The organism is Phycisphaerales bacterium, from assembly GCA_035627955.1.
GTDB lineage: Bacteria > Planctomycetota > Phycisphaerae > Phycisphaerales > UBA1924 > JAEYTB01.
The window spans coordinates 1-114,649 of record DASPKU010000008.1; the positions used below are offsets into that span (position 1 = coordinate 1).

The 114,649-nt window shown below is 67.9% G+C and carries 101 protein-coding genes and 2 tRNA genes (1 of these 103 cut by a window edge); 46 read left to right on the forward strand and 57 right to left on the reverse strand.

What is annotated here, in order from left to right:
• Together VD997_07695 and VD997_07700 are read right to left on the reverse strand one after the other, a co-directional pair.
• Positions 1–794, reverse strand: a 794-nt coding sequence (locus tag VD997_07695; protein HYE61866.1) for a saccharopine dehydrogenase NADP-binding domain-containing protein, incomplete at its 3' end; no start/stop codon positions are given.
• Between the two features lie 208 nt (positions 795–1,002).
• Complete coding sequence (locus tag VD997_07700) at positions 1,003–1,875, reverse strand: DUF1579 domain-containing protein (protein HYE61867.1); 873 nt, start codon at positions 1,873–1,875, stop codon at positions 1,003–1,005.
• A 223-nt stretch (positions 1,876–2,098) separates the two neighbouring features.
• On the opposite strand from VD997_07700, the gene VD997_07705 reads away from it, so the two are divergent.
• Complete coding sequence (locus VD997_07705; GenBank protein HYE61868.1) at positions 2,099–2,443, forward strand: hypothetical protein; 345 nt, start codon at positions 2,099–2,101, stop codon at positions 2,441–2,443.
• 63 nt (positions 2,444–2,506) lie between these two features.
• Positions 2,507–3,979 (forward strand): isocitrate dehydrogenase (NADP(+)), encoded by a 1,473-nt coding sequence (gene icd / locus VD997_07710; GenBank protein HYE61869.1) that lies wholly within the window; start codon positions 2,507–2,509, stop codon positions 3,977–3,979.
• 53 nt (positions 3,980–4,032) lie between these two features.
• Here icd and VD997_07715 read toward each other — a convergent pair whose 3' ends face one another.
• Positions 4,033–4,287 (reverse strand): hypothetical protein, encoded by a 255-nt coding sequence (locus tag VD997_07715; GenBank protein ID HYE61870.1) that lies wholly within the window; start codon positions 4,285–4,287, stop codon positions 4,033–4,035.
• Positions 4,288–4,385: 98 nt separating this feature from the next.
• Positions 4,386–4,601: a DUF433 domain-containing protein gene (locus tag VD997_07720; protein ID HYE61871.1), complete on the reverse strand. Its 216-nt coding sequence runs from the start codon at positions 4,599–4,601 to the stop codon at positions 4,386–4,388.
• Positions 4,602–4,674: 73 nt separating this feature from the next.
• Here VD997_07720 and VD997_07725 point away from each other — a divergent pair, with 73 nt between their 5' ends.
• Complete coding sequence (locus VD997_07725; protein HYE61872.1) at positions 4,675–5,382, forward strand: class I SAM-dependent methyltransferase; 708 nt, start codon at positions 4,675–4,677, stop codon at positions 5,380–5,382.
• Between the two features lie 14 nt (positions 5,383–5,396).
• Here VD997_07725 and tilS read toward each other — a convergent pair whose 3' ends face one another.
• Positions 5,397–6,419, reverse strand: coding sequence for a tRNA lysidine(34) synthetase TilS (gene tilS / locus VD997_07730; GenBank protein ID HYE61873.1), 1,023 nt, complete (start codon positions 6,417–6,419; stop codon positions 5,397–5,399).
• A 51-nt stretch (positions 6,420–6,470) separates the two neighbouring features.
• On the opposite strand from tilS, the gene VD997_07735 reads away from it, so the two are divergent.
• The 4 genes from VD997_07735 to VD997_07750 all read left to right on the forward strand — a co-directional run bounded on the left by VD997_07735 (position 6,471) and on the right by VD997_07750 (position 9,994).
• Positions 6,471–7,229 carry a hypothetical protein gene (locus VD997_07735; protein ID HYE61874.1) on the forward strand — a complete coding sequence of 253 codons (759 nt, stop codon included), beginning with the start codon at positions 6,471–6,473 and terminating at the stop codon, positions 7,227–7,229.
• A gap of 10 nt (positions 7,230–7,239) precedes the next feature.
• Positions 7,240–8,019: a class I SAM-dependent methyltransferase gene (locus tag VD997_07740; protein HYE61875.1), complete on the forward strand. Its 780-nt coding sequence runs from the start codon at positions 7,240–7,242 to the stop codon at positions 8,017–8,019.
• A gap of 118 nt (positions 8,020–8,137) precedes the next feature.
• Entirely contained in the window at positions 8,138–9,397 is a 1,260-nt protein-coding gene (locus VD997_07745; GenBank protein ID HYE61876.1) for a radical SAM protein, read from the forward strand.
• 63 nt (positions 9,398–9,460) lie between these two features.
• On the forward strand, positions 9,461–9,994 hold the full coding sequence (locus VD997_07750; protein HYE61877.1) for a transposase: 534 nt from the start codon (positions 9,461–9,463) through the stop codon (positions 9,992–9,994).
• Between the two features lie 54 nt (positions 9,995–10,048).
• On the opposite strand, the gene rpmE is transcribed toward VD997_07750, so the two are convergent.
• The 5 genes from rpmE to VD997_07775 form a co-directional block, all read right to left on the reverse strand.
• Complete coding sequence (rpmE, locus tag VD997_07755) at positions 10,049–10,282, reverse strand: 50S ribosomal protein L31 (protein ID HYE61878.1); 234 nt, start codon at positions 10,280–10,282, stop codon at positions 10,049–10,051.
• An 81-nt stretch (positions 10,283–10,363) separates the two neighbouring features.
• A tRNA-Asn gene (locus tag VD997_07760) sits at positions 10,364–10,435 on the reverse strand.
• Between the two features lie 126 nt (positions 10,436–10,561).
• Positions 10,562–12,274 carry a DUF1338 family protein gene (locus VD997_07765; protein ID HYE61879.1) on the reverse strand — a complete coding sequence of 571 codons (1,713 nt, stop codon included), beginning with the start codon at positions 12,272–12,274 and terminating at the stop codon, positions 10,562–10,564.
• A 95-nt stretch (positions 12,275–12,369) separates the two neighbouring features.
• Positions 12,370–12,675 (reverse strand): hypothetical protein, encoded by a 306-nt coding sequence (locus VD997_07770; protein ID HYE61880.1) that lies wholly within the window; start codon positions 12,673–12,675, stop codon positions 12,370–12,372.
• Positions 12,676–12,926: 251 nt separating this feature from the next.
• A tRNA-Phe gene (locus VD997_07775) sits at positions 12,927–12,999 on the reverse strand.
• A 103-nt stretch (positions 13,000–13,102) separates the two neighbouring features.
• Between VD997_07775 and VD997_07780 the strand changes: the two genes are divergently transcribed.
• Positions 13,103–13,921, forward strand: coding sequence for an ATP-binding cassette domain-containing protein (locus VD997_07780; GenBank protein ID HYE61881.1), 819 nt, complete (start codon positions 13,103–13,105; stop codon positions 13,919–13,921).
• A gap of 12 nt (positions 13,922–13,933) precedes the next feature.
• Here the strand turns inward: VD997_07780 and VD997_07785 are convergent, their stop codons facing one another.
• The 4 genes from VD997_07785 to VD997_07800 form a co-directional block, all read right to left on the reverse strand.
• Positions 13,934–15,142 carry a hypothetical protein gene (locus VD997_07785; GenBank protein HYE61882.1) on the reverse strand — a complete coding sequence of 403 codons (1,209 nt, stop codon included), beginning with the start codon at positions 15,140–15,142 and terminating at the stop codon, positions 13,934–13,936.
• A gap of 255 nt (positions 15,143–15,397) precedes the next feature.
• On the reverse strand, positions 15,398–15,877 hold the full coding sequence (locus tag VD997_07790; protein HYE61883.1) for a ferritin-like domain-containing protein: 480 nt from the start codon (positions 15,875–15,877) through the stop codon (positions 15,398–15,400).
• Positions 15,874–17,100, reverse strand: a complete 1,227-nt coding sequence (locus VD997_07795; GenBank protein ID HYE61884.1) for a zinc-dependent alcohol dehydrogenase — start codon at positions 17,098–17,100, stop codon at positions 15,874–15,876. Before VD997_07795 ends, VD997_07790 begins: the two co-directional genes overlap by 4 nt.
• Positions 17,097–18,119, reverse strand: a complete 1,023-nt coding sequence (locus tag VD997_07800) for an SRPBCC family protein (GenBank protein ID HYE61885.1) — start codon at positions 18,117–18,119, stop codon at positions 17,097–17,099. The genes VD997_07795 and VD997_07800 overlap by 4 nt, the downstream gene beginning before the upstream one ends.
• Positions 18,120–18,282: 163 nt before the next feature.
• Between VD997_07800 and VD997_07805 the strand changes: the two genes are divergently transcribed.
• Both VD997_07805 and VD997_07810 read left to right on the forward strand, forming a co-directional pair.
• Positions 18,283–19,809 (forward strand): endonuclease/exonuclease/phosphatase family protein, encoded by a 1,527-nt coding sequence (locus VD997_07805; protein HYE61886.1) that lies wholly within the window; start codon positions 18,283–18,285, stop codon positions 19,807–19,809.
• Positions 19,806–20,033: a hypothetical protein gene (locus VD997_07810; GenBank protein HYE61887.1), complete on the forward strand. Its 228-nt coding sequence runs from the start codon at positions 19,806–19,808 to the stop codon at positions 20,031–20,033. Before VD997_07805 ends, VD997_07810 begins: the two co-directional genes overlap by 4 nt.
• Positions 20,034–20,037: 4 nt before the next feature.
• Here VD997_07810 and VD997_07815 read toward each other — a convergent pair whose 3' ends face one another.
• Positions 20,038–20,733 carry a hypothetical protein gene (locus tag VD997_07815; protein ID HYE61888.1) on the reverse strand — a complete coding sequence of 232 codons (696 nt, stop codon included), beginning with the start codon at positions 20,731–20,733 and terminating at the stop codon, positions 20,038–20,040.
• A 366-nt stretch (positions 20,734–21,099) separates the two neighbouring features.
• The gene (locus VD997_07820; GenBank protein ID HYE61889.1) at positions 21,100–21,354 is read right to left on the reverse strand and encodes a hypothetical protein; all 255 of its coding nucleotides are present in this window, start codon (positions 21,352–21,354) and stop codon (positions 21,100–21,102) included.
• 240 nt (positions 21,355–21,594) lie between these two features.
• Here VD997_07820 and VD997_07825 point away from each other — a divergent pair, with 240 nt between their 5' ends.
• Positions 21,595–23,523 (forward strand): ShlB/FhaC/HecB family hemolysin secretion/activation protein, encoded by a 1,929-nt coding sequence (locus VD997_07825; GenBank protein HYE61890.1) that lies wholly within the window; start codon positions 21,595–21,597, stop codon positions 23,521–23,523.
• 79 nt (positions 23,524–23,602) lie between these two features.
• Positions 23,603–27,595, forward strand: a complete 3,993-nt coding sequence (locus VD997_07830) for a filamentous hemagglutinin N-terminal domain-containing protein (GenBank protein HYE61891.1) — start codon at positions 23,603–23,605, stop codon at positions 27,593–27,595.
• Positions 27,596–27,665: 70 nt separating this feature from the next.
• Here the strand turns inward: VD997_07830 and VD997_07835 are convergent, their stop codons facing one another.
• From VD997_07835 to VD997_07865, 7 genes are all read right to left on the reverse strand, one after another.
• Positions 27,666–28,793 carry a 3-dehydroquinate synthase family protein gene (locus VD997_07835; GenBank protein HYE61892.1) on the reverse strand — a complete coding sequence of 376 codons (1,128 nt, stop codon included), beginning with the start codon at positions 28,791–28,793 and terminating at the stop codon, positions 27,666–27,668.
• 11 nt (positions 28,794–28,804) lie between these two features.
• Complete coding sequence (locus VD997_07840; GenBank protein HYE61893.1) at positions 28,805–29,449, reverse strand: hypothetical protein; 645 nt, start codon at positions 29,447–29,449, stop codon at positions 28,805–28,807.
• Between the two features lie 65 nt (positions 29,450–29,514).
• Positions 29,515–30,354: an SIMPL domain-containing protein gene (locus tag VD997_07845; GenBank protein ID HYE61894.1), complete on the reverse strand. Its 840-nt coding sequence runs from the start codon at positions 30,352–30,354 to the stop codon at positions 29,515–29,517.
• A 165-nt stretch (positions 30,355–30,519) separates the two neighbouring features.
• Positions 30,520–34,605, reverse strand: coding sequence for a chromosome segregation protein SMC (smc, locus tag VD997_07850; GenBank protein ID HYE61895.1), 4,086 nt, complete (start codon positions 34,603–34,605; stop codon positions 30,520–30,522).
• A gap of 470 nt (positions 34,606–35,075) precedes the next feature.
• Positions 35,076–35,708 (reverse strand): hypothetical protein, encoded by a 633-nt coding sequence (locus tag VD997_07855; GenBank protein ID HYE61896.1) that lies wholly within the window; start codon positions 35,706–35,708, stop codon positions 35,076–35,078.
• Between the two features lie 33 nt (positions 35,709–35,741).
• On the reverse strand, positions 35,742–36,386 hold the full coding sequence (gene fsa / locus VD997_07860) for a fructose-6-phosphate aldolase (GenBank protein ID HYE61897.1): 645 nt from the start codon (positions 36,384–36,386) through the stop codon (positions 35,742–35,744).
• 238 nt (positions 36,387–36,624) lie between these two features.
• Positions 36,625–37,107 carry a rhodanese-like domain-containing protein gene (locus VD997_07865; protein HYE61898.1) on the reverse strand — a complete coding sequence of 161 codons (483 nt, stop codon included), beginning with the start codon at positions 37,105–37,107 and terminating at the stop codon, positions 36,625–36,627.
• A 151-nt stretch (positions 37,108–37,258) separates the two neighbouring features.
• On the opposite strand from VD997_07865, the gene VD997_07870 reads away from it, so the two are divergent.
• The 5 genes from VD997_07870 to deoC all read left to right on the forward strand — a co-directional run bounded on the left by VD997_07870 (position 37,259) and on the right by deoC (position 43,155).
• The gene (locus VD997_07870; protein HYE61899.1) at positions 37,259–38,050 is read left to right on the forward strand and encodes a protein-disulfide reductase DsbD domain-containing protein; all 792 of its coding nucleotides are present in this window, start codon (positions 37,259–37,261) and stop codon (positions 38,048–38,050) included.
• Between the two features lie 81 nt (positions 38,051–38,131).
• On the forward strand, positions 38,132–38,899 hold the full coding sequence (locus tag VD997_07875; protein ID HYE61900.1) for a redoxin domain-containing protein: 768 nt from the start codon (positions 38,132–38,134) through the stop codon (positions 38,897–38,899).
• A gap of 162 nt (positions 38,900–39,061) precedes the next feature.
• A complete protein-coding gene (locus tag VD997_07880; protein HYE61901.1) occupies positions 39,062–41,170 on the forward strand; it encodes a site-2 protease family protein in 2,109 nt (702 codons plus the stop codon).
• Positions 41,171–41,240: 70 nt separating this feature from the next.
• Positions 41,241–42,215, forward strand: coding sequence for an alpha/beta fold hydrolase (locus VD997_07885; protein ID HYE61902.1), 975 nt, complete (start codon positions 41,241–41,243; stop codon positions 42,213–42,215).
• Positions 42,193–43,155 (forward strand): deoxyribose-phosphate aldolase, encoded by a 963-nt coding sequence (deoC, locus tag VD997_07890; protein HYE61903.1) that lies wholly within the window; start codon positions 42,193–42,195, stop codon positions 43,153–43,155. The genes VD997_07885 and deoC overlap by 23 nt, the downstream gene beginning before the upstream one ends.
• 7 nt (positions 43,156–43,162) lie before the next feature.
• On the opposite strand, the gene VD997_07895 is transcribed toward deoC, so the two are convergent.
• Complete coding sequence (locus VD997_07895; protein HYE61904.1) at positions 43,163–43,540, reverse strand: VOC family protein; 378 nt, start codon at positions 43,538–43,540, stop codon at positions 43,163–43,165.
• Between the two features lie 121 nt (positions 43,541–43,661).
• Here VD997_07895 and VD997_07900 point away from each other — a divergent pair, with 121 nt between their 5' ends.
• From VD997_07900 to VD997_07915, 4 genes are all read left to right on the forward strand, one after another.
• Positions 43,662–44,789, forward strand: a complete 1,128-nt coding sequence (locus VD997_07900) for an NAD(P) transhydrogenase subunit alpha (protein ID HYE61905.1) — start codon at positions 43,662–43,664, stop codon at positions 44,787–44,789.
• Positions 44,786–45,130, forward strand: a complete 345-nt coding sequence (locus tag VD997_07905) for an NAD(P) transhydrogenase subunit alpha (protein ID HYE61906.1) — start codon at positions 44,786–44,788, stop codon at positions 45,128–45,130. Before VD997_07900 ends, VD997_07905 begins: the two co-directional genes overlap by 4 nt.
• Positions 45,131–45,133: 3 nt before the next feature.
• Positions 45,134–46,603, forward strand: a complete 1,470-nt coding sequence (locus VD997_07910) for an NAD(P)(+) transhydrogenase (Re/Si-specific) subunit beta (protein HYE61907.1) — start codon at positions 45,134–45,136, stop codon at positions 46,601–46,603.
• 213 nt (positions 46,604–46,816) lie between these two features.
• Entirely contained in the window at positions 46,817–48,370 is a 1,554-nt protein-coding gene (locus tag VD997_07915) for a hypothetical protein (GenBank protein HYE61908.1), read from the forward strand.
• A gap of 48 nt (positions 48,371–48,418) precedes the next feature.
• Here the strand turns inward: VD997_07915 and VD997_07920 are convergent, their stop codons facing one another.
• The 3 genes from VD997_07920 to VD997_07930 form a co-directional block, all read right to left on the reverse strand.
• Complete coding sequence (locus VD997_07920) at positions 48,419–48,598, reverse strand: hypothetical protein (GenBank protein ID HYE61909.1); 180 nt, start codon at positions 48,596–48,598, stop codon at positions 48,419–48,421.
• Between the two features lie 41 nt (positions 48,599–48,639).
• On the reverse strand, positions 48,640–48,816 hold the full coding sequence (locus tag VD997_07925) for a hypothetical protein (protein ID HYE61910.1): 177 nt from the start codon (positions 48,814–48,816) through the stop codon (positions 48,640–48,642).
• 134 nt (positions 48,817–48,950) lie between these two features.
• Positions 48,951–49,736 carry a TSUP family transporter gene (locus VD997_07930; protein HYE61911.1) on the reverse strand — a complete coding sequence of 262 codons (786 nt, stop codon included), beginning with the start codon at positions 49,734–49,736 and terminating at the stop codon, positions 48,951–48,953.
• A gap of 150 nt (positions 49,737–49,886) precedes the next feature.
• On the opposite strand from VD997_07930, the gene VD997_07935 reads away from it, so the two are divergent.
• The 3 genes from VD997_07935 (at position 49,887) to VD997_07945 (ending at position 55,118) form a co-directional block, all read left to right on the forward strand.
• On the forward strand, positions 49,887–52,184 hold the full coding sequence (locus tag VD997_07935) for a VWA domain-containing protein (GenBank protein HYE61912.1): 2,298 nt from the start codon (positions 49,887–49,889) through the stop codon (positions 52,182–52,184).
• A 91-nt stretch (positions 52,185–52,275) separates the two neighbouring features.
• Positions 52,276–53,013 carry a response regulator transcription factor gene (locus VD997_07940; protein HYE61913.1) on the forward strand — a complete coding sequence of 246 codons (738 nt, stop codon included), beginning with the start codon at positions 52,276–52,278 and terminating at the stop codon, positions 53,011–53,013.
• Between the two features lie 2 nt (positions 53,014–53,015).
• Positions 53,016–55,118 (forward strand): ATP-binding protein, encoded by a 2,103-nt coding sequence (locus VD997_07945; protein HYE61914.1) that lies wholly within the window; start codon positions 53,016–53,018, stop codon positions 55,116–55,118.
• Between the two features lie 3 nt (positions 55,119–55,121).
• Here VD997_07945 and VD997_07950 read toward each other — a convergent pair whose 3' ends face one another.
• Both VD997_07950 and VD997_07955 read right to left on the reverse strand, forming a co-directional pair.
• Positions 55,122–55,820: a type II secretion system protein gene (locus VD997_07950; protein ID HYE61915.1), complete on the reverse strand. Its 699-nt coding sequence runs from the start codon at positions 55,818–55,820 to the stop codon at positions 55,122–55,124.
• A 39-nt stretch (positions 55,821–55,859) separates the two neighbouring features.
• On the reverse strand, positions 55,860–56,735 hold the full coding sequence (locus VD997_07955; GenBank protein ID HYE61916.1) for an NAD(+)/NADH kinase: 876 nt from the start codon (positions 56,733–56,735) through the stop codon (positions 55,860–55,862).
• A 174-nt stretch (positions 56,736–56,909) separates the two neighbouring features.
• On the opposite strand from VD997_07955, the gene VD997_07960 reads away from it, so the two are divergent.
• Positions 56,910–57,950 (forward strand): polyprenyl synthetase family protein, encoded by a 1,041-nt coding sequence (locus tag VD997_07960; protein ID HYE61917.1) that lies wholly within the window; start codon positions 56,910–56,912, stop codon positions 57,948–57,950.
• A gap of 40 nt (positions 57,951–57,990) precedes the next feature.
• On the opposite strand, the gene VD997_07965 is transcribed toward VD997_07960, so the two are convergent.
• The gene (locus VD997_07965; GenBank protein ID HYE61918.1) at positions 57,991–59,046 is read right to left on the reverse strand and encodes a hypothetical protein; all 1,056 of its coding nucleotides are present in this window, start codon (positions 59,044–59,046) and stop codon (positions 57,991–57,993) included.
• A gap of 138 nt (positions 59,047–59,184) precedes the next feature.
• Between VD997_07965 and VD997_07970 the strand changes: the two genes are divergently transcribed.
• Positions 59,185–60,102, forward strand: a complete 918-nt coding sequence (locus VD997_07970; GenBank protein ID HYE61919.1) for a prepilin-type N-terminal cleavage/methylation domain-containing protein — start codon at positions 59,185–59,187, stop codon at positions 60,100–60,102.
• Between the two features lie 226 nt (positions 60,103–60,328).
• A complete protein-coding gene (locus VD997_07975; protein HYE61920.1) occupies positions 60,329–61,396 on the forward strand; it encodes a prepilin-type N-terminal cleavage/methylation domain-containing protein in 1,068 nt (355 codons plus the stop codon).
• A gap of 35 nt (positions 61,397–61,431) precedes the next feature.
• On the opposite strand, the gene VD997_07980 is transcribed toward VD997_07975, so the two are convergent.
• On the reverse strand, positions 61,432–61,923 hold the full coding sequence (locus VD997_07980; protein HYE61921.1) for a MauE/DoxX family redox-associated membrane protein: 492 nt from the start codon (positions 61,921–61,923) through the stop codon (positions 61,432–61,434).
• Between the two features lie 43 nt (positions 61,924–61,966).
• On the opposite strand from VD997_07980, the gene tyrS reads away from it, so the two are divergent.
• Both tyrS and VD997_07990 read left to right on the forward strand, forming a co-directional pair.
• Positions 61,967–63,280, forward strand: a complete 1,314-nt coding sequence (gene tyrS, locus VD997_07985; protein ID HYE61922.1) for a tyrosine--tRNA ligase — start codon at positions 61,967–61,969, stop codon at positions 63,278–63,280.
• A gap of 50 nt (positions 63,281–63,330) precedes the next feature.
• Positions 63,331–64,317: a TlpA disulfide reductase family protein gene (locus VD997_07990; GenBank protein HYE61923.1), complete on the forward strand. Its 987-nt coding sequence runs from the start codon at positions 63,331–63,333 to the stop codon at positions 64,315–64,317.
• Positions 64,318–64,321: 4 nt separating this feature from the next.
• Here the strand turns inward: VD997_07990 and VD997_07995 are convergent, their stop codons facing one another.
• The 7 genes from VD997_07995 to VD997_08025 all read right to left on the reverse strand — a co-directional run bounded on the left by VD997_07995 (position 64,322) and on the right by VD997_08025 (position 72,544).
• Positions 64,322–64,987 carry a class I SAM-dependent methyltransferase gene (locus VD997_07995; GenBank protein ID HYE61924.1) on the reverse strand — a complete coding sequence of 222 codons (666 nt, stop codon included), beginning with the start codon at positions 64,985–64,987 and terminating at the stop codon, positions 64,322–64,324.
• A complete protein-coding gene (gene cls, locus VD997_08000; GenBank protein ID HYE61925.1) occupies positions 64,984–66,429 on the reverse strand; it encodes a cardiolipin synthase in 1,446 nt (481 codons plus the stop codon). Before cls ends, VD997_07995 begins: the two co-directional genes overlap by 4 nt.
• Before the next feature lie 48 nt (positions 66,430–66,477).
• Positions 66,478–67,104, reverse strand: coding sequence for a VOC family protein (locus tag VD997_08005; protein HYE61926.1), 627 nt, complete (start codon positions 67,102–67,104; stop codon positions 66,478–66,480).
• A 91-nt stretch (positions 67,105–67,195) separates the two neighbouring features.
• The gene (locus VD997_08010; protein HYE61927.1) at positions 67,196–68,716 is read right to left on the reverse strand and encodes a HAMP domain-containing sensor histidine kinase; all 1,521 of its coding nucleotides are present in this window, start codon (positions 68,714–68,716) and stop codon (positions 67,196–67,198) included.
• A gap of 39 nt (positions 68,717–68,755) precedes the next feature.
• Entirely contained in the window at positions 68,756–69,607 is an 852-nt protein-coding gene (locus VD997_08015) for a response regulator transcription factor (GenBank protein ID HYE61928.1), read from the reverse strand.
• A gap of 122 nt (positions 69,608–69,729) precedes the next feature.
• Positions 69,730–71,280, reverse strand: coding sequence for a BON domain-containing protein (locus VD997_08020; GenBank protein ID HYE61929.1), 1,551 nt, complete (start codon positions 71,278–71,280; stop codon positions 69,730–69,732).
• Positions 71,281–72,040: 760 nt separating this feature from the next.
• The gene (locus VD997_08025; protein HYE61930.1) at positions 72,041–72,544 is read right to left on the reverse strand and encodes a response regulator; all 504 of its coding nucleotides are present in this window, start codon (positions 72,542–72,544) and stop codon (positions 72,041–72,043) included.
• Between the two features lie 337 nt (positions 72,545–72,881).
• On the opposite strand from VD997_08025, the gene VD997_08030 reads away from it, so the two are divergent.
• Positions 72,882–73,223 (forward strand): hypothetical protein, encoded by a 342-nt coding sequence (locus tag VD997_08030; GenBank protein ID HYE61931.1) that lies wholly within the window; start codon positions 72,882–72,884, stop codon positions 73,221–73,223.
• 431 nt (positions 73,224–73,654) lie between these two features.
• Here VD997_08030 and VD997_08035 read toward each other — a convergent pair whose 3' ends face one another.
• Entirely contained in the window at positions 73,655–74,524 is an 870-nt protein-coding gene (locus VD997_08035) for an SDR family oxidoreductase (protein HYE61932.1), read from the reverse strand.
• A 196-nt stretch (positions 74,525–74,720) separates the two neighbouring features.
• On the opposite strand from VD997_08035, the gene VD997_08040 reads away from it, so the two are divergent.
• From VD997_08040 to VD997_08080, 9 genes are all read left to right on the forward strand, one after another.
• Positions 74,721–74,900 carry a DUF1328 domain-containing protein gene (locus VD997_08040; GenBank protein HYE61933.1) on the forward strand — a complete coding sequence of 60 codons (180 nt, stop codon included), beginning with the start codon at positions 74,721–74,723 and terminating at the stop codon, positions 74,898–74,900.
• Between the two features lie 53 nt (positions 74,901–74,953).
• On the forward strand, positions 74,954–75,445 hold the full coding sequence (locus VD997_08045) for a ferritin-like domain-containing protein (GenBank protein HYE61934.1): 492 nt from the start codon (positions 74,954–74,956) through the stop codon (positions 75,443–75,445).
• A gap of 62 nt (positions 75,446–75,507) precedes the next feature.
• The gene (locus tag VD997_08050) at positions 75,508–75,870 is read left to right on the forward strand and encodes a hypothetical protein (GenBank protein HYE61935.1); all 363 of its coding nucleotides are present in this window, start codon (positions 75,508–75,510) and stop codon (positions 75,868–75,870) included.
• Positions 75,871–75,901: 31 nt separating this feature from the next.
• A complete protein-coding gene (locus VD997_08055) occupies positions 75,902–77,686 on the forward strand; it encodes a PRC-barrel domain-containing protein (GenBank protein ID HYE61936.1) in 1,785 nt (594 codons plus the stop codon).
• 103 nt (positions 77,687–77,789) lie between these two features.
• Positions 77,790–78,737: a Ku protein gene (locus VD997_08060; GenBank protein HYE61937.1), complete on the forward strand. Its 948-nt coding sequence runs from the start codon at positions 77,790–77,792 to the stop codon at positions 78,735–78,737.
• Positions 78,738–78,750: 13 nt separating this feature from the next.
• Complete coding sequence (gene ligD / locus VD997_08065; GenBank protein HYE61938.1) at positions 78,751–81,774, forward strand: non-homologous end-joining DNA ligase; 3,024 nt, start codon at positions 78,751–78,753, stop codon at positions 81,772–81,774.
• A 163-nt stretch (positions 81,775–81,937) separates the two neighbouring features.
• On the forward strand, positions 81,938–82,222 hold the full coding sequence (locus VD997_08070; protein HYE61939.1) for a hypothetical protein: 285 nt from the start codon (positions 81,938–81,940) through the stop codon (positions 82,220–82,222).
• A 17-nt stretch (positions 82,223–82,239) separates the two neighbouring features.
• Positions 82,240–82,551 carry a phage holin family protein gene (locus VD997_08075; GenBank protein HYE61940.1) on the forward strand — a complete coding sequence of 104 codons (312 nt, stop codon included), beginning with the start codon at positions 82,240–82,242 and terminating at the stop codon, positions 82,549–82,551.
• Entirely contained in the window at positions 82,521–83,051 is a 531-nt protein-coding gene (locus VD997_08080; protein HYE61941.1) for a hypothetical protein, read from the forward strand. Before VD997_08075 ends, VD997_08080 begins: the two co-directional genes overlap by 31 nt.
• A gap of 124 nt (positions 83,052–83,175) precedes the next feature.
• On the opposite strand, the gene VD997_08085 is transcribed toward VD997_08080, so the two are convergent.
• The gene (locus tag VD997_08085; protein HYE61942.1) at positions 83,176–84,456 is read right to left on the reverse strand and encodes a tetratricopeptide repeat protein; all 1,281 of its coding nucleotides are present in this window, start codon (positions 84,454–84,456) and stop codon (positions 83,176–83,178) included.
• An 83-nt stretch (positions 84,457–84,539) separates the two neighbouring features.
• Positions 84,540–87,344 carry a hypothetical protein gene (locus tag VD997_08090; protein ID HYE61943.1) on the reverse strand — a complete coding sequence of 935 codons (2,805 nt, stop codon included), beginning with the start codon at positions 87,342–87,344 and terminating at the stop codon, positions 84,540–84,542.
• Between the two features lie 345 nt (positions 87,345–87,689).
• Here VD997_08090 and VD997_08095 point away from each other — a divergent pair, with 345 nt between their 5' ends.
• Complete coding sequence (locus tag VD997_08095) at positions 87,690–88,226, forward strand: hypothetical protein (protein ID HYE61944.1); 537 nt, start codon at positions 87,690–87,692, stop codon at positions 88,224–88,226.
• Positions 88,227–88,376: 150 nt separating this feature from the next.
• Here the strand turns inward: VD997_08095 and VD997_08100 are convergent, their stop codons facing one another.
• Entirely contained in the window at positions 88,377–89,033 is a 657-nt protein-coding gene (locus VD997_08100) for an MBL fold metallo-hydrolase (protein ID HYE61945.1), read from the reverse strand.
• Positions 89,034–89,174: 141 nt separating this feature from the next.
• Here VD997_08100 and VD997_08105 point away from each other — a divergent pair, with 141 nt between their 5' ends.
• Positions 89,175–90,152 carry a hypothetical protein gene (locus VD997_08105; GenBank protein ID HYE61946.1) on the forward strand — a complete coding sequence of 326 codons (978 nt, stop codon included), beginning with the start codon at positions 89,175–89,177 and terminating at the stop codon, positions 90,150–90,152.
• A gap of 172 nt (positions 90,153–90,324) precedes the next feature.
• On the opposite strand, the gene VD997_08110 is transcribed toward VD997_08105, so the two are convergent.
• From VD997_08110 to VD997_08120, 3 genes are all read right to left on the reverse strand, one after another.
• The gene (locus VD997_08110; protein HYE61947.1) at positions 90,325–90,984 is read right to left on the reverse strand and encodes a signal peptidase II; all 660 of its coding nucleotides are present in this window, start codon (positions 90,982–90,984) and stop codon (positions 90,325–90,327) included.
• A gap of 2 nt (positions 90,985–90,986) precedes the next feature.
• On the reverse strand, positions 90,987–91,856 hold the full coding sequence (locus VD997_08115; GenBank protein ID HYE61948.1) for a TraR/DksA C4-type zinc finger protein: 870 nt from the start codon (positions 91,854–91,856) through the stop codon (positions 90,987–90,989).
• A gap of 165 nt (positions 91,857–92,021) precedes the next feature.
• Complete coding sequence (locus VD997_08120) at positions 92,022–93,059, reverse strand: acetyl-CoA carboxylase carboxyltransferase subunit alpha (protein HYE61949.1); 1,038 nt, start codon at positions 93,057–93,059, stop codon at positions 92,022–92,024.
• Positions 93,060–93,201: 142 nt separating this feature from the next.
• Between VD997_08120 and proC the strand changes: the two genes are divergently transcribed.
• The gene (proC, locus tag VD997_08125; GenBank protein ID HYE61950.1) at positions 93,202–94,050 is read left to right on the forward strand and encodes a pyrroline-5-carboxylate reductase; all 849 of its coding nucleotides are present in this window, start codon (positions 93,202–93,204) and stop codon (positions 94,048–94,050) included.
• Between the two features lie 77 nt (positions 94,051–94,127).
• Here proC and VD997_08130 read toward each other — a convergent pair whose 3' ends face one another.
• The 3 genes from VD997_08130 to VD997_08140 all read right to left on the reverse strand — a co-directional run bounded on the left by VD997_08130 (position 94,128) and on the right by VD997_08140 (position 97,228).
• On the reverse strand, positions 94,128–95,336 hold the full coding sequence (locus VD997_08130; protein HYE61951.1) for a hypothetical protein: 1,209 nt from the start codon (positions 95,334–95,336) through the stop codon (positions 94,128–94,130).
• On the reverse strand, positions 95,333–96,439 hold the full coding sequence (locus tag VD997_08135) for an ABC transporter ATP-binding protein (protein ID HYE61952.1): 1,107 nt from the start codon (positions 96,437–96,439) through the stop codon (positions 95,333–95,335). The genes VD997_08130 and VD997_08135 overlap by 4 nt, the downstream gene beginning before the upstream one ends.
• A 78-nt stretch (positions 96,440–96,517) precedes the next feature.
• A complete protein-coding gene (locus VD997_08140) occupies positions 96,518–97,228 on the reverse strand; it encodes a class I SAM-dependent methyltransferase (protein HYE61953.1) in 711 nt (236 codons plus the stop codon).
• A 13-nt stretch (positions 97,229–97,241) separates the two neighbouring features.
• Here VD997_08140 and VD997_08145 point away from each other — a divergent pair, with 13 nt between their 5' ends.
• Complete coding sequence (locus tag VD997_08145; GenBank protein HYE61954.1) at positions 97,242–99,431, forward strand: UbiD family decarboxylase domain-containing protein; 2,190 nt, start codon at positions 97,242–97,244, stop codon at positions 99,429–99,431.
• Between the two features lie 97 nt (positions 99,432–99,528).
• Here VD997_08145 and VD997_08150 read toward each other — a convergent pair whose 3' ends face one another.
• The 4 genes from VD997_08150 to VD997_08165 form a co-directional block, all read right to left on the reverse strand.
• Positions 99,529–99,951, reverse strand: a complete 423-nt coding sequence (locus tag VD997_08150; protein ID HYE61955.1) for a hypothetical protein — start codon at positions 99,949–99,951, stop codon at positions 99,529–99,531.
• A 691-nt stretch (positions 99,952–100,642) separates the two neighbouring features.
• The gene (locus tag VD997_08155; protein ID HYE61956.1) at positions 100,643–101,449 is read right to left on the reverse strand and encodes a TIGR00266 family protein; all 807 of its coding nucleotides are present in this window, start codon (positions 101,447–101,449) and stop codon (positions 100,643–100,645) included.
• Positions 101,450–101,503: 54 nt separating this feature from the next.
• Positions 101,504–103,597 carry a M3 family metallopeptidase gene (locus VD997_08160; protein ID HYE61957.1) on the reverse strand — a complete coding sequence of 698 codons (2,094 nt, stop codon included), beginning with the start codon at positions 103,595–103,597 and terminating at the stop codon, positions 101,504–101,506.
• Between the two features lie 160 nt (positions 103,598–103,757).
• Positions 103,758–104,621: a DUF4394 domain-containing protein gene (locus tag VD997_08165; protein ID HYE61958.1), complete on the reverse strand. Its 864-nt coding sequence runs from the start codon at positions 104,619–104,621 to the stop codon at positions 103,758–103,760.
• A 276-nt stretch (positions 104,622–104,897) separates the two neighbouring features.
• Here VD997_08165 and VD997_08170 point away from each other — a divergent pair, with 276 nt between their 5' ends.
• Positions 104,898–106,838, forward strand: coding sequence for an AI-2E family transporter (locus VD997_08170; GenBank protein HYE61959.1), 1,941 nt, complete (start codon positions 104,898–104,900; stop codon positions 106,836–106,838).
• Here the strand turns inward: VD997_08170 and VD997_08175 are convergent.
• The 4 genes from VD997_08175 to VD997_08190 form a co-directional block, all read right to left on the reverse strand.
• Positions 106,768–108,480 (reverse strand): ATP-dependent DNA ligase, encoded by a 1,713-nt coding sequence (locus tag VD997_08175; GenBank protein HYE61960.1) that lies wholly within the window; start codon positions 108,478–108,480, stop codon positions 106,768–106,770. The two genes, VD997_08170 and VD997_08175, sit on opposite strands and share 71 nt — an antisense overlap.
• Positions 108,477–109,529, reverse strand: a complete 1,053-nt coding sequence (locus VD997_08180; GenBank protein ID HYE61961.1) for a ligase-associated DNA damage response exonuclease — start codon at positions 109,527–109,529, stop codon at positions 108,477–108,479. The genes VD997_08175 and VD997_08180 overlap by 4 nt, the downstream gene beginning before the upstream one ends.
• 113 nt (positions 109,530–109,642) lie before the next feature.
• Positions 109,643–109,828 carry a hypothetical protein gene (locus tag VD997_08185; GenBank protein ID HYE61962.1) on the reverse strand — a complete coding sequence of 62 codons (186 nt, stop codon included), beginning with the start codon at positions 109,826–109,828 and terminating at the stop codon, positions 109,643–109,645.
• Positions 109,829–109,902: 74 nt separating this feature from the next.
• Positions 109,903–110,784, reverse strand: a complete 882-nt coding sequence (locus VD997_08190) for a PA2169 family four-helix-bundle protein (protein HYE61963.1) — start codon at positions 110,782–110,784, stop codon at positions 109,903–109,905.
• Positions 110,785–110,890: 106 nt separating this feature from the next.
• Here VD997_08190 and VD997_08195 point away from each other — a divergent pair, with 106 nt between their 5' ends.
• Positions 110,891–111,892, forward strand: a complete 1,002-nt coding sequence (locus tag VD997_08195; GenBank protein HYE61964.1) for a hypothetical protein — start codon at positions 110,891–110,893, stop codon at positions 111,890–111,892.
• Positions 111,893–111,925: 33 nt separating this feature from the next.
• Here the strand turns inward: VD997_08195 and VD997_08200 are convergent, their stop codons facing one another.
• A complete protein-coding gene (locus VD997_08200) occupies positions 111,926–113,017 on the reverse strand; it encodes a hypothetical protein (GenBank protein HYE61965.1) in 1,092 nt (363 codons plus the stop codon).
• 126 nt (positions 113,018–113,143) lie between these two features.
• On the opposite strand from VD997_08200, the gene VD997_08205 reads away from it, so the two are divergent.
• Positions 113,144–114,649: the 5' portion of a CoA-acylating methylmalonate-semialdehyde dehydrogenase gene (locus tag VD997_08205; protein HYE61966.1), read on the forward strand. The gene runs 54 nt beyond the window's last position; only the first 1,506 of its 1,560 coding nucleotides appear in the window; it begins with the start codon at positions 113,144–113,146; its stop codon lies beyond the right edge, outside the window.

Below are 114,649 nucleotides of genomic sequence, written 5' to 3' on the forward strand. Positions count from 1 at the left end.
AGGACGCGCTCCCCTTTTTGGGTTCTCAGGTGGATTTCGGACAGCAGATCGTCGACCTGCGCGGAGGCCGGGCGCACGATCACCTGAGGGTCGATGAGGCTGCCCACGCCGCCGCTGGTGTAGAAGGCCTCGTAATCCACACCCTCGAACGAGAAGTTCTCCAGGCCCTCCATCGCGGGGACGCTGGTCGGCTTGCCGCCGAGCATGACGCGGCAGGGCTCGCAGTACTCGTTCACCACGCCGGCGGTGGACCAGGTGATGTTGTACTTGAGCATGTTGGTGGGGAACTGCGGCAGGGCGCCCACGCGCAGCACAAGGTCGTGCACCTCGGTGTAGTCCCGCGCGATGTCGTTGGCGGCGATGGCGATGTAGCCGGGGGCGAGGCCGCACTGGGGCACGAGGGCGACCTTGGCGCGCCCCTCATCGGCGATGGCGCGGACGCGGTCGGTGGTCTCGACGTCCTCGGTCACGTCGAAGTAGTGCACGCCCAGCTCGTTCGCGGCCTCCGCGATGCCGGCGACGAAGTTGAAGGGCAGCATGCAGATCACGTAGTCGTGGCCGGCGAGGGCGGCCCGGACGGCGGCGTTGTCGGAGACATCGACGCGCTTGAGTGCATATTCAACCGGGTGCTGCACCAGGGTCTTGAGGCGCTTGAGGTTCTCCTCGGCGGCGCGGAGGTTGGCCTCGTCGCGGTCGGCGAAGGTGACGCTGTAGTGGCCGCCGCCGGCCCCGAGCAGGAGCTCGCCGACGGACTTGCCGACCTTGCCTGCGCCGAGTACGAGAACCTTCTTCATCAAAAACCTCCGGAGAGAAAGCGCACCCTGAACGAGTGAGCTCGCTCCGGCGCGGGCGTGATGGTAGAAGTCAGTTCGTCAAAGTCGGCCCGCGGGTTGATGGCGGCGGCGCAACGCGTTCTGAATATGCGGCCTGAAACGCGGAGGGGGCCCCGCTAAGGGCCCCCTCGCGACTGGAATCATTCAGTGAAACCGGCGAGGGCGGGCATCACTTCTTGTTGGGGTTGGGGTTCTGCGCCGGGGCGGGCGAGGAGTGGGTGTGGGGCACGGCGGGGTGGTGCGCGCCGGGCTTGCCGCCGTGGGAGTCCTCGTGGAGCTTGGGCTGCTCCTTGCTGACGCGCTTGGAGACGATCTCCATCATCTTGAACTCCTTGCCGTCGGTGTGGGGCCCGTACATCTCGAGCTTCATCTCGTCGGGGGAGATCATGGTGTCGACCTCGCGGAAGGTGACCTCGCCGCGGGTGGGGTGGTTCCACTTCATGGTCCAGGTGAGGGTCTTCTTGTCGGGGGAGGCCTCACCGGTGCCGATCATCATGCCGGTGCCCATGTTGTCGACCCAGACGACCTGGTACTTCTTGGAGACGTTGTCGTAGCCGTAGAGGGCGGCGCCCTCGAACATGCCCATGCCGGGCATGGGACCCTTGAAGTCGCCGTGGATGTAGCGGCCGCCGAGGGTGCTGGCGAAGCGGGCGGTGCTGGTGGTCTCCATCGGGGGGGCGTCGGGGGTCATCCACATCTTGTTCTTGCCCTCCCACGTGCCGACCATGGACTGGAGGTGCTGGTGCTCGGGGCCGGGCTGGGCCGCGATCATGCAGGCTTCCATTTCCTTCATCAGCTCGGGGGTCATGCCGGGGGGCATGGCGCCCTCGGGCATGCCCTCGGGCTGCTTCATGTCGGCGGGCTTCTTGTCGGTGGGCTTGCGGTCGGCGGGCTGCCGGTCGTTGGGCTGAGAGGGGCGGGCGGGCGACGCGGGGGTCGCGGCGGGGGCGCTCGGGCGGCCGGTGTCTTTCTTCTCGGGCTGGGCGTTCACGACCACAGCGCAGGCACCGACAACGGCAAGGACGGCGAGGACCTTCGTCATGACATCTCCTTTGTTCTGGGTATCCCACACACCTCGGTGGGGGAACCACAGTATACAACGAAGCCCGAACATTCCGGGGTTTCGCGGCCTGCGAGGCGTAACTCGGGGGGGCGTCGATGGTTGCGTGGGATGAATTCGGGCACGGGGGCGGATGTCGGTGTCGGGCGTGGACGGACGTTGTCGGTTGAGGCGCAGTTGAAGGCCCGGTCAGTACGCTCCGACCATGAACGCCCCGAAGCAGCTGGTTGTCGTCGCGTGCCTGATCATCCTCATCGGCGGCGGGTGGCTGCTGAGTGGCCTGGGCCTGATGCCGGACGTGAACTGGATCTGGGTGGGCGGGCTGATGCTGGCAGGGCTGCTGACCATCGCGCTGGGCGGGTTCGACAAGCTGACGCTGACGATCGGGCCGTGGCTGATTGTGGCGGGGATCGGGGCGTTTCTGCGCGAGGGCGGGTACGTGAGCAGCAAGGTAGAGATCCCGGCGCTGGTGCTGGCGTTCGGTGTGCTGATGCTGCTGAATCTGGTGCTGCCGGTGCCGGGGCCGCGATGGGCCAAAAACGGGAAGTAAGCGGCTACCCTCAGCCACCTCCCGCGCAGCGCGGGATGGAGACGCACTTACACGAGGTACACCATGCCCAGCGCGATCACGATGAGGTCCGGCCAGCTCCAGGTTCCCAATGACCCTGTCATCCCGTTCATCGAGGGTGACGGCACGGGGCCGGACATCTGGCGGGCGTCGGTGAAGGTGTTCGACGCGGCCGTGGCGAAGGCGTACGGCGGGCAGAAGAAGATCACATGGCAGGAAGTGCTGGCGGGGGAGAAGAGCTTCAACAAGACAGGGAACTGGCTGCCCGATGAGACGCTGACGGCGTTCCGGCAGTACCTCGTCGGAATCAAGGGGCCGCTGACGACGCCGGTGGGCGGGGGCATCCGCTCGCTGAACGTGGCCCTGCGGCAGATGCTGGACCTGTACGTGTGCCTGCGGCCGGTGCGGTGGTTCAAGGGTGTGCCCAGCCCGGTGAAGAAGCCCGAGGACTGCGACATGGTGATCTTCCGTGAGAACACGGAGGACATCTACGCGGGCATCGAGTACGCGGCGGGGACGCCCGAGGCCGCGAAGATGCTGGCGTTCATGCAGCAGAACTTCCCCAAGGACTTCGCCAAGGTGCGGTTCGGCACGCAGCAGCAGAGCGGGGAGTGGCAGAAGCAGCTGGAGGCGATCGGGAGCCCGACGCGGGCGGCCAACGAGCCGCCGCTGGCGACGGTGGATTCGCCCTTCGGGTTCGTGGGCATCGGCATCAAGCCGGTGTCGTACCTGGGGACCGAGCGGCTGGTGCACTCGGCGATCGCGTACGCCCTGAAGAACAAGCGTCGCAACGTGACGCTGGTGCACAAGGGCAACATCATGAAGTTCACCGAGGGCGCGTTCAAGGACTGGGGGTACAAGATCGCGACCTCGTTCTTCCGGGGCCAGGTGGTGACCGAGCGCGAGAGCTGGATCCTGGGGAACAAGGAGGCCAACGCGGGCCTGAGCTCCGAGGCCAACGCGAAGATGATCGACCCGGGCTTCGACATGATGACGCCCGAGCAGCAGAAGAAGGTCGTGGCGGAGGTGGACGGGGCACTGAAGCTGTGGCCCACGCACGGCGAGGGCAAGTGGAAGAAGATGCTGATGATCAAGGACAGCATCGCCGACATCACGCTGCAGCAGGTGCTGACGCGGGCGAAGGACTTCGACGTGATCGCCACGCTGAACCTCAACGGCGACTACCTGAGCGACGCGCTGGCGGCGCAGGTGGGCGGCATCGGCATCGCGCCGGGCGCCAACATCAACTACATCACCGGGCACGCGATCTTCGAGGCGACGCACGGCACGGCCCCGAAGTACGCCAACCTGGACCAGGTCAACCCGGGCTCGGTGATTTTGTCCGGCGAGATGATGCTGCGGTATATGGGCTGGACCGAGGCCGCGGACCTGATCATCAAGGGGATGGACGGGGCGATCAGCGCGAAGACGGTGACGTACGACTTCCACCGGATGATGGAGGGGGCGACGAAGCTGAAGTGCAGCGAGTTCGGGGATGCGGTGATCAAGCACATGTGAACGTGTGCGACGTGATTGGAGTACAGGGGGCGGGCCGCGGGGCCCGCCCTCTTTCAATTACGAGGCCGCAGGTGCGGGATGTGCAGTTCGAGGTACTCGCCGGGCTTCATTCGATCGACTGTTTGCGCGACGAGCGACGTATGGGCCTTGATACGGGGCCACCGAGTGGTCATCAGGACAAGGATTGCGATGCGGCGTGTCTGAATGTTCTGCTGGTACCGCAAGCTCTGGTCGGTCGTGATGAGGAGGTCAAATTCATCCTCAGCGCCCGCGAGGAGTGATCCATTCGTGCGGTTCGACCAACCCATCTCGTCAGCCGTGGCGACTAGGTGACCGACAAGCGCGTGTCGAAGCGGCGCGGGCGTTCCTTGATCGAACAAGATTCGCATGTCGCGTCCCCGCCTGTCTACGCGGCGAGGCTCTTGCTGGCGAAAATAAGGACCGCCTCTACCTGATCTCGCCTGATGCCCGGGAACCACTCGATGAACTCGTCGATCGTGGCGCCTTCCTCCAGGTTCTCGAACAGTGCGCGAACCGGCACGCGGCTGCCCTTGAAGACCCATGCGCCGCTCACCTTTTCGGGAGACCGTTCGACGGCTGGGCATTGACTCCAATCGATCATGCTGGATTCTAGTCACGGCCGCTCACTTGGCGTGCCGGTGGCGAGTGATGAGCCTCGACCGCTACCCTCCCGCATGGAGCCGCACTCGGTCACACCGGCAACGACGCCCGCCACCGCGTCGGCGTACTTCGGGCAGATGGTGGACGCGTACGACTCGCTGATCCGGCGGGCGGTGCCGCGGTATGAGGAGATGATCGAGCGGCTGCTTGAGATCCTGCCTCCGGTGGCGGTGAACGTGCTGGAGCTGGGGTGCGGGACGGGGAGCCTGACCCTGAAGCTGCTGTCGCGGTACAGGTCGGCGAACGTGACCACGGTGGACGCGGCCCCGGAGATGACGCGGGTGACCAGCGAGCGGGCAGGGTACGACCCGCGCCTGGTGGCGGTGACGGCCCGCTTCGAACAGCTGGAGTTTCCGGCTCAGAGCTTCGACCTGATCGCCTCCTCGATGAGCCTGCACCATGTGGTGGATAAGGCGGCGCTGTACCGCTCGTTCGCGGCGTGGCTCAAGCCGGGCGGAGAGCTGTGCTTCGCGGATCAGCTGGCGGGGGCGACTGAACGGGCCAACGAGGCGCACTGGGACCTCTGGTACCGCTTCTGCCGCGAACCGGGGCACTGCACGGAGGAAGAGATCGCAAGCCTGGTGGACCACTCGCACAAGCACGACCACTACGTGCCGCTGCGCGAGCACACCCGCATGCTGGAAGACGCAGGGTTCACCGGCGTGGACCTGCACTGGCGGACGGGGATGTACTCGGTGATGTCGGCGCGGCGTGGGGTGTGAGACGCGGGCGACGCTCAGGTGCGCTCGATGCGGACCTCGTTCGCGAGCACATGCACGCGCAGGTGCGACCACTCGAACGTACGCGGGTCGGTGCTGTGGTCTTTGATGGCACGCAGGGCGCCCTGGAGCACGCGGTGGCTGAGGCGGTCCATGTGCCAGCCGTCGGCGAGATCGCGGGCGGCGGTCCGGAGGAGCTCGCCCAGAATGATGCGGGGCGTGCGGCGCAGGCGGGTGCGGGGCCAGGCGAGGCTGTTCTCCAACCTTGTGGCCTGTTGCAAGAGGCGGCGGGCGTGGGCGCGGATGATGGCCGCGGCTTCGCCCACCAGTTCGGAGGTTACCGCCGCCTTCTGGGACACGAGGGGGGAGAGGCGGCGGAGGTGGGGGAGCACCGTCGCGCGGAGGTCGTTGCGGAGGCGTGAGGTATCGCTGTTGGTCGCGTCGGTGGCCCAATGGTGGCCGGCGAGCGTGCAGAGACGCTCCGCGTCGGCACGCGTGATGGCGAGCATGGGCCGGACAATGGTGACGCCCGTGAGGCGGCGGCGCGCGCGGATAGGGGCAAGGCCCGCGGGGCCGGTGCCGCGGATGAGGCGCATGAGCATGGTTTCGAGGAGGTCGTCCGCGTGGTGAGCGGTGACGAGGTAGGGGCAGGCTTGCTCGGCGGCCAGGCGGGCGAGTTCGTGGTAACGGAGGCGGCGCGACGCGGCCTCGAGGTTGCCGCCCACGCGACGGGCCTGGATGTGGCCTTCGACGAAAGGAATGCCGAGGCGCTGGGCAAGTCCTGCGGCGGTGTCCCGGTCGGCGAGGGCCTCTGCGGGGGAGCGGAAGTCGTGGACGATGTGGGCGGCGACCAGATTGTCGGTCGCCGCGGCGAGGGCGAGGAGCAGGGCGGATGAGTCGCAGCCGCCGGAGACAGCCACCAGCGTGCGGCGGTGGGGGTCGCGAACCTCCCGCCCACCCGTCAAGCGGCGCCAGGAGGCGACAATCGCGGCCCCCGCGGGGTCCTTTCGCAGGGCGGTTTTCACGCTCGCGTCCAGCACGCGCGGATGATACCTTGCACAGGTCCGCACCCAAGCCCATGGAGGGGCCCTATGAGCGTCGGCCACGATGGCACGGTCGAGAACGGCAGCCGCGGGAGCAACGCCGCGGTGAGCCCGAATGTTCCCAGCACCGCCAGCGGCGAGCCGTCCAAGGCTGCGCCGGATGTGCCGGTGAAGAGTGCCGCGGAGGCGGGTGAGTCGGCAGCGGTGGAGGACGTCGGTCCTGTGGCGATCAAAACGGAGCCGGAGCCACAGCAGGTTCAACCGCAGATGACCGAGCCGCAAAAGTCACAACGGCAGAAGGCCGTGCCAACGAACGAGAGCCAGTCGCTTGGGACGATCGCGAGCCGGTCACCGCTGACGACAACTGAGGCGGTCGCGGGCACGGCGATGCTGCTGGGTGTGCTGCTCATCGCGTACTTCCTCAAGTACCGCATGAATCGGAAGCCTGCCCAACGTGCTGCGGCCCAGGGCGGCGCCGGCGCGGAGGACAGGGAGCTACTGGGCGACATCCGCGAGCTCACCGACCGGCTTGCGTCGGAGCTTGATGCAAAGGCTGAGCGTCTAGAGCGTTTGCTGCGGGCCGCCGACGAGCGGATTCGGACCCTGGAGGCCGCGCACAAAGAGACGCGGCTGATCGAGCCCAAGGGCGAAGTGCGGCGGCCCGCCGCGTACGACCAGAGCCACCGCGACGTGTACGACCTGGCCGACCAGGGGCTGAGCGTGATCGAGATCGCGCAGAGGCTCGACCGGCCGACGGGGCAGGTGGAGCTCATCCTGAACCTGCGCAAGGGCACGGTGGCCCTGTGATGAGGGGCCTGTGAACACGCTGGGGCGGGGAGTTGCGGCGTCCGTCGCCGCGTCGGTGGATGCTCCCGAGGAGCTGTATCCGTACCTTGCCGAGCTGTTCAAGGGGATGCCGTCGCTTGGGAGCTCGCCTCGAGTGGTGGCGGGGCTGCTGAAAACACATGGGGTGACCGCTCGGTCGCGGGTGCTGGACCTCGCATGCGGGAAGGGCGCGGCTTCACTGGCCGTCGCGGGGGCGATTGGCTGCCGCGTGCTTGGGGTGGACGGGTACCTGCCCTTTATCGAGGCTGCACGGAGCAGCGCCCGGCGGCGTGGGCTGTACTCGCTCACGACATACGAGCACGCGGCCCTGGAGCGGTGGGAGCCGGCGCGGCGGTACGACGTTGCCATGATGCTGGGGCTGTGGCCGCTGAGCACGGCCGCGAGGTCGCTGCGGATGTGCGTACGAGCGGGCGGGCTGTACGTGATCGATGACGTGTTCTTCGATCCAGAGGGTGGGCCGTCGCCGAAGGGGCACAGGCGACCGCCCACTCTGAAGCGGGCGAACGCGGTGATCACGCGCCTCGGCGACCGGGTTGAGGAGGTGCGGGTGTTTACGGCGCGCGAAGTCGCGGCTGTCAATGGGCGGCTGTTCGCACGCCTAAAGGTCAACGCGGCGGCGCTCGCCCGCTTGCACCCGCGGCTCCGGGCCGTTCTCCGCGAGTACATCGAGCGGCAGATGCACGCAAACGCGCTCCTGAGCACGAGTTTTAGGCCGGCCATCTGGGTCGTCCGGCGATCGCGATGCGGGTGACATCGAGGCTGAAAGTGATGGTGGGGCGGTCTATAGTTTTCAAAGTTTTCTGAAAACACCCATGACGACAACCCTGCCTAAGCCGGTCCGCCCAAGCAAGCCCAACCACGATGGCCGCTTGGACCCCCTACGGGCCAAGCTGGAGGCGGGGGAGCGGCTGACCCTTGAGGACGGCGAGCTGCTGTACGCAACGCCGGACATCTGGTCGGTGCTGGAAATGGCCGACGGCGTGCGGCGGCGGCTGCACGGTGTTAACGCGTACTACAACATCAACCGCCACCTGAACTACTCGAACGTGTGCGCCCTGTCGTGCAAGTTCTGCGAGTTCTACGCCAAGCAGGGGGACGAGAAGGCGTACACGCGCGACCTTGAGTACGTCCGCGAGCAGGCCCGCAAGGCGGTGGAGAGCGGGGCGACGGAGATCCACTCGGTCGGCGGACTGCACCCGTACCTGCCGTTCAGCTATTACACGGACATGGTCGCGGCCATCCGCGAGGAAGCGCGGAAGCTCGGGAGCGATCTGCACGTCAAGGCGTTCACGGCCGTGGAGATCGTGCACCTGGCGAAGATCGCGAAGGTGTACAAGCAGAGCGACCGGCGCGCGGGCATCCGCTGGGTGCTGGAGAAGCTGAAGGAGGCGGGGCTGGGCTCGCTGCCTGGCGGCGGGGCCGAGGTCTTCGACGATCGGGTGCACGACGAGGCGTTCAAGGGCAAGATCCGGAGCGACGTGTGGCTGGATGTGCACACGATCGCTCACGAGCTGGGACTCAACACCAACGCCACGATGCTGTACGGCCACATCGAGGACCGGCGAGAGCGGCTGGTGCACATGGACATGCTGCGGAAGGCGCAGGATGTGGCGCTGGCGCGGCTCGAGTACGCCAGCGATGCCACTGGCGCGATCACGCTGACCCGCCCCGGCACGCCGCTCCCGGAGCACGTGGCATTCGGGGGCCGGACCCTCGCTGGCGCGTCGGGCTCGTCAGGACAGACGTTCGGTTACTTCCAGACCATCATCCCGCTGCCGTTCTTCCCTGATGGCTGCGAGCTCGAGCACCTGCCCGGGCCGAGCGGGCTGGAGAACTACCGGACGCTGGCGGTGGCCCGCCTGATGCTGGACAACTTTCCGCACGTGAAGGCGTTCTGGATCATGCAGACGCTGCCGATGGCGCAGGTGATGCTCCAGAGCGGGGCCGACGACATCGACGGCACGGTGGTGTGGTACGACATCACCAAGGTCGGCGGCGCGAGCACGCACCAGGAGGTGGACGTATGGGCCCTGCAGAAGGCCATCCGCGAGGCGGGGTTCACGCCGGTTGAGCGGGACACGCTGTACCGGCGCGTGGTGCGCGACGGGAAGGCGTGGCGGGTGGCGTGAGCACGGAGTAACGAGCGGACGAGCCCCGAGCGTCAGCGAGCGGGTTCAGGTTACGCTGTGCTCATGCCGGTGCTCGCGTACTTCATTACGTTCCACACCTATGGCAGTTGGCTGCACGGGCGGGACAGAGGTTCCGTCGACCGTGACCACAACAGGCCAGGCACGCCCATGCTGCCGCCTGATGCTCTACGAGAGGCGGCAGAGTTTGCGGAACTGAAGCACCCTCCGATCGAGCTGTGCGCCGAGCGCAGATACGTGGTTCATCACACAATCGAAGAGGTCTGTGCGTATCGGAAGTGGATCCTGAAGGTTCACCATGTCCGGTCCACGCACGTTCATGTCGTCGTGTCCGCTGGAACCACTCCGGAGCGTGTGATGAACGACCTGAAGGGCTACTCGACCAGACGGATGCGTGAAGTGGGCGTGTACGCCATGGACATCTCGCCATGGTCATACCACGGCAGTACACGGTACATTGATTCGGAAGAATCTCTCGTGCGGGCAATCAAGTACGTGCGGGACGAGCAAGGGAGCCCGCTTGAGATGGCGCGGCCACTGGGTTGGGATGCCGCCAAAAGCAGAAGAACCCCGGGCTGAGTGCTCGGGGTTCACGACCGCAACACCCCTCGCTTACGCTCGGGGCTCGTTCGCTTACTTCTTCGCCGCGCCCTTCTTCTCGAAGTAGTTGCCGGCGTACTTGCGCTGGAACTTCTCGACGCGGCCCGCGGCGTCAACGAAGGTCTGCTTGCCGGTGAAGAACGGGTGCGAGCCCGACCACACTTCGACGTGCATCTCGGGCACGGTGGCGCCGACGGTCATGACGACCTGGCCGTTGTGGTAGACCTTGCAGTTGGGGTAGTACTTGGGGTGGATGTCGGTCTTCATGGCAAGCCTTTCCGGATCGGGCGGGAAGCATAGGCCCCGACCGACGAAAAAGCCCGCCGTGCGGCGGGCCTTTGAGGTGAACTCCCCGACTAGGACTCGAACCTAGAACCTAGCGGTTAACAGCCGCTCGCTCTACCATTGAGCTATCGGGGAATCCAGGGGCTGACCCGTTCCCGGGGCGGCCTGAACCCGCTCTTGCGGGGGCAGAACACTATCAGACTCCGGTCATCGGTCAAGTTGGGCGGGGACTTGATTGCGGGGTCCCTCTGGCGGGGGGTATCACGCCCCGAATGAGGCTGCGGCGGAGCGCAGGGCCGCCTGGTCGGCCGCGGGGACCTTCGCGAGGACGCCGAGAGCGGTAAGGGTGTCGAGGATCGAGCGGGCCTCGACCGCCGCGTATACCGCGTTGGCGTCCACGATCTTCTTGCCCATGATCGCTTCGAGCTGCGCCTGCGTGTAGGTGGGCTTGGCCGCGGCGGTGGACTTGGTGCCGTACTGGTTCAGGTTGCTGGCGAAGATGCCCGCGGCGGAGACGGGGAGGAAGTCCTCGTAGCGGAGGGCGTGGGCGCGGGCGTGGCCTTCGCGAACGAGCTGCTGGAGGTCGGTGGTCGCGAGCGTGCCCTTGGCGGCGAGGCCTTTAGGGGTCGGCTCGTAGCGGGCGTGGATGAGGCCTTGCGCGAGGAGGGCGTCGACGGTCTTTGGGAACGCGGCGAAGTGACTGGCGTACGCGGCCTCGTAGGCGGCGAAGTCCTTCTTCGCGGCGGCCACGGAGCAGGCGGGGTCGGCCTCGGCGGCGGCGAGGCACTGGTCGTAAAGGGCACGGCCTTTCGTCGTGGTGGCGTAGCCGCGCTGCTCAATCTCGCCGAAACGAGCGGTGTGCGTGGTCTCGGTGGTGGTCCCGTCGGGGTTCATGAAGGTCACGGCTTCGGTGAGTGCCTTGTACGCGTCCTGGCGGAGGAGGACGGGGGTGTCCTGGCTGGGGCCCTCTGTCGAGTCTTTGAAACCGGCGTGTTTGAGCTTGGTGAGGTCGAGGTCGGGACGGCGGAGCTGTTTGACGGTGGTGTCGACGATGCTGGTGATGGCCGCGTGGGGCAGCGGGGCGGGCTTGAGCGCGTCAAGCTCCTGCTGCGACAGGTGCTTGAACGTGAGGTGCATGTACTCGCGGTCGGCCTGGTGGGAGAGGCGGGTGAGGGCGGTGGTCGCACGGGAGCGGAAGGTCGCCTCGTCCATCTCGCCCATGCACAGTTTCATGGCGCTGGTGTACAGGTCCATGCAGAAGGTGTTGGGGGTGAGGTGGTTGAGGTGGTGGCGTTCGAAGCAGCAGATATCCGCGGCGATCTTGAAGCCGGCGTCACAAAGGTCCTTGTAGAGCTGGTGGTCGCGGGCGCGGGCCGTCCACTTGAAGATCCGCTGCGTGCCCTCGGCGACCAAGGCGTCGCCGTCGGTCGACGAGAGCCCGCCCTGCTGCTCGGACTTCTGGATCAACTCCTTGGCACGGTCGGAGAAGACTTGGCGAGTGGCCAGCAGGGCTTCGATCCGGGCGCGGGTGGCAGGGTCGAAGTAATCGGTCATGAGCAGCGACGTGAACACGCGGTGCTCGGGGTTGAGAACGGAGCGGAACGCGGTGGCGATAATGGGCTGGCTCTTGCCGCCCACGTTGGTCATGTCGTAGAAGTTGTGCGGCTCCATCGCGAAGCAGGCGAAGAAGCGCGCGATCCAGCGGTACTCGTCGGGGCGGCCGATGCGGATGGCCCCGTGGCGCTCGCCACTGGTCTTCTCGAGCTGCTGCGGCGTGATGGAGAACGAGTGGTAGATCTGCGAAAGCAGCGAGCACACGGCCGTGTTGGTCACCGTGTTCACCGCGAGCGACTTGTCGTACAGCGGGACCTCGCGTCCGAACATCGCGGAGAGCTCCGCGAACAGCCGGTTCTGCATCTCGACCTTGTCGGCGAGGTTCGTAAGAGCCGTGGCCGGTGTTGCGAGCGTGGTCATGCGGGATCGTAGGGGTGGAGGTCCAGGGGGCCCAAAAAGCAAACGCCCGCGGGGCATGCCCACGGGCGTTGTACGGTGTGGCCGACGACGCGTCGTTAGTGGCGGTGGCCCCAGTGGCCGTGCCCGCCGTGATGACGGTGCCCGCGGTGATGGTGATGCCCGCGGTGGTGGTGATGCCCGTAGTGTCGGTGGTGATGACGGGGCGACACGTACACGCGCTCGCGGTACACGCGCCGAGGGGCGCAGTGGCCTCGCGAGTAGTAGCCATCGTGGTAGCCCCCGGCGCGGACCTCGATGGACACGCCGCCGCGGGGGCCCGCCATCGCCGGGGCGGCGGTGAAGACGCCGGCCGAGAGCAGGGCGGCCGCGGCCAGGAACTTGGTGCTGAGGAGACCGAACATATGAACCTCCTTGTTCGCGCTGTGCCCGGACAGCGGGCCGGCGCTCGAGAGGCTGAACGACGGTGTGGCCGCGGTGATTGCGGGTCGAGGTGGCGGGTGATTTGCCTAGTGCGGCGGGCCGGGGGTGCCCTTGGGCAACTGCTTGAGCCAATGCGCTCGCGGGCGAAGAACCACCGAGATGAGGACATCTCGGTGGGACGTCGACCCCAAAAACGACAACGCCCGGGGCTGGCCCGGGCGTGTCATCTGAATGGGCAGTCCCGGACTTGAACCGGGGACACCCGCATTTTCAATGCGGTGCTCTACCAACTGAGCTAACTGCCCGCAGCCGGCTTTGTGGGCCGGGGAGCAAGCGTAGGGCGGCAGGGGGATGGGTCAAGTCGCCGGGTGTGGGGGGTGGGAGGGGACCGTGCCGATAGGATGCGGCATGGGCATGATGCCGGACTCGAGCGAGCCGCTGCTGCGGGTGACGGACCTGTGCGTGCACTTCCCGGTGCGCTCGGGCGTGCTGGCGCGCCGGACGGGGGTGGTGAAGGCGGTGGACGGGGTTTCGTTCGAGATTGGCCCGGGCGAGACGCTGGGATTAGTGGGGGAGTCGGGGTCGGGGAAGACGACGGTTGGGCGGGCCGTGCTGCGGCTGATGGAGCCCACGTCGGGCTTGATCGTGTTCGACGGTGTGGACGTTACCCGGGCGAGTGCGGGGGAACTGCGGCGGCTGCGGCGGCACATGCAGATCGTGTTTCAGGACCCGGCGAGCAGCCTCAACCCGCGGATGAGCGTGGGCGAGATCGTGGGCGAGCCGCTGGTCGTGCACGGCCTGGCAGGTGATTCGCGCACGCTGGCGGCGCGCGTCGGCGAGTTGCTGGAGCGGTGCGGGCTCCCGGCCGCGGCGGCGACGCGGTACCCGCACGAGTTCAGCGGCGGTCAGCGTCAGCGGGTGGGCATCGCGCGGGCGCTGGCGCTGCGGCCCAAGTTCATCGTGTGCGACGAGCCGACCAGTGCGCTCGACGTGTCGGTGCAGGCGCAGATCATCAACCTGCTGATGGACCTGCAGAAGGAGATGGGGCTCAGCTACCTGTTCATCAGCCACGACATGAACGTGGTGCAGCACGTGTGCTCGCGGATCGCGGTGATGCACAAGGGGCGGATCGTGGAGGTGGGGACGCGTGAGCGGGTGCTGGAGGCACCCGAGCACGAGTACACGCGGGGGCTGCTGCGGGCGGTGCCGCGGGCGGAGGTGGAGTGAAGCGCACAACCTCTAGCAGCTGCCGCCGCCCAGGACGCGGAAGAACGCCTCAATGTCCTGGTCGGTGCCGTAGTCTCCGTCGGCGTTGAAGTCTGAGCCGCGCGGGTGACAAAGAGGGCAGCAGGTGCCGCCGAGGCATGCGAAAAAGGCCTCGATGTCCTGGTCCGTCCCGGCATCTCCATCACCGTTGAAGTCAGCAGTCGGGGTGAGGACGTACCGTGCTTCCACATAATGAGTGACTGGCCATTCCCCCGTCCAATCGGAGTACTGACCTCGAACGAGTGCACCTCCATCGGACGTTTCGAACACGCCCTGGACGTACTCGACTCCAGTCCCCGGCACCGCAGCCCAACCCGCAGGAGACCAGAGGGCCAAGTTGTTGGCTGGAACTCCGCCGGCCGAATGGAACCATCCAGAGACGACCACGGTCTGATCGCGGAGGAGCGCCGCGGAGGATGCAATGGAGTCCAGGCCCGCACCCAAGGGCACCCAAGATGTACCGTTGAAGCGCGCCACGTTGTTGACGACCACTCCGCCCGCGTTCTGGAAGTGGCCAACCGCAACCAGGTCGCCGGAGGCGAGTTCTACAAGATCGAAGACAGCCGGATCACTGCCGTGCATCCCAAGCAGTGCTGCGCCGGTGGCGCCCTGGTCCAGGCGTGTCCAGGCGTTCCCTGACAGGCGTTCAACCTGGCAGGTGAACCGATTCTCCACCCACCTGAAGTTGGCGGCGACAACGTCGCCGTTCGCGAGCGTCTTCAGCAGCGAGGGTGCGTTTGTGAGTGCCGGCGAGGCGGAGACGGACTGCCATGTCTCACCGTCCCACGTCGCAATAAAGGGACCTGATGCGGGGCCGACGTTGTTGAAGCGTCCACCGGCATACAGAAGGCCGGAGGACACCGTGAGCGTCGTGACCGCGTTATTCATTCCAGGCCCGATCGCTTCCCAGTTCTCGCCGTCCCACGCTGCAATGTAGGGAATCGACTGCGTACTTGACGCCGTGAACTCGCCGCCGACGATGAGCCTGCCGTCCGGGCCCACCACCATGCATCGGATCGTCTGGTTGAGCGGCGGCGTCAGCAGAGTCCAGGTGCCGCCCGAAGAGACCGCGATGCCATACGCGGCCATGTTGAACTCATCGACCCCAAACCGCCCTGCCGCGTAGAGAGCGGCTGGCCGCAGGCCGCTGCCGTCTGGGTCCCACGTGACCGCGGCGACCACCTGCTCCTCACCGGTTGATGAAACCAGCCAGCCTGATTGGCATTGCGCGTGGAGGACGCTGGCGCATCCTGCGAGTGCCGCTGCGGTGCTCAAGACAACTCGTTGCATGGTTACCACTCCAGCAGGGTGGCGCGAGTCTAGCAGTTCCGAGGCTTTGCGTGCAGGATTCTCAGGGTGGGGGCGGAAAAGAAGCGACCCCGGCAGGGGTTGCCGGGGCCGCTGGTGCGTGCCAGGTTGTCGTGAGTGGCCTGCCGATCAGTGCGCCATCGCAAGCTGCTCGCTCGTCAGCATCGCGATGTTCGACTCCAGCCATTCGGCCATGCGCTCCTCCTCGTGCAGGATCTCCTCGCAGACGCGGGCGGTCTGCTCGTCCCCGATAGCGCGGGCGGCCGTGATCAGCGACTTGTAGCAGGCGATCTCGAAGTGCTCCGCGGCCACATCCTGCAGGCAGTCCTTGAGCAGCTCGTCCTTCGTGGCGCCGTGGAGGTTGCCCATAAGGCCGGCAAGCTTGCCCATGATGTTCTTGCCGGCGCTGGGCGACTCGCCGTGGCGCTCGATGCACTCGCGGATGAGCTCGGCGTGCCGGCGGGTCTCCTGCGCGTGCTGGCGCAGGCGGGCCTCGACGTCGGGGTGGCGCTTGGCGTCCTTGCAATGGTTGTCGAGGTTGTTCGCGAGGGTGGTCTCCATCGCGTACGCGTCCTTGAGCCATGCAACAACAAGGTCTTCGCTGGTCATGACGGAACCTCCTGTTCTTGAGGTGTCTCCCGCTCCTGCGGAGATGGCGCACGCCCTGGGTTGAGCACGACCTTCATGCAGCCGTCGTGCTTGTGCAGGAACATGTCGTAGGCCTTTGGCCCCTCCTCCAGCGACATGTGGTGGGTGATCACGAAGCTCGGGTCGATCTTGCCGTCGATGATGAGCTGCAGCAGGTCGGGCAGGTAGCGCTGCACGTGCGTCTGCCCGCCCTTGAGCGTCAGCCCCTTGCCGAACGCGGCCCCATACGGGAACTTGTCGATCAGCCCCGAGTAGACGCCCGGCACCGACAGCGTGCCACCCTTGCGGCAGCAGTGGATCATCTGCCGCAGCACGTGCGGGCGGTCGCTCTCGAGCATCAGCGACTGCTTGACCTTGTCGTACACGCCCATGGCGCCGAAGCCGTGGGCCTCCATGCCCACGGCGTCGATGCAAGCATCGGGACCGCGCCCGCCGGTCATGTCGCGGAGGGCTTCGTACACGTCGACGTCATCGAGGTGCAATGGCTCGGCCCCGCTGTTGGCAGCGGCCAGCATGAGACGGTCGTGCACGCGGTCGATGGCGATCACGCGCTCGGCCCCCTGCAGGAAGGCGGAGCGGATGGCGAACTGGCCGACGGGGCCGCAGCCCCAGACCGCGACCGTGTCGCCGCGCTGGATGTGGCAGTTCTCCGCGGCCATCCACCCTGTCGGGAAGATGTCGGTCAGGAACAGCACTTGCTCGTCGGAGAGGCCGCTGGGAATCTTCAGCGGCCCGATGTCGGCCATCGGGACGCGCACGTACTCGGCCTGCCCGCCGGCGTACCCGCCGAACATGTGCGAGTAGCCGAAAAGCCCCGCGGTGCTGAAGCCGTAGAGCTTTTCGACCCAATCGGCGTGCGGGTTGGTGTTGTCGCAGAGCGAGAACATCGCCCGCTTGCAGTAGTAGCACGCGCCGCAGGAAATGCAGAAGGGGACGACGACGCGGTCGCCCTCCTTGAGCGTCTGCACGCCGGGGCCGACCTCGACGACTTCGCCCATGAACTCGTGGCCGAGGATGTCGCCGGCCATCATCGTGGGGATGAAGCCGTCGTAGAGGTGCAGGTCGCTGCCGCAGATGGTGGTGGAGGTGACGCGGATGATGGCGTCGCGCGGGTTGAGGATCTTGGGGTCGGGGACTTCCTCAACCCGCATGTCCTTGGGGCCGTTCCAACAAAGGGCCTTCACTCGCCGCCCCCTTCCTCAGAGCTGTCCCCCGCGTGCCCGACGGGCTCCTGGTTCTGCTTGCGGGTGCGGGCGGGCCCGGACTGGCTGTCGCCCTTGTTCTGCTCCTGGTCCTCGCTGCGGGCGAAGCGGGCGCCCTGGTTGGGCTTGTGCTGGTCGGTGTTGCCCATCATGCGGGTAGCGTTCTCGACCATGGAGGTCTGCACGCGCCCGCGCTTGCCCTCGCCGCGTGGCTGCCCCTCGGTGGTGGGCACTTCGCCTGTCTCGATGATCTGGCGGAGGCGGCGGAGGTCATCGCGGACCTGCGCGCCGGGTGTCTTGCCGAAGGCTTTGGCGATCGCCAGGCCGAGCTTGCCGGCGGGCGGGAGGTACTCGAGCACAACGCGGACCTCGGTGCCGCGCCCGGCGGGGGCCTCGCGGAACTGAACGGTCCCAGTGTTGTCAACCTCCGCGCCTGGCAGGGACTTCCACGAGATAAGGCGGCCCTCTTCCTCGTTGATGATCTCGGCGTCCCACTCCACGTCCTTGCCCGCGGGCCCCTCGACGACCCAGTGCGAACGCTTCTCGTCGAGCACCTCGACCGACTTCACGTGCTTCATGAACTGGGCGAGGTTGGTGAAGTCGCGCCAGAAGGCGTACACCTGCGCGGCCGGGGCCTGCACGGTAACCGCCTCCTCAACGTGGATGCCGTGATTGAAGTAGTCGGCGGGCTTGGCCTCGCGCCCCTGGCCGAAGCCCGACTGGCCGAAGCCCAACTGGCCGAAGCCAAGCTTGGGCAGACGACCCTCCTGCACCATCTGCTTGACCTGGCAGTGTCCGGTGACGCCGCGCTTCACGAGTGCAGCCCCTGCGAGCGCGATGAGCACCCCCGAGACGCCGCCCCGGCGCAGGCCCTTGAGGGCGAGCCAGCCCCCGCCGATGGCGGAGAGGGCACGCTCGGCGTGGCCGACGTTCTGCTGGGCGTGGTCGGACTGTTGATCGGAATCTTCAGACGGATTGAAGTTGAGCTCCGCGGCTCTCATGCTCATCCCCTTGGGCGCGTTGTTTCCCCCACGCCACAGTGCATAGGTACGGGAGGGGTGGGGGCGGACGGCTGAAACGGGGGTAAAAGGGTGCGCCAGGCGGCGCGTGGGCGGCGCAGACGGGCTTGCCCTATGGCCCCAGCTTGGGGATAGTGTCGCCCCTATGAAGAACCAGCTGAAGCGGATGTTGGCGGGTGTGGCGGCTCTGAGTGTCGGTGCGTCGGCGCTGCTGCTGACAGCGTGCGCGGGCTCGAACCGGCCGGCGGTGCGCCCGGTGACGCGCATCACCACGCCGGGCGACGCGGGCATCCTGCTGGACGGGGATACCGCAGACTGGCCTTCGGACGTAGTGATCACGGCCGACCCGAACTATCTGTACCTGCGGTTCTCGCCCGGGCAGGCGTACACCCTCCAGGCGGCGAACGTCACGACGTCGATCCTCCTGGACGTCGATGCCGACAAGGGCACGGGCGAGGGCAGCTCTCTTGCCCCCTTCGACCAGATGGGTGTGGACCTCGAACTTGAGTTCTCGCCGCGCCAGGGCGCGGCCATCAAGAACGGCGTGTACGCGCACACGGTGGATTCGCAGGGCCGCCGCACGCCCATCCAAATCCAGGACCTCGACCTGACCTGCACGCCCACCTACGCGGCAACGTGGTACGAGCTGCGGATCTCCCGCACGCCGGAGAACGCCGGGCTGCTGCCGCGCGGCGGGCTGCTGTCGAGTGGGCGGGTGACAGGCGTGTTCGCGACGCGTGACGGCAACGGCAAGGTCACCGGTTACTCCGACCCGTTCAGCGCTGATGTGGGACCGGCGAGCGCAGGGACGGTGCTGGGGCGGGCCGACCTGCCCGGCAAGCCCGCGGGCGCGGTGCGGGTTATGGCGTACAACGTCGAGAAGAGCGGCCCGCTGAGCCAGCCGGAGGTGTTCCGGCGGGTCTTCGCGGCTGTGCGGCCCGATGTCGTCCTCATCAGCGAGTGGGAGCAGGGCGACGCCGAGAGCGTGCAGGGCTGGTTCGCCGCGATGGTGGGGGAGGGCTCCTGGAACGTGGTGAAGGCCCCCGGTGACAACGCTTCGGGCGGGGGTGTGGCGGTGGTGTCCCGCTGGCCGCTCACGCCCTTGCTGAAGAACTCCGTGACCCGCCCGGGCAGTGACGGCAACGGCACACGCCCGGTCCGCTTCATCGGCGCGACGATCGTGACGCCGATGGGCGATGTGGTCGCGGCGGCCACGCACCTCAAGTGCTGCGGCACCATGGACAGTTCAGAGGACCGCACGCGCCTGGCCGAAGCGAAGGCCATCAACGCGGCGGTCGGCGCGGCGCTGGCTGAGCTCCCGGCGACGACGCTGCGGGTGATCGGCGGGGACTTCAACCTGGTGGGCTCGCGTCCGCCGCTGGACCTGCTGCGTGCAGGGCTGGATTCGGATGGGAGCGACCTGTCGGTAGCGATGCCGGTCGTGCTGGGCGACCGCACGGTCACAACGTGGCGCGACCCCAAGAGCGGCTTCGGTCCCGGGCGGCTGGACTACCTGCTCTTCAGCGACGCCAACGCTGAGGTTGCGAACGCGTTCGTGCTCGACACCTGGAGGCTCAGTGATGAGTCGTTGGCGCGGATCGGGCTGGACCGCACCGACACCGAGGTGAGCGATCACCTGCCGGTCATCGTCGATCTCATGCCGCGTCGATGAAGACGTTCCTGCTGATATTCGCGGCCCTGTTCACGTGCGCTGGCCTGGCTGCTCTTCTGGGCGGTGTGTTCAACTGGTACTGCGTGATCTACAGCCGCAGGAATATCGGCCTGCTGCCCGACCTCGGCGAGCAGGGTGTCCGCGTCCTAAATATCGTGGGCGGCGCACTCGTGGTGGCACTGGTCGCGTGGCTCACAATCAGGTATCTGCTGCCGATGCCCTGAAAGATCAGGAGCGACGCCGGCGGCGGCTGGCGATCAACGCCGCCCCGACCGCGGCCAGCGAGACCGTGCCCGGCGCCGGGATCGGGCTGAAGCGGAAGTCATCGAGGATCGCGTGGACCTTCGTCACGGTCACGCTCGCGATGGGCGTGCTCGTGGTGATGCCCATGAAGCCGTAGTCGGCCGTGGTGTTGGGGATCGAGATCGTGTTGTCGATGAACATCGATCCCCAGGTGGCGGTCTCGAGCACATTGCCCTGCGCATCGCGGGCAACGAACACGGGTCCCGTCGGGTCGGCGATTCGGTTGTTGACCACGAAGAACCCGAGGGCCTGCACGGGCACGCTGAAGGTGACCGTAAAGGAGTTGGTCAGCGACGAGGGGATGGAGACATTGGGCGAACCGCCGAGCGTCTGCGCGGCATCGAAGGCCGCGTTGCCGTCGTTCACCCAGTACACGGGCTCGGAGCCCTTGCCGGCAAACGTCACACCCAGGGGGGAGTAGGCATTCGCGGGCATGGTGAGCCGCTGACCCTGAAGCAGCGTGATCGGGTTGCCCAGCACGTCCGTCTCGAAGTTGATGAGGGTGGTCGGGTAGGGAGTGAAGAAACTCGCGTCGGTGATGAGGGCCGCGTTGGCGGTGGCCGCGCTGAGCAGGCCTGCGGCGGCAACGAGCATCGTGCGGGCGTTGAACGAAGAACGCATCTCGATCCCTCCTGATCTTGAACTAAGCCGTCCATGGCGGCGGGGCTGAGACCCGGCCTGCACTCAACTCTGACCCAGATCAGTGGGGATGCCAGTAATCGCCGTCGGAAGTGGGGGTGCAACCACCGGCGCAGGCGGTACAACCGTCGCCCGTGTAAGGGGATAGCCAATGGGGGGTTGGGGCGTGAGCAGGGGAGGGAGCAGCGTCGCCATCGCGCCGATGGGAAACCCGTGCGGCGGGCGAGGAGGGCTCGGTGGGTGCTTTGCCCAGTGCCAAAGCCGCGGGCGCACCCAATGAAAAACGCGAACCTCAGCAAGAGATTCGCGTCAGGAATCGCCCGGTTCCGCGCTACTGGGGAGCGGAGCTCACTCCCGCGGCGTGCTCAGCGTGCTCGTTGTGTCGACGTTGGTGAAGGTGCTGCTTGTATCAACCTTGGCGGCTGCGAGGATGACGTCGTTGACGTACACAGCTCGCCCCAGCGAGTCGCCGGCGGCCAGGCTCAGGACGCGGTCGTTAGGGCCGACCATGCCCATGCTGGCCCGGTTGTTACGCCCGGAGGAGCAGCCACCCAGAACGACGGTCAGGACAGCGGCGGTGCAAAGGATCGTGCGACGGTTCATTCACAGCTCCGTTTCGCCGCCCGAGGGGGCGGCCAGGGTGGGCATCGACCAAAGTCCACGACGACTGAAGTCATGCGAAACAAAACCCTGGAGGGCGCAGGAACTGCGGCCGCGCAAAACGGAGAGGGGTGTTATCCACCGCAGTGTTCCCCCAACTTTTCATCATCGCCAACGGCGGTACCATGGATTGCCGATAACTCTCGGCGTTGGTGGTGGTTCCAGAAACTGAGGAAAGACAGGATGGCTCAGTCATTGGCGAGCAGGACGCCGGTTTGTGCACAGCGGCGGGCGGTGAGGATGGCTTGGGCGCTGGTCGCGGGCGCTGGGCTGGCAGTCAGCGTGTGCCCCGTGGCGATGGCGCAGGAGGAGGCTCCGCCCGCTCCGGCCGCTGCACCCTCAACCGTGCAGAGTCACCGCGTCACCGGGATCGTCATCCAGTACGTGACGCAGAACCCGCAGAACCCGCCTGCGGAGTCGCTGCTCGACGCAGCGTTCGAGGGCGTGCTCACGCCCGACGGCTGGTCGGCGCCGGCCCCGCAGGAACGCACCGAGCGTTTACGCCTGAGCGATATCCCCAACCTGCGCGAGCAGCGGTTCACCGACACCGGCCTGACCCTGCTCGCACCGGCGGTGGTGACGCTGCTCAAAAACCGCGGCCTGGGCGGCGTGTACGTGATGCCCGACCCCGCGCAGTTCCGGGTTGAAGAGGGGCGCGTTGTTGACCTGCGGCCCGAGGGGGAGACCACCGTCACGCTGCTGGTCACCCTCGGCACGATCACCGAGATGCACACCGTGGGCATCGGTGAGCGGCTGCCCAAGGACCAGACCATCGACCACCCGCTGCACGCGCGCGTGCTCGAGCGCTCGCCGGTGGTGGCGGGCGATCTGGTCTACCAGGAGACCATCGACGACTACCTCTACCTGCTCAAGCGTCGGCCCGGCCGGCGGGCGGACGTGGCGCTGTCGGCCCCCGGCGATGAGCCCGGGGCCGTGCGGCTGGATTACGTGGTGACGGAGAACCGCCCGTGGCTGCTGTTCGCGCAGATCGCGAATACCGGCACGGAATCCACCAGCCGACTGCGCGAGCGTTTCGGCTTCATCCACAACGACCTCAGTAACCACGACGACATCCTTGACATCCAGTACAGCACCGCAAACTTTGCGGACACGCACCAGGTGCAGGCCTCGTACGACCGCCCCTTCCCGGGCACCGACCGCTGGCGCTGGCGAGTGGACGGCTCGTGGTACCAGTACACCGCGTCCGACGTCGGCCTGCCTGGCCTGGACTTCAAGGGCGAGGGCTACACCGTCGGCGGCTCCATTTCCTGGAACTTCTACCAGAACGGCCCCACGTTCCTGGACCTCGTCGGCGGCGTGCACTGGAAGCACGTCGAGGTCGAGAACGAACTCGCGGCCATCGAGGGCGAGGACGACTTCTTCGTCCCCTCTATCGCCCTGGTGCTGGAGCGAAATACCGAGGCCGTGCAGACCAACGGCGTCGTTTCGCTGGAGGGCAACATCAGCGGCGTCGCCGGCACGAGCGAGAACCTTGATCCTCTGGGACGCTCCGACGCGGACGAGGATTACTACGTCCTCCGCGGCTCGATCAACCACGACTTCTACCTCGAGCCCTACTTCGACCCTTACGCAGAGAGCACCGGCGGGCTCGCGCACCAGATCCACCTTGGGGCCACGGCTCAGTACGCCTTCGACAACCGCCTCATCCCCAACGAGCAGCAGCCCGTCGGCGGCCTGTACACCGTCCGCGGCTACCCCGAGAGCGCCACGGCCGGCGATTCAGTGCTCATCGGCACCGCCGAGTACCGCTACCACCTGCCGCGGAACCTGAGCCCTGAACCCGTGGCGGGCACGTTCTTCGGCCAGCCGCACCGCTGGCGCCCCCAGTACCAGTACGGCCCGACCGACTGGGACCTCGTTTTCAAGGCGTTCATTGACGCCGCCCACGTCGAGAACACCGATCGGTTTTCGTTCGAGGCTGATAACAACCTGCTGGGCGCCGGTATCGGCGTGGACCTCGCGCTCACCCGCCGCTTCAACCTGCGGGTGGACTGGGGCTTCGCGCTCCTGGACCTGGAAAACGGTGACGGCTCCGTTGACGTTGATGCCGGTCATAACGAGCTCTCCTTCGTTCTGACGCTGATCTACTGACCAGCGGGTGGCGTATCGGGATTCCGGGGTGACACTTGGAGTAGCCGCGAGCGGTGCGGCGATTCCACCGGAGGGAAGCATGAAGACTCGTCGCAACAGCCTGCCCATGCGTCACGCCACGCTGCTGACCCTGGTCGCCGGTTCGATGCTCGGCGTCGCACGGGAGGCGGTCGCCGGGCCCGAGGGGGCGCAGGTCGTCCGCGGCCAGGCGAGCTTCAGCCGCAACGGGTCGACCACGACCATCACCGCCGGCAACAACGCGATCATCAACTACAACAGCTTCAACATCGGTCAGGGCGAGGCCGTGCGGTTCGTGCAGCCCGGCGCCAGCAGCCGCGTGCTCAACCGCATCACCGGCAGTACCCCGACTAAGATCGAGGGCACGCTGACCGCCAATGGCCAGGTGTACCTGGTCAACCCCGCGGGTGTGTTCTTCGGCCAGAACTCGGTGGTGAACACGGCCGGCTTCTATGCCGCCGCGGGCAAGATTTCTGACGCCGACTTCCTGTCGGGCGTCAACCACTTCTCGAACGTGACCGGCCCTGTGGTGAACCAGGGCATGATCGACTCGGGCACGGTCGCTCTGATTGGCGCCCGCGTGGCGAACTCGGGCACCATCGTCGCCAACGGCGGAATGGTGACCACGGTCGTCGGCAATGACGTGATGATCCGCGAAGGCCGCGGCGGCATCTATGTGAAGGTTGACGGCAAGCAGGTCAACACCGCAGCGGGCCCGGTAAACGCCAACCCTGGCGTCGCTGGAACCACCGCGTCCCTTGAGAACACCGGCACCATCTCCGCCCGCGGCGGCATCGTGACCCTCGCTGCGGGCGACGCCCTGTCGCTCGCCATTGCCAACAAGGGCATGGTCAGCGCCCCCGGCGGCAAGGTGAGCGTCACCAGCCACAGCGGCACCGTCCGCAACACGGGCACGATCACCGCGAGCGTCGAGAGCGGCCAGGCCGGCTCCGTCGTGGTGCAGGCCCCGCGCGTGATCAACAGCGGCACGGTCGCGGCCGTCTCGAGCAGCGGCGCTTCGGGCTACGCCGAGGTGACCAGCTCCCGCGAGACGCGTCTGGAGAGCGGCAGCGTGGTCTCGGCCGCGGGCGGCAGCGGCGTGGCTGATGCCGGCGAGGTGCTCATCCACAGCTATCACGGCGGCACGACGGTGGCCGCGGGGGCGACCGTCGATGTGTCCGGCGGCGAACTGGGCGGCGACGGCGGCTTTGCCGAGGTCAGCGGCGCCAAGCTCGCAGTGTACGGCACCGTGAAGGGCGACACCGCCGAGGGCTACGAGAGCGCGACCGTGCTCTTTGACCCCTTCAACATCTACATCGGCAACGGCAAGGGCAACAACGACAACGAGGTCGACGACGGCACGGTGGAGGACACCGACGGCCCCGGCGATACGTTTGTGATTACGCCCGACGCGATTGAGGGCTTCAACGGCGACGTCCGCCTCGAGGCCACCAACGACATCATCGTCGGCGAGAACATCAACAAGACCAACGGCGGCCTGACCCTGGAGGCCGGCAACGACATCCGCTTCGGCTTCGAGGGCGACATGTCCTTCGAGATGCTGGACATCCGTGCCAACTTCCTCAACTTCAAGGCCGGGCACAGCATCGTGGACAACCGCCTCCTGGGCACCGCCCTCACCGCCACGGCGGGCGACATCATCACCGAGGGCACGACGGGCGATGTGGACTTCGGCCTCGCCACCGTCCCCAACGGGCGCACGCTGTCGATCACCCAGGCCCAGAGCAAGTTCGTCGGCGCCAGCGAGTTCGGCTTCGTCGGCAACCCCACGGGCACCAACCTGGTGGTGCGGATCACCGACGGCTTCCTGATCTTCGGCGGCGACTTCGGCGGCACCAGCGGCTACCAGAACATTCTGAGCGTGGATGCCCACGCGACTGAGTTCCTCCGCGTCGAGGACGACCTGGACATCGGCACCACCGCGAACCTCCGCAGCAACGGAAACGTGGAGATCGACGGGTTCATCCACGCCGGCCAGTCCATCAACCTGCACGCGGGGCAGGATGGCACGGGCGATGTCAAGTTCATTTCCGCGGGCCAGAGCCTGTGGGGCGACACCATCGCCCTCCGCGCTGGCAGCAACACCGGCCTGGCCACCGCCCGCGTGGACGCCCTGACCAACTCGCCCACCTTCGCCGCGAGCGCCGGCCCCGGCACCCGCCCGCAGTCCTTCACTTTCGAGCAGGACGCGGCCATCACCAACGCGGACCTGCCCACCGCCGACCAGTTCGGCTCGATGCTGATGGGCATGACGTACGTCGTGCGCTCCAACGACTCGTCGGTCACGGTGAGCAACGGCTCGTACTTCGACGCCACCTCGCTCACGCTCGACAGCGAAACCGGCTCGTTCATCAACGACCCGCTGAACGTCTTTTCGCTGGATGTGTTCGGGGACGCCATCCTCTCCGCCGACGTCTCCTCGATCGGCGACCAGCACTACCACGACGCGACCTGGCTCGTGGGCGACCGCACCCTGAGCGCGTCGACGGTGATCTTCGACGGCCCGGTCAACCCCTACGTCACCATCAGCAACATCACCGAGGGCGAGCCCGGCGTGGCCGCGCCCCAGGCCTCACTCACGATCAACGGCAACATGGTCGACCATGGGGCCATTGGCAACATCCTGCCCCTGGACTTCCTGCACGTCACCGGCTCCACCTTCATGGACGGTGGGCTCGTGCACACGCTGGGCGATCAGATGTACGACGGCTCGGTGATCCTCGGCGCCGACCAGCTCCTGGAGAGCGACGAGGACGGTACCATCCGCTTCGGCGACACGGTGGACGGCGCGTTCGACCTCACCGTGCGCACCACCGAGGGCGGGCTCATCGTGTTCAATGGCGATGTCGGCGGCCAGACGGCCCTCGTCGACATCACCCTGAGCACCGCCGGCGAGGACGGCAGCCGCGAGGTCCCGGACAAGGCCACCATCGTCGGCGAGCGCTCGATCTCCATACGCTCTCGCGACTTCACCATGGGCCAGAACGAGAAGTTCACGACCCTGGGCGACCTGCTCATCAACTCGAGCCGCCAAGCCACGCTCGGCGATCTGGTGACCGTCGGCGACATGACCGTGATCGCCCCGACGATCCGCCTGCTGCGGCGCGAGGCCGCGACGCTCATCCGCGTGGGCGAGGGCGAGGTCGGCGACCGCGGCCTTGACTTCGTCGCGGGCGGCGAGATCGACTTCCAGGGTGACGTGAGGCTCGGGGGTCCTGCGGGCTCACCCGCGCCCACGTTCGCCGACGCCGACGGCGTGATCGGCGACCCCGTGGTCAACCTGTTCGAGATCACGCAGAGCAAGACCAGCGAGACGAGCCTCTCGGCCCTCGTGCTCGACGGCCAGGTGCTGGACCAGAAGACCACGCCCGCCGTCGCACCGCCACCGCCGCCTCCCCCTCCTCCGCCGCCTCCTCCGCCGCCCCCCCCGCCGCCGCCTCCGCCCCCGCCGCCCGCGGACGAGCTGGCCGGCGCGGTGCCGCCCCCGCCGCGCTTCCGCGACACCGTGCAGCCCAAGGTCTACGACGTCGGCCTGCTCACCCAGCTGGGCATCGCCGGGCGCGGCGTGCGGCTCGAGGAGGCCCGCGCGGCCCTCGGCGGGCGCTACGAGTACAACGACATGCCCGCGGACATCGAGGACTTCGGCGGCAGCCGTGCCTTCGCCGCGACCCGTGTCGATATCGAGTCGGTCATGCGGGTGGCCGCGGCGTACCGGCAGGTGATCGGCACCACGCCCGAGCGCACCGGCGAGGTGAGCCAGGCCCTCAGCGACGCCGCGGGCCGCTACTTCACCCTCACGCAGGCCACGGACGTGGACCCCGCCGCGTTCCGCAACTACCTCGAGACCACCCCCGAGGAGCGGGCGACGCTGGCGCAGGTGCAGCAGCTCGAGAACCTGCTGGCGGACATCCGCCGGCTGGGCCTCGCCGAAGTCGAGTACCGCCAGGCCCGCTCACGGGTGCTCTCGCAGATAGCGTCGGACAAGCTGCCGGCCGATGTGCTGGCGCGGGCGATCGAGAAGCCGCGGTCATGAGGTGAGTGAATATTGAGTGCGACGACGACGCAGGGCGTGGGCCCTGCGTCGTTTCCTTTGCTGGAATTAGCTAGCGGTACGCACAAATCGCATCCCACCCCGCCTGAACCGCCTCTCGCTCGGGATTGCGGATCACCGCCGCGCGTCCATCTGGAAGCGGCACGACAATGCGAAGGTCGCCACCGAGCGTCTTTTTGTCCTCGCGCATGAGGTCGATCAGGCGACCAACCTCAGGAAGACTCGGTGCCGATGTGGGAAGGCCCGCAGCCTGCACAGCCTTGCGAACGACTTCCGCAAGCGCGCGAGGCGCAAGCCCCAGGCCGGCCGATGCAGTCGCGGCCGCGATGAGGCCTAGCCCCACGCATTCGCCGTGGCGCAAGTCGGTCAGCGACTCAATCACGTGGCCGAACGTGTGGCCAAGGTTGAGCAGGGCTCGTCCACCGTCTCGGTCCGCCGCTTCCTCGCGTTCATCGCCTGCGACCACAGTTGCCTTCACCTGCACGTTGCGATTGATCAGCTCGGTAAGCGGGCCTCCCTCGATCGCGGTGACCGAGGCAAGGTTCGCAAGCGTCCACTCCCAGAGCGCGTCGTCACCGGTGTGTCCAGCAATCAGCCCGTGCTTGAGGCACTCCGCGATCCCCGACCGGAACTCACGCGCGGGAAGCGATCGGAGCATGTCGACATCAACGATCACGCCCGCGGGCTGCCAGAACACCCCGACCACGTTCTTCTTGAGCGAGCCGTTCACCCACAAGTTCACGCCGGTTTTCCCGCCGACGCTCGCGTCGACCATCGCCAGCAGCGTGGTGGGGCAGTGGATCACAGGCACGCCGCGCCGGTAGGTTGCGGCCACGAACCCGGCCAGATCGCAGAGTGCGCCGCCGCCGATCGCGATGATCGGGTCGGTGCGCTCATGCCGGACAACCGCGAGCTGCTGGAGCAGCACCTCGGCGTTTGCCAGCGTCTTGCACGGCTCACCACCCGCGATTGGAAGCCGCGTGGTTGCGAACCCCGCCGCAGCGAGCGACCGCTCGGCTGAATCGACCATTGCCGCGGGCACGTTCGAGTCGGCGATGATTGTCGCCCGAGTGCCGGGCGTCGCGAGCGCACCGCGTGCGACCTCTCCAGCACGGGCGAGCAGCCCCTGCCCGACATGCACGTCGTAGCTGCGGGCACCCAGTTGGACGCGGATCGGCATGCTGGATGAGTCTAGAACCCGCCGCCCCCGAGCTTCTGGTACGTCTCCAGCGCGAAGCCCTCCAGCTGCGCCCGCCGCCGGAGGCGTGCCATTGCCTCGCCCTTGTCGCCCGCCTCCGCCAGCAGCCACGAGACCAACCCGTCGTGCGTCGGGTGCAGGTGCCAGTACGCCTCCGTCTGCCACCGCTTCGCCCCGCCGGTCACCAGCACCAGGGCCTCGGGCCCTCGCCCGGCCGCGCGGGCCTCCTCCGCCGCGGCGAACGCCAGCCCGCCCAGCCGCTGCCAGAAGATCTCCGTATCCGCCCCGTGCGGCAGTTCGCGCTCCAGCAGCAGCGTGGCATCAAGCACCGCCCCGGCGAACGCGGTCGCGTTGAGCGAGGTTGGCGTGATCTCGCGGACGGGCGCCGGCGCCACGCCATTGCCCGCCGCGGCCGCGGCCTTCAGCGACTCCAGCATCTCGAACCCAAGGTCGATGCACTGGTCGAGCGTGAGTCGTTTCGCCCGCCACTCGGTGGCGATCTCCATGGACGCCGTCTTACGTCCACCCGCGGGCGAGACCACGATCGCGTACACCCGCTCCGCTGGCCCCGGTGGGGGCTTGCACGCGGGCAGCATCAACGCGAGAAGGACCAGCAGCACAGCAGAAACGCGCGGCATGCTTGCAGCGTACCGCGCGTCGCTCATCCATGGAATGCGCCCGGGATCGCCCAGTGGACGAGGACTCAGGGCTTCTTCGCCGCCCCGCCCGCGGGCTTGGCCGTGAACGTGATGTTCGCATCCGCCCACACTTCGACCTTGCCGGGCACCACCGGCTCCTCACCGCCAGCGCCCCCGGACTCGCCGCCCATGCGGTTGCTCATCTGCGCCATCTGCCCGTAGCGGGGGTACCAACCGCCCATCTGCGATGTTGTCGTCGCGGTCTCCACGCTGGTAATCTCCAGGTCGAGCGCCTCGGCCAGCACCGCGGCCTTGCGGCGGGCCGCCTGCACCGCGAGCTTGATCGCCTCCTCGCGGGCTGCGATCGCCTCGCGGATGCCGAAGGACACGTAGTCCACGCGGTTGCAGCCGGCGCTGAGCGCGGCGTCGATGGTCTTCGGCACCGCCTTCAGGTCCGACGTGCGGACGCGGACCATGATGCTTGCGTCATACGCGACGATCTGTCGCACCTCCAGGCCATTGCTGGGCCGGTACTCGTCGTACCTGGGGGTGAGCTGCACGGTGCCGGTCTGCAGCTCCAGGTCCGGCAGGTTCAGAGCGCGGATCGCCTTCAGCGCGGCGTCCATCGCCTTGTTGGCCTCCGCCTGCGCCTCCGACGCGGTCTTCGAGATGATCGACACGCCCACGGAGATGTCGACGTAGTCGGGCGTGCGCTCCACGCGGGCGGTGCCGTTGGAGCTGATGGTGGTCTCCTTCACTTCGCTTGCGGCGAGTGTGCCAGAGGCATCGGGAGGCAGGGCGCGCCCGGGACGGGTGATGTCCTGCGCCGAGGCGCTCAGCGGCATGAGGGCAAGGGCGGCGAGGATCGCGGTCCGGGAGAGGCGGCGACTGGTGGTGAGGTTCATGGGTGTGTGCTCCTTGTGCTGAGTTGTACGTACGAGGCGTGGGGGAGTGCCGAAGCGTGTGACAGAGTGGTTACCGAGTGAAAACACCCGCTGGCGAGCGGGTGTTTCCGAAGCGTTTACTCGTATAGGTCCTTTGAGTCCTATAGGTCCTGTGAAAGCGGGCTCTCAGTTCGACATCACCGGCGTGTCCTCACGCATCGCGGCGAGGCCCGCCTTCAGCGAACCGTTCGCCTTGCTCTCGACGATCGCATGGGTGTTGAGCGCGGCCGCGCCCTCGCTGGCCTTGGCGGAGATCTCGCCGTTCTTGCCGACCTCGTCGAAGCGGACGGAGACGCGGGTGGAGACGCCGCGTTCCTGCATGGTGACGCCGTAGAGGCGGTCGGCGGACTGCATGGTGCGCTTGTTGTGCGTGATGACGATGAAGTGGGAGCGGTCGGTGTACTCGCGGATGACGTGGTTGAAGCGGCCGACGTTGCCCTCATCAAGCGCGGCGTCCACTTCGTCCAGCACGCAGAAGCAGGAGGGCTTGCTGCGGAAGATGGACATGAGGAGGGCCACGGCGGTGAGCGTCTTCTCGCCGCCGGAGAGCTGGCTGATGGAGCGGGGCTCCTTGCCCGGCGGCTTGGCGATGACCTCGATGCCGGACTCGAGCAGGTCGGTCTCGGTGGTTTCGACCTTGGAGGTCGTGCCGTCGGCGTTCTCGACTTCCTTGATGAGGGGCATGAGGCGGACCTCGGCCTTGCCGCCGCCGAAGAGCTTGCGGAACATGCCGGACTCGCCGCCGAAGTTCTGCTGGATCGTGGTGAAGATCTCGCCGAAGCGCTCGCGGGAGACCTGGTTGAGCGTGGTGATGAGGTCCTCGAGCTGCTGGCGGGCGGCGTCGATGTCGGCCACCTGCTTGACGAGCGTGTCGTTCTGCTGCTCGAGGTTCTTTTCTTCTTCCATCGCCTCGAGGTTCACGCTGCCGAGCTTGCGGACGGCCTCCTTGAGCGTGTCGATGTTGAGCGCGGCCTCGCTGGTGTCGATGCGGGTCACATCGCCGCCGGCCATCATCTCGCGGTACTCGGGGTACTCGCGGGGCAGGTCGACGCTCAGCTCCTCCTGCGTCCGCTCCTCCATGTTCTCGCGCTTGACCTCGAGCTCGCGGCGCGAGACTTCGAGGCTGTGCCAGTCGCGCTCCAGCACGTTGAAGTGCTGGCGGGCGGCGTGCACCTGCTCGGCGAGCGTGGAGGCGGATTGCTCCGCGGCCTTGAGCTGCTCGAGCAGCGTGGTTGACTGAGCGGCCAGGGTCGTGGCCTGCTCCTTGCTCGTGACGATCTGCTGAGCGCACTGCTCGATCGCGGCCGCGTGCTCGGCGAGCTTGGACTCGAGCCGCTCCAGGTGCGACGTGAGGTCGCGGGCCTGGCGGGTGAGCTCGTCGCGGGAGTTCTCCAGGCGTGACAGCTCGCGGCGGGCGCCGGAGACCTGCTCGGAGAGCTTGCTGACGTCCACCTTCGCGGAGGTCATCTGCTCCTGCGCGGCGTCGGCGCGGAGCTGGATCGACTTGACCTCGGCCTCCAGCGACTGCGCGGCCTTGGTCTCCTCCTCCTGGAGTCGGCCGAGTGACTCGGCCTTCTCCTGGAGCTTGGCGCGGTCCTCTTCGAGCTTCTTGAGGCGATCAGCGAGCTGCGCGGATTCCTGATCGAGGCCGCGGTGCTCGCGCTGCACGCGGGCGAGGTCGGCCTGGAGGCGTTCGAGCTTGTTCTGCTCCTGGAGCACGGTGCGCTGCTGCTGGGCGAGGGATTGGCGGGCGGAGCCGAGCTGGGCCGTCATGGCCGCGGCCTCGGTGTCCACGCCCTTGAGAGCGGTGCGCTCGGTCTCGAGCGTGGCGGAGAGCTCGGCGACCTGGGCACGCAGAGTGTCGAGCTCGGCGCGACGGCGGAGGAAGCCCGCGGCCTCGTCGCTCGCGCCTTTACCCGCATTGACGCGACCGTCGGCGTCGAGGGTCATGCCGTCGCGGGTGATGAAGCGGGCGTGCTGGCCCGCGAGGGGGCCGCTGGCGAGCATGAGCGCGGCGTCGAGGTCGGTGACGAGGTAGCTGCGGCCGAGCACGCGGTCGAGCAGGTCCTGGAGGCGGGGGTCGGCCTGATCGCCGCCGCGGACTTTCACGAGCGAGCGCAGCGACACGAGGCGTGCGCGGGCGGAGTCGAGCATGAAGCCCGCGGCCGCGAGATCGACGGAGGGGACCGTGTGCGGCGAGGGGGCCGCGGCGGTCATCGGCAGGAATGTGACGCGGCCCGGGAGCTTGGCGAGGTCCTCGCGGCTGGGGAGGGCGGCGGCGTTCTCGATGACGAGGGCCTGGAGGTCGGCACCGAGGGCGGACTCGACGGCCGCGGCGGCCTCCGCGTCCAAATCACTCCGCGTTTCGATGAGGTCGGCCAGCGGGGCGATCACGCCAGCGAACGCCCCATCGCCCTTCTCGCGGGCCTTGAGGACGGCGCGGACGGACTCGGCGAAGCCGGCGCGGTTCTCGACCATCTCCTGCAGCGTGGCGCGGCGGGAGTCGATGCGGACGAGTTCCTGCTCGAGGGACTTCGTGCGATCGGCGCGTTCGCGGCGGTCGGTGGAGAGGCGGCCGAGCTGCTCCTCCAGGCGGGTGAGCTCCCACTCGAGTTCCTTGACCTTCTCCGCCGCGGCCTTGGTGGTGGCCTCGCCGGCGGTGATGCCCTCTGCGAGGCGGCCCTCGTCCTCAGTCAGCTTGCCGGCCTTGCCCGCGAGACGCTCGATCTGCTCCTTGAGGCCGCCGGGGCCGTCGATGCGCTTGGCGTCGGCCGCGATGGAGGCGAGCAGGCCGATGCGCTCGCGGTCGATGCGGGAGGCCGACGACTGCTTCTGCGAGAGCTGCTGCCGCCTTTCGTTGAGGCTCTCGAGCACCTCGGCACGCTGGCTGCCCGCCTGCTGGAGGCGGCGCTCGGCCTCGGCGAGCGACTCGCCCATCGCGGCGATGGACTCGCGCTGATCGGTGATGGACGTCTCGGTGGACGTGAGCCGCTGGGCGATGTCCGCCTGCCGCTGGCGGTCTACTTGGCCTTGACGCTGGGCCTCCTCGACGGCTCTTTCCAGCATGCCCTGCCGCTGCGTGGCCTGCTGCACGGCGTGCTCGGCGCCGAGCCGCTCCTGCTCCACGCCCTTGTGTTGGCTGGCGAGCTCGTGCCTCTGGAGGTCGGCCTCCTGCTTCCTGGTCTCGAGCTCCGCGAGCGTGGCCCCGCCCTCGTCGCGCTGCACGCTGAGGTCGGCCTGGCGGCTGGTCAGCCCCGCGAGGCGCTGCACGAGGTCGTCGTACTGGTCGAACGCGAGCGCGAGGCGCCACGCCTTGAGCTGCGAGTCGAGCTCCACGAACTTGCGGGCCTTGACCGCCTGGCCCCGCACCAGCCGCAGGCGACGCTCGGTGCTCTCCAGCTGCTCGCGCGTGGTCGTGAGGTTAGCCTGCGTGCGCTCCAGCTTGCGCTGGGCCTCGACGCGGCGCTGCTTGTACTTGGCGATCCCCGCGGCCTCCTCGAAGATCACCCGCCGCTCCTGCGGGCTGGCGAGGAGCATGGCATCGACCTTGCCCTGCTCGATGATCGAATAGGCGTCCGCGCCCACGCCGGTATCGAGGAACATCTCGCGGATGTCCTTGAGGCGTGCCGTCTTGCCGTTGATGAGGTACTCGCTGTCGCCGTCGCGGTAGAGGCGACGCTCGATCTCGACGGTGTCGGCGTCGAAGTTCAGGCCTCGCTTGCGGCGGGAGACCAGAGGCACTACCGCGGAGTTTGCGGAGGGGGCGGAGTTGCGCGGAGTCGGAGAGGAGGGGTCGGAATCGGAGGGCGAGGCTGATTCAGGATCGGCGGAAGCGTCCGAGATCGAGACATCCTGCTCACCCTCTTTTCCAACCTGCCTTTCCTCCGCGCCCTCCGCAGACTCCGCCAACTCCGCGGTGGGCCTTTTCTCTTCCTGCACGACTTCGAGGACAGGGTTCTCGAACGTCAGCGCGACGCTGGCCATGCCGCCGGGTTTGCGGCCCGCGGAGCCGGCGAAGATGACGTCGATCATCTCGGTGCCGCGGAGGGACTTGCTGGAGCGCTCGCCCAGCACCCACTTGATGGCGTCGACGACGTTGGACTTGCCGCAGCCGTTGGGCCCGACGATGCCGGTGATGGCGTGGTCGAAGGTGAACTCGGTCTTGTCGGCGAAGGACTTAAAACCGCAGACGGTGAGCTTGGCAAGACGCAAGGGCAACCTCCTGTTGCTGGACGCGGGCCTCCGGCCCCGGGGAGACCACAAGATATCGGGCCCGCGGGCCGCCTGCACGCTCGGAGTAGGGGTGGGCGGCCCAAACGCGGCGGTATTCGGGCTCTGGGCGGGATCGTCCGGGAAAACTGGCGTTTGCGCGGCCGGGCGGGGGTGGGGGGTGGGGCGGCGGGGCCTGCGGCAGAGCCATTCCAGCCAATGTCCGAGCCGCAGGGTTACGGCGCGAAGCCGCACGGTCGCGGCGCAGCCCTGCAAGGCCGCAGCGGAGCGCCGAAGGGCCGCGGCGCGCTCCGGCAAGGTCGCCGCGCGGCGCCGCAAGGTCGCGGCGCGGCCCTCCAAGGTTGCAGCGCGGCGCTGCAAGGCTGCGGCTTGGCTCTGCAGGGTCGCGGCCCACCGAGGCAAGGCAGCGCAGGCGAGTGGTGGGGCCGAGGGCCTCGACACCTATTCAGTCCTCAGCCCCGCGACGGCGGATTGACCACCGGCTCGCCCCGCGACCACACCTCGATCACGTAGTAGTCCCCTGGCTCGACGTGGCTCACCCCCGTTGAGAATGAAGCCGCCTGTCGCTCGGCTTCGTCCTTTGTCGAGAGCAGGCACCATTCGTTCGTCGCGATAGTCTCGGCCATGCTGTTGCACGAGAGCGGCGAACAGTCGAAGTGGGGCATCATCGGTGCTTGCGTTTCGCTAGCCGGTGATCCAAGCGAGCCGCCGATGCAGTCATAACCGAGAAACTGAAAGTCGGACGGAAGCGGTTCCGGGCGGAACTCGCCGACCCACCCCGGCACCGCGAACTCCTTCGCGGCACCTGCTACGAACCGCCGAGTCAGCAGCTTGTGGGCGAAGACCGTGTACTTGTCGCGATGTGGGGGCGAGATGAAATCAAGGCACTCAAGCGCTGCCGCGAGGGTGTCGTAGCGACCCCAGCCGTTGAAGGTCCAGTGGTCGAACTTGACCTCCGGCTCGCTGCTGATGCAGTTGCTGACACTGGCGATGGCACGGACGTGCGCCGCCTTATGCCAGTCGGGACGTGCCTCGACCCGCTTCACCACATAGCCAAGAAAGTACATGTCGGACGCAGCAGACACTCCGTCCCCCTCAATGCCCTCTCGGTTCCGCCTTTATCCAAACGCCTTCTTGTAGTCCGCCACGAACTTCTCGAGCCCCTGGTCCGTCAGCGGGTGCTTCATGCACGCGGTGATCACGTTGAGGGGGCAGGTGGCGACGTCCGCCCCCGCCAGCGCGCAGTGCAGCAGGTGGTTGGTGTGGCGGATGCTCGCCGCCAGCACCTTGGTCTCCATGCCGTAGTTGTCGTACACCTGGCGGATGTTGCGGATGAGCTCCATGCCGTCCTCGCCGATGTCATCGAGGCGCCCGATGAACGGCGAGACGAGGTACGCGCCGGCCTTGGCGACCATCATCGCCTGGAGCGTCTGGAAGCAGAGCGTCATGTTGGTCTTGATGCCCTGGTCGCTGAACGCCTTGCAGGCCTTGAGGCCGTCGGTGGTGCAGGGGAGTTTGACGACGATGTTGGGCGCGATCTTCGCGTGGGCCTCGCCCTCGCGCATCATGCCCTTGAAGTCGGTCGAGATGACCTCGGCGGACACGGGGCCGGTGACGATCTTGCAGATGTCGGCGAGGCGCTTGGAGTAGTCCACGCCCTCCTTGGCGATGAGGGTGGGGTTGGTCGTCACCCCGTCGAGGACGCCCAGGTCGTGGGCCTGCTTGATTTCGTCGATGTTGGCCGTGTCTACGTAGATGAGCATGGTGGCAGTCTAGGAAAGGCGTCCACCGCGGAGGTGCGCGGCGGGAGCGGAGTGGCGCGGAGTTGATGCATTTGACAAGAAGTCCCCAGAGCGGGCGATGCAGGGGACTTCACCACGGAGCTTCGCGGAGTGGGCGAAGGTGCGCGGAGAAAGGCAGGAAGAAAGAGCAAAGCCTCGTCCTCCCCCTTCCGACTCCGCGGAACTCCGCCTCCTCCGCGCAACTCCGCGGTAGTGCCTCTCACTTGGACTCCGTGCCCTCGATAGCCCCGCCCGTCACCCGCCACTGGTACAGCCCGCCCGCCATCATCGCGACGTTCTCGTACTCCAGCTCCATCATCCGCTTCACCAGCGCCCGCGGGGCCGCGGATGAGCCGTCCTGGCCGTAGACGATGATGTTCTTGTACCGCTCCAGCCCCGCGTCCCGCGGCCCCTTGGGCTTCACCTGCGACAGCTGGAGGTTGCGCGCCCCCGGGATATGCCCCTTGGCGAACTCCGCCGGCGGGCGGGTGTCCAGCAGGACGATGACGTCGTCCTTGCCCTTGGACCGCTGCAGGTCCAGCAGTCGCTTGACCTCGGCCACGCTCACCTGGTGCTTGTCCACGTCCTTGTCGCTGATGGGCTGCGAGCAGGCCGTCAGCATGAAGAGGCCAAGCACCCCCAGAAGGGTGGCGGTGAAGGTGGTCCAACCAGCTGAACGGAGGGGGCGAACGTTGGTCGTCATGGCTGGCTAGGGTACTGGCCCCGGAGCGGGTTGTCCGGTCGGGGGGGTAGGGGTGAAGGAGGTTCGTGACTTGATCGCGGCCTTGTGCAGCCTCGGAATCTTGACCGCCGGCATCCTCGCGGCCGTCGGGCTCCCGTGCTCCTCTACAAACGTGCAGCCCGAACCCAAAGCGGCCCCCAACGCGTCCGAGCAGGAGAAACGCCCGCACATCCGGGCAACGCTGCTCAACCAGCACCACACCGTCACCCCCAACTCCACGGCCTGGATCGGCCTCGAACTCGACATCGATAAGGACTGGCACACCTACTGGCCCGGCCGCAACGAGACCGGCACACCCCCGGCCGTGAAGTGGAACCTGCCCGCGGGGTACAAGGTCGGCGAGTTCCTCTGGCCCGCCCCCAAGCGGTACGTGCAGGGTGGCGACACCCTCGACCACGTGTACGAGGGTCGGGTGCTGCTGATGGCGCCGCTGGAAGTGCCCGCGTCGGCCAAGCCCGGGGAAAAGGTGCAGATTAAGGCCGCGTGCACGTTCGTGGTGTGCCAGGACGTCTGCCTGATGGAGAAGGCCTCACCCACGCTGACGCTGATAGTCAGCGACGGCTGGAGCAGCTCCACGGTGCCGCCGCATGCCAAGCGCTTCACCGAGGCCCGCGAGCGTGTGCCCGTGCCTCTCAAAGACGCCAAGGGGGTCTCCGCTAAGGTCGAGAACGGCAAGCTCTTAGTAGAGGCCAAGGGGGCGGCCAAGGTGATGTTCTACCCCTACGAAGACTCGGTCGCCACCCCCGCCCTGCTCAAGGAGGGCGAGGTGAAAGGCGAGCGGCTGACGCTCACGCTGCAGCCGGAAGACGCCCCCGCGCGCATCAGGGGGGTTGTCGAGGCCCAGGGCGGCGCACTGAAACAACCGGTGTTTGTCGACGTTGATCTGGAGGTCCCCAGGTCCTGAACGTCTGGAGAGTCGAAGAACGAGGCCGCGTCGGCGCGGGCAGCGTGCCCGTGCCGCGGGGCCGGAACTCAAGGAGTCGGTATGAAAGCGAAGGCACTGCTGGTGATCGTGGCCGCGATGTTCGCGGCGTCCCCCGTCCTGGCCCAGGCGAAAAAGTCGGAGGAGGCCCCGAAAACGACGCAGCCCGAGAAGAAGGACGAGCAGCGCAAGGAAGAGAAGCGGGAGCGCAAGGACGAGTCCAAGGACTCCCAGAAGGACACCAAGAAGGACAGCAAGGACGAGAAGGACCGCAACCCCAAGGCCGCGGCGAAGGTGGGCGAGAAGGCGCCCGACTTCACCGCCACCGACACCAACGGCAATACGGTGAAGCTCAGCGAGCTGACCAGCCAGGGCAAGATCGTCGTCCTGCAGTGGTTCAACCCCGACTGCCCCTACGTGGTCAAGCACTACAAGAAGGGCGACACCAACACCTTCAACGAGCTGCACACCAAGTACAACGGCAAGGACGTCGTGATCCTCGCCGTCGCCAGCAGCGCCCCCGGCAAGCAGGGCAGCGGCACCGAGCGCCTCAACAAGGCCAAGACCGACTGGAACATGCAGTACCCGATCGTCCTTGATGAGTCGGGCACCATCGGCAAGTCCTTCGGCGCCAAGAACACCCCCGCCATGGCCGTGATCGGCAAGGACGGCACCCTCGCCTACTGGGGCGCCATCGACGACGACAACGGCCCGGACAAGCCCGGCAAGACCAACTACGTGGCCAAGGCCCTCGATGAGCTCATCGCCGGCAAGCCCGTGACCACCAAGGAGACCAAGCCCTACGGCTGCTCCGTGAAGTACAAGAGCTGAAACCACGCCCTGATCAGGGCGAGCTTGAAGGTTTGATCAAACGGCCGGAGCGCATGCTCCGGCCGTTCTGTTTTCCCGAGCCGCTCCCAAACCGGGACTTCGCCCTGAGCGGCTCAGTCCCGGCGTCGTGTTGGAGATCCGTATTCCCTACGATGCCCGCACATGCTTGAGAACCTCTCCACCGTCCGTGACCTGCTGCTGGTGTGCATCGGGTTCGGACTCATTGTGTTCGTGCACGAGCTGGGGCACTTCCTGGCCGCGCGCTGGGCCGGGATCCGCGTCCTGGCGTTCGCCATCGGCTTCGGCCCCGCCCTGTTCAGCTACCGCAAGGGCATGGGCCTGCGGGCGGGCTCCGGCGAGAAGGAGTACATCGAGAAGCTCAAGGCCGAGCCGCTGCGGGCCCGCGAGTTCAGCCCCACCGAGTACCGCTTCAACATCCTCCCCCTGGGCGGCTACGTCAAGATGCTCGGGCAGGAGGACGTCAACCCCAACGCCGTCAGCGACGCCCCCGACAGCTACCAGAACTGCATTCCCTGGAAGCGGATGGTGGTCATCTCCGCCGGCGTGATCATGAACATCATCACCGCGGCCATCCTCTTCATCGCCGTGTTCATGGCCGGCCTGCCGGTCGAGCCCGCGAAGGTCGGCACCGTGTTCGCCGGCTCTCCCGCAGCCACCACTCTGCCCACGAACGCCGCCGAGGCCGGCGTCCAATCCCCCGGCCTGCTCCCCGGCGACCGCATCGTCAGCATCAATGGCCGCACGCCTAACTCCTTCAGCGACCTCACGCTGGAAACCGCGATGACCGGCCCGCAGGAGGACATCAACCTGGTGGTCTCGCGCGACGGCGTTGAGCGGCCGCTGGCCTTCCGCCTCCGCCCCGAGCCCGGCAAGCTGACGGGGCTGCTGGAGATCGGCGTGGCGCCCTCGCGCTCGACGCAGCTCATGGACGCCGAGGACGACGCCGAGCTGGAGGCCTGGCAGAAGGACATGGCCAAGAAGGGCTTCCCCGAGATTCAGGCGGGGGCCGAACTGATCCGCGTCGGTGAACACGTCGCTCACGACGGCAACGAAGTCGACGACGCTGCCCGCCACTCCGGCGGCCGCCCCTTTGAGGCCGAGTTCCGCAACAAGGACGGAACAACCTCGGTCGTGGTGCTCCAGCCGATGCCGGAGATGGACACCGACATCCTGCCCGTGAGCGGACGGATCATCACCCCCGTCGAGCACCTGCTCGGCCTGATGCCTGTCATGAAAGTGGATCTGGCAGCGGCGAAGGCCGAGGCCCAGGGCCTCCGTGCCGGCGATGTCTTCGCCCGCATCGGCGACATCGAGTTCCCCAGCATGACGCAAGGCATGACCGCCATCAAAGCCCATTCGGGCAAGCGGCTCCCCATTACCGTGCTCCGCGAGGAGAACGGCGTCAGAAAGCCCGTGCAGCTCGATGTCAAGGTCAGCCGCAAGGGCCAAATCGGATTCCACGTGGGCGACGTCGGCGACGCCGAAGCCCTCGTCGCCCTGCCGTACGACCAGCTCCGCCGACCGCGCGAGAAGGAGCCCTTCCGCCCCGCGGCCGCGGGCGTCATCGTCTCCCCCGGCACTCGCATCGTCGGTGTGAATGACCAGGCGGTGAATGACTTCGCCTCGCTGCGGGCCGCGCTGCTGGATGCCACCAGCGCCGCCACCGACGGCGCGACCATCAATCTCAAGGTCCAGCGCCCCTCCCACGGCCAGCCTCCCGCGGCCGATGCGCCGGTCGAGACATTCCCCATGCGTCTCCAGCAGGCCGACATCACCAGCCTGCGTGCCCTCGGCTGGCAGAGCCCCGTCGGTCTGCCCTTCGAGCCCGAGCAGACCAAGCGCAAGGCCGCGACGCCGGTGGAGGCGATCAAGACCGGCCTCGCGGAAACCCGTCGCGTGATGCTGACGACCTACGTCACCTTCGCCCGCCTGGCGCAGGGCACCGTCAAGGTTGAGCACCTCAAGGGTCCCGTCGGCATCGCCCACATCGGCACGCTGGTCGCCAGCAAGGGCCTGATCAATCTGCTCTTCTTCATGGCCCTGATCTCGATCAACCTCGCGGTGATCAACTTCCTGCCGCTGCCGATCGTTGACGGCGGCCAGTTCCTGTTCCTGGTCTACGAGCAGGTGCGCGGGAAGCCCGTGCCCATGGGCTTCCAAAACGCCGTGACCATGGCGGGCCTGGTGCTCATCGCCAGCATGTTCCTGATCGTGACGTTCAACGACATCTCCAACCTGCTGGGCTTCTGAAAAGAGCCGATCGCGCAAGCGATCGGAGCTTTGATCTGTTGTTCCCTGATGCCTGCGCCAAGGACCACCAATGCACTTCAGCGCAGATGACCTGGTGCTGCTGTGCCTCTTCCTGCTGCTGGGCCTCGTCCTCGCGTTCGTGGCCGTCACCGCGTACACCGCCTGGGTCCTCACGCACCCGTACCGCCGCACCTACGCGTCGGCCCTCGCCCGGGGCCGCCCGGGCGACCCCAGCGAGCTGAACGGCCCCGAGGGGCTAGGGTGGCAATTCTCGTCATGGGAGCTCGCATGGAACGGCCGCACGCTGCCGGTCTGGGATGTGGTCGGCATGAACCCATCCGGCCCCGTGGTCGTCCTCAGCCATGGCTGGGGTGACTCGCGGATCGGCGCACTGTCACGCCTCTCCGGCGTTGCCGCGTTCGCCTCGCGGGCGGTCCTCTGGGATCTGCCCGGGCACGGCGAGGCGCAGGGCTCCTGCTCGCTCGGCACACTTGAGGTCGATGCACTCACTGCCCTGATCGAGCGCATCGGATCGCCTGTAGTTCTGTATGGATGGTCGCTGGGAGCGGGAGTATCCATCGCCGCGGCGGCCCGGCCGGCGAACCCCTCAACCCCCGCAGTTCTCGGCGTCATCGCCGAAGCGCCATACTGCCGCCCCGAGACCCCCGCCCGCAACGTGCTGCGGAGCTGGGGGCTGCCCCGAGGATGGACGCTCGCCTCCGCTCTCGCCCTGCTCGGAGTCCGCTTCGGCGTGGGGCCACGCTGGCGAGCGTTCGACCGCGCGACACTGGCCGCTCAGCTCACAGTGCCCGTCCTGGTGCTGCACGGCGAGGCCGACGACGTCTGCCCCTTGGAAGATGGCCGCCGGATCGCCACCGGCGCGAAGCGTGGGCGACTCGTCGCCATCCCCGGCGCGGGGCATCACGGCCTCTGGACGGACGACCGCACGGCCGTCCTCTGCCGCCAGGCGGTGGGGGAGTTCGTTGCCGGGCTCGCGCGGGATACCACCCTAAACTCCGCCCATGCGCAGCAGTCCCACAGTTGATGCGGTGATGGTGGCCGAGCGGGCCGCGTCGTTCACGAAGCGCTCGATCAAGAACGCGAGCAAGCTGTCGGGCCTGAAGCTCGCGCTGTCGATGCTCGACCTCACCACTCTCGAAGGCAAGGACTCACCCGAGAAGGCCCGAGGGCTGTGCCGCAAGGCTGTGCGCCCCTGGGAGCGCGACGAGCAGGTGCTCGGCGAGCGGCTGCCCAGCGTCGCCGCGGTGTGCGTGTACCCCTCGCTCGTGGGCGTCTGCAAGCACGACCTTGGTGACTGCGGCGTCAAGGTTGCGTCCGTCGCGACGGGCTTCCCCAGTGGCCAGTACCCCCTCGATGTCCGCCTCGAGGACGTTCGTCGCGCCGTCGCCGCGGGCGCTGACGAGATCGACATGGTGATCAACCGCGGCGCCTTCCTCGCGGGCCGTTACGACGAGGTCGCGGACGAAATCACTCGCACAAAGAAGGCCTGCGCTCGCGCCGACGGCACCTCCGCCCACCTCAAGGTCATCCTCGAGACCGGCGAGCTCGAGACCCTGGACAACGTCCGGCGTGCCAGCGACCTCGCCATCCGCGCCATGGCCGAGGCCGGCATGCCCCCGCACGAGCACGGCAACGACTTCATCAAGACCTCCACCGGCAAGGTGCAGCCCGCGGCCACCATGCCCGTCACCCTCGTCATGCTCGAGGCCATCCGCGATTGGTACCTCGAGACCGGCCAGATCATCGGCATGAAGCCCGCCGGCGGCATCCGCACCGCCAAGCAGGCCCTGCACTACCTCGTGATGGTCAAGGAGACGCTCGGCAAGCTCCCCGACGGCGACGCTTGGCTCACGCCCGACTACTTCCGCTTCGGCGCCAGCACGTTGTGCAACGACATCCTGCGTCAGATCGCGTGGCTCAAGGGCGGGAAGTACATGGCGGCGTACGACTTCTCCGAGGCGTGATGCGCTCCTACGTGCGCTGCGGGTAGCTGAAGGCGCCGAGCCGGTTCCCTTCGCTGTCCCAGAACCCGAACCCTCGCGGGGCCCACTCATGGGCGGGCGGCCCGAGCGGGTCGGGGTTGGCCCCCGCGCCAACCAGATGGGCGTGGAGTGCCGCGAGGTCATCCGTCTGCAGGTCGAGCACCCCATGGACGACGGCCGTCCCCTCGGGATGGATGACCAACCGCTCAGGGCGGGCTGTCCGGACCAGCAGCAACCGCACGCTCTCGCCTTGCCGTGACAAGATCGCATTCGCCGCGTCCGCCCACCCGGCCTTGAAGCCTAAGACTTTGTCGTACCACGCTATCGCACGCGGCAGGTCCGCCACCGGGATCTCGACCGTACTCACAACGACCTTTGGAAGAGCCAACGCACATTCTCCTGGAATGCGCGAGCGTAGGACTCCTGAATGGTGAAACAGCCGGCGTCGGCGCGCCCCACAACCCCGCGCGACCTGATACGCTGGTGCCATGATCGTGGGCGTCGTTAGAGAGACTCTCGCGGGCGAGCGGCGCGTGGCCATCGTGCCCAAGACCGTGCCGCTGCTCAAGAAGGCCGGGATGGACGTCGCCATCGAGCCAGGCGCGGGCCTCGCGGCCGGCTTCCCCGACGCTGACTACACCGCCGCCGGAGCCGAGCTGCTCCCCCGCGATGACGTTTTCACCAAAGCCGAGATCATCGCCGCCGTACGTGTGTTCGCGACGCCCGACGGCCAGGGCTTAGCCGCATGTACCGGCAAGGTCCTCGTCGGCCTCGCCGACCCGCTGACCAAGAGTCCGACCATCCCGCTGCTGGCGGAGCGCCAAGCCCTGCTCTTCGCCCTCGAACTCCTCCCTCGCATCACGCGGGCGCAGACCATGGACGTGCTCAGCTCGCAGGCGACCGTCGCGGGCTACAAGGCCGTGCTCCTCGCCGCGGGAGCCCTCAGCAAGATGATGCCGATGCTCACCACCGCCGCGGGCACGCTCGCCCCCGCCAAGGTGCTGGTGCTGGGCGCGGGCGTCGCGGGCCTTCAGGCCATCGCCACCGCCCGCCGCCTGGGCGCGGTCGTCAGCGGCTACGACGTCCGCCCCGCCGCCCGCGAGCAGATCGCCTCGCTGGGAGCCAAGCCGGTCGTGCTCGCCCTCGAGAACGCCGAGGGCCAGGGCGGTTACGCCAAGCAGATGGACGAGGCCTACTACGCCGAGCAGCGCAAGCAGCTCGGCGCCGTCATCAAGGACCAGGACATCGTCATCACCACCGCCGCCATCCCCGGCGCTCGCTCGCCCATCCTCATCACCGCCGACGCCGTCCGCGCCATGGCCCCCGGCTCCGTTATCGTCGACCTCGCCGCCGAACGCGGCGGAAACTGCGAGCTCACCCGCGCCGGCGAAACCGTCACCGAGCACTCCGTCCAGATCATGGGCCCGCTCAACCTCGCCTCCGAAGTCCCCAACCACGCCAGCCAGATGTACAGCAAGAACATCGCCGCGTTCCTGGGGGCGATCGTCAAGAAGGGCGCGCTCACCATTGACACCACCGATGAGGTCGTCCGCGAGACGCTGGTGACGCAGGCCGGCCGCATCATCAACGAGCGCGTCGCAAAGGTGCAGGCATGAACACAGCCATGCAGTCCGCCATACTCGCCGCCGACACCGCCCACGCCGCGGTGCCCGTCCCCGTGCTCTTCCTCATGGTCCTCATGCTGGCGTCGTTCGTGGGCCTGGGCGTGATCCGGCGCGTCTCGCCGCTCCTGCACACGCCGCTCATGAGCCTGACCAACGCCATCTCCGCCATCGCGGTGGTGGGGGCCATCATCGTCGCCGGCGGCCACGACTACCCGCCCTGGGCCCGGATCATGGGCTCCGTCGCCCTCTTCGCCTCCATGACCAACATCATCAGCGGCTTCCTCATCACCAACCGCATGCTCCGGATGTTCAAGGAGAGGCCCAGGGGCTGACCCATGAACCTCTACTGGACCCATCTCGCCTACGTCATTGCCGCGGGGCTCTTCGTGTTCAGCCTCCACTGGATGAACACGCCCAAGACTGCGAGGAAGAGCGTCATCGCCGGCGCGGTCGCCATGGCCATTGGCGTCCTCGCCACTTGGTTCAGCCCCTACGTCGAGCGCACCGGCGAGACCACGGCCTACATCCTCGTCCCCATCCTGCTCGCCATCGGCCCGGGCATCTGGCTCGCCAAGGTGCCGATCACCGCCGTCCCGCAGCGGACCGCGCTCTCGCACGCCTTTGGCGGGCTTGCCGCGGGTCTGGTCGGCACGGCCAAGTTCTTCTACTGGTACAACCTCGACGCGGTCCGCGCCGCCGAGCTCTCCACCGCCATCGTCCCCACCGAGCCCGCCTACGAGCTCACGCACTTCCGCACCATCGCCATCGTCTTCGAGGTCGTGCTCGGCTTCCTCACCTTCACCGGCTCCATCATCGCCGCGGGCAAGCTCCAGGAGCTCAAGTGGATCCCGCAGCGCCCCTGGGTCTACAAGGGCCAGAACCTCGTCAACGCCGCGGCCTTCTGCGGCTGCCTCGTCCTCGCCACCATCCTCGCCGTCAACCCTCACAGCGACCACGCCCCGTGGATGTTCGGCGCGATCATCGTCCTCGCCCTCAACTTCGGCTGGATGCTCGTCATGCCCATCGGCGGGGCCGACATGCCGACGGTGATCGCCATCCTCAACAGCTACGCGGGATTGGCCGCCGTGGCGATGGGCTTCGTGCTCGACAACCCGTTGCTGATCGTCGCCGGCGCCCTCGACGGGGCCTCGGGCCTCATCCTCTCGATCATCATGTGCAAGGCCATGAACCGCTCGTTCACCAACGTGCTGTTCGGCGCCTTCGGCCAGGTCGCCGCCAAGGCCGCGGGCGACGGCAAGGAGAAGACCCACCGCTCCGCCGGCGCCGAGGAGGCCGCGGGCATCCTCGAGGCCGCCCAGCGCGTGGTCATCGTCCCAGGCTACGGCCTCGCCGTGAGCCAGGCGCAGCACAAGGTCCGTGAGCTCTACGACGCCCTCACGAAGAAGGGCATCGACGTCCGCTTCGCCATCCACCCCGTCGCGGGCCGCATGCCCGGCCACATGAACGTGCTGCTCGCCGAGGCCGACATCCCCTACGACAAGCTCGTGGAGATGGACGACATCAACCCCGAGATGCCGCAGGTGGACGTCGCGCTTGTCATCGGCGCCAATGACGTCACCAACCCCGCCGCCCGGCACGACAAAGCCAGCCCCATCTACGGCATGCCCATCATCGACACCGACAAGGCCCACAGCGTGATGGTCATCAAGCGCAGCATGAACCCCGGCTTCGCGGGCATCGACAACGAGCTCTACTACCTCGACAAGACGCTCATGCTCTTCGGCGACGCCAAGGGCTTCGTCGGCGAGATCGTCAAGGCCCTCAGCGGCGGCGGGGGCCACTGAAGTGGGGTGGATCCTCGCACAGGCGCAGAGCCATGGCGCCGGTGTTGGCTCCGGCATGTCGCTCATCGAGAGAGCTAAGGCCGGCGGCTGGTACCCGCTCCTGGTGGTCGGTGGAGCAATCGCCCTCATCGGCGTCTTTGTGCTTCTCGTCAAGATGAAGCGCGACAGCTGACGGCCGAGATTTGGCGTGGTCGATTTCAGTATCATCCGCGCATGCCCCTGATCTGCCTCTTGCTCGCATTGCTTGCCGTGCTGTCGGGCTGCTGGTCCCACCAGCCCGCCCGCCCCCGCGCCGCCATCGTCGAATCACGCCAGCTTGACGAGGCCGCGTGGCCTGCGCGCGACACCCAGCAGCTCCGCACAATCCTCGAGCAGACGCCCGACTCGATCCACATCTGGCGCCGGCGCGACGGCGTCGAAGAATCCGCCCTCAACGACGCCGAGCGCCAACTGATCGCACCCACGAACACGGTCGCCTACAAGGGCATCCACGCCCGCAACCTGCTCCGCATCTTCAAGCGCCCCGACAGCGCCGGCGGCCTCGTCGGCTGGGCCGAATGGGGCTACCTCTTCATGGGCTTCCAGCCCAACGGCTTCATCGTCAGCTCGCGCACCCTCGAGAACGCGGCCAAGTCCGAAGCACTGCGCGCCAATCTCGCCCCGCCCCTGAGGGTCAAACTTCCCGCGCCCAAGCCGGAAGCCAACCCCCGCATCGAACCCCTCGACCTCACCCACCTCCACCTCGACGAGGGCCTGCCCGTCTACATCCCCGAGCCCTCTGCTAATCCCGTCCGCGGCGTCATCCTCCACCTGCAATCCCTCGGCGCCAACGAGTACGAGCCCAAGGTTCTCGACGAGTTCCGCGAGCGCGGCTGGGCCGTCATCGACCTCAAGCCCCAGTCCTACATCCGCAGCCCCATCCCCGAGGCGTGGCACGAGGAGATCCGCACCCTCGAGGCCCGGCACCGCGACCTCCAGGCCGAGGTCTACGCCCTCGACACCCGCGACAACGCCAAGATGGCCGCGGCCTCGCGCAACGCCAAGAACCACCCCAAGTACGCCGAGATGGAACGGGTCTTCAAGCGCTGGAGCAAGCTCCGCAAGGGCGGCTACCAGGTGTGCACCGATGCCGACGTCTCGAAGGTCGCCAAGGAGATCGCCTGGGAGGTCGACCAGGGCATGGCGGGCTGCGCCTACGCCGTGGAGTCGATCCTCGACTACATCGACACGCAGCGCCCCGACCTCCAGAACAAGCCCGTTGTGCTCATGGGCTTCAGCGCGGGCGCCTTGGCCACGCCCACCAGCGCCGCATGGATCGAAGCACGCCACCCCGGCCGCATCAGCGCCGTCGTCCTCATCGCCGGCGGCTGCGACCTGCTCAAGATCACCCGCGAGAGTTCATTCCATGACGGAGGCGTCCGCATCATCTGCGGCGAGGAACCCGTCGACAAGGCCGTCGCCGCGCAGGTCAACGACCTCTACCTCGCGTCGTCGAGGCTCGACCCCTACCACACGGCCCCCATGATCGCGCACCTGCCCATCCTGCAGGTGCACGCGAGCAAGGACACGTGGGTCCCCAAGGCCACCGGCGAGATGCTGTACGAGCGTCTCGGCGGCCCCGAGCGGCTCAACCTCAGCGGCGACCACGACGTGCTCTTCTACCTGCTCCCGGGCAAAAAAGAGTGGATGGCCGACTGGGTCGAGCGGGCGGTGCAACCCGCTCGACCGCAGGCCACGGGAGCCGCGTCCGAGCACGCGGCCCCCTGATCTCATTCCCCCAGAGCCATTCTCGAGCAGAGCTGTTCAACGAGCAACTCAGTTGCGGTCGGTCTCCACCTTCCGCTCCACCTTCTCGGTGGTGGTCTTGACGCCGTCGGGCGTGTCGGTCGTGCGCGTCTTCACCGTGGTGCTCTTGCTTTCGGTGCGGTCGCAACCGATGAGTACCGCGGGCGCGGCGATGAGGGCAAGCAGGGTCAGCGTGAGCAGCGTGCGCATGGCAGAGTCCTTCCAGCAGCAGTGGGGTGTACGTAGGCGATTCACTTGGGGACGATGGTCGTGTCCTTCGTCCGCGTTTCGGTGATGGTCTTCTTGCCCTCGGGGGTCTGAACGCTCGACTTGGTCGTCGTCTTCGTGTGCCCGACCTCGTCGTCATGGCGGCAGGCGCCCAGCGGCAGCAAGGCCGCGGCAACCATCAGAACAACAACAGCTTTCATCGCGGGTGCTCCAGGTGCCGGCCTCGCCAATCCACGCGGCTCAGCCGGACGCCTGATGAATGCACCCGGGTGCTCCGACCCGGGTGAGCGTCAGATGAATCCAGCTGGATGCGGCCGCCCCTATGAGCGCCCGCTCACACCAGCCCCGCCGCCATCGCCCCGCCGAACAGCACCAGCGCTACCCCAACCACCACCTGCAACGCCCGCAGAGTGACCTTCCGCACCAGCAGCGATCCGACGTACGCGCCCACAAACGCGCCCACACTTGCGAGCGCCACCAGCCGCCAGTTGTCCATCACCGCCGCCCGCTCTGGTCCGGAGAACGCCACCGCGTACACGCCGATCCGCGTGACATCCACCATCACCGCGATCACCGCCCGCGTGGCCACCAACGACGCCGGCGAGAGCCCGCTGTTCACCAGGAACGCCGAGCGCAGCGCCCCCTGATGCCCTGACAACCCGCCGAAGAACCCGCTCACCACCCCACCCACCGGCATCCACCGCGCCGGCAGCGCCAGCCGCGACCCGATCGGCAGCAGTTCCAGCACACCAAACCCCGCCACCAGCGTCCCGATCACCAGCCCCACCCACGTCACCGTCGCCGTGCGTCCGCCGATGGCCTCGTACACCGCCACCGCCGGCACCGCCTGCACCCGCTCCAGCAGCACCGCCCCAAGCAGCGCTCCAATCACCGATGGCCCGCCGAACCGCAGCACCATCCGCCAATCCGCATCCCGCGCCAGCAGCCCCAGCTTGAACACGTTGTTCAGCAGGTGCACCACCGCCGTCATCGCGATCGCCCACGGCGTCGGAAAGAACACTGCGAACGCCGGCAGCAGCAGCGTCCCAAGCCCAAAGCCCGAGAACAGCGTCAGCAGCGAGGCCCCCAGCGCCACCACCGGCACCAGCACGTACTCCATGCCCAAGTCTAACGCCCGCCCTCGCCGCCCCGGCACGCCCACCCGGTTACACCACCGTTACGCACGGAACCCGCCGCCGCGCGTACAAGAGAGTGTCCCGGCGAGCGCCCGCATTCCAGCGCCGCCCTCACGCCACTCAGGAGCCCACCCATGAAGGCATGCATCGCGGCGCTCATCATCGCGGCCACCGGCCTGGGCCTCACCGCCCCCGCCACCCGCGCACAGGTCACCAGCACCACGACCACAACGACCACCACCACGGTGACCGGCCCCGTGCTCGTCCTGCCGCAGGTGGACCTCTCGCACCGCCGCCGCCCCAACCACCTCCCGCCGCGCCCGGTCGAAGTCTCCGCCGTCAACGTCGCCATCGCCATCGACGAGCAGGTCGCCGCCAGCACGCTCGAGCTCACCCTCACCAACCGCGGCGGCCGCCAGGAAGAAGCCGTGATCCTCCTCCCCGTTCCCGAGGGCGTCACCGTCCGCTCGCTCAACTACGACGGCGTCGGCCCCGAGCCCACCGCCCGCGTGCTGCCCAGGGACGAGGCCCGCTCCATCTACGACGCCATCGTCCGCTCGATGAAGGACCCCGCGCTCGTCGAGTTCGCCGGGTACAACCTCATCCGCACCTCCGCCTTCCCCATCGCCCCCGGCAAGAGCCAGAAGCTCAGCCTCACCTACGAGCAGGTCCTGCCCCTCGACGGCGACCGCGTCGACTACGCCCTCCCCCGAAGCGAGGCCCTCGCCGGCGGCGGCGCTTGGACCATCACCGCCGACATCAGGAGCAAGCGCGCCATCACCGGCATTTACTCGCCCAGCCACGAGACCACGATCAAGCGCCACATCGACAACCACGCCACCGTCACCATCACGCAGAAGGCCGCCGACGCCCCGGGCGCGGTCCGTCTCTCCTACCTCCTCCAGAAGGGCGACGGCCTCTCCGTCTCCACGCTCGCCTACCCCGACGCCACCATCGCCGACGGCAAGGGCGGCTTCTTCATGCTCCTGGGCGGCCTGCCCCCGCACTCGCGCTTCGATTCTCCCAAGGTCAAGCGAGAGGTCGTGCTCGTCCTCGACCGCTCCGGCTCCATGAAGGGCGACAAGTTCAAGCAGGCCATCGCCGCCGCCAACCAGATCGTCGACGGCCTCGAAGACGGCGAATCCTTCAACATCATCGACTACAGCGATTCCGTCGCCAGCTTCGCCGAGAAGCCCGTCGCCAAGGACAAGAAGACCACCGCCGACGCCAAGGCCTACCTCGCCTCGCTCCAGGCCAACGGCGGCACCAACATCAACGACGCACTGCTCGAAGCCCTCCGCCCCGAGCCCGCCGCGGGCGCGCTCCCCATGGTCATCTTCCTTACCGACGGCCTGCCCACCGTCGGCGAGCGCAGCGAGGTCAAGATCCGCGATGCCGTGAGCAAGGCCAACAAGGCCGAGCGTCGCATCTTCAGCTTCGGTGTCGGCTTCGACGTCAACACGCCCCTCCTCGCGGCCGTGTCCAAGGCCTCCCGCGGCGCGCCCACCTACGTCCTGCCCGATGAGGACGTCGAGGTCAAGGTCTCGCAGGTTTTCCGCCGCCTCGCCGGCCCGATCCTCGCCTCTCCAAAGCTCACGGTCCGCTCCCGCGACGGCGAGCCCACTACCCGCGCGATCCGCGAGCTCTTCCCAGCCGAGCTCCCCGACCTCTTCGAGGGAGACCAGATCGTGCTCGCCGGCCAGTACCTCACCGACAAGCCCGTGACCCTCCGCCTCGAGGGCAACTACCTCGGCAAGCCCCAGCACTTCGACTTCGAGCTCGACACCACCAAGGCGACCACGAAGAACTCCTACGTCCCGCGCATTTGGGCCAACCGCAAGGTCGGCGCCCTCATCGAGGCCGCGCGCCTCGCCTCCGCCGAGGGCAACACCAACCCCGGCGCGATGAAGGAGATCGTGGACGAGATCGTCGCCCTCTCCACCAAGTACGGCATCCTCACCGAGTACACCTCGTTCCTCGCGACCGAGCCCAACGTGCCGATGTCGCCCTCCGCCATGCCAGCCCTCAGCACCCGCGCTGCCGATGCCATGCGCGACCGCATGCCCGCCCGCAGCGGCGCCGCGAGCGTCAACCAGGAGCTCAACGTCACCAAGCAGGCCGCCGAACCCGCGCCAGCCGGCAACTACCGCTACTACGCCGCCGACGCCGCCGGCAACGTGCAGCTTCAGGAAGTCGCGACCGTCCAGAACGTCGCCGACCGCACCTTCTTCCAGCGCGACAATCGATGGGTCGACTCGCAGGTCCTCCAGAGCGAGTCCCAGAAGCCCGACCGCACCATCGAGTTCGGCAGCGACGAGTACCTCGCCCTCATGAACGACCTCGCCCGCGACAACCGCCAGAGCGTGCTCGCCCTCGGCGGCGAGGTCCTCCTGCAGGTCGGCAAGGAGCGCGTCCTGGTGAAGGCCCCCTAACAAACCGCACCATGACCCCGGACCGATAGACTCACCCGCACCACGGCCCCCGACCGGGCCGTGCTGCTTTGCCGAACTCCGGAGTGGAATCATGCCCCTGGCCCGCATCCTGGTTGTCGAAGACGACAGCGCCATCCGGCGCGGGCTGGTCGATGCCCTCACCTTCTCCGGCTACGCACCCACCGAAGCCCCCGACGGCCAGGCCGGCCTCAACGCCGCGCTCACCACCGACATTGACCTTGTCCTCCTCGACGTGCTCATGCCCAAGATGGACGGCATCACCGTCCTCCGCGAGCTCCGCAAGGCCAAGCCCTCGCTCCCCGTCATCGTCCTCACCGCTAAGGGGGAAGAGCAGGACCGCGTCCGCGGCCTCAAGGAAGGCGCCGACGACTACGTCGTCAAGCCCTTCAGCGCCACCGAGCTCCTCGCCCGCGTCGAGGCCGTGCTCCGCCGCTCGCCCGAACGCCCCAGCGGCGTCAAGAAGGTCTGCGTCGCCGGGCGCACCATCGACCTTGAGCGCCGCGAGGTCGTCCTGCCCGGCGGCGAGCGTGCCCAGATGTCCCAGAAAGAAGCCGAGGTCGCCCAGTACCTCGTCGCCAACCGCGGGCGCGCCATCGCCCGCGACGAGCTGCTCTCCCGCGTCTGGGGCCTCGATCCCCGCGGCATGCACACCCGCACCGTCGACATGACCATCGCCCGCCTCCGCGAGCTGCTCAAGGACGACCCCGCCGACCCCGCGGTCATCGTCACCGTCCGGGCCAAGGGCTACATGCTCGCCGCTGACGGCGCCGCCAACGCCGACGCGAGCAGTGGGGGAGGAGCGTCCTAGGCGTGCGTTCCCACCGCTGGTCATCGCTGGTGTTCCTCGCGGGCGTGCTCGCCGTGTTTGGCGCGCTGGGGTGGATGACCTTCCACGCCCTGCGCTTGGAGAAGGCCGAGCAGCTCGCCCGCGCCGAGGCCAAGCACCAGGAGAACATCCGCCTCGCCCTCTGGCGGATGGATTCGATGATCGCGCCGATCCTCGCCCGCGAGGCCGCGCGTCCCTACTTCGAATACCGCTCCTTCTACCCAGCCGACACCGCCTACACGCGCTTCCTCAGCAAGGTCGCGCCCGGCGAGGTGCTCGTCCCCTCGCCGCTGCTCCAGCCCAGCGATCCCTACGTCAAGCTGCACTTCGAGCGCAGCCCCGACGGCGACCTCACCAGCCCGCAGGTCCCCACCGGCCGCCTGCGCCCACTGGCCGAATCCGTGTACGTGAGCGGCTACTCCCTCGCCGCCGCGGAGCAGACCCTCGTTCAGCTCACCACACTGCTCACGCAGCCGCAGGACAAGGCCGCGCGCGATGCACAAGCCATGCCGGCCCTCGCCGACAAACTCGAGCAGCCCGCCCCACAGCAGAGCCTCGGGCCACCCCAGGGCGCCTACATGGCCCAGCAGCAGGCGCAAATCGCGACTAACGCGCTCGAGTATCAGACCCGCTCCCGCAACATCGAGCAGGTCAATCGCCCCCCATCCCAGGTCGTGCAGTCCCCAACCGCGGGCCCGCCCAGGCCCCCCCAGCCCGCCACTCCACCGGCAGAGGCATCGCAACCCGCCTCCGTCCAACCCGCCGAGCCCGAGGCCCGCAACGAGCGGACCGCAGACGAAGCACGCCCCGCCCGCCGGAGCGCTCCCCCGGCCCCCATCACGGAGAAGGACTCCACCAAGACCAGCGACTCCGCGCTCTCCGGCGCCGCTCCAATGCACGACCCCCGCAGCGCAGCCTCCGACGCCTCACGCCGCGAGTACCCCTACGCCTCGCTCTCCAAGTCTCAGCCCGACCCCGTCCTCCTCGGCCCCGGCGAGGCCGGCGTCGTCCAGCGCGAGTTCATCCCCGCCTGGGTTGGCCTTGCCGAGCCCCGCGAGCTCGTCTACACCCGCATCGTCGAAGCGCCGACCGCCACGTTCACCCAGGGCTTCTGGGTGGACTGGCCCGCACTCAGCGCCGCCCTCCTCAGCAGCGTGCAGGACCTCCTCCCCGGCGCCACGCTCCGCCCCCTCGCCAGCGTCCCCGGCCCCGACGACCTCGCCCTGCTCGGCCGCTCCCTCGCCTCCGTCCCCGCGGAACTCCTCGCCCCCGCGCCCGTTGTCACCGCCGTCGCCGGCGTCACCCCCGTCCGCAGCACGCTCCTCGTCACCTGGATCGCCGCGCTCGGCGCCGTCATCGCTATCGCCCTCGTGCTCCGCGCCTCGCTCGAGCTCGCCGAGCGTCGCGGCCGGTTCGTCTCCGCCGTTACCCACGAGCTCCGCACGCCCCTCACCACCTTCTGCCTCTACTCGCAGATGCTCGCCGACGGCATGGTCCCCACCGAAGAAGCCCGCCGCAGCTACGTTCGCACCCTCAACTCCGAGTCCCAGCGCCTCGCCCGCATCGTCGAGAGCGTCCTCGACTACGCCCGCCTCGGCCGCTCCAAACACGGTGTTGCCAAGTCCGCCGTCGCCGCCGCCGAACTCATCGACCGCCTCGTCCCGCCGCTCACCACCCGCTGCGAGCAGGCCGGTATGACGCTCACACTCCAGAAGCCAGAAACTCTCACCGGCTCCGTCCTCTGCGAACCCGCGCAGGTCGAGCGCATCGTCTACAACCTCGTTGACAACGCCTGCAAGTACGCCGCAGACGCCGACGACAAGCGCGTCCACCTCGCCATCACTTCAACCCGCGGCGACCTCCACATCACCGTCCGCGACCACGGCCCCGGCATCGACCCCGCCGAGTACCGCCGCATCTTCCGCCCCTTCTTCCGCGGCCAGAAGCACGCCGACGGTTCCACGCCCGGCCTTGGCCTGGGCCTCGCCCTCTCCCACGCCCTCGCACGTGAATGCCGCGGCGATCTCAAACTCCTGAGCGCCGGCCCCGGCGCCGAGTTCCGCCTCCGCCTCCCGCTCGCCACGTGACGCTCACGGCAGCGGCGTCACCCAATCCCCCTGCACCTCTTCCCAGTTCTTCGCCGACCCGTCGTACATCGCGCCGTTGAACCGCCGCATGTGGAAGTAGCCCACGCGGTTCTGCACGTGATCGCTCTGCCGGTAATCCAGGATGCTCGCCGTGCGTGTCGGCGGCGGCGCACCTGTCGCTACAGCCCCCGCCGCCGAGTCCACACACAGACTCGTCCCCGCCGGACGAGTCACGCGGTCGTACGCCACATGCGCAAACCGCACCTGCCCGCCCACGCCCACCGCCCAGTTCTCATCATCGAAGTTGTCCGGGTCCCCCGGCTGCCCCGCGTGCCCCGTCCCGTTCATGGCGTACGTCCGCTGCATGCCCGCGCCGTACTTCTGCTTCACCGTTGGGCACACCAGCACCGACCGCTCCGTGTACAGCGCGCTCGAGGTCGCCCCCTCGATCCCAGTGAAGCTCTGCACCACCAGCGCCCAGTTCGGCAGCGTCCCGTAGGGCGTGCCCAGCGCCGGGCCGATCCCACGGTTCTGGTCCGCGTACATCCGGCAGCATGCGAAAATCTGCCGCTGGTTCGACAGGCACACCACCGAGCGTCCCGCGTCCCGCGCCTTGCTCAGCGCGGGCAGCAGGATCCCGATCATCACCGCGATGATCGCGATCACCACCAGAAGCTCAACGAGTGTGAAGGCCCGCGCCACGAAACAAGTGTAACCGGCCCTGCGTTCCTGCCAGCACCCTCACGAGAACTTCGGCGCCACCGACCAGTTCATCTTCCCGATCAGCCGGGACCAGTAGTCCGAACGCGGGTTCTGCACGAACCGGATCTTCCGCGCGTGCCGCGTGATCAGGATCCGGTCACCCGTCCCCACCGGCGCCTGCACCTGCCCGTCCAGCACCAGCGTCGTGCCCACATTGGGGTCCGGCGACTCCCGGTTGGCCTTCAGCGCCTTGATTTCGATGCGGCTGTGCCCCGGCACCACCACCGGCCGCACCGACAGCGAGTGCGCCGCGATCGGCGTGATCGCGAACGCGTCCACCGTCGGCGACAGGATCGGCCCGCCCGCGGAGAGGTTGTACGCCGTGGACCCCAGCGGTGACGAGATGATTACCCCGTCGCCGCTGATCGTCGGCCCCGTGTGCCCGTCGATGCTGAACGCAAGGTTGATCATCCGGTAGGGCGGACCCGCCGTCAGCACCGCCTCGTTCAGCGCCACTTCCTCAAACCTTGGACGCTCCCCCCGCGGTCCAAACACCTGCACCTGGATCAGGCTGAACTCCTGGATCAGCAGCTCGCCTGCACCGAAGATCCCCGCCGCCTGCTCCCGCAGCGCCGGCATGTCGAACTCCGCAAGGAACCCCAGCCGCCCCATGTTCACGCCCAGCATCGACGTGCCCGGAAGCGCCGCACGCCGCGCCTGCGACAGCAGCGTCCCGTCGCCCCCGAACACCACGATCAGCTCCGCCTCCAGCGCCGCCGGCGGCAGCGGCGTGTTGTCCGCGGGCAGCTCCGCCACCAGCCGCCCGTACTGCTGGATCAGCGCACGCACCTCCGCCGCCGCCGTCGCGGCGGCCGGCTTGTGCGGGTTGACCAGCAGCAGTGCGCTCCGACCCATGCGTGAAACTCCCGTGCCGCCAACTCTAGGTGCAGCAGTGGGGGAGTTCGCCGGAGACTTCGTCGTTGCAGCGGGTGGTTTCATGATGGTGCAGCACGAGCCTTGAGAAGCACCACCAGATGCGCCCGCCCGTCCTCCCCGTCATACCAATAGCCCCCGCGCTAACGTTCCCGCGTGAAGACCGCCCTCGACCTGCCTGAACAGCTCGCGCCACTCGCCGACGCCATCGGCGACGCCCTTGCCGGCATCCGCCGCGTCTTCGACCAGCAGCTCCGCTCCGACCTGCCCCCCGTCTCCAAGCTCTGCCGCCACATCGAGCACTACCGCGGCAAGATGCTCCGCCCCACGCTCACCATCGTCACCGGCATCGCCGCCCATCCCCACATCGCCCGCACCCCGCCCGACGCCCTCGGCTCGCTCATCACCCGCGAGCACCTCGTTATCGCCGCCGTCTGCGAGATGGTCCACATGGCCACCCTCGTGCATGACGACGTCCTTGACGAGGCCGACACCCGCCGCCGCGGCGACACCGTCAACCGCCTCTACGGCAACGAGGCCGCCGTCATCCTCGGCGACTACCTCATCGCCTCCGCCTACCACCTTTGTTCAACTCTCCCCACCAACCGCGCCGCCCTCGCCGTCGCCCGCGCCGCCGTTGTCACCTGCGCCGGCGAGCTCCTTCAGCTCCACCACCGCGATGACTACTCCCTTGACGAGCCCACCTATTACGAGGTCGTCGCCCGCAAGACCGCCGAGCTGATCGCCACCAGCGCCGAGCTCGGCGCCGCCCAGTCCGGCGCCCCCGACCACGCCTGCTCCGCCCTCGCCGACTTCGGCCGCAAGCTCGGCGTCGCCTTCCAGATCCAGGACGACCTGCTCGACTTGACCGGCAAGGAAGCCGTCGTAGGCAAGTCCGTCGGCAAGGATCTCGAGAAGGGCAAGATGACTCTGCCCTTCGTCCACCACCTCGCGCACGCCGACGCCAAGTCCCGTGGCCGCACCCTCCTCCTCCTCGAAGCCGCCGCCACCCCCGGCTCCAACGCCGGCGCCGACCTCTTCAACGCCCTCGAGTCCACCGGCTCCATCACCTACGCCCGCACCACCGCCGAGCGCTTCGTCCGCGAAGCCCTCACCCGCCTCGACGTCATCGCCGAAAGCCCCGCCAAAGCCATGCTCCGCGCCATGGCCGACGCCGTCGTCAACCGCGCCTTCTAGCAGCGGATTGCACAATTGGGGTGACTCGATACGCGCCCACTCAGAACGGACAACTCGCCCCACCCAGCGCCGCGAAGAAGCACTCGATGTCCTGGTCCGTCCCGTAGTCACCATCCATGTTGAAGTCCGAGTTCCCCCCGAACCCACCAAGGGCCCGGAAGAACGCCTCAATGTCCTGGTCGGTCCCGATGTCCCCGTCGAGGTTGAAGTCCACGTACGGGTACCACTCGACGCTCGCCTCCAGCGACGCCGTGTACCCCAGCACCGGCGCCACCGCGTTCTCCTTTGTGTAGAAGCTCGGGTACACCACGCCCCCGCCCCCGCCCGGCCCGCCGCTCGCCGGGTGCAGCGACGTCACCATCAGCAGCAGCCGCCCCTCGTTCAGCGCGCGCGACACATAGTTCTGCACTTCCGGCGTCGACAGGTCAACATCAAAGAACAGCTCCGTCCCCTGCGGCACCAGCTGCCCCGGCGTCAGCGCCGGGTTCACGCCCACCGCCAGCCCCTGAGCGTTCCGCTTCTCCTTCACCTGGTTCGACACATCGGTGGCGGTCCCGTCGGCCGATACCGTCGCCGCGAACGCGCTCCGGATCGACTGCTGCGGCGGGAGGGTCGGCGTCGTGCTGAACGCGCTCGACTCCCCGTACGTCCCCGCCGACTGCCCGTTGCGGAACCCCACCGCAAACACCTCGACCGGCTTCCCGGTATCCGCATCCGGGATGTAGTCCGGGTCCGTCGTCCCATACGACGACGACACATGATCCGGCGTCGGGTCGTACGCGAACCGCATGTCGTTGCTCACCACCACCCGCAGCCGCAGCGCATACACCCGGTACCGCCGCTCGCCCACACCCGCGGGCGCGATCGCCCCCGTGTCGAACCCAACCAGGAACTGCGCATCGCGATCATCGAAACCGGGGCTCTGCAAGGCCGCGTACACCGGTGCGTTCGCCTCCACGCCCGGCGAGGAGTTGAACGGGTACATCCACCGGTCCAGCGCCGGCGACGAAACCGTCCCTGAGGCACTCTGACCATGGGCCGCGCCCGCCACCAGCCCGACCGCACCGACCACCGCAGGGAAGTTCCAACGGATCATCGCATCGCCTTTCAACTCTCGCCCACCGTCAACTGTGCGACAGGAATGATTCCTGTCCAGCGGGAATCTATACTAGAACACCACAACTGCAGTTCCCGCCGCCCTGGCACTCAACTTCCGCCGCGCCCCAGCCCACGGATGCACCCCCAAGCCCCTTCCATTCCCGCCAACCGCCCCGCGCGACGCTGCCCCCTCCGCCCCTGGGCCTTCACCCTCATCGAGCTCCTCGTCGTCATCGCCATCATCGCCCTGCTCATCGGCATCCTCATCCCCGCCCTGGGCAAGGCCCGCACCACCGCCCGCCAGACCCGCGAGATGTCCGGCGCCCGTCAGCTCATGACGGCCTTCTACCTCTACACCGACGCTGCCCGTGGCCAGGTCCTCCCGGGATACGCCAGCCGCGCCATGGTGAATGGCCCCATGCCCGTCATCGGTGACCGCGGCCAGCGCCTCCTCGATGAAGAGGCCCAGCGCTACCCGTGGCGCCTCGCCCCCTACCTCAACTACGACTTCCGCGGCCTCTACGACGACGACAAGGTCCTCGCCGCCCTCCGCGATGGCGAGCCCTCCTACAGCAGCTTCGGCGTCGGCTTTGACTACGTCGTCAGCCTCTTCCCCTCGATGGGGATGAACATCGCCTTCATCGGCGGCAGCGACCGCCACAGCGCCTTCGACCCCATCTTCAACCGCGTCTACGGCAAGCCCTACCTCGAGCGGATCGACGACGCACGCCGCCCCTCCAGCCTCCTTGTCTTCGCCTCCGCCCGCTCCGAGTCCCACCCCCACGTCCCCTTTCTGAGCAACCCGCAGGGGTTCTTCCGCCTCGAGCCGCCCCGCTTTGCCGCCCACCAGCCCCGCGTCTGGGCGGCCGCCTACGACGCCAACTCACAAACCCCGGGGCTCAACTCCGGATTTGCCGCATTGAGGTATGGCGGGAAGGCCGTGGCCGCGCATCTGGATGCGCATGTCGGGGTCGCAAGCTGGGATGACCTGAACGACATGCGCCTCTGGGCCGATCAGGCCACGGGGCCCGATTGGGCCCTCACCCCTCGTTGAAACCGGACCCGAACCCCTTGCGTACGGGAATCAGGTCCGGTATCCGACGAATTTCCGATGTGAGTGACGCCCCCGGGCCGAAACCCGGTTGCACGAGGGGTGGGAGGCAGGTAGAGTCATTCTGAGCGGGACTCGTTCTGGGTCGGTCGTTGTGGGTCGTTGAGCGTTAGATCGTGGTCGGGACAGCCCCGGGTCCGGGGCCTTGTAGCTCATGGAGCGCAGAATTATGTTGAATCTCCCGCGGGTGCGTCGTGCCTTTACCCTCATCGAGCTGCTGGTGGTGATCGCCATCATCGCGCTCCTCATCGGCATCCTGCTCCCCGCCCTCAGCAAGGCCAAGTGCTCGGGCCGCATGGCCCAGGAAGGCTCGCTCGCCCACCAGATGACGCTGGCCTTCGCGTCCTACTCCTCGGAGTCCCGCGACAAGATCATGCCCGCCGGCGCCCACTGGGCCTGGAACCACGGCGTCAACGAGTACACGCTGTTCGCATCCGACCCCCTCACCAAGGGCAAGATGATGGACGGCTCCTGCCTCAAGGTCTGGACGCCCTACTACTGGCACGCCAGCAACTGGTCGATGCAGCAGGTGCAGCTCGACAAGGCCACCCGCCAGGACTTCGACAAGCGTCTTGACGAGGGCACCGACTCTGGCCCGTTCCGCTGGCACAACAACAGCACCGACATCCTCAACGCCTACGCGTACCACCCCTCACTGGGCGTGAACGGCGTTTACGTCGGCGGCGCCTACCAGTTCGGCGCGTTCCGTGGCCAGGGGCCCGGGCGCGGCGCCCCCTACATGGACAACTACGGCAACCCCACCCCTGCCGGCAATCCCCGCGCTTCCGGCGGCAACTTCTACGTTCAGCGCACGGCTGACGTCCGCAACCCCGCATCGCTCATCCACCTCGCGTCCGCCCGCGGCGCCGACGTCATGGGTGGCGGCGCCCTCTGGGGCTGGGGCCAGGACCTCCCGAACCCGACCAGTGCGACCCACGTCATCCGCCCGGGCTACTGGATCGTCCTCCCGCCGAAGGCTTCGCCCTATCAGCGCAGCGCTGCTCTCGGCGCGGCCTTCACGCTGGCGAACGCCTGGAGCACCAGCAACACCTTCGACAAGCGGCAGCCGCCCAGCACCTGGGGCATGCTCGACATGCGCTGCAACGGCAAGGCTGTCACCGCCCAGATGGACGGCAGCGTCAAGTACCAGAACCTGGCTGAACTCCGCGACATGACCAAGTGGAGCAACCACGCCACCAACCCGGACTGGAACTTCAACCCCGCCGACATCCGCTAAGCGGATCTCGCTCGACTGACTTCGAGAGCCCCACGCTACGCGTGGGGCTTTCCGTTTTTGCCCGGCTTCGGCACCGCGAGGAGCGCCAACGACAGCGCCGCCAGCACCACATCCACACCAATCACGGCCCCCCGCGAAGGCCTCACCTCACCCAGCCCCCAGATCCCGCCACACCCGCACCCCGCCGCCTCGAACACCCCCGCGTCCACGCGCGAGACGTACACCGCGAACGCGAGCAGCAGCAGCGCCGACACGCACGCCGCCGCGATGAGCAGCCCCCGCCGCACCGGGGCCGCCGCGGTCACGAACAGCACGCCCCCGAGCACGACCTCCACCGCAGGCACCACCCACGCGAGGTCGATCACGCGGTCCGGTAGCACGCCGTGCGCGCTGAGCACGCCCTCGAACGAAGATAGCCCCACCAGCTTCGTCGCACCCGCGCCCACCCACACCACCGTCAGCAGCAGGCTGATCGCGCGGTGCACGCGAGGCCACGTCAGTACACGTGTCGGGGCAGGGGGCTTCACGCCCGTACTCTAGCGGGCGAGCCTTCCCCCCTACGGTTGCCCCATGACCTCTCCGACGACCGACTTCGTCTCCGAGCTTCAATGGCGCGGCCTCATAGCCCAGACCACCGGCGAGCCCGAGCTCCGCGCCCACCTCGCCTCTGCCACCCGGCGCGGCTACGCCGGGTTCGACCCCACTTCCGACTCCTTCACCATCGGCAACATGGTCCCCATGATGCTCCTGGCCCACTTCCAGCGCGCCGGCCACATCCCGGTCGTGGTTGGCGGCGGCGGCACCGGCCTCATCGGCGACCCCTCGGGCAAAACCGCCGAGCGCCAGCTCCTCACCCGCGAGAAGGTCGAGGCCAACGTCGCCAGCCAGAAACGGATCTTCGAGAAGATCATCGACTTCAGCGGCCCCCGCGCCGGCATCATGGTCAACAACGCCGACTGGCTCTGCGCTATCAGCTACCTCGAGGCGCTCCGCGACATCGGCAAGTACTTCAGCGTCAACGCCATGATCCAAAAGGAGTCGGTCCGCGAGCGCCTCAGCAACCGCGACCAGGGCATCAGCTACACCGAGTTCTCCTACATGGTCCTCCAGGCCTACGACTTCCTGCACCTGCACCAGAAGCACGGCGTCACTATGCAGCTGGGCGGCAGTGACCAGTGGGGCAACATCACCGCCGGCACCGACCTCATCCGCAAGGTCCACGCCGCCAGCGGCTCAACAGGCCCCGCCCCCGACGTCCACGGCCTCACCACCCCCCTCATCACCAAGGCCGACGGCACCAAGTTCGGCAAGACCGAGTCCGGCGCCGTTTGGATGACCGCCGACCGCACCAGCCCCTACGCCTTCTACCAGTTCTGGCTCAACGCCGACGACGCCGACGTCGAGCGCTTCCTCAAAACCTTCACCTTCCTCCCGCGCGAGCGCATCGAAGAGCTCATGCTCCTCCAAAAGAGCAACCCCGGCGCCCGCGAGGCCCAGCGCGCCCTCGCCCGCAGCGTCACCGAGATGCTCCACGGCAAGACCGAGCTCGACCACGCCGAGGCCGCGGCCAAGGCCCTCTTCTCCGGCGAGATCGCCGGCCTCCCCGAGAAGACCCTGCTCGAGGCCCTCGCCAGCGTCCCCAGCAGCGACCAGCCGCGCACGCAGCTCGAGGGCGACGGCGTGCCCATCCTCGACCTGCTCGTCACCACCGGCCTCGCCGCGAGCAAGCGCGAAGCCAAGGAGTTCCTCGCCGGCGGCTCCGTCGCCCTCAACGGCCGCAAGGTCGGCCCCGAGGACCGCGCCAGAACCGCCGACCTGCTCCACGGCTCCATCATCGCCCTCCGCCGCGGCAAGAAGAACTGGCACGTGACCCGCTGGAAGTAGCTGGTAGACTGCAAACCGCCCTCGGCTCAGCCGATGGCCTGGAGGTCCGGATGTCCCCCCTCATGCACAAGCTCGGCGCGTCATTGGCCGTCTCACTCGTGCTCGCCTCCACGAGCACGGCCCAGGTCGATCGCTTCAACAAGCCGCGCGACCAGCGCCAGCCGGAAACCAAGCAGCCCGCCAAGGCGCCCGCGAAAGAAGTGAAGTGGCCCGCGACCCCCGTCAAGGACCTCAACGCCCAGAAGGACTTCCGCAACAAGAAGCCCCCGGCCTTCAAGGTTGAGAAGTGGCTGAACAAGGAGCCCGACCGCGAGAATAGGGTCGTCCTCATCGACTTCTGGGCCACCTGGTGCGGCCCCTGCCGGCGCGTCATCCCCGAGCTCAAGGCCTGGCAGGAGAAGTACAAGGACGACCTCGTCGTCATCGGCATCAGCAACGAGGCCCCGCGCGAGGTCGAGAACTTCATGCGCGCCCAGCAGATCACCTACGCCATGGCCATCGACACCAAGCAGACGATGTCCAAGGCCATCGGCATCGGCGGCATCCCCCACGTGCTCGTGATCAGCAGCGACGGCATCGTCCGCTGGCAGGGCTTCCCCGGCGGCGAGGACCCGCTCACCGAAGAGAAGCTCGCCCAGATCATCGAGGCCGACAAGGCCATGCGCGCCCGGGCGGAGGCCGAGGCGCAGGACACCCAGAAGCCCGACGCCGCGCCCGAGAAGGACAAGCCCCGGAAGACCACCGCCCCCGAGCGCATGCGCACCGACCGCCCCGCGCGCACACCCACCGACTACACACTCCCCGACTCCTCCGACGAGCTCCGCGCCCACATCGAGAAGCTCCGCCAGCAGCGCAAGGACATCGAGGCCGACAACGCCCGCCTCCGCGCCAAGATCAAGGAGCTCGAGGGCAAGAAGGACGCCGACGGAGCCATCACCGGCGCGTACCTCGAGATCAGCGCGAACGCCACCAAGCTCACCAAGCTCAACGCCGAGCTCGACGCCGCGGAAGCCAAGCTCAAGACCCTCAAGCCCTGAGCCTCTACGAGATCGGCGTCAGCCGCGCCACCCAGTTGAACCCCGCCCGCCGCAGCTCCACCACGCGCAACCCCGCCTCCCCCGCCAGGCGCTCTAGGCCGCGCCGCGTGTACATCGGCACGCTGAACCCGTTGCACCGCCGCAGCAGCCAGTAGCCGTACCCGGTCACGCACCGCGCCAGGATTAGCAGCGTGATCTCCCGTGGCCCCTCCACCCGCAGCCCCCGCGCCAGGTTCGCCAGCGCCCTCTCTCGATCGGGCACAAACTCCAGCACCCCCGCGCACACCACCTTGTCGTACACCGGCTCCAGCCGCACCGTCGCCAGGTCGCCGTGCACGCCCTCCACCCTGAGCCGTTCCCGCACCCGCTCCAACATCGGCCGCAGTGCATCCAGCGCCGTCACCCGCGCCCCCGCCGCCACCAGCGCCTCGGTGTAGTGCCCCGCCCCGCACCCCGCGTCCAGCACCCGTTCGCCCGGCCTCACCGCGGCCATCTGCATCACCACCGGCGTCTCGATGGACCGCAGGTGCGCCCACAGCCCGCGCCGCGACTTCGCGTCGTACTGGTCCGCACGCTCCGCGAAGTACCGGCGCGCACGGTCGCTCGTCCACCGTGCCGCGTTCTCGCCGCCCGCCGCGCCCGCACTCGTATTCGCAGCGTCCCCCGTCACAGCAGCGGGCTCAGCAGCATGGCCGCGTTCTGCGTCAGCTTCCGCCACGTCGGCCGCCGCTTCCACCCCTCCGCCGTCACCTTCTCCGAGTCCATGATGTACTGGCTCTGCACGAACCGCAGCTTCGCCGTGGCCTCCTGCTCGTACAGCAGCAGGTTGAGCTCAAAGTTCAGGAAGAACGAGCGGATGTCGAAGTTCGCCGAGCCGATCATCGAGAACCCGTCGTCCACCGTCATCGTCTTGGCGTGCAGCATGCCCGCGCGGTTCAAGTACATGTTGACTTTCGCGTCCAGCAGCTGCGCGAAGTAGCTCCGCGCCGCGGCGTCCGCGAGCACGTTGTCGCTCGCGTGCGGCATCACCACGTCCACCTGCACCCCCCGCGCCGCCGCCAGCCGCAGCGCCGTCACCAGCGCCTCGTCGGGCACGAAGTACGGCGTCGTGATGATTACCCGCGTGTGCGCCGAGTGCAGCGCCTCGATGATCACGTCCCGCATGATCGCGTTGAGCCCGCCGCTCGGGCCCGTGGGCACGACCTGGATCGGCGTGCGGTCGGGCGTGTGCGGCGGCGGGAAGAGCCCCTCGGGCTTGATCGACTCCTCCGTCTCGAAGCACCAGTCGTCCAGGAATACCGCCTGCAGCTGGTTGACCGTCGGCCCCACGATCCGCGCCGTCAGGTCCTGCCACGTGCCGCCCCGGCGCGTGCCGATGCTGGCCCGCACGATGTTGTGCGAGCCGGTGTACGCCACCAGCCCGTCGATGATCGCCAGCTTGCGGTGGTTCCGCAGATCCAGGCGCGAGAGCAGCCGCCGCAGGTTCCGCACCGGCAGGTTCGCCCGCACCTCTACGCCCTGCTCCTCCAGCCGGTCCGCCAGATCGCTGAAGAAGAAGAACGACCCCGCCGCGTCCGCCAGCACGCGGCACTTCACCCCCCGCTGCGCCGCCCGCGCCAGCGCCGCCCCCACCCGCCGCCCCACGTCGTCATCCTCGAAGATGAAGTACAGCAGGTGCACGCTCGTCTTCGCCCCGTCGATCTCCTCGATCAGGCGATCGACGAACTTGGCCGTGTGCGGCATCAGATCGACCTGGTTCCCGCCCAGGATCGGCATGCCAACCAGAGACTCCGCGACGTTCACCAGCCGCCGCTGGTGCTCGTCGATCTGCGGTTTGGCGACAAACGCCCGGTTCACGCCCGGGTGTTTGGCCATCTGCTCGAGGTGCACCGACTGCACGTACTTTCGGGCCCGCTTCCGCCCCAGCCGCCGCTCCCCGATCAGGAAGTACAGCAGCAGCCCCAGCCACGGCAGTGTGAGGCTCACCGCCAGCCACGCCAGCGCCACCACCGGCCGCTGCGGGCGCGAGATCACCACGTAGAACATCCAGCCGCGGATGAGCCACTCCGCGACTTCGAGAAAGAACGAGATATCGAGGTTCGTCCACGGCATGCCGGCGCGAGCGCGCCCGGAGTGTACGGGCCGCCGCCGTTTCCTGCGTCAGCGCCCCGTGCGGGGCGCCCGTGCTGGCGCGTTATCTGCTTCGCAGAACGCGTCGAACCAGTCGAGCGACCGCTCGCCGGCAGCCTCCTCCTGCACGCTCCCGCCGCCCCGCCCGCGCCCGTGGCGCGTCGGCGACGAGCCCTCGCCGCCAGTAACCCGCCCCCAGCGTGTCGCCACCGGCGTCTGCTCCCGTGCCGATGCGCGGGCGCACAGCTCAAGGTCATTCCCGTCGGGGTCCTTGATGCCCACGGTCAGGCTGCGCCCGCGGGTAAGAAGTGGGGTGGTCGCCGCACCCAGCAGGCGGGCGAGCATGTAGCGGTCCAGCAGCTCCGAGCTGCTCTCAAGCTCCAGCAGCAGCCCATGGGAGGTCGCCCCCCGCTGGTCGCGCGTGAGCACGATCGAGCGGTACCCGTGCGCCAGCAGCGGCGACACCAGGACGAGGCGGTTGTCCGTATACCCGTACCCCTCCGCGGGAACGAAGCCGAGCAGGTCGAAGTAGAACTTGCGGGCGACTTCCAGGTCCGCGACCCACAGAACGACAGGAGTCGCCGGGCGCGGGCCCGGCAGCTCGCGAGCGAGGCCGTAGCCGGTGTGTGCAAGAGCGTCAAAGGGCTGGCTGTACATGAGGCCTCCGGTCCGAGAACTGGGGAGAGAACGGGCCCAAGTCTCGCGGGAGGGGCTTAAGGACCTCTCAATGCCGGGTGAATCAGCCGGGTCAGGCGTGCACTGGCTCGGGGGCACGCTCGATCGCAGCCGAGACGGCCGGCTGAAGCGGCGGCAGCGGCAACCGCACGCGGAAGGTGCAGCCGCCCTCGGGGTCGTTCCGCAGGTCGATGGTGCCCCCGTGCAGGTCCACGATGCTCTTGGAAATCGTGAGGCCCAGGCCGCTGCCGCGGCGCGTCGCCGCCTTGCTGGGGGCCTGCTGGAACCGATCGAAGATCCGCTCCGCGTACTCCGCGGGCACGCCCGGCCCCTGGTCCTTCACCGTGAACACCAGCATCCCGTGTTCCACACCTGTCTGCGGCGGCTCGTACCCCAGCCGGATGAACACCGAATCGCCCTTCTTCGAGAACTGCACGGCGTTGCGGATGAGGTTGTCGGCCACGACCCGCAGCAGCTCCGCATCGCCCCGGATCAGCGCCTCGGGCTCGTTCTCCGCCGCGTCGTACAGCGTCAACGCCAGCTTCACGCCGTGCTGGCGGGCGTACAGCGTCGAGTGCTCCACCGCGTCGAGCACCACGTCGTTCATCGGCACAACCGCTTCCGCCACGAACTGCTTGCCGTGCCCGAAGCGCGCGAGCATCAGGAAGCTCTCCACGAGCTTCCCCAGCCACCGCATTTCTTCCTCAACGCTCAGCACGAACCGCTCGTAGGGCTCCAGCGCCCGACGCGTCTCCGCCAGCTGCTTGGGATCGATCCCCGGCACGCTGTACCGCGGCGCCGCCCGCATCTGCTTGAGCACCTGGGCCTCGGTCAGCAGCGCTGACAGCGGCGTCTTGAGCTCGTGGCTCACTTCCGACATGAACCGCTCCTGGCTGCGGAAAGCAACTGCCATCCGCTCCAGCATCTTGTTCAGGTCGCGGGTCATCTGCCCGATCTCGTCCTCGCCCGCGGGTATCTCCACCCGCTCGTCCAGTCGCGTCGGCGACACCTCCCGCACGGCCCTGGCTACGCGGTCGATCCGCTTCACCACCACGCCCGAGACCATCCACCCGCCGACGCCCGAACCGATAAGCCCGACGACGAGCCCCGCCGCGAGCATCGTGATGAGCGAGCTGTGCATCCGGTCAAACGCTGCCAGCGACAGGGCCGCGTAGATCTTGACCGGCTGCCCGTCCACGTCCGCGGTGGTCACAGCGACCTGGTACCTCTCCTGCTCGCCTGTCTCCGGGTTCGTGGCCTTGATGATCGAGTCGTTCGCGGCTTCGGCGCCGAAGAACCCCTCGCGGGCCGTGGTGCCGATCGCCACGTTCTGCGCGTTGCGCACCTCGATCGTCAGCCCCGCCCGGTCCAGCTCGGAGGACTGCAGGCGCGTCTGCAGGTCCCCCAGCCCGCCATCCCGCAGCGACTGCACGATCCGCGGCACGGCGTCCTCGAGCCGCTGCTCGACCTCCCGGCGCACGAAAACCTCCCGCGCGAGCGGGAGGGCGATGACGAGCCCAAGCTGGAAGAGCCCCGTCCAGATGAAGAACGCGAGGGCGAGGCGGAAACGGAGCGTGCGAACCAGCGGTGGCAACTCAGGTCCCCTCGTTCACAGGCCTGTGCTCACCCCCGCTCAGGGACGGTGGGCGCTGAACATGTAGCCCGTGCCGATGATCGTATGGATCAACGGGGAGTCAAACTCCTTGTCGATCTTGCGGCGGAGCATCGACACGTACACGTCGATGACGTTGGAGGACGTGTCGAAGTTCATGTCCCACACGTGCTCGCCGATCTGTGTGCGGGTCAGCACGCGGTCCGCGTTCCGCATGAAGTACTCCAGCAGCGCGAACTCCTTGCTCGTCAGCTGGATCACCTGCCCGGCCCGCTTCACGTTCCGCTTCGCGAGGTCGAGCTCGACGTCGCCCACGCGCAGCACCGCCGCCTCCGTCGCCTGCCCGCGACGCAGCAGCGCCCGCACCCGCGCGATCAGCTCGTCGAACTCGAAGGGCTTGGCCAGGAAGTCGTCGGCGCCCGCGTTGAGCCCCGCGACCTTGTCGCTGGTGGCGCTGATCGCCGACAGGATCAGGATCGGCGTCTTCACGCCCCGCCGGCGGAGGGCACGGCACACGTCCATGCCGTCCCGGTCGGGGAGCATCAGGTCCAGAACCACCACGTCGTAGGGCGACAGGGCCGCGGCCTCCTCGCCTTCGAACCCGGTGTGGAACGTGTCGACCGCGTAGCCCTGCTCCTTGAGACCCTGGGCGATAGCCGCGGCCATCTTCGGGTTGTCTTCGATCACGAGCGTTCGCATGGTGGTTGCCTTTGTGGAATCGCCGGAGTTCTCCGGCTGCTGGCTGGGAGGAGGAACGGTCGCACGCCCGAGGCCCGAGGGGGAAGCAGTGGGGGCGGGCTTCTGCTCCGCCAAACGGTTCTGCGCGCGTCCTGGGGTAGACGTCGCCGGCTGGTTCTGATTCACGCTGGGCATTGTCGGGTACTCCGCGGGCTTGGCAAGTGGGACCGGACCGGAAAGGCTGCCCCGCCCCGCGAAGGGAGGGGCAACCGAGAAGAAGGAGCTAGCTAAGTCTGTCAGTCATCTGCACTTCTGAATCATCGGGACTTGGAAGAGCTGCCGCCACTGGTGGAACCCCCCGAGAAGCTCGATCCCGTGCTTCCGCCGGTCGTGCTGCCCGAAGTGCCCCCGCCCGTGCGCGAGCGGCTGCTGTCATCATCGCTGCTGTAGCTGCCGGCAGTGCTGCCGGTCCGCGAGGTTGAGCGGTCGCGATCCTTGTCGCCCCCGCCGAACATGCCGCTGAACAGCCCACCGGACACCTTGAGGTTGTTGGTGATCTCCTTGACGCCCCACACACTGTCGACGATGTCCTCGATCTGGTGCTTCACGCGCCGGTTGTCGACGTTGCCCGAGAGGGTCACGTCGCCCTGGTTCACCTGCACCTCGATCTGGTCAAGGTCGATATCGCTCTGCTGCAGCAGCTTGTCGATCACCTCCTCGCGGAGGCGGTCATCGGAGCGCTGGTAGCCCTTGGGGCCGCGCCGGGAACGCATGTCGCTCTGGCGCCCGGCGAAGGTCGACGAGCCGTAACCGGTCGCCGCGCCCTGGCCGCCGTACCACGAGCTGCTGCCGAACGCCGAGGGGTTGTAACCGCCGTACGAGCCGCCGCTGGAGCCGCCCGCGCCCATGCCGGACCCCGAGCCGTACTGCGAGCCGTAGCCGCTGGAGCCCATGCCCCCGTAGCCGCCGCTCCCGTAGCCGCTGCTGCCGCCGTACCCGCCCGAGCCGCCGTAGCTGGTTGAGCCCATGCCCTGCCAGCCGCTGGTGCCCGAGCCCATGCCCTGGCCGTAGCCCGAGCCAGAGCCGCCGCCATAGGAGCCGTAGTCAGACCCGCGCCCGAAGGAGCCGGACTGCCCGTAGCTGCCGTACTGGCTCGACCACGGCGACTGCCCACCGCCATAGCCGCCGCCGTACTGGCCGCCGTACTGGCCGCCCGACCCGTAGGACTGCAGCCCGCCGTAACCGCCCGAGCTCGTGCCGTACCCGGGGCTCTGGTAGCCGCTGGAGCCCTGGCCGCCAAAGCCCTGGGACCCGCCCCAGCTGCCGCCGGAGCTGCCGTAGCCCTGAGAGCCGTAGCCCTGGCTGCCGTAGCCCTGCGAGCCGCTGCCGAAGCCCTGCGACCCGTAGTTGTGGCCGCCGAAGCCCTGCTGCGAGGCGTACTGCTGTGAGCCGCCAAAGCCCTGGCCGTAGCCGCCGCCCATCGAGCCGCTGCCGTATCCCTGGCCGTAGCCGCTGCTGCCGTAACCGGAAGAGCCCTGCCCGTAGCCGCTGCCGCCGTAGCCGGAGAAGCCCGAGCCGCCCATGCTGCCCTGGCCGCCGTAGCCGCCGCCGCTCATCGAGCCGTAACCGGAGCCGAAGGACTGGCCGCTGCCGGACTGCCCGCCACCCTGCCCATAAGACTGGCCGGAGAACGAGTCCTGGTGACGGCGCCCTTCACCCTGCGAAGACGAATAGCTGGGATCGTTGAACTGCGAGGACGAGGAGTACGTACCCTGACCCTGACCCGAGCCCTGCCACGAACGGTGCTGCCCCTGGTCGTGCCGATCGGAGTCGTAGTTCGAGCGGCTGGAACGGTCATCATGCTGCATGTGCATCTCCTTGGAGGTGTGCGGACGGGCTGACGACGAGTCGGGGGCCCTGAACAACATGAGAACCTCGTTCTCGGGCCCTGAGTTTCATCTCAATGAGTGAGGGGTTGGTGAGGGGGTTGTGAAACAAACCTCATGGGGCGTCACTCGGGCGCAAGTCCAGCTGCCCCAAGTGACTCCACGAGGTCACGAGGACTGATGCTGAGGCTGATTCGCGCTATGCTCGGAGCTGCCGTTCCCGTTATTGCCGTGGGCGCGAGCATCGCCCCCCATCCGCCGGATGCTCCCGGCGAACTGCCCCTTCGGGCCTCGAACCTGCGTGCTGGCGGAGCGCTGCCCGCCCCGAACCCGATCCTCTTGAGTGAGGTTGTCGGCGGGGTTGCGGCCGGCCCGGGAACGGGACTGCGAGGTCCCCGCGTGTTCAGTCGGCTTGTTGGTCTCCATACGCCTTCCTTGTCCTTTTGCGTGCCTTTCACCCGGCCGCGTGGGGGGCCGCTGGTGCAGAACGGCCAACTACCTGCGACGGTGCATGCCCGGCGTCATGGAGAGAAAACCTGAGTTGTGCCGGACTCCCGCCTGCCCCGACACAATGGGCAGGTGGAGTAAGTCTGTGTCGAAAGAACCGTGAAACACCCGGGGGGTGCCAGACTTAGATTCAGGCAACCTTCAGGCGTGCGCGTCTGAGGCTGTGTTTTCAGGCCTTTGGAAGCGCTTTCACGAGCGCTCCAGCGCGCAAGTCAACCGCACAACTCGGCGCTGCTCAGCTCGTGGGCTGGCCGGGCGTCTGCGTCGAGGTCTTCGGGACCACCACCTCCAGCGAGTCGGGCTTGCTGGGCAGCGTCACCACCTCCAGCCAGTACTCCTTCAGCCGGCGGATCACGTCGAACAGCTCGTCGGGGCTCGAGGGCTTCACGATGTAGCTGTTGGCCCCCGCCAGGTAGCACGCCTCGATCTCCCGGGCGCTCGAGCTGGTCGAGAAGATGATCACCGGGATCGCCTTGAGCACCGGGTCGGCCCGGATCTCCTGCAGCATCCGCAGCCCGTCGGTCCCCGGCAGGTTCAGGTCCAGGATCAGCAGCCCCGGCCTCGCCTCCGCCCCGTGCTTGAAGTACCGGCCACGCTGCTTGAGGAAGTCAAACGCGTCCTCGCCGTAGGAGAACCGGTAGATGGGGTTGGGCACCTTCGCCTTGCTGAAGGCGCGGACGGCCGCCTCGAAGTCCTCGGGGCTGTCCTCCACGATCAGGATCGGCAGATTCGACTGCATTGAGCGCTCCGGCACCGGCTGGGAATCCACCGGTAGAGGTACCCTGAGAATAGTCTGAACTGGCCAAGCCGGGGTGAAGATTTCCATGCGCAGCACCCATACAGCACCGGTTTTCATCCGGGCCGCGCGCGCCTAAGCCGGTGTAAGCCGGTCACTTGGAGCCCAACTAAATAGCGCTTACGTCACTGACCTTTCACCGACCTCTTCGGTGTAGAAGTGACCCTGTTGGTGTCGTGCGGGCGCCAGCACGGATGCCGACGCCCGACGCATAGCGGAAGCGTGCGTGAACCCAAACGTCTTTCAACTGGTCGGGACGCCCGACAACGGAGTGTCAGTCATGGAAAAGAACTACCAGGGAGAGGGCCAGGCCTCTCAGTCTCGTGGCACCGAAGCTGGTGGCGGGGGAATGGGCGGCAACATGGGCGGTGGCGGTGGGGGGGGCGGCGGTGCCGGTGGTGGCGGCGGGGGTAACGGCGGCGGTCGCGGGCGTGGCAACGCCGCGAACCTCTCGCACGAGGCCCGCGTCAAGGGCGGCCAGCGCTCCGCCCAGGTGCAGGTCCGCGACGAGCACGGCCAGTTCGCCGGGCGCGCTGACAAGAACCGCTCCCGCGACAACCAGGGCGGTGGTCAGAGCAACAACCAGTCCTCCGGCGGCGAGAACACCCCCGGCCGCGGCTGATCAGCCTCCCTGGGGCGAGGTGCACACGTCAATCTGGATGGGACGCGCCCGACCCAAAACGGGCGGAAGAGGCGCCCGCTTGAGCGGGCGCCTCTTTCTCACCCAAGACAGTCCGAGCCCGGTCAGGCTGGGGGTTACTTTCCGGGCTGGACTGCCGAACCCCTCCCAATAGCGGCGCCTGATCGGCGTCCGCTCCAAGGAGCTCAACAGTCAGGAACAACGCAAGGGCCAGGCTCAGGATCCGCCACGCCGCGGCTTCGACGATCACCCGCGAACGTGGCTTGACCTTCACAACCCTCACGGGCAGGACTATCGGATCACCCGGTGAGCCTCCCGTAAGGTCAAAGTGAAAGCGACTTTATTTCAGACGGTGACAAAGTAACCAAAGCCCAGGGATCACGATCCCTGGGCTTTCGACGCTCTGGCCTCGGTCACGCATTCACGATCTCGCCGCCGTTGGGGTGCAGCACCTGCCCTGTCATGTATGACGAGTCGTTGCTCGCCAGGAACACGTAGCACGGCGCGATCTCCTCGGGCTCGCCCGCACGCTTCATGGGCACGTCGCTCCCGAAGACCTTGACCTTCTCTTTATCGAAGCTCGCCGGGATCAGCGGGGTCCACACCGGCCCGGGCGCCACAGCGTTTACGCGGATGCCCTTGTCCGCCAAGTTGAGCGCCAGCGACCGGGTGAAGCCCACAATCGCGCCCTTGGTCGACGCATAGTCCACCAGCGTCTTGCTGCCCCGGTACGCCGTCACCGAGGTCGTGTTGATGATCGTGCCGCCCTTCTTCATGTGCGGCAACGCGGCCTTCGTGAGGTAGAACATCGACAGGATGTTGGTCCGGAAGGTCTTCTCCACCTGCTCCAGATCGATGTCCTCGAAGTCCTCTACAGGGTGCTGCTCCGCGGCGTTGTTGATGAGCACATCAAGCCTTCCGAGCTGCTTCGTCAGCTGGTCCACGGCCGCCTTGCAGAACGCCTGATCACCGATGTCTCCCGCCAGCGTCAGGCACCGCCGGCCCTCTGCCTGCACCAACTCCTTGGTCTTGGCGGCGTCCTCGTTCTCCTCGAGGTAGAGGATCGCGACGTCGGCCCCCTCTTTCGCGAACGCGATGGCGATCGCCCGCCCTATCCCGCTGTCCCCGCCGGTGATGATCGCCTGCTTATCGCGCAGGCGCGGGCCCGGCGCGGGCTTGTCCTCGCCGCTGCGCGGGCGCGGCCGCATCTCGGCCTCGCGGCCCGGCTGATGTTCCTGGTGCTGCGCGGGACGGACTGGCTTGGGGGGGTTGCTCTCGGGCATGGGGCGAAGTTGAGCGCGCGTGAGTGAGCCGTGAGTGAGCCGCCCCTGAGACCTCGCGTCTGAATGTGGGACGGCTCCCGCACCCGCCTTTTACGCCCTGCTTCACCGACCCCTTACCGGCTGCCGCAATGGTCTGGTGTGGCCTGCGCGGCGGGCTGTTCGTCACTCGGCTGCCCGTCGGGCAAGGAGGCCTGCAGTGTTCTATTGGGCTTGTGTGTTCCTGGTGGTGGCGCTGTTCGCGGCCGCGATCGGCTTCGGGCTCGCCCCCGCCGGGCTGGCGGTGATCGCCAAGGCCCTGTGCGTCATGTTCGTCGGCCTCTTCGTCATCTCGATGGTGGCGGTGATGAGCCGGGCGCAGGGGGTCGGACGAGCGTGACTCATGCCGGTGTGTTCCGGTAGGTGTGTTCAACAGAAGAAGGAATGCTGGGGATGAAGCTGGAAAGCCTTTCGGACCTCTATATCGCGGAACTCCAGGACGTGTACAACGCGGAGCGTCAGCTGCTCAAGGCCCTGCCCAAGCTGGCAAAGAGCGCACAGACCACCGAGCTGAAGAACGCGATCCAGGAGCACCTCGAGGTGACGCAGAACCACGTCACCCGCCTGGAGAAAATCCTCAACGACCTGAACGAGCGCCCGGGCGGCGAGGTGTGCGAGGCCATGCAGGGCCTGGTCGCCGAGGGCGAGGAGGTCATGAAGGCCGACGGCGAGGACGCCGTCCGCGACGCCGGCCTCATCATGGCGGCACAGAAGGTCGAGCACTACGAGATCGCCTCCTACGGCAGCCTGAAGGAGTTCGCCCACCTGCTCAACCGCGAGCAGGACGCCGCCCTGCTCGAGCAGACGCTCGAGGAAGAGAAGCAGGCGGACCTCAAGCTGACGCAGCTGGCGGAGCAGGTCGTCAATCGACGCGCGGTGGCGTGACCGCCGCGCATTGTCCTTCAGGGCGCTCTCGGCGGCGCCAACAGCACGGAAAGGAGCCGGAGATGAAGAAGATCGCGATCATGTGGACGGTGGTGGCCGCGGGGTCCCTCGTGGGCTGCAACAACAACCGCGTGGACGAGCCCCTCGTCGAGGAGCGCCCGCAGATCAGCCTGCGCACCAGCAACCGCGAGATCGTCGAGGGCGAGGTCACCACGCTCTCGGTCTACAGCAAGAACACGCTGGGGCGCGACGCCGAGGTGGAGTGGAACACCACCGGCGGCAACCTCACCACCGCCGACAACGGCCGCATCGCCCGCGTCACCTTCGAGGAGGCCGGCGTCTACACCATCACCGCGCGCCTGCTGGTCGACGGCCAGGAGGTTGACCGGGAGGCCACCAACATCACCGTCCGCCCCCTCAAGTGATTCCCGTTCACCCCCTTTGGAGCATCAACGCATGAATACCCGAATCCTGTCCGCGACCGCCGTGCTCGCCCTCGTCGCCGGCACGGCCATGGCCCAGATCACCAGACCCCGCGAGGACCGCAGGGGTGAGCAGGTTCAGCCCGATGTGCGCGTGGAGACGCGTCGGGACGTGATCGGTCAGCGCGCACAGGCACGCCACGAGCTCGTGCCCGTGGACTGGGTGGTCGGCACCCGCGTCATCGGCCAGGACCGCGAGCGCCTGGGCGACGTCAGCGACCTCATCATCGACGCCCAGCGCGGGCGCGTGATCTACGGCATCCTCGAACACGGGGGCATGCTGGGGATGGGCGATCGCCACGTCGCGATCCCCTGGAGGACCTTCGACTGGGACCACATGAACCGCGTCCTGACCCTCCCCATCAGCACCGACCGCCTCGCCAGCGCCCCGCGGTTCGACCGCGACGACTGGGAGCGCCTCACCGACGTCAACTTCCGCAGCCGCTTCGACGACTTCTTCGGCCGGCAGGGGTTCAACGACGGCAAGGCCGACGCGCAGTTCACCAAGTACGTGCAGCAGAGCCGCCCCATTACCGTGCGGGGCACCATCACCGACGTCGACGCGTTCGAGCCCATGACCGGCATGGGCCAGTACCGCGTGCTCCGCGTGCAGACCGATGACAACAAGGACCGCTCGGTGGTCGTCGGCCCGCAGTGGTTTGTTGACCGCCAGCGCCAGCTCTTCCAGCGCGGGCAGCAGGTGCAGATCAACGGCGCCCTGCTCGACCTGGAGGGCACCCGTGAACTGGTCGCCGCCAAGTCCATCAACACGCCCCAGGGCAGCATCCGCCTCCGCGATGATGACGGCAAGGCGGTCTGGGACCTCGCCTCCGACTTCCGCGAGGAGCGTCAGGAGGAGCGCCGCGAAGAGAACATGCGCGACCGCGAGCGTGAGCGCCAGGACGACCGCGACTTCGAGCGCCGCGACCGCGAGGACAACCGCGGGCGCGGCATCCTCGACGCCAAGCGAGAGACCCGAGGCATGATCATCCGCGCCCGCGACATCCGCGGCCAGCGCGTCACCGACGACCAGAACAACGACATCGGGCGCGTTGACACCTTCCTCATCAACCCCGCCAACGGCAAGCTCGGCTACGCGGTGATCACCGTCGGCGGCTTCCTGGGCGTGGGCGACGAGAAGTACGCCGTGCCGTGGCGCAGCTTCCAGATCAACCAGCAGGGCAAGCTGATCGCCAAGGTGGACCGCGAGCAGCTCCGCAACGCCCCGAGGATCGAGACCCGCAACTGGTCCGAGCTCCAGGACCCCGAGTTCGGCAAGCGCGTCTTCCAGCACTACGGCGCCCCCATCGACTGGGACAAGGACGAGGACTGGCAGCGCGACGACCGCAACGACAACTGGCGCGACAACCGCAATGACCGCGACCGTACCGACCGCGGCAACCGCAACGACGACCGTCTCGGCCAGTGGGACGAGGACACGTTCACGCGGCTGTTCGCCGACGGCGCGTCCACCGACTTCGAGGGCCGGATCGTGCGGATCGACCGCGCCGGGCAGGGTGGAGTCGTAGACGTCGTCGTCCGCACCGACGCCGGCGAGCGCGTCGTGAAGCTGCTGCCCCAGGCGCAGGTTGACAACGCCATCCTCAACCTGGACGAGGGCGACCGCGTCTCGGTGAGCGGCCGTCACGCCAACATGGACGGCCGGCGCGTGATCATCGCCCGTGAGATCGCCGCGGAAGGCCGTACCTACCAGCTGCGTGATGAGCACGGGCGTCCCGAGGTGCGCGTGCGCCGGTGACAAGGTAGTGGAATCGCACCGGGCGCGCGGGGGAGACCCCGTGCCCCGGTTTCGTTGAGTGGTTCGCAGCGGCAATGGCCGGGAGGGGGACTGGAGACGCACGATGGCGCGTCCAATCTGGAAAGGCTCCGTGTCCTTCGGCCTCGTGACGATCCCCGTTACCCTCTTCTCCGCCGAGAATCGCGAGGAGGAGCTGCACTTCAACCTGCTCGATTCCCGCAACCACGCCAAAATCAAGTACAAGAAGGTCAACGAAGCGACGGGCGAGGAAGTCCCCTGGGACCAGATCATCAAGGGCTACGAGTACGAGGACGGCCAGTACGTCTTCCTCGGGGACGAGGACTTCAAGCGGGCCGCGGTGGACGCCACGCAGACGGTCTCCATCGAGGACTTCGTCGACCGTGACGCCATCAAGTACGTGTTCTTCGACAAGCCCTACTACCTCGTGCCCGGCAAGGGCGGCGAGAAGGCCTACGCCCTGCTGCGCGAGACCCTCAAGCGCACCGGCAAGGTCGGCATCGCACGCGTGGTGATGCGCACCCGCCAGTACCTCGCCGCGGTGATCCCCGAGGGCGACGCCCTCGTCATGGACGTCGTCCGCTACGCCAACGAGATCCGCACGCCCGAGGAGGTCGGCATCCCCGAGGCGGTGGCCAAGGCCGGCAAGATCAAGCCGCAGGAGCTGGCCATGGCCGAGCAACTCGTCGAGACGATGAGCGGCGACTGGGAGCCCGAGAAGTACCGCGATGAGTACAAAGACAAGCTGATGAAGTGGATCGAGCAGAAGGTCGAACGCGGCGAGTTCGGCCCGGCCGCGGGCGGCGCCGCCACCGAGGAGGAGGGCGAGGCACCCGCACCCATCAACATCATGGACCTGCTCAAGCGCAGCGTGGAAGGACGCGGCAAGGGCAAGCCTTCCCGCAAGGCCGCAACGGACGAGCCGCCAAACGGCAAAGCGGCGGGACGCAAGGCACAGGGGGGCACGAAGAAGAAGGCCCCGGCCAGATCAACAGGCGCCAAGAAGAAGACCACGCGTCGCCGCGCGGCCTGACCGGAGGTGTTGAGTGCCCGCACGCCGGTCCACAACTCGCACGACAAAGAAGAGTGGGGGAGCTGCGGGCCGCAAGGCCGGCGTGTCCGGCGACCGCCCCACGATGCGCGCACGCACCGCCGCCGGCCGCGGCGCCGGCCTCACGGAATACAACGCCAAACGCCACTTCAACATCACCGCCGAACCCACGGGCAAAGCTAAAAAATCCGCCACGGGCCGCTCCTTCGTCATCCAGAAGCACGACGCCTCCCGCCTGCACTACGACTTCCGCCTCGAGCACAACGGCGTGCTCCTGAGCTGGGCCGTGCCCAAGGGCCCGAGCCTCGACCCCGCCGAACGCAGCCTCGCCGTGCAGGTTGAGGACCACCCCGTCGACTACGGCACCTTCGAGGGCACGATCCCCAAGGGCCAGTACGGCGGCGGCACGGTCCTCCTGTGGGACCGCGGCACGTGGGAGCCACTCGGCGACGTCGACGAGGCCCTCGCCTCCGGCAAGCTCAAGTTCAAGCTCCACGGCGAGAAGCTCCGCGGCGGCTGGACCCTCGTCCGCATGCGCGGCGGCAAGTACGGCGAAGACGGCAAGAACTGGCTGCTCATCAAGGAACGCGACGAAGAGGTCGTGCCGCACGCTAAAGGCGACGTCCGCGTTGACGAGCCCCTGAGCGTCAAGACCGGGCGCGACCTCGACGAAATCGCCGCGGCCAAGGACAACGTCTGGCAGAGCAACCGCCCCGAGAAGACCACCGCGAAGTCGAAGATCGCGAAGAAGGCCGCGGCGGTGAAGAAGCAGGCGCGCACACCTGCGGTCACCCCTCCGGAGCCCTTGCCCAAGAAAGTGGTTGGGGTGAGTTCGACCGACACAGGCAAGCGAAAATCGGGCGCAAGTCCGGCCGGCAGCATCGACGCCTCCTCCCTCAAAGCCGCCACCAAGGCCGACTTCCCCGACACGCCCTTCCCCCAGCTCGCCACCCTCGTAAAGGAGGCTCCCACCGGCGACGAGTGGGTCCACGAGGTCAAGTTCGACGGCTACCGCATCCTCGCCCTGAGCAATAAGAACAAGGTCCAGCTCCTCACCCGCCACGGCAACGACTGGAGCGACCGCTTCACCACCATCGCCGGAGGCGTCAAAGCCCTCGGCAAGACCCCCGCCGTGTTCGACGGCGAGGTCGTCGTCCTCAACGAGCACGGCCGCAGTGACTTCCAAGCCCTCCAGAACGTGCTCAAGGGCCTCAAGAAGCGGGCCCAGCTCATCTACTTTGTATTCGACCTCCTCTACTACGACGGCCACGACCTCACCCGCGTGCCGCTGCTGGAACGCAAACGCCTCCTCAAGCAGGTGCTCGCAAGCGCAGGCGACGACTCGCCCCTCCGCTACAGCGAGCACATCCAGGGGCACGGCGGCCAGGTCCTCGCCCAGGCCTGCCAGAACCAGCTCGAGGGCATCATCAGCAAGCGCGCCACCAGCCTCTACACACCCAAGCGCAGCAAGGACTGGCTCAAGGTCAAGTGCGGCAACCGCCAGGAGTTCGTCATCGGCGGCTACACCGACCCCGGCGGCAGCCGCATGCACTTCGGGTCGCTGCTGCTGGGCACCTACGACGCCAAGGGCGACCTCATCTTCAACGGCAAGGTCGGCACCGGCTTCGACTCCCGCCTGCTCGCCTCACTCCTCAAGCAGATGAAGCAGCACGAGGCCCCGCTGCCCGCTTTCAAGAACCCGCCCCGTGGCTACGAGGCCAAGGGCGTGCACTGGCTCAAGCCCGCCCTCGTCTGTGAGGTGCAGTTCTCTGAATGGACCAGCGAGGGCATTCTCCGCCACCCGTCATTCCAAGGCCTGCGCGAGGACAAGGACCCCCGCGAAGTCGTCCGCGAGAACCCCAAGATCGTGCTCGAGGAGGTCGACGGCACCGCGAAGGGAGTCACAGACACCCTGCCAGCACGCAAGCCGTCGGCGACGAGCCCCGAACGCAGTGAGCGGGCCTCTTCTCGCGGTTCTTCGCGTAGCGCACCCGGCCGCCGCGCTGGCGACCACCGCCCAACCTCCATCGAACGCGAGCGCGCCGAAGAAACGCCGCGCAAAGCCCCATCACGCACCAACGCCGCGCAGATCACCACCAAACCCTCCAAACCACCCAAGCTCGAAGAAGGCCCCGTCGCCGGCGTCACCCTCACGAATCCCCAGCGCGTCCAGTACCCCGAGTCCGGCGTCACCAAGCTCGAGCTCGCCCGCTACTACGAATCCATCGCCGACTGGGTCCTCCCGCACATGGTCCGCCGCCCCCTCTCACTCGTCCGCTGCCCCGCCGGACGCGAGAAGCACTGCTTCTACCAGAAGCACCTCAGCGACATGCTCCCCAAGTCCGTGCACGGCGTGCCCATCCGCGAAAAGAACGGCGTCGAGGAGTACGTCGCGATCGAGAACCTCACCGGCCTCGTCGGCCTCGTGCAGCTTGGCGTCCTCGAGATCCACCCCTGGGGCAGCCGCGAGGACGATGTCGAGCACCCCGACCGAGTCATCATCGACCTCGACCCCGGCCCGGGCGTCGAATGGGGCGAAGTCGTCGACGGCGCCCGCCTCGTGCGCGAGCGGCTCGATGACCTCGGCCTCGAGTCCTTCGTCAAGACCACCGGCGGCAAGGGCCTGCACGTCGTTTTCCCCATCCAGCGCCGCACCAGCTGGGACGACGTCAAGGCTTTCGCCAAGGCCATCGCCGACAACATCACCCGCGACCACCCCGACAAGTACCTGGCCGTGATGGCAAAGGCCAAGCGCACGAACAAGATCTTCGTCGACTACCTCCGCAACGGGCGCGGCGCCACCGCTATCGCCCCCTACTCCACCCGCGCCCGCGAGAACGCCACCGTGGCCACGCCCCTTTCGTGGGAAGAGCTCAGCGAGAACACCACGCCCGCGATGTTCAACGTTCGCACCGTCCCCCCGCGGCTGGCCAAGCTCAAGGAAGACCCCTGGGCTGACATCGGCAAGCTCCGCCAGTCCATCACCGCCGCGGCCATGTCAAAGGTCGGCCTGCGATAGCGGCGTCCACCGCACCCGCGCACCGGCCCGCGCGCAAGTCACGCAGCCGCACGCCTCACGCACACCTAAGCACACACTCACCGGGTCAGTACGGCCCGTTCACGCCCGTCTTTAGACTTGGTGACGACTCAGCCCCACCCCGCTTCCGTGAAAGGGAACCCAGATGAGCAGCATGAACACCGGCGACAAGGCCCAGCGCGGCCTCCAGGACGACCTCAACAGCCTCCGCGAGGACCTTTCCAACCTCCGCCAGGACGTCTCCAGCATGGCCAGCGACGTCTTCGGCGTCGCCCGTGAGGGCTTCGGCGGCGCAACCGAAAACCTCAAGAAGAAGGGCGTCGAGATGGCCGAAACCCTCGAGGAGCAGATCCACGAGCACCCCCTCGCCACCGTCGGCATCGCGTTCGGCATCGGCCTGCTCGTCGGCGCCCTCGTCCGCCGCAGCTGATTCGAAAGGACGCAATGGTGGCCCGCATTTCGCAGTACATCGTGGGTGTCACCGACCTGCTCGAGGCCGAGGGAAGATCCTTCCGCGAAGTCGCCCGCGCAGAAGGTCGCGACCTCAAGCAGGCCACCACCAAGGTGCTCCTCGGCTTTGCCGTCCTCCTCGCGGCCGCGCCCCTCGCGGTCGTCGGCCTAGGCCTGCTCCTGGCCGCTCTGTTCTGGGCACTCCGCGAGCCGCTGGGACAGCCCGCGGCCGCGGCCATCACCGGCGTCGTCACCCTTTGCCTCTGCGGCGGACTCCTATGGCTCTACAAGAAACTGACCACAAACTAACCGTCGCCGAGGCCAAGGCCCGACTCATCGCCATCGGCGAGCAGGCCAAGGCCGAACGCGCCGCCAAGGGCCCCCTCGGCACCATGAAGGGCAAGGCCGTCGTTGGCGGCGCCGCCGCGGCCCTCGCCATCGGGCTCCTCATCGCCCGCCCCATGTTCGCGGGTAAAGACGATGAACCCCGCCCGCGCCGCCGCTCCCGCGGCTCGCGCGAGTGGTCCCCACGCTTCGACCGCTTCAAGGAGTCCTTCGGCCACTGGGGCGGCGAGACCGAGCGGGCCAAGAACGTCAAGAAGGCAGCAGTAGGGGGCCTCTCCCTCGGCCTCATGATGCAGCTCGCCAAGCCCCTGCTCCCGCACCTCGCCCAGTTCGCCGCCGCGAAGTACGCCCAGTACCGAATGGCCAAGGCACAAGCCGCGCAAGCCGCCGCCCACGAACAGGTCGCCAAGGCCCAGGCCGCCCAGGCCACGGTCGAACGCAAGCGCGCCGAAGAAGAGCTCTAGCCCCAAAGCCCATGGACCAAGGTCCATGGGCTGTGCGACTTGCCAGCCAAAGAGAAAGAGCCCCGCGACTCCGCGCAGGGCTCTCCCGGTTCCCATCCTGTACGTTGTCTCCGCGCGACGGGCGTTACTCCGCCTGCACCCCCGCGAACGTCCCCTCCGAAGCGCTCAGCAGCATCCCTGCGTTGGCGTCCTGCGGGTTCACCCGCAGCGCTTCCGCAAAGCTCAGCCGCGCGGCCTCGTTCTGGTTGAGGTCCTGCTGGATCATCCCCAGCAGCACGAGGTTGTCGCTGGTGCGATCGATCTTGACCGCCGTCTCGATGCTCTTCTTCGCGCCCGCGAGGTCGCCCGACTTCCGCTGGCTGAGCGCCTTGAGCACATAGCCATCCGGACGCGAGGGCGCCAGCGCGGTCACGCGATTCGCACACTGCTTCACCCGCGGATAGTCCCGCAGCATGTACGCCACCTGCCCCAGCTCCGCCCAGGCCTCGACATCCGAGGCGCCCGCCTGATCCAGCGTGAGGTTGATCAGGATCTCCCGCGCCTCCACCGGCCGGTCCAGCAGCACCAGGCACGTCGCCCGCATGTGCTTCAGGTCGCGCCGGTCCTTGTTGTCCTTGCCCAGCAGCAGGCGGTTGAGGTTGTACTCCGCCTCCGCGTACCGCTTGGTCGCGATCTGCGCCCGGATCAGGTCCTCGGTGATCGTCTGGTCATCAGGCTGGAGCAGGCGCGCCTCGTTGAACAGCGTCACCGCCTCCTCCGGCTTGTTCTGCATCATCGCGACGTGCCCTAGCGTCTGCCGGATGCCCGCGTTGTGGTCGAAGTTCGCCGAGTGCCCGTTCAGGTACGCCTGCGCCTCGTCCACCTTCCCCAGCTCGATCATCATCTCCGCGGCCGCGATCGCGTACTGCGGGTTGCTGGTGTCCAGCTCCGACGCCGCCACATAGTGCTCCAGGGCCTTCTCGCGCCGCTCGATGCGCTCGGCGATCGTGCCCAGGTAGTACTCGGCGTCGACGTTCTTCGGGTCGATCGCCTTGGCGAGCGCCAGGCACTCATTCGCGCCCTCGATGTTCCCCATCTCCGCCAGAATGCGCCCGCGCAGCACGTGGCTGCGGGCCACATCGCGGTTAAGCGACAGCGAGTAGTCCACGTGCTTGAGCGCCTTGCGCAGATCGCCCGCGAGGAAGGCCTGCTCGGCCATCTTGAACTCGGTAGCCGCCTTGATGCCCTCCATCTTCATCTTCGCCGTGGAGTAATGCTCCGCCGTGCGGTTGCCGTGCGTGCCGCCGCACCCCTGGGCGTTGAGGAAGCCCCAGGCCAGGCCCGCCGTGACGGTGACTCCCACAGCGATGCGGACGGCCTGAGCCACGAGACGTGCGACGCTGCGGTTGTTGCTGACGGTGTGCATGTTCAAGCTCCTGAATCTCTCGCGTATCTGCGGTTGTTAAGCGAAGCGGGGGGCCGCTGAGCCCCCCGCACCCGCGGTTGCTCTTACTTCCCTTCGGCGTTTTCGGGCAACTCCTGAACCTCGGTGAACACACCCGAGGAGCTATTGCTGAACCCGAACTCGCGGAAGAACGCCCAGCTGCCCCCCAGCAGGCCGCTCCGGCCCAGCCACAGGCGGGCAAACTCGGTCCCCATGGCGGTGGGGACCGCCGTCTGGGTGCTGTTCGCCACGTTCTGGGCAGGATTCTGCGAGTTCACCGGGGCGTTCCCGATGGTGTTGCTCGCCATGCCCACGCCACACGGGGCCGGGAGCGTGGTATCCGCCACGTTTACGGTCGTCCTGTTGAGCGTGCTGGACGACCCCATGCCTTTGCTCGCGCCCTCATCCCCCTCGGGCATGCGCGGTTCGGTGGGGTTGGTCTCGTCGAACAGCTCGCTGGAGTCGCCGCTCTCCTCAGAGTTCATCGGTGCAGTCTCGCTGCCCTGGGTGCTCTGCGAAGTGCTGCCCTGGCCCGGGCTGCTGTTCATCGGGGATGTCCCGGCGCTCTCGTTTGCGGGCGTCACGTTCTCCGTGCCGCCCTCGTCGGACATCTCCCCGTTCTCGTTCGAGCCCTCAAAGCCCTCGTCAGCCTTCGCCGGCTCCACATCGGTCGGCTCAGTCTTCGCGGGCTCCAGCGCCGGTGCGGGGTTGAAGGTGTTGCTCGCGTTCGCGGGCGTGTTCGTCACCACGTCGCTGGTGCTCGGCGCGACCGTGGGGGTCGCCGTGCCCGACGCCATCTCCTTCGTCGCCGGCTCGCTCATGCAGTCGGTGGTCTTCGGCGCCTGCGGAGCCGCGGCCTGCTCCAGCACCGCCTCGTCCTCACGCTCGTTGCTCGCGGGCGTGGTCTTCGCGCCCTCGGGCATGTCCGGGCTCTCGGCGTTCTCGACACGCCGGATCTCGCTCATCTTCTTCGCGTCACCGTGCAGCACGCGCTCCAGGAACGAGCGGTCCGGCCACTGGCTCTTCTCACCGGTCAGACGCTCACGGAGAGCGACCGCCTCCGGCTGGCGCGGGTTGAGGCTCAGCGAGCGGTTCACCTTCCAGATCGCCTTCTCGGTGTCGCCGGCCTGCGCCAGGCGCTCGGCCTCGACGTTCATCTTGCTGGTGAGCTTCTCGCGGCTCCAGTACAGCAGGCCCTCGCGGCTGCCCGCACGCACGTGGTCGATGTAATCCTTGCCCCGCGCCCCCGCCTCGCTCATCATCGTGTCGTTCACGATAGTGGGGGTGACGAGGAAGATGATCTCGTTGCGGTTCGTGCTGTCGTCGTTGCCGCGGAACGCCTGGCCCACGACCGGGATGTCACCCAGGAACGGGATCTGCCGGCGGGCCGAGTTGGTCGCCTCGCGGAACAGGCCGCCCAGCACCACCGTCTGGCCGTCGCCCACGATCACGTTCGTCACGAGCTCGTTGGTGATCTCGTCAGGGATGGTCACGGTCTTGCCGGCCGAATCGTTCGTGTCGCGGATCACCGCCTCCGACACCTGCGGCTTGAGCTCCATCCGCACCATGCCTTCGTTGGTCACGAAGGGGCGGAAGTTCAGCTGCGTGCCCGTGTCGAGGAACTCGACCGTCTGAGTCGTCGCCGTATCGGTCGAGGTCGTGCTCAGGTAGCCCACCTTGCGGCCAACCAGCACGCGGCTGGGCTGGCGGTTGAGGGCGAGGATCTTGGGGTTGCTCAGAATCGTCGTATCGGTCACTTCATCCAGGACGCGGAGGAACACCGCCACGTCGTTGCTGACCACGCCCACCTTCAGGCCGCCCGGGCCCGCGGTGTTGCCCACCGTGGACGACACGGCGCTGCCGCCGCCGTCGGCCGGCAGTGGCGTAGAGCCGCCGGGCGTGCCGCTGCCACGGATCAGCGAGTTCACCGCGCTGGTGGGCCCGCCGATGAAGTCGGTGAAGTTCATGTCCGCAATGATCGAGAAGTCCACGCCGAAGGCGTTGGCCTCGGTGAGGGTGGTCTGCAGGATCGTCGCCTCCACCAGCACCTGCGCCGGACGCGTGTCGAGCTGCTTGATCAGGTTCTCGACCTCGGCGACGTGATCCTCAAAGTCGATCACGACGAGCGTCGCGTTGCCCGCGTACTCGTCGTTGCCCAGCGGCACCGCGCCGGGCGTGGGGAACACGGCCGTCTTGCCGTTGGTCTTGATCTGGCCCGCCTCGCTCAGCAGCGGCTTCACGAACTCCGCCGCGTCGATCGCGTTCAGGTAGTTCAGGTTGATGACCTTGCTGACCTTCTGACGCTGGGCCTTCGCGATCACCTCCAGCTCGGCCTGGGTGTACACGTAGATGAAGTTGCCCTGCTGGATGTAGCCGAACCCGTTCACGTTCAGGATCGCGTCCAGGGCCTCGAAGAACGTCACGCCGTAGAGGTTGGCCGTCACGCGGGCGCTCACGGCCTTGCTGGCCACGATGTTCTTCTGGCTCTGGATGCTCAGCATCTCGAGCACGTTGGCCAGCTCCTCGTCGTTCACGTGCAGGTCGACGATGTTGTTCTCATCGACCTTCACCTTGTCGGTGGACACGCCGCCGCCATTGCCGCCGGTGGTCGCGGTGTTCTCAGAAGTGCCCGCGCCGTCGTCACTGCCGACGGGAGTGGTGGGGCTGGCGGGCGCCGCGTTGTCGGCCGGCAGCGGGCGCGTTTCGGGCACGCGCGGCTGGCTGGGCACCGTCACGTTGTTGGTCGCCGGAGCCTCCGACTGGCCCAGGGCGATCGCCCCGCCCGCCGCCTGCGTGAGCAGGGCCGCGAACAGAGCGCGGTGCATGGTGCTGGTGGTCCGCGTACGACGGTTCTGATTCTTCTGGTTCATGGTGTCAAGCCTCGTCATTGGTGTTCCTGTCCTGTCACCCAGCCGCTGGCTGCCCGTTGGAGGGGCTGGGGACGAAAGGTCGCGGTCCCACGCGGCACGCTTCACTCTGTGTCGGCGGTACCGGGGCGCGACTTTGGGCAACCGCGCGGTTTGCGGGAAACACTGCCGTCTGGGCCGTTTATGCAGGCGAGCGCCCACCCCCCGAAACCACGCCCCCCGCCCGGGCGAACCCGGGTCCGGGAGCGTCCAGCCGCCGCTGGTTCGCCAGGCGGTGGGGCATCAGCACTTCTGGACCGCCTACGCTGCCACACCACCCGCATTCAGCACATCAACAGGAGGATCACGATGGGCCAGTACCTCAACATGATGATCGACTCGTCCCGGCGCGGCCGCGGCCTTGCCGAGAAGCTCCTCGTCGGCATCAAGCCCGAGCAGGCCGCCCGCAAGCCCCACTTCGAAACCCCCGCCGCCCCGCAACTGATCGACACCAACCACCCGACCTTCTGCTACGGCCACCTCGCCATCTACCCGGCGCGCATGCTCAAGGTCGCCGGCCTCGACAGCACCGCGGCCGCGTGCCCGCCCGAATGGGACAACCTCTTCAAGGCCGGCTCCCCCTGCCTCGACGACAAGGACGGCACGATCTACCCCGCCTTCAGCACCATCACCGCCGCCCTCTTCAAGAACATGGACGCCGCCTTCGCCCAGCTCAGCACCCTCGACGACAAGGTCCTCCTCAACCAGATGCCCGACGAGCGCTACCGCGAGTTCTTCCCCACCGTCGGCATCGGCCTCAACTTCCTCCTCAACAACCACGTCATGATGCACCTCGGCCAGGTCAGCGTCTGGCGCCGCTGCTTCGGCCTCCCCAGCGCGATGTAAGAACCCCGACCGTCAGGGAGGGGCACGACCGCGCTTCGCGGTCGTCCGTGCAACTTCGACCCACGACCAACGCCCGCAACTACGGGCGTTGTTTATTTCCCGACGAATCCGCGAAACTCCGCCCCCTCCGCGCACCTCCGCGGTAGTTCTTCACCCCCGCACGAAAGGATTCGACCTCTTCTCCTCACCCACCGACGTCTCCGGCCCATGCCCCGGGTAGCACACCGTCTCCTCCGCCAGCGTGTACAGCTTCTCCCGTATCGCCCGCTCCAGCGTCCTGAAGTCCGACCCCGGGAAGTCCGTCCTTCCCACCGACCCCGCGAACAGCGCATCACCCACGATTGCCACGTGCGACGGCGCATGGTGCAGCGTCACGCTTCCCGGCGAGTGCCCCGGAGTGTGCAGCACGCGCCACTCCATCCCCTCCAGCGTGAGCACATCGCCATCCTTCAGCAGCCGGTCCGGCCCGTGCGCCGTCACCCTCATCCCCGACAACGCGCTCAGGTTCAGCAGGGGGTCGCTCAGCCACTTCTCCTCCGCCGCGTGCAGCAGCACCGGCGTCTTCGGGAATGCCCGCAGCGTCTCATCGACCCCCGCGATGTGGTCCACGTGCGCGTGCGTCAGCACGATGGCCTCGGGCCTCAGCCCCAGCCCCCGTACCCGCTCTAGCACCCTCCCGGGCTCAAACCCCGGGTCCACAATCCAGCACCCGTTCCCCGACTCCGTGCGTACCACGTAGCAGTTCTGTGCGAACGGGCCCAGAACAAACCCCTCGACAATGGGGGACTGCTGCTGCGATTGTGCCATAGCCGACACTGTAGTTGACGGGCATTGCCGGAGATGCAGTGCGAACGGCCCGGTCGTACGCTGGTCGGGTATGTGCAACTGCACCCCGCCTTCATGCCCCGCCACTTGGCCCGCGCCACGCTTGGTGCGAGGAGACTCCGTATGAGCCAGATCGATGATCCCTCCGTGGTCCCCGCGTCCATGCGCCCGCGCTCCCGCGGCAACGCCATCCTCGTGTGGCTCGCCGTCATCTACGCCGTGGCCCTGGGCCTCTCCATCCTCCTCATCGTCCAGGGCGACCGTCAGCTCGGCGCCGCCGGCGCCCTGCTCGTCCTCACCATGGGCCCCGTCGGCTTCGTGCTCGCCATGAGCCACGCCGACCGCCGCCGCGAGCAGGTGATGGACCGCCTCGAAGAACTCACCCGCACTGTCCGCGCCCTCAACAACCACGCCTCCCTCTCCAACGACGCCCGCCGCGTCCTCAACCGCCAGGCCGAGCGCGACCTCCTCCGCCTCGCCATCGAAGAGGACGTCAACAACAAGAACTGGGACGCGGCCATGGTCCTCGTCAAGGAGCTCGCCGACAACTTCGGCTACCGCGCCGACGCCGAGGAGTTCCGCCGCAAGATCGACCAGGCCCGCGCCCAGACCGTCGACCGCGAGATCAACGAGGCCGTCGCCTACCTCGACGGCCTCATCATCCAGCGCCGCTGGGACGAGGCCTTCGCCGACGCCGCCCGCCTCATGCGCCTCTACCCCGAGCTCCCCCGCGTCGAAAGCCTCAAGGCCCGCGTCGAGCAGGCCCGCGACTCCTACAAGAAGGAGCTCGAGCGCCGCTTCCTCCAGGCCGCCAACGAAGGCCGCCCCGAGGAGGCCCTCAGCCTCATGAAAGAGCTCGACCCCTACCTCACCGTCACCGAGGCCGAGCCCCTCCGCGAGAAGGCCCGCAACGTCATCGGCATGGCCCGCGATACCCTCGGCTCCGCCTTCAAGATGGCCGTGCAGGACCGCCAGTGGCGCGAGGCCGCGCGCCTGGGCGACCGCATCATCGCCGAGTTCCCCAACAGCCGCATGGCCGCGGAAGTAAAGGACGTCATCGACGGCATCCGCATGCGCGCGAACGAGATGCAGGCTGTCTGATCGCACCAAAAGAGCCGATCGCGCAACCGATCGAGTCTTCTTCTGCCCCATGAGATGACGAGACCGAGGCGCAAGCTTCGGACGATTCAACTGTCACCAGCGGTTGAACCACCCACCCAACGAGCCCGACGCGCAGGCGAGGGGCCGTCCCCCCACAAGGACCGACGCCTACTCAACCAGCCACCGATCCCCCGGCTCCCGCCCCCTCACCCTTCGCCACCTTCTTCGGCGGCCCCGGCTCCCGCAACGCCTTCACCACCAGAATCCCGATCCCCACGATCAAAAACAAGTCCGCCACGTTCGACACATAAGGCCACACGTCCCGCCCGCCCCACGGCCACGTCCACCCAAACGGCAGCTTCACCCGCGGCAGCGGGTGAATGAAGTCCCGCACACAGGCGTAGAACACCCGGTCGTACAAGTTCCCGATGCCCCCCGCCAGCAGCAGCGCGATCGCCACGTGCGACACATACTCCCGCGGCCTCGTCCAGAAGCAGAACAGCAGCACCCCCAGCACCAGCGCGATCATCGTGAACACGATGAAGAACCCGCGCTGCCCGGCCCCGAGGCCAAACACCGCGCCCCGGTTGGCCACCAGCGTGAACTCCAGCACCTTCGGCACCACCACCACCGGGTTGTGCAGCGGAATCTGGTCCGACGGGTTCCCCGTCCGCAGCACCTCTTCGCGGTCGATCACCACTGGCGAGCCCGCCACGCGGTTGAACGCCCACTCCTTCGTGCCAAGGTCCGCCGCCAGTGCCAGCAAAGTGACAACGAGCAAAACCGCCCAGGCCTTGCCCGAACGCCACGTCGGCTTGGGTGCAGTCACCACGTTTACTGCCTCATCGACTGACGCTCGAGCTCCCGCGCCGCCTCGATCGAGTACCGCGCCCACGGCAGCTCCTCCAGCCGCTCCTGCTTGATCGGCTTGCCCGTCAGCTCGCAGATCCCGTACGTCCCGTCCGCGATCCGCGCCAGCGCATCGTCGATCTCCCGGATCAGCTTGCGGTCCGCCGCCGCCAGGTCCAGCGACAGCGACTGGTCGTACGCCTCCGAGCCCTGCTCCGCCAGGTGCTGCGGCATGTTGGAGAGCGACCCGCTCTGCCCGCGCAGCGCCTGCGTCTCCATCGTGGAGATATCGCCGAACAGCTCCTTGCGCTTGGCCAGCAGGATCTGCCGGAAGTGCTCCAGCTCCTTCTTGTTGAACGGCGACTTGGCCTGCGGACGCGGGGCGTCGTCATTAGTCACGCCGCCGTGCTGCCCCAGCGGTCGCAGGTGCGCCGCCTTCGGTCCCGACGGAATCAGCGGCTTGCGCGACGGCCCTTTGGGGTCCAGCAGCCGGCTCATCCCCGCCGGGATCGCCGACACCGAGCTGCTCGGCGCCTTGGCCTTCTTCACCGGCTTCTGCGAGACGATCGTGATGCCCTTGCGCGCCGGCTTGTCGCCGCCCGCATCGCCCGCCTTCAGCGTCTCAGACTCCGGCGCCGCCTTCGCAGCAACCTTCTTCTTGGCCTCAACCTTGGCCTCAATCTTCGCCGCCGCCGCGGCCTCCGCCTTCGGCTTGGCCCCGCCCTTGGCCTTCGGCTCCGGCTTTGTCTCGGGCGCCTTCTTCGAAACCTTCTTCTCCGGTTTCTCGGCCTTCGCCTTCACCTTCGCGGCCTTGGGCTTGTCAGCGCGCTTCGCTTTCGGAGCTTTCTTCGCCACTGATACCTCGCGTCCGGCGTTGGAGGAGGCCCCCGCACGCCCGCTGGGCGCACAGTGACCACCCGATAATGGGCCGAAACGTAGGCCTGTTCAGGCGGTCAGTCAATCATTCCGCCCGAACAAACCCCGGTCCGATCCCCTATTCACCACGCGATTCATTCAGATTCAGCGCCCGCCAGCGCTACCCGCCGGCTCCTGCTCCCCCTGCGCTTCCAGGAACGAGCCCATCCGCCGGTACCGCTGGTACCGCTCCTCCAGCAGCGTCTCGATGTCCAGCCCCCGCAGGTGCTGCAGGTTCGACACGATCCACGCCTGCAGCGCCGCGGCCGTCGCCTTGGGATCCCGGTGCGCCCCGCCCGCCGGCTCCTCGATCACGCTGTCCACGATTCCCAGCGAAAGGTTGTCCGCCGCCGTCAGCTTCAGCGCCCGTGCCGCCGCCTGGTTCGTCTGCTCGTTGGCTTCTTTCCACAGGATGGCGGCGCACCCTTCGGGGCTGATCACCGTATACCACGAGTTCCGCAGCATCCCCACGCGGTCCGCCACCGCGATCCCCAAGGCGCCGCCCGACCCGCCCTCCCCGATGATCACGCTCACGATCGGCACCCGCAGCCGGCTCATCTCCAGCATGTTCACCGCGATCGCCTCGGCCTGACCGCGCTGCTCCGCCCCCAGCCCCGGGTACGCGCCCGGCGTGTCCACCAGCGTCACGATCGGCACGCCGTACTTCTCCGCCAGCTTCATCTTCGCCAGCGCCTTGCGGTACCCCTCCGGGTGCGCACACCCGAAGTGGCACGCGATCTTTTCGCTCGTCTGCTTGCCCTTCTGGTGCCCCACCAGCATCACCTTCAACGGCCCGATGCGGGCAAACCCCGTCACGATCGCCGGGTCATCGCCGTACCGCCGGTCGCCGTGCAGTTCCGCGAAGTCGCGGAACATGAGCCCGATGTAGTCCCGCGTCTGCGGCCGCAGCGGATGCCGCGCCACCCGCACCGTGTCCCACGCCGACAGGTTCGCGTAAATCTTGTTCAGCAGCTCGGTGTGCCGCGAGCGCAGCCCCGCGATCTCGCCCTGCAGCTGCCGTACCGCCGCGCTCTCCTCCCCGCCCCCCGCGGCCTCAACCTTCAGCCGGTTCTCCGCCGCCTCGATCTGCTGATCCAGCTCCACCAGCGGCTTCTCGAACTCAAGTTGGTAGAACGTCGCCATTGACTTAGTTCCGAAGCCCCTCCCGGAGGGAGGGGTTGGGGGTGGGTTCGTTTGACTCGATGCCGCTGCGAACAGCTGTGTGCCCCTCGGCACACCCACAAGTTTACGTCCCCACCCGCGCCCACGCCGGTACGCTCCCCCCATGAACCGATTCCCCGGCCCCCTCTGCTTCATCGGCGGCGGCAACATGGCGCGTGCCATCTTCGACGGGGCCCGCGCCGCGGGCGTCATCGACCCTGCGCAGGTCCTCGTCGCCGAGCCCGACGAGCACCGCCGCGCCCACTTCAATGCCGCTGGAGTCACCGCCTTTGCAGACACGCCGTCGGCTCTCTCCGCACTCCGCACCCGCGAGGGCGCCCACCCCGGCGCCATTCTCCTCGCCGTCAAGCCCCAGGTCCTCGCCTCCGTCGCTCCCGACCTCCGTGCCTTCACCGGCGCCGACTCCACACCCCGCACCCTCATCTCCATCCTTGCCGGCACCACCACCGCCAAGCTCCAGGCCGCCATCTCCAATTCCATCCACATCATCCGCGCCATGCCCAACACCCCGGCGCAGGTGCTCCAAGGCGCTACCGCCCTCTGCCTCGGCCCAGGCGTCACCTGGGACCACGCTGCGTCCGCCGAGTTGCTCTTCCGCGCCGTCGGACCGGTCGTCGTCCGCATCGACGAACGACTCATGGACGCCTTCACCGCACTCGCCAGTTCCGGCCCCGCCTACCTCTTCTACCTCGCCAACGCGATGATCGACGCCGGCGTTAAACTCGGCTTTGACCCCGCAACCTCCGACCGCCTCGTCCGCCAGACCATCACTGGAGCCGCGGCCCTGCTCGCCCAATCAACCTCGCCCCCCGCGGACCTGATCGCCGCCGTCAAAAGCAAGGGTGGCACCACCGAGGCCGCGCTCAACGTCCTCGCCCGCGAGAACGTGCACAATGCGTTCATCGCTGCCCTCACCGCAGCCCGCGATCGAGGTCGTGAGCTGTCCCAATAACCAGGCCTCGATGCCTGGATGCCTCATGCCTTGATGCCTTCCTCTTCAACCCGAATCCAGCTCCCGCGAGAACGCGGTCAGAAGTCCCGCCGCGCGAACCTCCACGACGCAATCCCCAGCACCACCGCCTCGAACGCGAACGACGTCCCCAGCACCCACCACAACGAGCGGCTCTGCAGCTCACGCCGGGCCTCCGCGGCGGACTCGGCGTGTGTAAGCGAATCGTCATCCGCGTTGCCGCGATTCCGCCGTCGCTGCAACTCGCGGTCCCGCTTCTGCCCCATGATCGCCGTGTTGAACCGCGACATCTCCTGCGGCGTCAGGATGGTCCGCTCCAGAAGCTCGATCGTCTCGGTCGTTTTGGGCAAGGGCGTTTTGAGGTGCACAAGGACGCCATGCCAGAAGCGCAGCTGCTCGGCGTCATCCCGCACCTCTTCCAGGTCGCGCCGTCCCCGGGCCAGGAAAGGGTTGGCCGCGAGAAGCTCCTCATCGGAATGCTCCCGCGACGGCGGCGGGCTGACCGGTTCGCGTTGCTCCTCTTGGGCCAGCTTCTCCTCCGCCCGCCGATCGGCCTCCTCCCGCGCGGCCTTCTCCATCCGCGGCACACGCCGCTCGAGCGACTCCAGGCGCGAGTTGTAGAACTCCCGCCCCACCAACATCCCCATGTCCCCCGCATTGAGCGTGAACAGGAGCAGCCACACCAGGAACGTCAGCAGCAGCGACGCGATCGTCGACCGCGTGAGCACGCCGAACAGCGCGCACACGCAGTACAGAAAGCTGTAGAACGCCAGCACGATCGGCACCGCCAGCAGCAGCCCCGGCTCCCACTTGCCCCCGCGGATTCCGAGCATGACCACGCACAGAGCCGTGAACACCAGGACCTGAACGCCCACGAACAGCAGGGCCGCGAAGTACTTGGTCAGGAACAGCCGCACCCGCCCGATCGGCTTGCTGATCACCATCTCCACCGCCCCACCCGCGAGGAAGTCGGGGAAAATCGGGGCCGTGGAGATGAGCGCCAGCACCGTCGCGATCCACGCGAGCCACAGATTCACCCCGAAGTTGACGAAGACCCACTTGTAATAGGCCGCGGGCGTCCAGAAGCTGGTGTTGAAGAGCGGGTTGGGGATTGTCCACGCCAGCAGCGTGATGCCGCGGTCATTGATCCCCACCGCTACGAACAGCAGGACGCACAACGCCGAGATGGCCAGTGAGATCCAGAACAGCTTCTTGCTGTTCAACTCACGGTACGTGTCCACGAAGATCGCCCACGTCTGCATCATCATGGCCGCGCCTCCCCTTCTCGCGACGCCCCCGGCGGCAGCGCCTCACCGGTCGTCGGATCGGTCACCGCCTCCATGAACAGGTCCTCCAGCGATGGCTTCGCCAGCCGCACCTGACGGATCACCAGCCCCCGCGCCCGCGCGGCATCGATCACCGGCTGCACCACCTCGGCGCTCATCGTCTCGATCCGCAGGTCGCTCCCGTGCAGCGTGCACGCGACCGGGTGCTGCTGCCCCCGCGTCCACGGCAGGATCGCCCGTCGACTCTCGTCATTCCCGTTGACGACCTCGCCGCCCTCGCCCTTCGCCCCCAGCAGCAGCACCTCGCCAAACGCCGCCCGCGCCGCCCGCGGCTCCAGCTCCAGCGACACCTCGTAGTACGTCCGCGGCTCCGTCAGCTCGCGGATCGTCCCCTGCGTCGCCACCTTCCCCTGCACCATGATCCCCACGCGGTCGCACACCATCTCCAGCTCGCTCAGGAGGTGGCTGTTGAGGAAAACCGTCCGCCCCTGCTCCCGCAGCCGCATCACCACATTACGGATGTCCCGCCGCCCCACCGGATCAACGCCGTCGGTGGGTTCGTCGAGCACCACCAGGTCCGGGTTGTTGATCAGCGCCTGCGCGATCCCCACGCGCTGCCGCATCCCTTTGCTATACCCCTTCACCTTCTTGTCCGCCCACGCGGTCATCCCCACCAGGTCCAGCAGCTCGCCGCTCCGCCGCCGCCGCTCCGCCCGCGGCGTCTGCGCCAGCGCCCCATAGAAGTCCACCACCTGCGCCCCCGTGAGGTAATCCGGGAACCGGTGGTGCTCCGGCAGGTACCCCACCCGCGCCAGCGTCGGCTTGTGCCCCACCGGCCGCCCCAGCACGGTGCCGTCCGCACGCGACGGCCTGATCACCGTCAGCAGGATCTTCACCAGCGTGCTCTTGCCCGCCCCGTTGGGACCCAGCAGCCCGAACACCTCGCCCCGCCGCACGCGCATCTCGACGCCCCGCAGCGCATGCACGCGCCCCTTGTACGTCTTGCTCACGTGCGACAGGTCGACTGCAAAGTCCTCACCCGTCTTCGTCGCCAGCACATCAGGTGCAAACACAGTGGCAGTCATTCAGTGTCCTGTTTCTGCCGTCGCTAGAGAGTTCCGCGTCCCTGTCATTCCGCTTTCCGCTTTCCGCCTTCCGCTTTCCTACACCCGCCGCCGCGCAACAACATGGAAGATGTGCCAATCCTTCACCTCCCCCGTCACCCCCGCCTCGCGGTTCTCGATCTCCTTGAGGTCCTCAAGGTTGAACTCCCGCAGCATCGCATTCACCTGATCGCGCGTGTGGTGCGTCCGGTCCGGCAGCGATGCCCACCCATCCCGCTCGCCGAAGAACTGCCCCGCAAACCGCCCGCCCACCGGGATCGCCCCGACGATCTCCCGCCACAGCGCCTCAAACGCCCCGGGATCACAGAACGGCAATGCATAGCTCGCGTTCACCAGCTCCACGCGCGGCAGCTTGAGCCCCTCAAATCCCGCCACCCGCGTCTCCAGCCGCGACCGCTGCTCCGCCGCCACCACCTTCTTCTTCAGCAACTCAACCGCCAGCGGCGAGCTGTCGATCGCCAGCACCCGCCACCCGCGCCCTAAAAGCTCCAGCGTGTCCCGCCCGCTCCCACACCCAAGGTCCACCGCGAGCCGCTCCCGCTTCCCCCCGCCCGCGGCGTCCTCGCGCTCGAACAAATCCAAAGCCTTCAGCAGCGTGTCCCTCGCCGGCTTGCCCTCCACCGCCGCGAAGTACGCCGGCCAGTCCCGCTTGGCCGCGTGCTCGTGGGCCTTGCCCGGCTTCGCGCCCGCGGCCTCTCCAGCAGCAGAACCAGCAGTGGGGGACCCGCGCAGATGTTCGTTCGAGGTCATAGGCTGTGCTGGAATGTATGAGACCACCCAGGACTTTGTTCGTGCCCTCGCACAATCCGGCGAGCTGAAGCGAATCTCCGCCCGCGTCTCGCCCATCCTCGAAATCAGCGAAATCACCGACCGCGTCAGCAAGTCCCCCGCCCCCAGCCTCCCATCTCCCGCCGCCCGCCGCACCGACCCCCGCCACCACGCCAACGGCGGCCACGCCCTCCTCTTCGACAACGTCGAGGGCTCTGACTGGCCCGTCCTCATCAACGCCTACGGCAGCTATCGGCGCGTCGAGATGGCCCTGGGCTGTGACCCCGCGATCGGCCTCGAAGGCCTCGCCGACCGCATTGGCAAGCTCATCAAGCCCGAACCCCCACCCACCCTCCTTGCCAAGCTCCAGAAACTCCCCGAACTCCTCGAACTCGCCCGCATCCCGCCAAAGAAAGTCCGCACCGGCCTCTGCCAGGAGGTCACCCTCACCGGCGACCAGATCGACCTCCGCCGCCTCCCCCTCCTCCGCTGCTGGCCCCACGACGGCGACCTCGCCGCGCTCGGCTACCCCGCCGACATCAACCACAACATCCCTGGCGTCGAGCACGGCCCCGAATGGGATGCAAAGCATCGCGGCCGCTACATCACCCTCGCTGGCATCCACACCATCCACCGCGATGACCTCGGCCACCCCGCTCCCCCCAGCCGCAACATCGGCATGTACCGCGTGCAGTTCTTCGGCAAGCGCACGCTCGCCATGCACTGGCACATGCACCACGACGGCGCCCGCCACTGGCGCAGCTGGAAAGCCAGAGGCGAGCGCATGCCCGTCGCCATCGTCCTCGGGGGCGAGAGCGTCCTCCCCTACGCCGCGACCGCCCCCATGCCCCCCGGCATCAGCGAACTCCTCCTCGCCGGCTTCCTCAACAAGGGCGCGATCCCGCTGGTGGACTGCAAAACCGTCCCCCTCGCCGTCCCCGCCAACGCCGAGATCGTCATCGAAGGCTACGTCGACACCCGCGCGGGCTTCCCCGGGTTTGATCCCCGCGTACAAGTGGCAAAGTGGCAAAGTGACGAAGTGGCAAAGTGGGACGCTGGTGCGCACAACTCTTCCACTTTGCCACTCAGCCACTCTGCCACTTTGCCACTTCCCTCACCCCTCGGCTCCGGCGCCGTCTTCGAAGGCCCCTTCGGCGACCACACCGGCTTCTACTCCCTCCCCGACCGCTATCCCATCCTCGAAGTCACGGCCATCACCCACCGCAAGAACCCGATCTACCCGACCACCATCGTCGGCCTCCCCCCGCAGGAGGACTACTACCTCGGCAAGGCCACCGAGCGCCTCTTCCTCCCGCTGCTCCGCACCATCGTCCCCGACATCATCGACTACGACCTGCCGATGTTCGGCGCGTTCCACAACTGCGCGTTCCTCAAGATCAAGAAGGAATACCCCTACCACGCCCGCCGCGTCATGCACGCCATCTGGGGCGCCGGCCAGATGAGCTGGACCAAGTCCATCGTCGTCGTCGACGAAGACATCGACCTCCACGACACCAACGCCGTCATGGCAGCAGTGGGGGACCGCTGCGTCCCCGCCCGCGACACCGAGCTCGTCCGCGGCCCGCTCGACATCCTCGACCACGCCGCCCCCTTCCTCGGCGCCGGCGGCAAGATCGGCTTCGACGCCACCCGCAAAACCAGCGACGCCGAGACCCACCCAGCCGCCCGCTCGCAATCACCCGTCGCCGCCGAAGTCTGCCGCACCACTCCGATCAACGCGGTGCTCGCCGACGACGCCCGCCGCGCCGAGCAGCGCATCCGCGAGCTACCCCACGTCCTCGACGCCGCGATCCCCGGAGCACTCGCCGGTCACTGGCTCCTCATCAAGCTCAACAAGACCGATGCCGCCCGGGGCCCCGCCACCATCAAGGCCCTTGGCTCACTCCCCAACGAAGTCGCCATCCCCCGCTACATCATCCTCGTCGGCCCAGACGCCGACGTGCAGAGCATCGACTCCGCCCTCTTCCACTGGCTTGCAAACAGCGACCCCCAACGCGATCACACGTTCTCGCTCTGTGGCCGGCGCGTCGCATTCGACGCCACCCCCAAACTCCCCACCGAAACCGCCAATGGCCTCCCCTGCCGCGACTGGCCCCCGATCATCACTATGGACGAGCCTACGAAGACGAGAGTAACCCAACGCTGGCCCGAGTACAGCCTTTGAATCCGCCACAGGCCCTGGAAGCAGGTAGCCCAAGCGTCAGTGCGGGCCCCGCGGCGACACCAGTCCTGGCCACGTCACCGCACCCAGTTCGTCGCCACTAGAACGGTACCTCCCCCTCAAACTTCCCCGTCCCCCCATTCTCCTCGTCAATCCACGGCGGCGGGCACGGGTTCCCATCATCATCAAACCACCCGCCCGTGACACCGCCCTGCCCATCCCAGTTCGGGTCCACCGGGTAGATGTCCATCAGGAACCCCGCGCCGTCGCACCCCGGCACAGGGCAGCACCAGAACCCGTGCTGCGACCCATCCTTCATCGTGCTCACACGCCACACGATCAGCTCGCTCCCATACCGCTTCCCGCAGTGCAGGCACGTCACCTCGCACGGCTTCTCCGGCGGCCCGAAGTGATCATCCTTCGGCGAGCACTCCCCCTGGAGACTCATCATCTCCCGTTCGTCCATCACCTCCGGGAAGTCATCCTCGGGCTTGTCGCCCGGCGCAGGCTGATTGGCGACCATGCACGCCAGCATACCAGCACGCACCCCGCCGCAACACCCTGATCTGCCCGCGGTCAACCCCTGCTCCGCCAACAAGATTTCTGAACCTGTCGCCGCAATCACTTGCGAATGTCACAACAACATCTGTGCGCAAGATCGTGGACATGCGCACAACCCCCCTTCTCGCCGCGCCGCCGCGCATCTAACTTCCTCGTAGCACCACCACTCCCCGCGCGAGGATCACGCCATGCCCACGACATCCCAAATCCCACATCCTCAATCCCAAATATCTTCTTCCTCCAGCCCTTCCTCCCCCTGCCCCCTCCCGCCACTTTCCCCCGAGGACCAGTCCACCCTCACCGCCCTCCTCCTCAACGACTTCGATCCCCTCGCCACTGCCAGCGACGCACGCTCTACGCCCCTCAACATTCTCACCTTCAGCGAGCGCCCGGAAATCGCCCCCTACATCGCGGCCCACCGCAAGCTCTCCCTGGCCCGCTTCGAAGCCCTCGCCCTCGAAACCCTCGCCCGCATGCTCACCCCGCCGCCCCACTCAACCAAGCAGCTCGACCACCACAACACCGAGTCCCGCCGCAGCGCCACCACCATCCTCCGCGCCGTCGCCAGCGCGTACAAGCTCCTCATGCGCGTGCAGCACCCCCCGCGCACACACCGCCCGCACCCGCCGCACCCGCGCCGTTCGACTGAATCGCTAGTACCGGTTGTCCCCGTCCAGCAGCCCGCCCAGCCCGCCGAGGACCGAACCCTCGTCGCGTCGGCGGCCGCCGGCCGCGGGGCTCGCGGCGTGAATGCGGTCCGCCAGCCGGCTGAAGGGCAGCGTCTGCAACCACACAGTGCCCGGCCCGGTCATCTGTGCGAAAAACAACCCCTCGCCGCCGAACAGCATGTTCTTGAACCCAGGGACCATCTGAATGTCGTAGTCCACGCTCGGCTCGAACGCGACCAGGCACCCGGTGTCAACCCGCAGCACCTCGCCCGCCCGCAGCGTCTGCGTGAGGATCGTCCCGCCCGCGTGCAGGAAGGCCTGACCCCGCCCGCTGGGGCTGCTGAGCTTCTGCAGGATGAACCCCTCACCCCCGAACAACCCCGTCCCGATGCGCCGGTTGAACGCGATGTCCACGTTCACGCCGCGGGCGGCACACAGGAACGAGTCCTTCTGGCAGATCAGCGTCCCGCGGTAGTCCCCCAGTTCCACGGGCACGATCCGCCCCGGATACGGCGCGGCGAACGCGACATCCTGCCGCTCCCGGTAGTTGTTCGTGAAGTACGTCACGAAGAACGAGTCGCCCGTGAGCGCACGCTTCCCCGCCTCAAACAGCTTCCCGAGCAGCCCTCCACCCTGCTTCATGGACATCTGCGTGCCCATCTCGATGCCCTGCTGCATGTACATCATCGCGCCCGCCTCAGCGACCACCGCCTCCCCAGGGTCGAGCGTCACGATGACAGCCTGAAGGTCCTCGCCGATGATGCGAAAGTCGATAGTGTCTGGTGTGGTCATGGTTGTGGTGGGATGAGAGAACAGGGGAAAGAGCGGACTCTAACCGCGGGCACGTCACTTACCTTCTTCAAGCCCCAGGTGCTCCAGGAACGAGTCCAGCCGCGGCTCGCGCCCGAGGTAGTCCTTCACCAGGTCCATCGCGTCCCGCGTACCCCCCTGGCTGATGATCTTTCTGCGGTAGTACATCCCCGCCTCCGGGCTGAGCATCCCCAGCTCCTTGAACCGCACCGCCATGTCGCTCGCGTACACCAGCGACCACATGTACCCGTAGTAGCCCGCGGAGTAGTTCATGAGGTGCCCGAACGCGGCCTGGTAGTAGGTGTGCTCGGGCATCTTCCCGAACATGGTCGCCTGCGGGTAGAGGGCGTGGGCGACCTTGGTGGTATCGACGACGCCGTCGCTTGTGGTTTCGTAGGCCTGGTCGGTGAGGCCGTAGAAAAACTGGGTTTCGGCATCCATGCCGCTGCCGACCCGCCGGGCGCGGACCATGGCGTCAACGAGGTCGGCGGGGATCGCCTCGCCGGTCTTGTAATGCCGCGCGAAGGTGGAGAGCACCTTGGCGTCCCACACCCACTCCTCGAACATCTGGCTGGGGGCCTCGACGAAGTCGAGCTCGACGTTGGTGCCGGCGAAGCGGTTGAACCTCGCCTCGCTCACGATCGTGTGCAGGCAGTGGCCGAACTCGTGGAAGAAGGTGTCGACCTCGCCCTTGTGGTCGAGGAGGCTGGGCTTTTCGGCGGTGGGCTTGGTGAAGTTGCAGACCAGGGCGGCGAGAGGGCGGGTCACGCGCCCGTCGGACCAGACCTTGTGCTGCGACAGCCCCCACTGGGCCGCGTGGTTGTACTTGTTCTCGCGCGGGTGGAGGTCGAGGTAGAACTCGCCGATCATCGTGCCGCTGGCCTTGTCGTAGACCTCGAAGAGGCGGACCTCGGGGTGCCAGAGGGGTCGCTCGCTGGTGCCAGCCCGGGCCGCGGTGACGTCCTTGTACTCGAGGCCGAAGAGCGACTGCGTGATGCTGAACAGGCCGTCGATGGTGCGGTCCAGCGGGAAGTACTCCTTCACCTTCTGGCTGTCCACGGCGTACTTGGTGCGCAGCAGGTAGTTGTTGTAGAAGAAGTAGTCCCAGGGCTGGAGGGTCGCGTTGTCGTCGCTGGTGTGCTGACGCTTGGCGGCGGTGAGCTCGGCGTGGTCCTTCTCGGCCTTCTTGCGGACGAGGGGGCGGAGCTTCTCGTAGAAAGCCGCGATCGTCTTGGCGTCCTTGGCCATCCGCACCTCGGCCTGATAGTCGCTCTCGTGCGCATACCCCAGCAGCTGCGCCTGCTCAGCCTTGAGCTTCAGGCTCTTCTCCAGGATCGCGACGTTCTTCTGCCCCGCCCGCCGCTTGTGCGCCAGCCACATCTTCTCGCGCGTGCTCTCGATCTCGCACGACTCCTGGATCGGCATGTACTCCGGGTTGGAGAGGCCGACAAGGAAGATGTCGCCCGACCGCTTCAGGCCCGCCAGGAACTCCTCGGGCATGCCGCGGAGCTCGTCCCGCGTGAGGTGGACGGTGCTCTGGTCCTCGGCGATGTTCTTGCTGAACTCGATGTTCAGCCTGTTGATTTCCTTCTGGACTTCGGTGAGGCGTGCCCGCTTGTCCGCGGACAGTCCCATGCCGTTGCGGCGGAAGTCGCGCTGGATGAAGTCGAGGAGGCGCTTCTGCTCGCCCTCGAGCTTGGGGCTGCTTTGGGCGTACGCCTGCACCGCCTTGTACAGGTCCTCACGCTTGCCCAGGTCGATGAGCCAGTTGCCGTACCGCTCCTCCGCCGCCTGGGCCTGGTCGCGGATCGCGGCGTCGGGGTGGACGTAGCCCATGAACTGGACCATGCTGGTCTCGTCCTCGAGCCGGGCGAGCAGGTCGTCGATCGCGCCGATGGTGTTCTCGAAGGTGCGCCTGGCGTCGGGGACGCTCACGATGGCCTTCACGGCGTCATCAGCGCGCTTGAAGGCGGGGTCGACGTTCATGTCGGGGTGGGTGACGGGCGTGCGGTTGGCGGTTTTCACACCGGAAGGGGCGGGCGGACGTTCCGTCGCCTTCTGGGCGAATGCCGGGAGCGCGAGACCTGCGAGCACCGCCAAAACCGCCGCCGCGTGACCACATGAACGCATGGGGAGAGCCTCCAGTCAAGAGTGAGGGCGCAAGTGTAACCCCGCGCGTGAGTGGGCGCTCCGGCGGTGCGCGCGAGCGGTGGTTCCGGGGACGAAGAAAAGCCCCGCCCGTCGGTGACGGGCGGGGCCTGCAAGAGACTCAGAGAAGCAGGAGGCCGGCTCAGCGGCGGCGGCGGATGATCGCCAGGCCGCCCAGGCCCATCAGCGCCAGCGCGCCGGGGGCGGGGATCACGGTCATCCCCGTGATGATGGCGCCGCCGCCAACCTCATCGATGGGCGTGAAGGTGCCGCTGGTGAGGTTGATGGTGCCGAAGGTCGAGCGGGACTGGCCGGCGTTCACCATGGTGGCGAAGGCGGTGCCGCTCTGGCCCGAGACATCGAAGCCGCCGAGCTCGGTGGCGTCGAAGTTGAGGGAGCCAACGTTCTGCCAGGTGCCCGCGTTTCCGCCGTTGGTGAACCGCACGAGCTGGTCACGCCCGGTGTCAATGGCGAACAGCTGTGTGCTCGTCGCGCCCGGCACGTTGTTCGTGTGCGCCAGGTGGACGACGTTCGAGTTCGTGTTCGTGCCCTCGCCCGCCGACAGCGGACGGGTGTTGCCGTCTGCGGTGATCGTCGCGTTGCCGGGGTTCAGCCGCAGGTTCTGCTTGGCGTTGCTCACGATCCGCATCTGGTCGGTCTGCGGGTTGAAGTCAGTGCCGAAGTTCGAGCCGTTCAGCGCCGGGTTGAAGGGGTTGGTGCCGATACGGGTGGCCTGCCCGCTCTGCAGGTCGATGGTGTACAGCCGCCCGAAGCTGCCCAGCGCGTACAGCTGGCTGGTCGAGGGCCGCATGTCCAGGCCCAGCACCGTCTCGTTCTGCGCCAGGCCCTGGATGGCCACGCCGGTAAGGATGTTCGTGGGGTCGGCGCTGTCCCAGGTCACGAGGAAGTTCTGGAACGTGGTCGCCGCGATGATCTCCGCCTTTGCCTGGATGCCGAGCGCCGTGAGAGCCGCACACCCAGCCAGCGCCGCCGCTGCCTTCGTCATACGCACCATTGGTAATCTCCTAAAGGGAACGCCTCCTGAGCAGAAACCCCTTCTGCACTGGCGGAATAGGCGGCTGGGTTCTGAGGCGCCAGTGAATCTGCCCCAAGCGTGGCAAGGGGTTACATGCGGTAAGGGCTCATTCACCGACCCGACTTGCGCGCCCTTACAAGCGCATCACATGGTGTCGACTCGGGCCCTTTGGAAGCAGCGCCAAGTATGCAAGAACCCACCCCGCAAACTACGCAACTACGCCGCTTCAACCCTGTGGCACGCCTCATGAGCTTCTACCGGGGTGCACGCACCCTCGAGCAGCCGGCCAATGGGAAACCCATCCTCATCCTTCCCGCGGCGCCGATTACCACCCCCACCCTCACGACCGTCGCCACCATCGTCGGCGTCGTCATCCTCCTCTACGCGGCCAAGGAGCTCCTGATCCCTCTCGCCCTCGCCGCGTTCATCGCCATGCTCCTCCAGCCGCTTGTCGAGCGGCTCAAGAAGCTCCGCTTCTCCCACGGAGCCTCTGTCCTCATCGTCTCGACCCTCGCCCTCATCCCGGTTGTTGCCATCGGCTGGCTCGTGTTCCGTCAGTTCATGAACGTCATCACCACCCTGCCACAGCACACCGACAACATGCGCGCCAAGCTCGCCGAGGTGCAGGGCCCCGCCGGCGGCGTGTTCGAGCGATTCGGGGAGATGCTCAAGCGCCTCCAGCAGGGCAACGCGCCCGACGAGCCCTCGGGCGACCCGCTGCCGGTCACCGTGGTCGAGCCCCCCGAAGGCGCCCTCACCACCCTCCAGGAATACGCCGGGCCCATCCTCGAGCCCATCGCGATGATCGGCATCACGCTCGTCTTCGCCGTGTTCATCCTGTTCCAGTGGGACGACCTCCGCGACCGCTTCATCCGCCTTGTCTCGCGGGGGCGGCTCACAACCACCACCGCCGCCCTCGACGAGCTCTCCGCCCGGATCGGCAAGTTCCTGCGGATGCAGTTCATCATCAACACGATGAACGGGGCGTGCATCGGGTTGGGGTTGTACCTGCTGGATGTGCCCAACGCGCTGCTGTGGGGGTTCCTGGCGGCGGTGCTGCGGTACATCCCGTACGTGGGGGCGATCACGGCGGCGCTGCTGCCCATCGCGCTGACCATCGCAACGGCGCCGGGGTGGACGCAGCCGCTGCACGTGGTGCTGTTCCTTGTGGTGTACGAGATCATCAGCAATAACTTCATCGAGCCGTTCATGTACGGGGCGTCGACGGGGATCTCGGCGATGGCGCTGCTGCTCGCGGCCATCTTCTGGGGCTGGCTGTGGGGGATTCCGGGCATGCTGCTGGCGACACCGCTGACGACGTGCCTGGTCGTTGCGGGGCGGCACGTGCCGCAGCTGTCGTTCCTGGCCGTCATGCTGGGCGACCAGCCGGTGCTGGAGCCCGCGGCCAAGTACTACCAGCGGCTCATCGCGATGGACGGCGAGGAAGCGAGCGAGGTTGCGCTTCAGTACATCGAGGGCCACTCGCTCACCGAGCTTTACGACGACGTGCTGCTGCCGGCGCTCAAGAGCGCGGATACCGAGCTGGAGGATGAGAAGCTGGACCGGGCGCACTACGACTTCATCCTGAAGGTGACAGCGGAGGTCGTGGAAGACGCGGCCCTCAAGTACTCGCAGCTGGAGCTCGCCCGGGAGGCCGAAGCGCCAACGCTGCCTGCACCCGACCCGCAGAAGCCGCCCACGCCCAGGCTGCCGCGTCTGTCGTCCCCGATCGAGCGGCTGCGGGTGCTCTCGATCCCGGCGCGGGACGAGGCGGACGCGATCGCCGGGTGCATGCTGGAGAAGCTGGCGCACTCGGTCGGGGTTAGCGTGCGGGCGCTGGACATCGATGACCTTGGGACCGATCTGTCGGCGATCGTGGCCGAGCACCAGCCCGACTACATCCTGGTGTCGTCGGTGCCGCCGCACGCGTCGACCCATGCGAGGGCCCGGGCGAAGATCGCGCGCCGGCGGGCGGCGGACTACCGCTACATCGGGGCGGTGTGGGGGGTGACGGCGGAGTCGACGCTGCGGTCGCGGCTCGAGGCGTCGGGGTTTGAGGCGATCGTGGGATCGATGGCGGAGGCGGTGCAGTACCTGAGCGAGGCCGCGCCGAAGGTCATGCCTGAGGCGGGCGCTGTGGACCGGGGGGACGAGCAGAACCGCGGGCCGGGGCGCGCTTCGGCCTGACGGCGTCGGCGGCTTCGTCTAGTGAAATGAGCTTGCGGAGGTTGTCGAGGGTGTCAGCGTCCTGCGGCTTCTTGTCGTCTCGGATCCGGGCGATGCGCGGGAAGCGGACGGCGACGCCGGAGCGGTGGCGGGTGGAGGGGTGGATTTCCTGGAAGGCGATCTCCATGACGAGCTTGGGCTCGAGGAAGCGGACGGGGCCGCGGCGGTCGATGGTGTGGCGGCGGACGAAGGCGTCGACGCGCCGGATTTCTTCGTCGGTGAGGCCGGAGTAGGCCTTGGCGAAGGGGACGAGCTGGCCCCGGTCCCACACTGCGAAGGTGTAGTCGGTGAAGAGGCCGGCGCGCCGGCCGGAGCCGGGCTGGGCGTAGAGGAGCACGGCGTCAACGGAGTAAGGATCGACCTTCCACTTCCACCAGCCGGCGTCGCCGGCGCTCGCATTGCCCTTGACGCGGCCGACGTGGTAGACCGAGGTGCGGTGCTTGAGCATGAGGCCTTCGGAGACGCGGGATTCCGCGGCCTTGGCGCGGGCGGTGGCGAGGTCGTCCCATGACTCGTGCGGGATCAGCTCGGACGTTCGGACCGGCAGGTTGCCGGTGTCACGCAGCGAGCGGACGGTCTGCTCGAGGCGTGCGCGGCGTTCTTCGAACGGATGGGATCGCAGGTCGGTGGCGTCGGCCTCGAGCTGGTCGAATGCCATGTAGACGATGATGGTGGTGTCGAAGAGGGAGGGCTGGAGGTCCTTGCGGCCAAGGCGGGTCTGGATGCTCTTGAAGGGGCGGGGCTGCTCGTCGCTCGTGCTCCACGCGAGGACCTCACCGTCGAGCACGGTGCCATCGGGGAGTGCGTCTCCGATGCGGATGATCTCAGGGAACTGGTCGCTGATAACGCCTTCGCCGCGGGACCAGAGGAATGTGCGGCCCTGGCGGCGGATGAGCTGGGCGCGGACGCCGTCCCACTTCCATTCGGCGAGCCAGTCGCGGGCATCGCCGAGTGTGTCGGGCGCGCTGTCGAGCTGGTGGGCGAGGCAGAAGGGGTAGGGGTGGCCGATATCGTCGCGCTCGCTGCGGGGGGACAGCAGCGCGCGGTATGCCTCTGGCGTGGGCTCGATGGCGCCGGTGAGGCGGTGGGCGATGGTGTCGGGCTCGATGCCGGCGGCCTCGGCGAGGGCGCGGACAACGAGGCCGCGGGCGACCCCGACGCGGAAGGTGCCGCTGATGAGCTTGTGGAAGAGGAAGAGCTGGGCGCGGGGGAGGAGTTCCCAGGCGTGCCTGAGGAGGATGGCCGCGCCTGGGCCGTCGCTGCCGCCCATGGGGATGATGAAGTCGCGGAAGACGCGGTGCAGGGGGAGGTCGGGTTCGCGCCCCGGCGCGGGGAGGAGCAGCGTGGACATCTCCGACCAGTCACCCGTGGCGTCATAGCACTCGCCGAGCATCCACCCCGGGAAGCCCGTGACTTGGCTGAGTGAGTCGGCGAGGACGCGGATGCTGATGGTGCGCTTGAGGCGTTTGCCGGCGAGGCACATGAGGCCCCAGGCCGCGTCCTCGGGCGGGGCTTCTTCGAAGTAGCGGCGGAGGGCGGCGACCTTCTCTGACGTTTTCGTCGTTTGATCAAGCTCCTGGTAGAGGCGGGCGAAGCGTTTCACGCCGGCTCTCCGAGGCTGGCTTCAAGGGCCGCGGCCTGCTCGGGGGTCTCGCCGGATTCGCCCTCGTATCGGGAGGCAACCACAAAGGTCTGAAGGCCCTGCTCGGCGAGCCAGCGGGCGACCTGCTCCGCAAAGCCGTGAGTGACACCGACGTGCTGGGCGCCGGTCTCGCGCACGGCCCACATGAGGCCGGGCCAGTCGCAGTGGTCGCTGAGGACGAAGCCGCGGTCGACGTTACGGCGTCGGCGTGCGCCGCGGACGCGCATCCAGCCGCTGACGAAGGCGGTGGAGACGCCCTCGGGGCCTGCCAGGCGGCGGAGCCAGGTGGTGGCGCTGGTGGACGGTGGCGCGACGACGAGGCCCACGCCCTGGAGTCGTTTGGCGTCGTCGCCGGTGGCGCGCTGGGTGTCGGGGAGGTGGACTCCAGCGGCGAGGTAGGCGCGGTTGAGCCGCCAGATGGAGCCGTGGGCGCCGATGGGGCCGATGGAGGGGTCCAGCCCTGCGAGCACGCGCTGGGCTTTGCCGAGCGGCCACGCGAAGACGAGGCTGGTGCGGCCTTCGGCGGCGTTGGATCGCCACCACGCGTTGATGTCGGCGATGACGTCGGCCTGAGAGGGCCAGCGGTAGATGGGCAGGCCGAAGGTGCTCTCGGTGATGAGCGTGTGGCACTTGACGACTTCAAAGGCGCGGCACGTTGGGTCGGGCTCGACCTTGTAGTCGCCGCTGACAACCCAGGTCTCGCCCGTTGCGCTCTCGACACGCACCTGCGCGGAGCCGAGGATGTGGCCGGCGGGGTGCAGCGATACCTTGACGCCGCCCTGCTGCACCGTCTCGCCGTAGTCGATGGCTGTGATCGGCGTGCTCTCGCCCAGGCGAAGGCGCAGCACGCCCTCGCACTCGCGGGCGCACAGGTAGGCGCGGCTGCCGGGGCGGGCGTGGTCGGCGTGGGCGTGGGTGATGACTGCCCGCTCGACAGGGGCCCATGGGTCGATGTGGAACCCGCCCTCCTCGCAGTACAGCCCGTGCGCGGTGGACTGGATCAGGGGCATGGGTCACCCGTTGAGGCGCGGCAGAGCCAAGCCGCGCACCTGGGCAACATAAGTAGGCGGGGAAGGTCGAATGGAAAGAGAGGCATCAAGGCATGAGGCATCCAGGCATCGAGTCAGGGGCGGGGGGTGTCGAAGCTCTCGTAGAACTCCTGCACTTCCCATTCTGACGGCGTGGTGGGGCGGTCCTCGCGCCGCCAGCGGTGCGGCTCGTGTACGCGGCGCTGCGAGCCGCTGGCGCGTTGCGGGCTGTCCTGCTCCTCGGCACGGCGGTCCTGCGGTGAACGGTCCCAGCGGTCCATGCAATCCTCCTCGTAGAAGGCAAACCCCCGCCGGCGCATTCAAGCGGCGGCGGGGGGAGAGAGAGGGAGAGAGTTCATTCGCCCTTGCCGGCCTCCATCGCGTGCTTGATGGCCGCGACCTGGTCGTGGGCGTTCTTCACAAGTCGGTAATGGCGGGAGAGGATGACCTCGACGTCGGGGGGCAGCGCGTTCTCATTGAGGGCGTTCTGGTAGGCCTCGACGGCCGCGTCCTCGCCGCGCTCGCACTCGTCGATCACGGCCTTCTCGCCGCTGGTGAGTGCGGCCTTGAGGTTGATCCAGCCTCGGTGCATGGCGCCGGTGAGGTCGCCCTTCTTGGCGGCGTCGTCGGCGTCGCCGCCGCGGCGCTTGATCTCGTTGCGGAGTTCGTTGGCGCAGCGCTCGCGTTCATCGCTGAACTGGCGGAACATGCCGGCGTGCTGCGGAGGGACCTTGTCTGCGGCGAGGTCGAAGCCCTTGACGCCGTCCATGCAGATTTGGAGCAGGTCGTGGAGCATGGGGACCCACTTGGTGTCGGCCTCGCGGGTCGCGCCGCCGCGCTCGATGCGGGTCCATGCGTCCTTGGCGGCGTGGCGGGCCTGCTCCCAGGAGAGTTTGGAGAGGCCGCGGTAGGTGTCCCAGCGGGACTCGAGGTCGGGCTCGAGCTCTTCGAACTTGCGGCCCATTCCGGCGTGGGTGGTGTAGGCCTCCCAGCCGTAGCGGTAGGCGGGGGCGTACTCGTCGTAGGTGGCGCCGGGCTCGACGTAGGGGCGGTGCTGGTAGTTCTCGCGCCAGAAGTCGAGCTCGAGGGTGGAACTGACGGGGGGCTTCTGCTCGGAGTGCTGCGTCCGAGCCGGCTGGTTGCCGGAGGGGATCTCGGTGTCCTTCTCGCGCCCGAACCGGCCGCCTTCCTGGCGCGTGTCGCGGTCCTGGCTCTGGCCCTGGTTTGCCTGCTCCATCAGTCACCTCCTGACGGGAGAAGCGTCGCGGGACGGGGTGAGCCGGCAGTGAGGGGCGCGGGCGCGGTCTCTTCATCTGGGCGGGGCGATTCCTTTAGAATGCCCCATGCGTGTGGCCCTCCTGACCGCTCCGGGCGCGAACAACCCCTGCAACCACCTGCACCGTGCCGCGGCGACGCTCGATGGGGAGGGGGTGATCTCGCACACGCTGGCGCTGAAGGATTGGGGGCAGGTGCTCGACGTTGCGGCCGAGTCTCGGCCCGATGTGATCGCGCTGGCGGGTGCTGCGGAACCGGCGTGCCTGCGTGCGCTGATCGGAGCTGGAACCCACCTGATGCTCGAGCCGCCGGCGCTCGCGCCCGAGGAGGCCGAGGACCTCGCACGGACGGCCCGGCAGAGCGGGAGCATCATCGCGTTGGCGTGGGCTGATACGGCGTACCCGATGTCGCGGGCGGCGCTGTGGATGCTGCGCGAGCGCCGGCTGGGGCAGGTGCACGCGGTGTTCGTGGAGCACACGCGGGCGCGGCCGGCGCCGGGCGGGGCGGCGGCCAGCGGGCATGTCATCACGTCGCTCGCGCCGGCGGCCGAGTGCTTCTTGTCCACAGTGACAGGGTTGAAGGTGCGGGCGGTGTGTGCAGAGGCGGTGCTCAACCCGGTGACGCGCGGGCACGATGACGCACAGATCCTGCTGCGCCTCGAGGGGCACAGCCGCGGGGTGATGACGCTGTCCCGCACGGGTGCGCGGGCGCGGCTCGCGGTGCGGGTGCAGGGTGAGCAGGGCACCTTGGAGTGGTCCACCAGCGCGCCCGGGCTGGTGCGCGTGACGCCCGTCGGCAGGCCGACAGAGGTGATCACGGCCGCGCACGCGGAGGCGGGGCCGCTCGCGGCGGAGGCGGTGCGGAGCGCGGGGGGGAACGAGGGCGGGGTGGAGGCGCTGGCCAACCTGTACCGCGGGATGTTCGAGGCGGTGCGGGCGAAGCGCGAGGGGCGGGCGCGGAAGGGTCTGGGGCGGGAGTTCCCCACGACTGTGGACCTGACGCGGGCCTGCCGGTTCACGGCGGCGGCGCTGGACAGCGCCCGTGCGGGCGGGGTGTGGGCGGAGCTGTGACGGTTGGAGCTCCGGGTGCTCACTGGGTGGCGGTCAGCACGGCCCCCCGCCCAGGACGCGGAAGAACGACTCGATGTCCTGGTCGGTGCCGATGTCGCCGTCGGCATTGAAGTCGGCGCCGCCCGCGAAGCAGGTGTCGCAGCAGTTGCCGCCCAGGCAGGCGAAGAAGGCCTCGATGTCCTGGTCGGTGCCGACGTCGCCGTCGCCGTTGAAGTCGGAGGTGCCGCAGGCGGGCGGCGTGCCCACGGTGAAGCGCACCCAGGCGACGTCGAACGCGCCGGGGGCCGAGAGCGCAAGGTCGTGCGTGCCGGCAGAGTGGGTCAGGCGCAGGGAGACGTCGGTGGGCGCGATGTTGGAGAAGGCCACTACGACATCGGGGAAGTCCATCGCGCCGGCGATGCGGTTGCTGTCGTCGTCGGGGCAGGGCTGGTTGTTGGCGAGGCTGCGCCGGGAGACGGCGATGTGGTAGACGCCGGGGCTGAAGGTGCGGGTGAGGGTGTTGTTGCCGCCGTTCGAAAAGCCTGGGACGGGGCGGAGCTGGTCGTCGTAGATGGCAAGGTCGAGGTCGGTGGTGCTGGTGGGGGCGCGCTCAATGGTGACCGGGCCGGGCGTGAACGCGCCGGCGAGCTCGGTTGGTTGCGTCACGTCGCGGGCGAGCGTCCAGCCGTAAGGCTGCGTGGTGCTGGAGGTGCCGGTCACGCGGAAGTAGAGCTGCTCTTCGCGGCCGAAGCCGTACCACTGGACCATGCGTGGCGGGGTGGTGTTGCTGGCGGCGTTCTGCTGGGTGGAGTCGCTGCCGGCGTTGGGCTGGCAGTTGGTCATGGTGAGGCCGCGGATGGTGGTGGGGAAGTTCGCGGTGGAGGTGCTGACGAGGCGGTAGCGGTAGATGGCGAGGGGCATGGGTGCGGTGCGGACGAGGAAGTAGTCGGCGGTGCCGTTGCCGGTGGCGGTGGTGCTGCTGCCGGTGGAGGAACCCGAGATGGTGTCGCCGGGGGCGATGCCCAGGATGGGCGTGGCGGCGGCCTTGATGTTGTTGGGCTCGGATTCGGGGAAGGTGGTCTGGGCGCTGGCGGCGCCGCAGAGGGAGAGGATGACGGCCGCCGAGAGCACACGCACGCAGTTCATGAACGACTCCTCGATGTGGTGACGCAGGACGTCGAGTGGGGGTCTGCGCGAGGGCCGCGCAGCGTGCCGGCATATTCCCTGGAAGATTCGGTCCGGTTCCACCCGGGCGGAAGGTAGACTGCGGCTATGACCAACGCCGCCCCGTCCGCGTCCGCTGTGCCCAACCTGATCGCGAACAAACCGCACGCGGGGGCGTCCGCGGCCACGCGCCCGGTGGTCAACCCGGCCACGGGCGAGACGCTGGCGCAGGTGGCGATGGATGACACGCGGGCGGCGGAGGCGGCGGTGCAGGCCGCGGCGGAGGCGTTCCCGGGGTGGAGCGCGACGCCGGTGGGGGACCGGTGCCAGTTCCTGTTCCGCTACAAGCAGGCCCTGGAGACGCACTTCGAGGAGCTGGCGGCGCTGATCGTCAAGGAGCACGGCAAGACGCTGGCCGAAGGGCGGGGCGACGTGCGCCGCGGGATCGACTGCGTGGAGTTCGCGTGCGGGGCGCCGAGCCTGATGATGGGGCGGACGCTGCCGCAGATCGCGGTGAGCAGCTCGTTCTGCCGCACCGAGGACAAGTCCGGCGTAGGGATCGACTCGTCGGTGGACCGCGTGCCGCTGGGGGTGTGCGTGGGGATCACGCCGTTCAACTTCCCGGTGATGGTGCCGCTGTGGATGTGGCCGATGGCGGTCGCGTGCGGCAACACGTTCGTGCTCAAGCCCAGCGAGAAGGTGCCGCTGTCGGCGGTGCGCGAGGTGGAACTCGCCCATCAGTGCGGGCTGCCGCCGGGTGTACTCAACCTGGTCACCGGCGGGCCCAAGGTCGTTGACCACCTGATCACGCACGAGGACGTGAAGGCCGTGTCGTTCGTGGGCTCGACGAGGGTGGCGCAGCACATCTACACCACCGCGACGGCGCACGGCAAGCGGGCCCAGTGCATGGGCGGGGCCAAGAACTACATGGTGATCATGCCCGACGCCAACCAGGACGCCGCGATCGAGGGGATCGTGGGCTCGGCGTTCGGCAACAGCGGGCAGCGGTGCCTGGCGGGCAGCGTGTGCGTGGCGGTGGGGGACACGCCGGGCTGGCTGATCCCGAAGCTGAAGGAGGCCGTGGGGCGGATCAAGGTGGCGCGGGGGGATGAGCCCGGGTGCGGGATGGGGCCGGTGATCGACGAGGCTTCGCGCCAGCGGATCGTGGGGTTCATCGAGAGCGGGGTGCGCGAGGGGGCGGAGCTGGTGTGCGGGGGGATGTCGGATGTCGGAGGTCGGATGTCGGCCAAGGCATTCTCCGCCTCCGACATCGCACATCCGACATCCGACATCCCCCGGGGCTGCTTCGTGCCGCCCACCATCTTCGACCACGTGCGCCCGGGCATGAGCATCCTCGAGGAGGAGATCTTCGGGCCAGTGCTGAGCATCGTGCGCGAGGAGACGCTGGACGCGGCGATCGCCACGATGAACCGCTCGCGCTACGGCAACATGGGCGTGATCTTCACCAGCAGCGGCTACCACGCCCGCCGCTTCAAGACGCACGCGCAGGTGGGGATGGTGGGCATCAACGTGGGCGTGCCGGCGCCCATGGCCGTGTTCCCGTTCGCGGGGTGGAAGCAGAGTTTCTTCGGCGACCTGCACGCCAACGGGGAG

What these genes read in the sequence shown, in the direction of transcription:
- VD997_07920 (HYE61909.1), bottom strand. Translation starts at nt 48,598, where the DNA reads ATGCGCACGCTGCTCACGCTGACCCTGCTTGCCCTCATCGCCGCGCCC.
- VD997_08200 (HYE61965.1), bottom strand. Translation starts at nt 113,017, where the DNA reads ATGAACTGCGTGCGTGTGCTCTCGGCGGCCGTCATCCTCTCCCTCTGC.
- VD997_07975 (HYE61920.1), top strand. Translation starts at nt 60,329, where the DNA reads ATGTTGAATCTCCCGCGGGTGCGTCGTGCCTTTACCCTCATCGAGCTG.
- VD997_08050 (HYE61935.1), top strand. Translation starts at nt 75,508, where the DNA reads ATGAAGAAGATCGCGATCATGTGGACGGTGGTGGCCGCGGGGTCCCTC.
- VD997_08005 (HYE61926.1), bottom strand. Translation starts at nt 67,104, where the DNA reads ATGTACAGCCAGCCCTTTGACGCTCTTGCACACACCGGCTACGGCCTC.
- VD997_08095 (HYE61944.1), top strand. Translation starts at nt 87,690, where the DNA reads ATGGGCCAGTACCTCAACATGATGATCGACTCGTCCCGGCGCGGCCGC.
- VD997_07990 (HYE61923.1), top strand. Translation starts at nt 63,331, where the DNA reads ATGTCCCCCCTCATGCACAAGCTCGGCGCGTCATTGGCCGTCTCACTC.
- VD997_07835 (HYE61892.1), bottom strand. Translation starts at nt 28,793, where the DNA reads ATGCCGATCCGCGTCCAACTGGGTGCCCGCAGCTACGACGTGCATGTC.
- VD997_07705 (HYE61868.1), top strand. Translation starts at nt 2,099, where the DNA reads ATGAACGCCCCGAAGCAGCTGGTTGTCGTCGCGTGCCTGATCATCCTC.
- VD997_08190 (HYE61963.1), bottom strand. Translation starts at nt 110,784, where the DNA reads ATGGAGCAGGCAAACCAGGGCCAGAGCCAGGACCGCGACACGCGCCAG.
- VD997_07725 (HYE61872.1), top strand. Translation starts at nt 4,675, where the DNA reads ATGGAGCCGCACTCGGTCACACCGGCAACGACGCCCGCCACCGCGTCG.
- proC (HYE61950.1), top strand. Translation starts at nt 93,202, where the DNA reads ATGAACCGATTCCCCGGCCCCCTCTGCTTCATCGGCGGCGGCAACATG.
- VD997_08140 (HYE61953.1), bottom strand. Translation starts at nt 97,228, where the DNA reads ATGACCTCGAACGAACATCTGCGCGGGTCCCCCACTGCTGGTTCTGCT.
- VD997_07925 (HYE61910.1), bottom strand. Translation starts at nt 48,816, where the DNA reads ATGAAAGCTGTTGTTGTTCTGATGGTTGCCGCGGCCTTGCTGCCGCTG.
- VD997_08105 (HYE61946.1), top strand. Translation starts at nt 89,175, where the DNA reads ATGAGCCAGATCGATGATCCCTCCGTGGTCCCCGCGTCCATGCGCCCG.
- VD997_07825 (HYE61890.1), top strand. Translation starts at nt 21,595, where the DNA reads ATGGCTCAGTCATTGGCGAGCAGGACGCCGGTTTGTGCACAGCGGCGG.
- VD997_08060 (HYE61937.1), top strand. Translation starts at nt 77,790, where the DNA reads ATGGCGCGTCCAATCTGGAAAGGCTCCGTGTCCTTCGGCCTCGTGACG.
- VD997_07840 (HYE61893.1), bottom strand. Translation starts at nt 29,449, where the DNA reads ATGCCGCGCGTTTCTGCTGTGCTGCTGGTCCTTCTCGCGTTGATGCTG.
- VD997_08170 (HYE61959.1), top strand. Translation starts at nt 104,898, where the DNA reads ATGAGCTTCTACCGGGGTGCACGCACCCTCGAGCAGCCGGCCAATGGG.
- VD997_08085 (HYE61942.1), bottom strand. Translation starts at nt 84,456, where the DNA reads ATGCACACCGTCAGCAACAACCGCAGCGTCGCACGTCTCGTGGCTCAG.
- VD997_08130 (HYE61951.1), bottom strand. Translation starts at nt 95,336, where the DNA reads ATGATGATGCAGACGTGGGCGATCTTCGTGGACACGTACCGTGAGTTG.
- icd (HYE61869.1), top strand. Translation starts at nt 2,507, where the DNA reads ATGCCCAGCGCGATCACGATGAGGTCCGGCCAGCTCCAGGTTCCCAAT.
- VD997_07800 (HYE61885.1), bottom strand. Translation starts at nt 18,119, where the DNA reads ATGAGAGCCGCGGAGCTCAACTTCAATCCGTCTGAAGATTCCGATCAA.
- VD997_08160 (HYE61957.1), bottom strand. Translation starts at nt 103,597, where the DNA reads ATGCGTTCATGTGGTCACGCGGCGGCGGTTTTGGCGGTGCTCGCAGGT.
- VD997_07790 (HYE61883.1), bottom strand. Translation starts at nt 15,877, where the DNA reads ATGACCAGCGAAGACCTTGTTGTTGCATGGCTCAAGGACGCGTACGCG.
- VD997_08035 (HYE61932.1), bottom strand. Translation starts at nt 74,524, where the DNA reads ATGCCCGAGAGCAACCCCCCCAAGCCAGTCCGTCCCGCGCAGCACCAG.
- VD997_07765 (HYE61879.1), bottom strand. Translation starts at nt 12,274, where the DNA reads ATGACCACGCTCGCAACACCGGCCACGGCTCTTACGAACCTCGCCGAC.
- VD997_07865 (HYE61898.1), bottom strand. Translation starts at nt 37,107, where the DNA reads ATGACGACCAACGTTCGCCCCCTCCGTTCAGCTGGTTGGACCACCTTC.
- VD997_07720 (HYE61871.1), bottom strand. Translation starts at nt 4,601, where the DNA reads ATGATCGATTGGAGTCAATGCCCAGCCGTCGAACGGTCTCCCGAAAAG.
- VD997_07735 (HYE61874.1), top strand. Translation starts at nt 6,471, where the DNA reads ATGAGCGTCGGCCACGATGGCACGGTCGAGAACGGCAGCCGCGGGAGC.
- VD997_08100 (HYE61945.1), bottom strand. Translation starts at nt 89,033, where the DNA reads ATGGCACAATCGCAGCAGCAGTCCCCCATTGTCGAGGGGTTTGTTCTG.
- VD997_07875 (HYE61900.1), top strand. Translation starts at nt 38,132, where the DNA reads ATGAAAGCGAAGGCACTGCTGGTGATCGTGGCCGCGATGTTCGCGGCG.
- VD997_08045 (HYE61934.1), top strand. Translation starts at nt 74,954, where the DNA reads ATGAAGCTGGAAAGCCTTTCGGACCTCTATATCGCGGAACTCCAGGAC.
- VD997_08015 (HYE61928.1), bottom strand. Translation starts at nt 69,607, where the DNA reads ATGCCCAGCGTGAATCAGAACCAGCCGGCGACGTCTACCCCAGGACGC.
- VD997_08195 (HYE61964.1), top strand. Translation starts at nt 110,891, where the DNA reads ATGCGTGTGGCCCTCCTGACCGCTCCGGGCGCGAACAACCCCTGCAAC.
- VD997_08155 (HYE61956.1), bottom strand. Translation starts at nt 101,449, where the DNA reads ATGACCACACCAGACACTATCGACTTTCGCATCATCGGCGAGGACCTT.
- VD997_08055 (HYE61936.1), top strand. Translation starts at nt 75,902, where the DNA reads ATGAATACCCGAATCCTGTCCGCGACCGCCGTGCTCGCCCTCGTCGCC.
- VD997_07900 (HYE61905.1), top strand. Translation starts at nt 43,662, where the DNA reads ATGATCGTGGGCGTCGTTAGAGAGACTCTCGCGGGCGAGCGGCGCGTG.
- VD997_07935 (HYE61912.1), top strand. Translation starts at nt 49,887, where the DNA reads ATGAAGGCATGCATCGCGGCGCTCATCATCGCGGCCACCGGCCTGGGC.
- VD997_07915 (HYE61908.1), top strand. Translation starts at nt 46,817, where the DNA reads ATGCCCCTGATCTGCCTCTTGCTCGCATTGCTTGCCGTGCTGTCGGGC.
- VD997_07700 (HYE61867.1), bottom strand. Translation starts at nt 1,875, where the DNA reads ATGACGAAGGTCCTCGCCGTCCTTGCCGTTGTCGGTGCCTGCGCTGTG.
- VD997_07880 (HYE61901.1), top strand. Translation starts at nt 39,062, where the DNA reads ATGCTTGAGAACCTCTCCACCGTCCGTGACCTGCTGCTGGTGTGCATC.
- VD997_07810 (HYE61887.1), top strand. Translation starts at nt 19,806, where the DNA reads ATGAAGACGTTCCTGCTGATATTCGCGGCCCTGTTCACGTGCGCTGGC.
- VD997_08070 (HYE61939.1), top strand. Translation starts at nt 81,938, where the DNA reads ATGAGCAGCATGAACACCGGCGACAAGGCCCAGCGCGGCCTCCAGGAC.
- VD997_07780 (HYE61881.1), top strand. Translation starts at nt 13,103, where the DNA reads ATGGGCATGATGCCGGACTCGAGCGAGCCGCTGCTGCGGGTGACGGAC.
- VD997_07955 (HYE61916.1), bottom strand. Translation starts at nt 56,735, where the DNA reads ATGGGTCGGAGCGCACTGCTGCTGGTCAACCCGCACAAGCCGGCCGCC.
- tyrS (HYE61922.1), top strand. Translation starts at nt 61,967, where the DNA reads ATGACCTCTCCGACGACCGACTTCGTCTCCGAGCTTCAATGGCGCGGC.
- cls (HYE61925.1), bottom strand. Translation starts at nt 66,429, where the DNA reads ATGCCGTGGACGAACCTCGATATCTCGTTCTTTCTCGAAGTCGCGGAG.
- VD997_07930 (HYE61911.1), bottom strand. Translation starts at nt 49,736, where the DNA reads ATGGAGTACGTGCTGGTGCCGGTGGTGGCGCTGGGGGCCTCGCTGCTG.
- VD997_08150 (HYE61955.1), bottom strand. Translation starts at nt 99,951, where the DNA reads ATGGTCGCCAATCAGCCTGCGCCGGGCGACAAGCCCGAGGATGACTTC.
- VD997_07965 (HYE61918.1), bottom strand. Translation starts at nt 59,046, where the DNA reads ATGATCCGTTGGAACTTCCCTGCGGTGGTCGGTGCGGTCGGGCTGGTG.
- VD997_08135 (HYE61952.1), bottom strand. Translation starts at nt 96,439, where the DNA reads ATGACTGCCACTGTGTTTGCACCTGATGTGCTGGCGACGAAGACGGGT.
- fsa (HYE61897.1), bottom strand. Translation starts at nt 36,386, where the DNA reads ATGCTCATCTACGTAGACACGGCCAACATCGACGAAATCAAGCAGGCC.
- VD997_07845 (HYE61894.1), bottom strand. Translation starts at nt 30,354, where the DNA reads ATGAACCTCACCACCAGTCGCCGCCTCTCCCGGACCGCGATCCTCGCC.
- VD997_08180 (HYE61961.1), bottom strand. Translation starts at nt 109,529, where the DNA reads ATGCCCCTGATCCAGTCCACCGCGCACGGGCTGTACTGCGAGGAGGGC.
- VD997_08165 (HYE61958.1), bottom strand. Translation starts at nt 104,621, where the DNA reads ATGACGAAGGCAGCGGCGGCGCTGGCTGGGTGTGCGGCTCTCACGGCG.
- VD997_08090 (HYE61943.1), bottom strand. Translation starts at nt 87,344, where the DNA reads ATGAACCAGAAGAATCAGAACCGTCGTACGCGGACCACCAGCACCATG.
- VD997_07820 (HYE61889.1), bottom strand. Translation starts at nt 21,354, where the DNA reads ATGAACCGTCGCACGATCCTTTGCACCGCCGCTGTCCTGACCGTCGTT.
- VD997_08185 (HYE61962.1), bottom strand. Translation starts at nt 109,828, where the DNA reads ATGGACCGCTGGGACCGTTCACCGCAGGACCGCCGTGCCGAGGAGCAG.
- VD997_07715 (HYE61870.1), bottom strand. Translation starts at nt 4,287, where the DNA reads ATGGGTTGGTCGAACCGCACGAATGGATCACTCCTCGCGGGCGCTGAG.
- VD997_08145 (HYE61954.1), top strand. Translation starts at nt 97,242, where the DNA reads ATGTATGAGACCACCCAGGACTTTGTTCGTGCCCTCGCACAATCCGGC.
- VD997_07805 (HYE61886.1), top strand. Translation starts at nt 18,283, where the DNA reads ATGAAGAACCAGCTGAAGCGGATGTTGGCGGGTGTGGCGGCTCTGAGT.
- VD997_08025 (HYE61930.1), bottom strand. Translation starts at nt 72,544, where the DNA reads ATGCAGTCGAATCTGCCGATCCTGATCGTGGAGGACAGCCCCGAGGAC.
- VD997_07940 (HYE61913.1), top strand. Translation starts at nt 52,276, where the DNA reads ATGCCCCTGGCCCGCATCCTGGTTGTCGAAGACGACAGCGCCATCCGG.
- VD997_08030 (HYE61931.1), top strand. Translation starts at nt 72,882, where the DNA reads ATGGAAAAGAACTACCAGGGAGAGGGCCAGGCCTCTCAGTCTCGTGGC.
- VD997_07885 (HYE61902.1), top strand. Translation starts at nt 41,241, where the DNA reads ATGCACTTCAGCGCAGATGACCTGGTGCTGCTGTGCCTCTTCCTGCTG.
- VD997_07815 (HYE61888.1), bottom strand. Translation starts at nt 20,733, where the DNA reads ATGCGTTCTTCGTTCAACGCCCGCACGATGCTCGTTGCCGCCGCAGGC.
- rpmE (HYE61878.1), bottom strand. Translation starts at nt 10,282, where the DNA reads ATGAAGACCGACATCCACCCCAAGTACTACCCCAACTGCAAGGTCTAC.
- VD997_07750 (HYE61877.1), top strand. Translation starts at nt 9,461, where the DNA reads ATGCCGGTGCTCGCGTACTTCATTACGTTCCACACCTATGGCAGTTGG.
- VD997_08080 (HYE61941.1), top strand. Translation starts at nt 82,521, where the DNA reads ATGGCTCTACAAGAAACTGACCACAAACTAACCGTCGCCGAGGCCAAG.
- VD997_08120 (HYE61949.1), bottom strand. Translation starts at nt 93,059, where the DNA reads ATGGCGACGTTCTACCAACTTGAGTTCGAGAAGCCGCTGGTGGAGCTG.
- VD997_07970 (HYE61919.1), top strand. Translation starts at nt 59,185, where the DNA reads ATGCACCCCCAAGCCCCTTCCATTCCCGCCAACCGCCCCGCGCGACGC.
- VD997_08020 (HYE61929.1), bottom strand. Translation starts at nt 71,280, where the DNA reads ATGCAGCATGATGACCGTTCCAGCCGCTCGAACTACGACTCCGATCGG.
- VD997_07905 (HYE61906.1), top strand. Translation starts at nt 44,786, where the DNA reads ATGAACACAGCCATGCAGTCCGCCATACTCGCCGCCGACACCGCCCAC.
- VD997_07910 (HYE61907.1), top strand. Translation starts at nt 45,134, where the DNA reads ATGAACCTCTACTGGACCCATCTCGCCTACGTCATTGCCGCGGGGCTC.
- deoC (HYE61903.1), top strand. Translation starts at nt 42,193, where the DNA reads ATGCGCAGCAGTCCCACAGTTGATGCGGTGATGGTGGCCGAGCGGGCC.
- VD997_07830 (HYE61891.1), top strand. Translation starts at nt 23,603, where the DNA reads ATGAAGACTCGTCGCAACAGCCTGCCCATGCGTCACGCCACGCTGCTG.
- VD997_07770 (HYE61880.1), bottom strand. Translation starts at nt 12,675, where the DNA reads ATGTTCGGTCTCCTCAGCACCAAGTTCCTGGCCGCGGCCGCCCTGCTC.